General features: G+C 73.0%; 98 protein-coding genes, 2 tRNA genes, 2 pseudogenes and 1 riboswitch (1 of these 103 only partly in view). Of the genes and pseudogenes, 67 read left to right on the plus strand and 35 right to left on the minus strand.

Going from position 1 to position 114089, the window contains the following annotated elements; translation table 11 throughout:
• Positions 1–74: 74 nt before the first annotated feature.
• Positions 75–1058: a YafY family protein gene (locus AB0K17_RS13050; protein ID WP_365965588.1), complete on the minus strand. Its 984-nt coding sequence runs from the start codon at positions 1056–1058 to the stop codon at positions 75–77.
• Between the two features lie 267 nt (positions 1059–1325).
• On the opposite strand from AB0K17_RS13050, the gene AB0K17_RS13055 reads away from it, so the two are divergent.
• Positions 1326–2882 (plus strand): MFS transporter, encoded by a 1557-nt coding sequence (locus tag AB0K17_RS13055; protein ID WP_365983004.1) that lies wholly within the window; start codon positions 1326–1328, stop codon positions 2880–2882.
• Between the two features lie 250 nt (positions 2883–3132).
• On the opposite strand, the gene AB0K17_RS13060 is transcribed toward AB0K17_RS13055, so the two are convergent.
• Both AB0K17_RS13060 and AB0K17_RS13065 read right to left on the minus strand, forming a co-directional pair.
• Complete coding sequence (locus AB0K17_RS13060; protein WP_365983005.1) at positions 3133–4284, minus strand: P1 family peptidase; 1152 nt, start codon at positions 4282–4284, stop codon at positions 3133–3135.
• A gap of 33 nt (positions 4285–4317) precedes the next feature.
• A complete protein-coding gene (locus AB0K17_RS13065) occupies positions 4318–5544 on the minus strand; it encodes a low temperature requirement protein A (protein WP_365983006.1) in 1227 nt (408 codons plus the stop codon).
• A 97-nt stretch (positions 5545–5641) separates the two neighbouring features.
• On the opposite strand from AB0K17_RS13065, the gene AB0K17_RS13070 reads away from it, so the two are divergent.
• Positions 5642–5833 (plus strand): hypothetical protein, encoded by a 192-nt coding sequence (locus AB0K17_RS13070; RefSeq protein ID WP_365965583.1) that lies wholly within the window; start codon positions 5642–5644, stop codon positions 5831–5833.
• A gap of 93 nt (positions 5834–5926) precedes the next feature.
• On the opposite strand, the gene mscL is transcribed toward AB0K17_RS13070, so the two are convergent.
• The 5 genes from mscL to AB0K17_RS13095 all read right to left on the minus strand — a co-directional run bounded on the left by mscL (position 5927) and on the right by AB0K17_RS13095 (position 11371).
• Complete coding sequence (mscL, locus tag AB0K17_RS13075; RefSeq protein WP_365965582.1) at positions 5927–6415, minus strand: large conductance mechanosensitive channel protein MscL; 489 nt, start codon at positions 6413–6415, stop codon at positions 5927–5929.
• Between the two features lie 495 nt (positions 6416–6910).
• Positions 6911–7810, minus strand: coding sequence for an S-methyl-5'-thioadenosine phosphorylase (locus tag AB0K17_RS13080; RefSeq protein ID WP_365965580.1), 900 nt, complete (start codon positions 7808–7810; stop codon positions 6911–6913).
• Between the two features lie 106 nt (positions 7811–7916).
• The gene (locus AB0K17_RS13085; RefSeq protein ID WP_365983007.1) at positions 7917–8222 is read right to left on the minus strand and encodes an FmdB family zinc ribbon protein; all 306 of its coding nucleotides are present in this window, start codon (positions 8220–8222) and stop codon (positions 7917–7919) included.
• A gap of 66 nt (positions 8223–8288) precedes the next feature.
• On the minus strand, positions 8289–9575 hold the full coding sequence (locus AB0K17_RS13090) for an MFS transporter (RefSeq protein ID WP_365983008.1): 1287 nt from the start codon (positions 9573–9575) through the stop codon (positions 8289–8291).
• Positions 9576–9856: 281 nt separating this feature from the next.
• The gene (locus AB0K17_RS13095) at positions 9857–11371 is read right to left on the minus strand and encodes a potassium/proton antiporter (protein WP_365983066.1); all 1515 of its coding nucleotides are present in this window, start codon (positions 11369–11371) and stop codon (positions 9857–9859) included.
• A gap of 341 nt (positions 11372–11712) precedes the next feature.
• Here AB0K17_RS13095 and AB0K17_RS13100 point away from each other — a divergent pair, with 341 nt between their 5' ends.
• Positions 11713–14643, plus strand: coding sequence for a penicillin acylase family protein (locus tag AB0K17_RS13100; protein WP_365983009.1), 2931 nt, complete (start codon positions 11713–11715; stop codon positions 14641–14643).
• 3 nt (positions 14644–14646) lie between these two features.
• Here AB0K17_RS13100 and AB0K17_RS13105 read toward each other — a convergent pair whose 3' ends face one another.
• Positions 14647–15255, minus strand: a complete 609-nt coding sequence (locus AB0K17_RS13105) for a 5-formyltetrahydrofolate cyclo-ligase (protein ID WP_365965576.1) — start codon at positions 15253–15255, stop codon at positions 14647–14649.
• An 81-nt stretch (positions 15256–15336) separates the two neighbouring features.
• On the opposite strand from AB0K17_RS13105, the gene galU reads away from it, so the two are divergent.
• From galU to AB0K17_RS13145, 8 genes are all read left to right on the plus strand, one after another.
• The gene (galU, locus tag AB0K17_RS13110) at positions 15337–16239 is read left to right on the plus strand and encodes a UTP--glucose-1-phosphate uridylyltransferase GalU (protein WP_365965575.1); all 903 of its coding nucleotides are present in this window, start codon (positions 15337–15339) and stop codon (positions 16237–16239) included.
• A 76-nt stretch (positions 16240–16315) separates the two neighbouring features.
• Positions 16316–17584 (plus strand): gephyrin-like molybdotransferase Glp, encoded by a 1269-nt coding sequence (gene glp, locus AB0K17_RS13115; RefSeq protein WP_365983067.1) that lies wholly within the window; start codon positions 16316–16318, stop codon positions 17582–17584.
• 85 nt (positions 17585–17669) lie between these two features.
• Complete coding sequence (gene moaC, locus AB0K17_RS13120) at positions 17670–18164, plus strand: cyclic pyranopterin monophosphate synthase MoaC (RefSeq protein ID WP_365965574.1); 495 nt, start codon at positions 17670–17672, stop codon at positions 18162–18164.
• Positions 18161–18667: a MogA/MoaB family molybdenum cofactor biosynthesis protein gene (locus tag AB0K17_RS13125; protein WP_365965573.1), complete on the plus strand. Its 507-nt coding sequence runs from the start codon at positions 18161–18163 to the stop codon at positions 18665–18667. Before moaC ends, AB0K17_RS13125 begins: the two co-directional genes overlap by 4 nt.
• Positions 18664–19281 carry a GNAT family protein gene (locus tag AB0K17_RS13130; protein ID WP_344435022.1) on the plus strand — a complete coding sequence of 206 codons (618 nt, stop codon included), beginning with the start codon at positions 18664–18666 and terminating at the stop codon, positions 19279–19281. Before AB0K17_RS13125 ends, AB0K17_RS13130 begins: the two co-directional genes overlap by 4 nt.
• A 148-nt stretch (positions 19282–19429) precedes the next feature.
• Positions 19430–20470: a gephyrin-like molybdotransferase receptor GlpR gene (glpR, locus tag AB0K17_RS13135; RefSeq protein ID WP_365983010.1), complete on the plus strand. Its 1041-nt coding sequence runs from the start codon at positions 19430–19432 to the stop codon at positions 20468–20470.
• Between the two features lie 90 nt (positions 20471–20560).
• A tRNA-Ala gene (locus AB0K17_RS13140) sits at positions 20561–20634 on the plus strand.
• Between the two features lie 383 nt (positions 20635–21017).
• Entirely contained in the window at positions 21018–22550 is a 1533-nt protein-coding gene (locus AB0K17_RS13145; protein WP_365983011.1) for a hypothetical protein, read from the plus strand.
• Positions 22551–22629: 79 nt separating this feature from the next.
• On the opposite strand, the gene AB0K17_RS13150 is transcribed toward AB0K17_RS13145, so the two are convergent.
• The gene (locus AB0K17_RS13150) at positions 22630–24807 is read right to left on the minus strand and encodes an alpha-N-acetylglucosaminidase (protein ID WP_365983012.1); all 2178 of its coding nucleotides are present in this window, start codon (positions 24805–24807) and stop codon (positions 22630–22632) included.
• 219 nt (positions 24808–25026) lie between these two features.
• Here AB0K17_RS13150 and AB0K17_RS13155 point away from each other — a divergent pair, with 219 nt between their 5' ends.
• From AB0K17_RS13155 to AB0K17_RS13165, 3 genes are read left to right on the plus strand one after another with little or no spacing between them, the layout of a single operon-like run.
• Entirely contained in the window at positions 25027–25659 is a 633-nt protein-coding gene (locus AB0K17_RS13155; protein WP_365983013.1) for a hypothetical protein, read from the plus strand.
• Positions 25660–25698: 39 nt separating this feature from the next.
• A complete protein-coding gene (locus AB0K17_RS13160; RefSeq protein ID WP_365983014.1) occupies positions 25699–26931 on the plus strand; it encodes a HAMP domain-containing sensor histidine kinase in 1233 nt (410 codons plus the stop codon).
• Positions 26932–26968: 37 nt separating this feature from the next.
• Positions 26969–27475 (plus strand): DUF1269 domain-containing protein, encoded by a 507-nt coding sequence (locus AB0K17_RS13165; RefSeq protein WP_365965567.1) that lies wholly within the window; start codon positions 26969–26971, stop codon positions 27473–27475.
• Between the two features lie 157 nt (positions 27476–27632).
• Here AB0K17_RS13165 and AB0K17_RS13170 read toward each other — a convergent pair whose 3' ends face one another.
• Positions 27633–28130 carry a GNAT family N-acetyltransferase gene (locus tag AB0K17_RS13170; RefSeq protein ID WP_365983068.1) on the minus strand — a complete coding sequence of 166 codons (498 nt, stop codon included), beginning with the start codon at positions 28128–28130 and terminating at the stop codon, positions 27633–27635.
• Positions 28131–28172: 42 nt separating this feature from the next.
• On the opposite strand from AB0K17_RS13170, the gene AB0K17_RS13175 reads away from it, so the two are divergent.
• Complete coding sequence (locus AB0K17_RS13175) at positions 28173–28970, plus strand: exodeoxyribonuclease III (RefSeq protein WP_365966073.1); 798 nt, start codon at positions 28173–28175, stop codon at positions 28968–28970.
• A 250-nt stretch (positions 28971–29220) separates the two neighbouring features.
• Here the strand turns inward: AB0K17_RS13175 and AB0K17_RS13180 are convergent, their stop codons facing one another.
• Entirely contained in the window at positions 29221–29355 is a 135-nt protein-coding gene (locus AB0K17_RS13180) for a hypothetical protein (protein WP_365966072.1), read from the minus strand.
• 383 nt (positions 29356–29738) lie between these two features.
• Here AB0K17_RS13180 and AB0K17_RS13185 point away from each other — a divergent pair, with 383 nt between their 5' ends.
• From AB0K17_RS13185 to AB0K17_RS13195, 3 genes are all read left to right on the plus strand, one after another.
• On the plus strand, positions 29739–31238 hold the full coding sequence (locus tag AB0K17_RS13185; protein ID WP_365966077.1) for an NAD(P)/FAD-dependent oxidoreductase: 1500 nt from the start codon (positions 29739–29741) through the stop codon (positions 31236–31238).
• On the plus strand, positions 31235–32107 hold the full coding sequence (locus AB0K17_RS13190; protein WP_365983015.1) for an SDR family oxidoreductase: 873 nt from the start codon (positions 31235–31237) through the stop codon (positions 32105–32107). Before AB0K17_RS13185 ends, AB0K17_RS13190 begins: the two co-directional genes overlap by 4 nt.
• Before the next feature lie 78 nt (positions 32108–32185).
• A complete protein-coding gene (locus AB0K17_RS13195; protein WP_365966070.1) occupies positions 32186–32428 on the plus strand; it encodes a hypothetical protein in 243 nt (80 codons plus the stop codon).
• A gap of 72 nt (positions 32429–32500) precedes the next feature.
• On the opposite strand, the gene AB0K17_RS13200 is transcribed toward AB0K17_RS13195, so the two are convergent.
• Positions 32501–35776, minus strand: a complete 3276-nt coding sequence (locus AB0K17_RS13200; RefSeq protein WP_365983016.1) for a S41 family peptidase — start codon at positions 35774–35776, stop codon at positions 32501–32503.
• Between the two features lie 145 nt (positions 35777–35921).
• On the opposite strand from AB0K17_RS13200, the gene AB0K17_RS13205 reads away from it, so the two are divergent.
• The 4 genes and pseudogenes from AB0K17_RS13205 to AB0K17_RS13220 form a co-directional block, all read left to right on the plus strand.
• Positions 35922–36527, plus strand: a complete 606-nt coding sequence (locus tag AB0K17_RS13205; protein WP_365966068.1) for a TetR/AcrR family transcriptional regulator — start codon at positions 35922–35924, stop codon at positions 36525–36527.
• A gap of 112 nt (positions 36528–36639) precedes the next feature.
• Entirely contained in the window at positions 36640–38832 is a 2193-nt protein-coding gene (locus AB0K17_RS13210) for an MMPL family transporter (RefSeq protein ID WP_365983017.1), read from the plus strand.
• 101 nt (positions 38833–38933) lie between these two features.
• On the plus strand, positions 38934–39191 hold the full coding sequence (locus AB0K17_RS13215) for a type II toxin-antitoxin system VapB family antitoxin (RefSeq protein WP_365966066.1): 258 nt from the start codon (positions 38934–38936) through the stop codon (positions 39189–39191).
• Positions 39192–39250: 59 nt separating this feature from the next.
• Positions 39251–39355 (plus strand): annotated as a pseudogene (locus AB0K17_RS13220) (VapC toxin family PIN domain ribonuclease); the annotation flags it as partial.
• A gap of 12 nt (positions 39356–39367) precedes the next feature.
• Here the strand turns inward: AB0K17_RS13220 and AB0K17_RS13225 are convergent.
• On the minus strand, positions 39368–39757 hold the full coding sequence (locus AB0K17_RS13225; RefSeq protein ID WP_365966065.1) for a VOC family protein: 390 nt from the start codon (positions 39755–39757) through the stop codon (positions 39368–39370).
• Positions 39758–39840: 83 nt separating this feature from the next.
• Between AB0K17_RS13225 and AB0K17_RS13230 the strand changes: the two genes are divergently transcribed.
• Positions 39841–40365, plus strand: coding sequence for a DUF6879 family protein (locus AB0K17_RS13230; RefSeq protein WP_365966064.1), 525 nt, complete (start codon positions 39841–39843; stop codon positions 40363–40365).
• Here the strand turns inward: AB0K17_RS13230 and AB0K17_RS13235 are convergent.
• Positions 40350–40760: a DUF6415 family natural product biosynthesis protein gene (locus AB0K17_RS13235; protein WP_365966063.1), complete on the minus strand. Its 411-nt coding sequence runs from the start codon at positions 40758–40760 to the stop codon at positions 40350–40352. The two genes, AB0K17_RS13230 and AB0K17_RS13235, sit on opposite strands and share 16 nt — an antisense overlap.
• A gap of 90 nt (positions 40761–40850) precedes the next feature.
• Between AB0K17_RS13235 and AB0K17_RS13240 the strand changes: the two genes are divergently transcribed.
• From AB0K17_RS13240 to AB0K17_RS13270, 7 genes are all read left to right on the plus strand, one after another.
• Positions 40851–42200 (plus strand): hypothetical protein, encoded by a 1350-nt coding sequence (locus AB0K17_RS13240; RefSeq protein ID WP_365966062.1) that lies wholly within the window; start codon positions 40851–40853, stop codon positions 42198–42200.
• A 183-nt stretch (positions 42201–42383) separates the two neighbouring features.
• Positions 42384–43250, plus strand: coding sequence for a hypothetical protein (locus AB0K17_RS13245; RefSeq protein ID WP_365966061.1), 867 nt, complete (start codon positions 42384–42386; stop codon positions 43248–43250).
• 75 nt (positions 43251–43325) lie between these two features.
• On the plus strand, positions 43326–43631 hold the full coding sequence (locus AB0K17_RS13250) for a hypothetical protein (RefSeq protein ID WP_365966060.1): 306 nt from the start codon (positions 43326–43328) through the stop codon (positions 43629–43631).
• Positions 43624–43893, plus strand: coding sequence for a hypothetical protein (locus tag AB0K17_RS13255; protein ID WP_365966058.1), 270 nt, complete (start codon positions 43624–43626; stop codon positions 43891–43893). The genes AB0K17_RS13250 and AB0K17_RS13255 overlap by 8 nt, the downstream gene beginning before the upstream one ends.
• A 53-nt stretch (positions 43894–43946) precedes the next feature.
• The gene (locus AB0K17_RS13260; protein WP_365983018.1) at positions 43947–44912 is read left to right on the plus strand and encodes a DUF1648 domain-containing protein; all 966 of its coding nucleotides are present in this window, start codon (positions 43947–43949) and stop codon (positions 44910–44912) included.
• Complete coding sequence (locus AB0K17_RS13265) at positions 44913–45278, plus strand: GntR family transcriptional regulator (RefSeq protein ID WP_365983019.1); 366 nt, start codon at positions 44913–44915, stop codon at positions 45276–45278. It begins immediately after the preceding gene.
• A 32-nt stretch (positions 45279–45310) separates the two neighbouring features.
• Positions 45311–46201, plus strand: coding sequence for a YwqG family protein (locus tag AB0K17_RS13270; protein ID WP_365983020.1), 891 nt, complete (start codon positions 45311–45313; stop codon positions 46199–46201).
• A gap of 5 nt (positions 46202–46206) precedes the next feature.
• On the opposite strand, the gene AB0K17_RS13275 is transcribed toward AB0K17_RS13270, so the two are convergent.
• From AB0K17_RS13275 to AB0K17_RS13295, 5 genes are all read right to left on the minus strand, one after another.
• A complete protein-coding gene (locus AB0K17_RS13275) occupies positions 46207–46998 on the minus strand; it encodes an SDR family oxidoreductase (RefSeq protein WP_365966053.1) in 792 nt (263 codons plus the stop codon).
• A gap of 10 nt (positions 46999–47008) precedes the next feature.
• On the minus strand, positions 47009–48187 hold the full coding sequence (locus AB0K17_RS13280) for a serine hydrolase domain-containing protein (protein WP_365983021.1): 1179 nt from the start codon (positions 48185–48187) through the stop codon (positions 47009–47011).
• An 82-nt stretch (positions 48188–48269) separates the two neighbouring features.
• On the minus strand, positions 48270–49046 hold the full coding sequence (locus AB0K17_RS13285; RefSeq protein ID WP_365966051.1) for an ABC transporter ATP-binding protein: 777 nt from the start codon (positions 49044–49046) through the stop codon (positions 48270–48272).
• 147 nt (positions 49047–49193) lie between these two features.
• Positions 49194–49958 carry a cobalt ECF transporter T component CbiQ gene (gene cbiQ / locus AB0K17_RS13290; protein ID WP_365983022.1) on the minus strand — a complete coding sequence of 255 codons (765 nt, stop codon included), beginning with the start codon at positions 49956–49958 and terminating at the stop codon, positions 49194–49196.
• Between the two features lies 1 nt (position 49959).
• Positions 49960–51027, minus strand: a complete 1068-nt coding sequence (locus AB0K17_RS13295) for an energy-coupling factor ABC transporter permease (RefSeq protein ID WP_365966049.1) — start codon at positions 51025–51027, stop codon at positions 49960–49962.
• A 261-nt stretch (positions 51028–51288) separates the two neighbouring features.
• Here AB0K17_RS13295 and AB0K17_RS13300 point away from each other — a divergent pair, with 261 nt between their 5' ends.
• Positions 51289–52320 carry an HNH endonuclease family protein gene (locus tag AB0K17_RS13300; protein ID WP_365983023.1) on the plus strand — a complete coding sequence of 344 codons (1032 nt, stop codon included), beginning with the start codon at positions 51289–51291 and terminating at the stop codon, positions 52318–52320.
• A 19-nt stretch (positions 52321–52339) separates the two neighbouring features.
• On the opposite strand, the gene AB0K17_RS13305 is transcribed toward AB0K17_RS13300, so the two are convergent.
• Positions 52340–53536: a MarP family serine protease gene (locus tag AB0K17_RS13305; RefSeq protein WP_365966046.1), complete on the minus strand. Its 1197-nt coding sequence runs from the start codon at positions 53534–53536 to the stop codon at positions 52340–52342.
• Between the two features lie 461 nt (positions 53537–53997).
• On the opposite strand from AB0K17_RS13305, the gene AB0K17_RS13310 reads away from it, so the two are divergent.
• From AB0K17_RS13310 to galK, 20 genes and pseudogenes are all read left to right on the plus strand, one after another.
• Positions 53998–55149 carry a hypothetical protein gene (locus AB0K17_RS13310; RefSeq protein WP_365983024.1) on the plus strand — a complete coding sequence of 384 codons (1152 nt, stop codon included), beginning with the start codon at positions 53998–54000 and terminating at the stop codon, positions 55147–55149.
• Positions 55146–56126, plus strand: coding sequence for a DMT family transporter (locus tag AB0K17_RS13315; RefSeq protein ID WP_365983025.1), 981 nt, complete (start codon positions 55146–55148; stop codon positions 56124–56126). Before AB0K17_RS13310 ends, AB0K17_RS13315 begins: the two co-directional genes overlap by 4 nt.
• Before the next feature lie 78 nt (positions 56127–56204).
• Positions 56205–57965, plus strand: a complete 1761-nt coding sequence (locus AB0K17_RS13320; RefSeq protein ID WP_365966042.1) for a phospholipid carrier-dependent glycosyltransferase — start codon at positions 56205–56207, stop codon at positions 57963–57965.
• An 81-nt stretch (positions 57966–58046) separates the two neighbouring features.
• Positions 58047–59654, plus strand: a complete 1608-nt coding sequence (locus AB0K17_RS13325) for a penicillin-binding transpeptidase domain-containing protein (protein ID WP_365983026.1) — start codon at positions 58047–58049, stop codon at positions 59652–59654.
• Between the two features lie 119 nt (positions 59655–59773).
• A complete protein-coding gene (locus AB0K17_RS13330) occupies positions 59774–60625 on the plus strand; it encodes a DMT family transporter (protein WP_365966040.1) in 852 nt (283 codons plus the stop codon).
• Positions 60626–60700: 75 nt separating this feature from the next.
• Positions 60701–61156, plus strand: a complete 456-nt coding sequence (locus AB0K17_RS13335; RefSeq protein ID WP_365966039.1) for a DUF6299 family protein — start codon at positions 60701–60703, stop codon at positions 61154–61156.
• A gap of 51 nt (positions 61157–61207) precedes the next feature.
• A complete protein-coding gene (rsmI, locus tag AB0K17_RS13340) occupies positions 61208–62071 on the plus strand; it encodes a 16S rRNA (cytidine(1402)-2'-O)-methyltransferase (protein WP_365966038.1) in 864 nt (287 codons plus the stop codon).
• A 201-nt stretch (positions 62072–62272) separates the two neighbouring features.
• Complete coding sequence (locus AB0K17_RS13345; protein WP_365966037.1) at positions 62273–62734, plus strand: hypothetical protein; 462 nt, start codon at positions 62273–62275, stop codon at positions 62732–62734.
• Between the two features lie 42 nt (positions 62735–62776).
• Positions 62777–63697, plus strand: a complete 921-nt coding sequence (locus AB0K17_RS13350) for a TatD family hydrolase (protein ID WP_365966036.1) — start codon at positions 62777–62779, stop codon at positions 63695–63697.
• A 1395-nt stretch (positions 63698–65092) separates the two neighbouring features.
• Positions 65093–66175, plus strand: a pseudogene (locus tag AB0K17_RS13355) (ubiquitin-like domain-containing protein); the annotation flags it as partial.
• Positions 66172–67062 (plus strand): 16S rRNA (adenine(1518)-N(6)/adenine(1519)-N(6))-dimethyltransferase RsmA, encoded by an 891-nt coding sequence (gene rsmA, locus AB0K17_RS13360; RefSeq protein ID WP_365966033.1) that lies wholly within the window; start codon positions 66172–66174, stop codon positions 67060–67062. The pseudogene AB0K17_RS13355 and the gene rsmA, both read left to right, overlap by 4 nt.
• On the plus strand, positions 67059–67964 hold the full coding sequence (locus AB0K17_RS13365) for a 4-(cytidine 5'-diphospho)-2-C-methyl-D-erythritol kinase (protein WP_365983027.1): 906 nt from the start codon (positions 67059–67061) through the stop codon (positions 67962–67964). Before rsmA ends, AB0K17_RS13365 begins: the two co-directional genes overlap by 4 nt.
• A gap of 83 nt (positions 67965–68047) precedes the next feature.
• Positions 68048–69715, plus strand: coding sequence for an FG-GAP-like repeat-containing protein (locus tag AB0K17_RS13370; RefSeq protein ID WP_365983028.1), 1668 nt, complete (start codon positions 68048–68050; stop codon positions 69713–69715).
• A 100-nt stretch (positions 69716–69815) separates the two neighbouring features.
• Positions 69816–71618 (plus strand): ABC-F family ATP-binding cassette domain-containing protein, encoded by a 1803-nt coding sequence (locus AB0K17_RS13375; RefSeq protein WP_365983029.1) that lies wholly within the window; start codon positions 69816–69818, stop codon positions 71616–71618.
• A 133-nt stretch (positions 71619–71751) separates the two neighbouring features.
• Positions 71752–72174, plus strand: coding sequence for a hypothetical protein (locus tag AB0K17_RS13380; protein WP_365983030.1), 423 nt, complete (start codon positions 71752–71754; stop codon positions 72172–72174).
• 200 nt (positions 72175–72374) lie between these two features.
• Positions 72375–74252 carry a PQQ-binding-like beta-propeller repeat protein gene (locus AB0K17_RS13385; protein WP_365983031.1) on the plus strand — a complete coding sequence of 626 codons (1878 nt, stop codon included), beginning with the start codon at positions 72375–72377 and terminating at the stop codon, positions 74250–74252.
• Positions 74253–74516: 264 nt separating this feature from the next.
• Positions 74517–75218, plus strand: coding sequence for a LuxR C-terminal-related transcriptional regulator (locus AB0K17_RS13390; protein ID WP_344437690.1), 702 nt, complete (start codon positions 74517–74519; stop codon positions 75216–75218).
• Positions 75219–75456: 238 nt separating this feature from the next.
• Positions 75457–76503 carry a galactose-1-phosphate uridylyltransferase gene (galT, locus tag AB0K17_RS13395; protein ID WP_365983032.1) on the plus strand — a complete coding sequence of 349 codons (1047 nt, stop codon included), beginning with the start codon at positions 75457–75459 and terminating at the stop codon, positions 76501–76503.
• Positions 76500–77462 (plus strand): UDP-glucose 4-epimerase GalE, encoded by a 963-nt coding sequence (galE, locus tag AB0K17_RS13400; protein ID WP_365983033.1) that lies wholly within the window; start codon positions 76500–76502, stop codon positions 77460–77462. The genes galT and galE overlap by 4 nt, the downstream gene beginning before the upstream one ends.
• Positions 77459–78622: a galactokinase gene (galK, locus tag AB0K17_RS13405; RefSeq protein ID WP_365983034.1), complete on the plus strand. Its 1164-nt coding sequence runs from the start codon at positions 77459–77461 to the stop codon at positions 78620–78622. The genes galE and galK overlap by 4 nt, the downstream gene beginning before the upstream one ends.
• 4 nt (positions 78623–78626) lie before the next feature.
• Here the strand turns inward: galK and AB0K17_RS13410 are convergent, their stop codons facing one another.
• A complete protein-coding gene (locus AB0K17_RS13410) occupies positions 78627–79073 on the minus strand; it encodes a GNAT family N-acetyltransferase (protein WP_365983035.1) in 447 nt (148 codons plus the stop codon).
• Positions 79074–79313: 240 nt separating this feature from the next.
• On the opposite strand from AB0K17_RS13410, the gene AB0K17_RS13415 reads away from it, so the two are divergent.
• Positions 79314–80096, plus strand: a complete 783-nt coding sequence (locus AB0K17_RS13415; protein ID WP_365983036.1) for a response regulator transcription factor — start codon at positions 79314–79316, stop codon at positions 80094–80096.
• Here AB0K17_RS13415 and AB0K17_RS13420 read toward each other — a convergent pair.
• Positions 80055–80552, minus strand: a complete 498-nt coding sequence (locus AB0K17_RS13420; RefSeq protein ID WP_365983037.1) for a MarR family transcriptional regulator — start codon at positions 80550–80552, stop codon at positions 80055–80057. The genes AB0K17_RS13415 and AB0K17_RS13420 overlap by 42 nt on opposite strands.
• Positions 80553–80624: 72 nt before the next feature.
• On the opposite strand from AB0K17_RS13420, the gene AB0K17_RS13425 reads away from it, so the two are divergent.
• Together AB0K17_RS13425 and AB0K17_RS13430 are read left to right on the plus strand one after the other, a co-directional pair.
• The gene (locus AB0K17_RS13425; RefSeq protein WP_365983038.1) at positions 80625–81437 is read left to right on the plus strand and encodes a trans-aconitate 2-methyltransferase; all 813 of its coding nucleotides are present in this window, start codon (positions 80625–80627) and stop codon (positions 81435–81437) included.
• A gap of 123 nt (positions 81438–81560) precedes the next feature.
• A complete protein-coding gene (locus AB0K17_RS13430) occupies positions 81561–82187 on the plus strand; it encodes a Uma2 family endonuclease (protein ID WP_365983039.1) in 627 nt (208 codons plus the stop codon).
• A 21-nt stretch (positions 82188–82208) separates the two neighbouring features.
• Here the strand turns inward: AB0K17_RS13430 and AB0K17_RS13435 are convergent, their stop codons facing one another.
• Positions 82209–82904, minus strand: a complete 696-nt coding sequence (locus tag AB0K17_RS13435; RefSeq protein ID WP_365966019.1) for a TetR/AcrR family transcriptional regulator — start codon at positions 82902–82904, stop codon at positions 82209–82211.
• Positions 82901–83902 carry a fatty acid desaturase gene (locus AB0K17_RS13440; RefSeq protein WP_365966018.1) on the minus strand — a complete coding sequence of 334 codons (1002 nt, stop codon included), beginning with the start codon at positions 83900–83902 and terminating at the stop codon, positions 82901–82903. The genes AB0K17_RS13435 and AB0K17_RS13440 overlap by 4 nt, the downstream gene beginning before the upstream one ends.
• Before the next feature lie 207 nt (positions 83903–84109).
• Here AB0K17_RS13440 and ppc point away from each other — a divergent pair, with 207 nt between their 5' ends.
• Positions 84110–86857 (plus strand): phosphoenolpyruvate carboxylase, encoded by a 2748-nt coding sequence (gene ppc, locus AB0K17_RS13445; protein ID WP_365983040.1) that lies wholly within the window; start codon positions 84110–84112, stop codon positions 86855–86857.
• A 47-nt stretch (positions 86858–86904) separates the two neighbouring features.
• Here ppc and pth read toward each other — a convergent pair whose 3' ends face one another.
• The 6 genes from pth to AB0K17_RS13475 all read right to left on the minus strand — a co-directional run bounded on the left by pth (position 86905) and on the right by AB0K17_RS13475 (position 91762).
• Positions 86905–87495 (minus strand): aminoacyl-tRNA hydrolase, encoded by a 591-nt coding sequence (gene pth, locus AB0K17_RS13450; protein WP_365966076.1) that lies wholly within the window; start codon positions 87493–87495, stop codon positions 86905–86907.
• Positions 87496–87585: 90 nt separating this feature from the next.
• Positions 87586–88158 carry a 50S ribosomal protein L25/general stress protein Ctc gene (locus AB0K17_RS13455; protein ID WP_365966016.1) on the minus strand — a complete coding sequence of 191 codons (573 nt, stop codon included), beginning with the start codon at positions 88156–88158 and terminating at the stop codon, positions 87586–87588.
• 207 nt (positions 88159–88365) lie between these two features.
• Positions 88366–89343 (minus strand): ribose-phosphate diphosphokinase, encoded by a 978-nt coding sequence (locus AB0K17_RS13460; RefSeq protein ID WP_190132144.1) that lies wholly within the window; start codon positions 89341–89343, stop codon positions 88366–88368.
• Between the two features lie 73 nt (positions 89344–89416).
• Positions 89417–90871, minus strand: a complete 1455-nt coding sequence (gene glmU / locus AB0K17_RS13465) for a bifunctional UDP-N-acetylglucosamine diphosphorylase/glucosamine-1-phosphate N-acetyltransferase GlmU (protein ID WP_365966015.1) — start codon at positions 90869–90871, stop codon at positions 89417–89419.
• Positions 90872–90990: 119 nt separating this feature from the next.
• Positions 90991–91061 (minus strand) — tRNA-Gln (locus tag AB0K17_RS13470).
• An 11-nt stretch (positions 91062–91072) separates the two neighbouring features.
• Positions 91073–91762 (minus strand): hypothetical protein, encoded by a 690-nt coding sequence (locus AB0K17_RS13475; protein ID WP_365983041.1) that lies wholly within the window; start codon positions 91760–91762, stop codon positions 91073–91075.
• A 143-nt stretch (positions 91763–91905) separates the two neighbouring features.
• Here AB0K17_RS13475 and AB0K17_RS13480 point away from each other — a divergent pair, with 143 nt between their 5' ends.
• Complete coding sequence (locus AB0K17_RS13480) at positions 91906–93264, plus strand: histidine kinase (protein ID WP_365983042.1); 1359 nt, start codon at positions 91906–91908, stop codon at positions 93262–93264.
• A 184-nt stretch (positions 93265–93448) separates the two neighbouring features.
• On the opposite strand, the gene AB0K17_RS13485 is transcribed toward AB0K17_RS13480, so the two are convergent.
• Together AB0K17_RS13485 and AB0K17_RS13490 are read right to left on the minus strand one after the other, a co-directional pair.
• Positions 93449–93952 carry an SUKH-3 domain-containing protein gene (locus AB0K17_RS13485; protein WP_365966012.1) on the minus strand — a complete coding sequence of 168 codons (504 nt, stop codon included), beginning with the start codon at positions 93950–93952 and terminating at the stop codon, positions 93449–93451.
• A 10-nt stretch (positions 93953–93962) separates the two neighbouring features.
• A complete protein-coding gene (locus AB0K17_RS13490; RefSeq protein ID WP_365966011.1) occupies positions 93963–94493 on the minus strand; it encodes a YwqJ-related putative deaminase in 531 nt (176 codons plus the stop codon).
• 222 nt (positions 94494–94715) lie between these two features.
• Here AB0K17_RS13490 and AB0K17_RS13495 point away from each other — a divergent pair, with 222 nt between their 5' ends.
• From AB0K17_RS13495 to AB0K17_RS13505, 3 genes are all read left to right on the plus strand, one after another.
• Positions 94716–95693: an SMI1/KNR4 family protein gene (locus AB0K17_RS13495; RefSeq protein ID WP_365966010.1), complete on the plus strand. Its 978-nt coding sequence runs from the start codon at positions 94716–94718 to the stop codon at positions 95691–95693.
• An 8-nt stretch (positions 95694–95701) separates the two neighbouring features.
• On the plus strand, positions 95702–98938 hold the full coding sequence (locus AB0K17_RS13500; RefSeq protein ID WP_365983043.1) for an SUKH-4 family immunity protein: 3237 nt from the start codon (positions 95702–95704) through the stop codon (positions 98936–98938).
• A gap of 143 nt (positions 98939–99081) precedes the next feature.
• Positions 99082–99969 (plus strand): cellulose-binding protein, encoded by an 888-nt coding sequence (locus tag AB0K17_RS13505; RefSeq protein ID WP_365966009.1) that lies wholly within the window; start codon positions 99082–99084, stop codon positions 99967–99969.
• Positions 99970–100026: 57 nt separating this feature from the next.
• Here the strand turns inward: AB0K17_RS13505 and AB0K17_RS13510 are convergent, their stop codons facing one another.
• Entirely contained in the window at positions 100027–101805 is a 1779-nt protein-coding gene (locus AB0K17_RS13510) for a lytic murein transglycosylase (protein ID WP_365983044.1), read from the minus strand.
• A 516-nt stretch (positions 101806–102321) separates the two neighbouring features.
• On the opposite strand from AB0K17_RS13510, the gene mfd reads away from it, so the two are divergent.
• Complete coding sequence (gene mfd, locus AB0K17_RS13515; protein WP_365983045.1) at positions 102322–105858, plus strand: transcription-repair coupling factor; 3537 nt, start codon at positions 102322–102324, stop codon at positions 105856–105858.
• A gap of 43 nt (positions 105859–105901) precedes the next feature.
• Here mfd and AB0K17_RS13520 read toward each other — a convergent pair whose 3' ends face one another.
• Complete coding sequence (locus tag AB0K17_RS13520; protein ID WP_365983046.1) at positions 105902–107356, minus strand: DUF2079 domain-containing protein; 1455 nt, start codon at positions 107354–107356, stop codon at positions 105902–105904.
• 354 nt (positions 107357–107710) lie between these two features.
• On the opposite strand from AB0K17_RS13520, the gene AB0K17_RS13525 reads away from it, so the two are divergent.
• From AB0K17_RS13525 to eno, 7 genes are all read left to right on the plus strand, one after another.
• Complete coding sequence (locus AB0K17_RS13525; RefSeq protein ID WP_365966005.1) at positions 107711–108331, plus strand: SurA N-terminal domain-containing protein; 621 nt, start codon at positions 107711–107713, stop codon at positions 108329–108331.
• Positions 108332–108389: 58 nt separating this feature from the next.
• The gene (locus AB0K17_RS13530) at positions 108390–109364 is read left to right on the plus strand and encodes a nucleoside triphosphate pyrophosphohydrolase (protein WP_365966004.1); all 975 of its coding nucleotides are present in this window, start codon (positions 108390–108392) and stop codon (positions 109362–109364) included.
• Positions 109365–109430: 66 nt separating this feature from the next.
• Positions 109431–109865 carry a DUF6479 family protein gene (locus AB0K17_RS13535; RefSeq protein WP_344437741.1) on the plus strand — a complete coding sequence of 145 codons (435 nt, stop codon included), beginning with the start codon at positions 109431–109433 and terminating at the stop codon, positions 109863–109865.
• Between the two features lie 186 nt (positions 109866–110051).
• Complete coding sequence (locus AB0K17_RS13540) at positions 110052–111323, plus strand: cytochrome P450 (protein ID WP_365983047.1); 1272 nt, start codon at positions 110052–110054, stop codon at positions 111321–111323.
• Between the two features lie 190 nt (positions 111324–111513).
• Positions 111514–112506, plus strand: coding sequence for a transglycosylase family protein (locus tag AB0K17_RS13545; RefSeq protein ID WP_365966002.1), 993 nt, complete (start codon positions 111514–111516; stop codon positions 112504–112506).
• 260 nt (positions 112507–112766) lie between these two features.
• Positions 112767–112941: riboswitch (cyclic di-AMP (ydaO/yuaA leader) on the plus strand.
• Between the two features lie 4 nt (positions 112942–112945).
• The gene (locus tag AB0K17_RS13550; RefSeq protein WP_365983048.1) at positions 112946–113695 is read left to right on the plus strand and encodes a transglycosylase family protein; all 750 of its coding nucleotides are present in this window, start codon (positions 112946–112948) and stop codon (positions 113693–113695) included.
• 312 nt (positions 113696–114007) lie between these two features.
• Positions 114008–114089 carry the 5' portion of a phosphopyruvate hydratase gene (gene eno / locus AB0K17_RS13555; protein ID WP_365983049.1) on the plus strand. The gene runs 1205 nt beyond the window's last position, so the window shows 82 of its 1287 coding nt (coding positions 1–82); it begins with the start codon at positions 114008–114010; its stop codon lies beyond the right edge, outside the window.

Genomic DNA, 114089 nt, shown 5'->3' on the forward strand with positions numbered 1-114089 from the left:
CCGGTGCCTTCCCCGCTACTCCCGACGGCGGAACTTTCCACTCGAAAGGGTGAGAAAGTGCGAGAAAGAGGTATTTATCGCTTGGCTGAAAAGTGCGTCCCGTCCGCCGCACGGCCGATGCGTGCCCCCAGCGTCCGCAGGTGCTCCACCAGCACCGCAGGCTCCCGCACCGTGAACTCGCAGTCCACCAGCGCCAGCCGGAACGCCACCCATTCGATCGAGTCGGACGTCAGCACGTCGAGGCGGCAGGAGTCCTCGTCGACCGGCTCCGGCACCCCCAGCCAGCTCGGCAGCCGCGAGGCGACCAGTGCGACAGGCGCGTGGAACTCGGCCACCAGCCGGTACGTCGGCTGGAGCCGGGCCAGCGACCGCTTGAGGAACTCCGCCGCGTCCGCAGCCGGCAACTCCCGGGGCGTGAAGCGCGCCCCCGTGGCGAACGGCTCGCTGACCCGGTCCACCCGGAACGTACGCCAGTCGCCCCGGTCCACGTCGAACGCCACCAGGTACCAGCGGCGGCCCGTGCTGATCAGCCGGTGCGGCTCCACCAGACGCTTGGTCTGCGTGCCGTCCCCCTTGCGGTAGGCGAAGCGCAGCCTCTCCCGGCCGGTGGCCGCCGAGGCCATGGCCGTCAGCGTGTGCGGATCGACGGTCGCCCCGTCGCCGCGGGTCAGCGGCACCGTCGCGGCCTGCAGCGCCGAGACGCGGTGCCGCAGCCGGGACGGCAGGACCTGCTCCAGCTTCGTCAGCGCCCGTACCGACGCCTCCTCGATGCCCTCCACCGCGTGCCCCGCGCCCGCGCGCAGGCCGACCGCGATGGCGACCGCCTCCTCGTCGTCGAGCACCAGCGGCGGCAGCGCCGCGCCCGCGGCCAGCCGGTAGCCGCCGTCCGCGCCCATCGTGGCCTGGACGGGATAGCCGAGGTCGCGCAGGCGCTCGACGTCCCGCCGGATCGTGCGCGGGCTGACGCCGAGCCGCTCGGCGAGCTCGCGGCCGGGCCACTCGCGAGGGGTCTGCAGGAGCGAGAGCAGATTCAGCAGCCGTGCCGGGGTGTCCGTCATGCCCTCCAGGGTTCCAGGGAAGTAGGACACGAACTGACCTAGAGGCGGGTTAGTTTTTGGACCTCGGCCCGCCTCGGTCCACCTCGGCCCGGATGGGACCGGATGGGACTGATCCGGGCGACCCGAGGGGGTATGCACCGGATTGGCATCCGGTGTCCCGAAGAAGTACGACAATGCACGTCGAAGCATGGTGAGACGCATCGAAGACGTCGAAGCATGGTGAACCGTGTGCAAGCACCGCGAAGCACGAAGAAAGGCAGTACCTCTGTGACCACCACAGCGACCACCGACCCGCCCGCCGACGCAGCGGCCGACCGCCGCCGCTGGCTGGCGCTCGCCGTGGTGATGACCGCGTCCTTCATGGACCTGGTCGACGTCACCATCGTCAACATCGCCATGCCCAGCATCCGCAAGGACATCGGCGCCTCCTTCAGCACCCTGCAGTGGATCACCGAGGGCTACGCGCTCGCCTTCGCCGCGGGCCTGATCACCGGCGGCCGCCTCGGCGACATCTACGGGCGCCGGCGCGTCTTCCTGCTCGGCATGTCCGGCTTCACCCTCGCCTCCATGCTCTGCGGCATCGCCGGCGACCCGCAGCTGCTCGTCGCCGCCCGCGTCCTGCAGGGCGCCACGGCCGCGCTGATGGTGCCGCAGGTGCTGGCCATCGTCCACGCCACCTTCCCCGCGCACGAGCGCGGCAAGGTCTTCGGCATGTTCGGTGCGATCGTGGGCCTCGGAGCGGTCTCCGGGCCGATCCTGGGCGCACTGCTGACCCAGTGGAACCTCTTCGGCCTCGAATGGCGCCCGATCTTCCTGGTCAACCTGCCCGTGGGCATCGCCGGGCTCCTCCTGGGCCGCCGCTACATCCAGGAGTCCAGGGCCCCGCAGGCCCTCAAGCTCGACCTCGTCGGCGTCGCCCTGGCCACCTGCGGCCTGCTGATGCTGCTCTACCCGCTGACGCAGGGCCGCGAGCTGGGCTGGCCGCTGTGGGGCTTCGCGTCGATGGGCGGCAGCGTCCTGGTCTTCGCGGCCTTCGTGGCCTACGAGCGGTACAAGACCCGCAAGGACGGCTCGCCGCTGGTCGAACTGTCGCTGTTCAAGGTCAAGAGCTTCGCCGCCGGCATCGGCATCGAGGTCGCCTTCGGCATCGCCTGCGGCGTCTTCTTCCTGATCTGGACCCTCTACATGCAGATCGGCCTGGGCTGGAGCGCCCTGCGGGCCGGTCTGACCGGCATCCCCTTCTCCCTCGCGGTCTCCGCCGCGGCCGGCCTGTCGGTGCAGAAGCTGGTGCCGCGCTTCGGCCGCAAGGTCCTGCAGGCGGGCGCGCTGTCCATGGCGGCCGGCGTCCTGCTCTACATCTGGGAGTCCGGCCACTACGGCACGAAGATCGCCTCCTGGCAGATGGCGCTGCCGCTGGTCGTCATGGGCCTGGGCATGGGCCTGATCGTCGCGCCGCTGACCGAGACGGTCCTCGCCGAGGTGCCCAAGGAGCACTCCGGCTCCGCCTCCGGCCTGATCAACACCACCCAGCAGCTCGGCAACGCGGTGGGCCTGGGCCTGGTCTCGGTCGTCTTCTTCGACGCCGTGGACGAGGGCGCGGTGGCGCGGGGCCGGGCGGGCGAGGCCTTCGGCGACGCCTTCCGGCACGGCATGTGGTGGGTCGCGGGCGTGCTGGGCCTGGTCCTCGCGCTGATGTTCGCGCTGCCGCGCAGGACGGCCGCGGTACAGGGCGGCCCGGGCGGCCCGGGCTCGTCGGGGGAGGGCGCCGCCGGCGACACCGTACCGGCGCAGCAGCAGGCGAAGGAGCCCGCCTCGGTGGCCTGATCCGGCGCGTACCGGCCGGGGCCCCTCCGCTACCTGCGGAGGGGCCCCGGCCGTTGTGCATCCAGGTCCACCCGAGCGGGGACTTCTGGACCTTCCAGTGGATCGGGACGGCGATCCACTGGGGCCGGCCGTCGTCCTGATCACGCTGACCGTTCCGGTGCTGCGCCGCCGCGTGATCCGACGCGACGTGCGTCCCTTCTCAGGCGGTCTCGGGCGCTCTCGGGCGGTCTCAGGCGGTCTCGGGTGGCTCTCAGGCGGGTTCGCCGTACAGGTCGCGGTACGAAGGGAACAGGCCGCCGGCCCCGTCGACGCCCTCCGCGGCGAGCACGGCCCGGACCACGCAACGGGTCAGGACGTCCGCCCCGGCGGCCAGGATCTCGTTGACCGCGCCCGCCGCGAAGTCGGCGCTGCCCGGGAGCCCCTCCTCCTGCGGCAGCGGCCGCTCGCCCGTGGCCAGCGCGAAGACGGTGTCGCCGTCGGTCAGCAGATGCACCGGGCGCACGGCACGGGCCAGGCCGTCGTGGGCGGTGCCCGCGAGCTTCTGGGCCTGGGCGCGGGTGAGCGCGGCGTCGGTGGCGACGACCGCCAGGGTGGTGTTGAGCGGGGGACTCATCGATGCCGACCAGCGCTCGGCCGACTCCCTGCGCGCCTCCTGCAGTGCCTCCTGCGCCGCCCGGTGCCGCTCCGGCGCGGGGTACGCGGGCCGGCCGCCCTCGTACAGCCGCCCGTACAGCACCCCCGTGGCCGGGTCCACCACCGAACCCGCCGCGTTCACGGCGGCCAGGGCGGCGACCGTCACCCCGGAGGGCAGGACGACGCTGGCGGTACCGATGCCGCCCTTGATGCCCCCGGCCACCGCGCCCGCGCCGGCACCCACATTGCCCTGCGCCACCGGCGCCCCCGGCGGCGTACGGGCCGCCGCCTCGGCCGCCCGCCTGCCCAGCCGGGCGTCGGGCCGGGCCCGCCAGTCGCCCCCGCGCCCCAGGTCGAACAGGGCCGCCGCCGGCACCACCGGCACCACCTGCTGCGGCTGCGGACCCACCCGGAAGCCCCGGCCCTGCTCCTCCAGCCAGGCCACCACCCCGGAGGCGGCGTCCAACCCGAACGCACTGCCCCCGGTCAGCACGATCGCCTCGACGCGCTGCACGAGGTTCCGCGGATCCAGAGCGTCCGTCTCCCGCGTCCCCGGCCCGCCCCCGCGCACATCGACGGCGGCGATCGCGCCGCCCTCGCCGGTGAGCACCACGGTCGTCCCCGACAGCGCCCCCAGCTCCGCCAGCTCGGCATGCCCCACCCGCAGCCCGCCCACATCCGTGAGCGCATCCCGCGGCCCGGGCGTCCCCCCGGCGCCATGGCCGGCCGACCGGGTGTCAGGCGTACGAGCGTCGTCAGCAGCAGTCATGCGCCATGCCTACCACGCGGGCCTGACGGGACGTCAGTAGGCGGTGTCCACAGCGGCGTCCTGGGGCCCCTCCCCCTCCCCTCCCCCCTCCTCCCCTTCCCCCTGTCGGGCCATGAGTGTGACGCCCACCGCCACCGTTGCCGCGCCGACCAGGCCCGCGGCCAGGACCGCCCAGGTGCCGGCGAAGGTGCAGGCGAGCGTGGCGAGGGCGGAGACGGGCAGGACCAGTTGCTGGGCCGGGCCGCGCTTGTGGTGACGGGAGTGGATGAGCCAGACCGTGACCATGAACAGGGCCGCCGGCACCGTCACCGCCGCGGAGGCGGCGACGGTGGGGATGTGGGCCTTGCCCACGCTCTCCTCGACCGCCACCTCGATGCCCGCGCCGATGGCCGCGGCCGAGCAGAAGACGAGGTAGTGGCCGTACCCCCAGACGAACGCCTGACGGTTGGAGGCCAGGTGCAGATGGATCGGGACGGCGAAGTAGATCCAGAAGGCGGCGAAGATGATCAGCAGGCCACCCGCCGCGATCGGCAGGAGCTCACCGAGGGCCTCGTGCTCGTCGGCCGCCGACTGCACCGCCGTCGTGGCGGCCGCCACCGTCTCGCCCAGGACGATGATGGTGAACAGCCCGTAGCGCTCGGAGATGTGGTGCGGGTGCCAGGCCGTCGGGCGGCTGAGCTCGGCGCAGACCGGCACGGCCATCTCCAGCAGGGCCATGGCGAGGAACACCCACGGCCTCGCGGGACCCGGCAGCACGACCAGACCCAGCCAGCCCACCTGGCACAGACACACCCCGATCGCATACCGCAGGGCGGTGCGCCGCTCGGGACCCGTGGCGGCATGGGCGGCGCGCAGCCACTGGGAGACGAGGGCGAGCCGCATCACCAGGTAGCCGAACCACACCATCGTGAAGTCGCTCGCGGCGAAGGCCCGGGGGACGCCCGCCGCAAGGACGAGCACCCCGGCGATCTGCACCAGCGTCACCACGCGGTAGAGCGCGTCGTCGGTGTCGTAGGCCGAGGAGAACCACGAGAAGTTGACCCAGGCCCACCAGATCGCGAAGAAGACCATCAGGTAGCCGGGGATGCCGTGCCCCGGATGCCCCTCCGCGAGCGCGTGCACCAGCTGCCGCCCGGCCTGGGCCACCGCCACCACGAAGCACAGGTCGAAGAAGAGCTCGAGCGGGGTGGCCGTGCGGTGCTCCTCCTCGCGCCCGCGCTCGGTCATCCGGCGCAGCACGCCCGACGAGTCCTGGCTCATAGCTGCGATTGTCACCGCAGCCCGGGCCCGTCGCGCGCCGGACGGCGCAGCGGGGACGCCCGGGTCGCGGGTGGCGGCGCGCCCGTACGCTGGACGTATGAGCACTGACACCCCGAGCCCCCGGCGGGACCCCGCGGCGGCGAGCGCCGCCGCATTGATCTTCGACGATCCGCTGTCGCAGCAGTCCTCGGACGACACGGACCGCGGCTGGGGCGAGCGCCCGAAGGCCGACGAGAGCGGTGCGGACCTCGCCCGTTTCCTGGACGAGAAGCCGCCGCACCACCTCTGAGACGGCCGGGGCCGCGCCCGGGATCGCGCCCGGGCGCGATGAGGGAGTGTCCTGCGGATCGTGCAGCGCCCCGCGCCCCTGACGGGGCACGCCCTAGCGCTGTGCCGGGACGGAGTCCGAGCCGGGGCCGCGCCGCTGCTCGATCAGGGTGTCGCGGATCTGTGCCAGCAGCTCGATCTCGGTCGGCTCGGCGGGCTTGTCGGCCACCGGGGCCTTCGCGGCCTGCCGGTCCTGCCAGCGCTTCATGGGCAGCAGCATCAGGAAGTAGACCACCGCCGCGGTGATCAGGAACGTCAGCGAGGCGCTGAGCACCGAGCCCCACTGGAGGTAGACGCCCTTGGTCACCTCGCCCGCGGCGTTCCGGGCGCAGGGGCCCTTCAGGCACGAGGCGTAGTGCTCCAGGTCCTTGGTGCCGAAGGCGCCGACGACCGGGTTGATGATCCCCTTGACCACGGAGTTCACGATGTTGGTGAACGCCGCGCCGATGACGACGGCGACGGCGAGGTCCACCACGTTGCCGCGCATCAGGAATGCCTTGAAGCCGCCCAGGACTCCCGTCTTCTTCTCGCTCCCGGAGCTCACAGAACAGCCTCTCCCTGCGTACCTCTGTCATGGAATGGTCGATTCCATACGATACGAGAAAGCCGGACGGCCCCGTCCAGTCCGAGACCGTCGTCACCCGTCCGGGGAAGGTCAGCCGAGGTGCCAGTGTGTCAGCGCGGGCGAGCACAGCGTCACCACCCCTGCGGCGGCCGTCGCCGCGAGGGCGAGCACGAGGGGCCGAGCCCGCCCCCGCCGCCCGTACCGCCACCGGCCCCGGCGCCCCGCCCGCACCGGCGGGAACAGCGGCACCCGGCACCCGGGCGGCGCCCACGGCGCCGAGAGCCCCGTGGTGCCGTACGCGGGAGGAGCAAGGTGTGCGGGACGTGCGCGGGACATCGGGACCACCGCCTGTCGTGAGGAGCGCCGAGTGACACCCCTCACGATCCCGGTTTCCGTCCTGCCCCGCTGAGGCCTGTGGACTACTGGCCGGTTGTGGAAAAACTCGCCACCCGCCCTGGCCCCGCCGGGGGGGGGCTACGGCAGCTCGATCCCCAGGTCCCAGCCCTCGTGCGCCCGCGCGCACAGGCAGGCGCGGTCCTCCGTCCTCGGCAGGGCCGCCACCGCGTCGAACAGCACGTCGCGCAGCCGGTCCACGTTCTGCCCGAAGACCCGCAGCACCTCCTCGTGCGAGACGCCCTCGCCCGTCTCCGCGCCCGCATCCAGGTCGGTGACCAGCGACATCGACGTGTAGCAAAGGCCCAGCTCACGCGCCAGGACCGCCTCCGGGTGCCCGGTCATGCCCACCACCGACCAGCCCTGCGCCGCGTGCCAGCGGGACTCCGCCCGCGTCGAGAAGCGCGGGCCCTCGATGACCACCATCGTCCCGCCGTCGACCGGCTCCCAGTCGCGTCCGCGCGCCGCCTTGAGCGCCACCGCGCGGCCCGTGGGGCAGTAGGGGTCCGCGAAGGTCATGTGGACGACGTTGGGCACGTTGCCGTCCGCCAGCACCTCGCCGTCGAAGAAGGTCTGCGCGCGGCTCTTGGTGCGGTCCACCAGCTGGTCCGGCACGAGCAGCGTGCCCGGCCCGTACTCCGCCTGCAGGCCACCCACCGCACACGGGCCCATGACCTGGCGCACGCCCACCGAGCGCAGCGCCCACAGGTTGGCCCGGTAATTGATGCGATGCGGCGGAACGCTGTGCCCGCGTCCATGCCGGGGCAGGAAGGCCACCCTGCGGCCCGCCAGCTCGCCGACGAACAGCGAGTCGCTCGGTGCACCGTAGGGGGTCTGCACCGTGACCTCGGTCACGTCGTCCAGGAAGGAGTAGAACCCCGACCCCCCGATGACGCCGATCTCCGCCGTCACGGCCGGATCCGTCGCGGCGACCGCCTCTGCCGCCGCCTCCGCCGCCTGTGCTGCGCTCGTGTCGACCATACGATCACACTAACCGTCCAGCTACAGCTGGACGCGACGAAGCCCGCCGCCTCGGGCAGAGGCAGCGGGCTTCGGAGGGTGCGCCAGGGGCGACGTCAGGAGTACGTCAGGCGGCCGAGCTGCTGGAGCTCGACGAAGACGAAGAGGACGACGAAGACGAAGTCGACGAGGACGCACCCGACGTCGACGACGTCGAGGACGACGACTTCGTCGCAGGAGTGCTGCTCGACGTCGAGCCGCGACTGTCGTTGCGGTAGAAGCCGGAGCCCTTGAAGACGATGCCGACCGCGGAGAACACCTTCTTCAGGCGTCCGTTGCACTGCGGGCACTCGGTCAGGGCGTCATCCGTGAACTTCTGCACCGCCTCGAGGCCTTCGCCGCACTCGGTGCACTGGTACTGGTAAGTCGGCACTTGCTCCTCCTGGCACTCTCACTCATTGAGTGCTAACGACGCTCCATAGTGCAGTATTCCGGTCCGTCAGTCCACCGCAACGGGCTCACGGTGACCGACCCCACGCGCCGCGACCAGCGGCTCGCCCCGCGGGGTGAGTGCCTTGCGCAGCGCCAGCAGGACCACCAGGGCCACGGCCGTGCCGCCCAGCGGCACCAGGAAGCCGGTGCTCGCGTCGTGGGCGTCGATCAGGCGGCCGCCCACGGTGGCGCCGGCGGCCTGGCCGAGGCCGACCGCGCCGGTCAGCCAGGTGAAGGCCTCGGTGCGGGCGCCCGCCGGGACCAGCTGCTCGACGAGCGTGTAGCCGGTGATCAGCGAGGGAGCGATGCACAGGCCCACGACCAGGCCGAGCGCACCGAGCAGCACCATGGAGTGCGCCGCCCACAGCGGGGTGGTGGCCAGGACCAGGGCCGGGTAGGCCAGCAGCAGGCGGCGCTGCGGGGTGGCCTTCCAGGCGATCAGGCCGCAGGCGATGCCGGCGGTCATGTTGCCGGCGGCGAAGGCGCCGTACATCAGGCCGTTCAGGCCGGGCTCGCCCATGGCCTTGGTGAAGGCGGTCATGGACACCTGCATGCCGCCGAAGACGGTGCCGATGCCCAGCATGACGACCGCCAGCACCCGCACGCCGGGCACGGACAGGGCGGAGACGCGCTTCTCGCCGGCCTCGGCGGCGCCGGCCGCGGCGCGGCCGTGCTCGGGCTGCGTACGGCGCTGGGCGGCGAAGAGCAGGCCGCCGACGAGGGTCAGGGCGGCCTCGGCGATCAGGCCGGCGGCCGGGTGGACGCCGGTGCACAGGGCGGTGGCCAGGACGGGGCCGATGACGAAGGTGAACTCGTCGGTGACGGACTCGAACGCCGCCGCCGTCGCCATCAGCGGCTGACCGCTCAGCCGGGCCGCCCAGCGCGCCCGCACCATGGGGCCGATCTGCGGGGTGGACGCGCCCGCGGGTACGGCGGCGGCCAGCAGCGCCCACAGGGGCGCGTGCCCGAGGGCGAGCGCCGTGAGTACGGAGATCGCCGCCGCGTGCACGACGACGCCGGGCAGGAGCACGGCGGCCTGCCCGAAGCGGTCGGCGAGCTTGCCGCTCTGCGGGGCGAACAGGGCCATCGCCACGCCCGCCGTCGCCGAGACGGTGCCGGCCGTGCCGTAGGAGCCGGTGGTGTGGTTGACCAGCAGCAGGATGCCGATCGTCAGCATCGCGAACGGCTGCCGCGCCAGGAAGCCGGGGAGCAGGAACGACAGCGCGCCGCGCGTGCGCAGCAGACTGCCGTACCCGGGACGGGCCCCGGTGGTGTCCTCGACCGTGGTCGCCACGGTCCGCGCCTTTCCGCCGCCTGGTAGCACGCCCCGGACGGGAGGGAAACCCAACGGAGCGCGCCGAGAGCTGTCCTCTCGCGCAGGACCGTGGTAGATACCGATGTGGCCGCCTCCTGCGGCCACGGCCGCCGTGCGGTCGCGCCAGCTCTGCATCAGGCAGAGTTGGTTCGGTGTTTTCGGGAATTCACTCGCGCGACGCACCGGGGCCCCGGACGGACGTGCCGCGGTCGGGCAGGGCCGCCGAGGCGTGCCGATACGCACGCGAATAGGTGAATAGCTTACTTAACCAACTTCTTCTTTACCAGACCCCACTTTGCTCCGGCCTTTGCTGAGGGCTTCGCAGCCGCAGTGTCCGGGGCCGGGGCGGAGCCCAGCCAGCCGGCCAGCTTGCCGCCCTCGGAGACCGCGCGCAGCCGCCGCTCGGCGGCGTCGCGCACCGGGTCCGTGGCCACGACCAGCAGCTCGTCGCCGTGCCGCAGCACGGTCGTGGGGCCGGGGACGAAGCTGGAGCCGTCCCGGACGACCAGGGTGACCGCGGCGCCGGCGGGCAGCCGCAGCTCCGAGACCTCCACACCGTGCATCTTCGACCCCTCGGGCACCGCCACGGACAGCAGGTGCCCGCGCAGCCGCTCCAGCGGCGCCGACTCGATGCCCAGGTCCTGCGGCTCGCTCTCGCCGAGGTCCAGGCGGCGGGCCAGCCACGGCAGGGTCGGTCCCTGGACCAGGGTGTAGACGATCACCAGCACGAAGACGATGTTGAAGATCCGGCGGCTGTCGTCGACCTGGGCCACCATCGGGATGGTCGCCAGCACGATGGGCACCGCGCCGCGCAGGCCGGCCCACGACAGCAGGGCCTTCTCCTGCCAGGGCGTACGGAAGGGCGCCGTGCTCAGCAGGACGGACAGCGGCCGGGCCACCATGGTCAGCACCAGTCCCACGACCAGCGCGGGGACGATGTCGTCGCCGAGCTCGTGCGGGGTGACCAGCAGGCCGAGCAGGACGAACATGCCGATCTGGGCGATCCAGCCGAGCCCCTCGGCGAAGCCGCGGGTGGCCGGCCAGTGGGGCAGCTTGGCGTTGCCGAGGATCAGCGCGGCCAGGTAGACGGCGAGGAAGCCGGAGCCGTGGGCGAGCGCGCCGGCGGCGTAGGCGGTGACGGCGAGGGCCATCACGGCGATCGGGTAGAGGCCGGAGGCGGGCAGCGCCACGTGCCGCATCGTGTAGGCGCCCAGCAGGCCGATGGCGAGGCCGGCGGCGGCGCCGATGGCCAGTTCGAGGGCGATCTTGCCGAGCAGCAGGTACCAGTGCTCGACCGGGCCGGCGGCGGAGAAGGCCACCACCAGGATGACGACGGGGGCGTCGTTGAAGCCGGACTCGGCCTCCAGGACGCCGGTGAGCCGGGCCGGCAGCGGGACGTTGCGCAGGACGGAGAAGACGGCGGCGGCGTCCGTGGAGGACACGACGGCACCGATGATCAGTGACTGGCGCCAGTCGACGCCGGCGAGGTAGTGCGCGGCCGCGGCGGTCACGCCGACGCTCACCGCGACGCCCGCGGTCGACAGGACGGCGGCGGCCGGCAGGGCCGGTTTGATCTCGTGCCACTTCGTGCCGAGACCGCCCTCGGCGAGGATGACGACCAGGGCGGCGTAGCCGATGACCTGGGTGAGGCCGACGTCGTTGAAGGAGACGCCGATGCCGTCCTGCCCGATGGCGACGCCGATGCCCAGATAGATGAGCAGACTGGGGAGCCCGCTGCGCGAGGATATGCGTACCGCCGCGACCGCCACGAGCAGGACGAGCGAGCAGATCAGCAGGAGTTCGTTGAGGTGGTGGACAGTCAGGGGCCGGTCCTTTCACGAAGGGTGGGACGGATGGCTGCCACGGGACGCCGGGCGTACCGGCTTCGTCGCGTTTCGGCCGAAACGTTCCTCCAGTTCTGGAAACAGGTCATGAACACGAGGAAGTTAATTTCCTCATCTAATATTTTACGGGTTCTTGACGCCGGCTCCTCGCGTCGACGGCCGGCCGGCGGTCCGCGAGTGGTTCATGAACGGCACCGCGTCCGGGCCTCCGCCGCCCTGCGCCTATGGTTGCTTCCAGCATTCCAGGACCACCTGCCCCTCTAAGGACAGCGATGCCCGCCAACAAGAACGGCCCCGGCAAGAAGAAGAAGGGGCGACGCGCCCGCCTGCTCGTGATCACCATCGTGCTACTGCTCGTGGCGGGCGTCGCCTTCGGCGCGTACTGGAGCGTCAGCACCGTGCGGGCCTCCTTCCCGCAGACCGAAGGCACCCTGCAGCTGAAGGGTCTTTCGGGGCAGGTGAAGGTGGCCCGTGACGACCACGGCATTCCGCAGATCTACGCCGACAACGCCGACGACCTCTTCCGGGCCCAGGGCTTCGTGCACGCCCAGGACCGCTTCTGGGAGATGGACGTGCGCCGGCACCTGACGGCCGGCCGCCTCTCGGAGATGTTCGGCTCGGGCGAGGTGGAGACCGACGCCTTCCTGCGCACCATGGGCTGGCGCCGCGTGGCGCAGCAGGAGTACGACACCAAGCTCTCGCCGGCGACGAAGAAGTACCTGCAGGCGTATGCCGACGGTGTCAACGCCTATCTGAAGGACCACAAGGGCAAGTCGCTGTCCGTCGAGTACGCGGCCCTGTCCTTCCAGAACGACTACGAGCCCGAGCCCTGGACGCCGGTCGACTCCGTCGCCTGGCTCAAGGCGATGGCCTGGGACCTGCGCGGCAACATGCAGGACGAGATCGACCGCTCCCTGGCCTCCTCCCGGCTGAAGCCGGAGCAGATCGAGGACCTGTACCCGGCGTACCCGTACGACCGCAACAAGCCCATCATCGAGGGCGGCGCGGTCGAGGGCGGCAAGGCCTACGACCCCAAGGGCGGTGCCGCGGCCGGTGCCGCCGGCGCCCAGGCCGGCCAGAACACGCAGAGCGGCGCCGCCGGCGGGGCGGGCGCCACCGGCGGGCTGCGCAGCAGCCTGTCCTCCCTCTCCAGCAGCCTGGAGAAGGTCCCGGCGCTGCTGGGCCCGAGCGGCAACGGCATCGGCTCCAACTCCTGGGTGGTCTCCGGCAAGTACACGACCACCGGCAAGCCGCTGCTGGCCAACGACCCGCACCTCGCCCCGCAGATGCCCTCGCTGTGGTACCAGGTGGGCCTGCACTGCAACACCACCGGCCCGCAGTGCCCCTTCGACGTCGCCGGCTACTCCTTCTCCGGCATGCCGGGCGTGGTCATCGGCCACAACAAGGACATCGCCTGGGGCATGACCAACCTGGGTGCCGACGTCTCCGACCTGTACCTGGAGAAGGTCACCACCGACTCCTACCTCTACGACGGCAAGCAGGTGCCCTTCACCACCCGCAAGGAGACCATCAAGGTCGCGGGCGAGGACAGCCGTGAGATCACCGTCCGCGAGACCAACAACGGCCCGATCGTCTCCGACCGCAACGACGAGCTCGTCAAGGTCGGCGAGAAGGCGCCCGTGAAGGACCCGGCGCCCGACCGCGCCGAGGGCTACGCGGTGGCCCTGCGCTGGACCGCTCTGGACCCGGGCAAGACCATGGACGGCCTGTTCGCGCTGGACCAGGCGGGCGACTTCGCCGCCTTCCGCAAGGCCGCGGCCGACTTCGAGGTCCCCTCGCAGAACCTGATCTACGCCGACACCAAGGGCAACATCGGCTACCAGGCCCCCGGCCGCATCCCGGTCCGCGGCGGCGCCAAGGCCGGCGAGAGCGAGGCCCAGGCCGGCGTGAGCACCGGTACGGCCGGTACGGGCGCGGGCACCCCCGCCACCGGCCTGCCGAAGACCGACATCAACGGCGACGGCAGGATCGACGCCAAGGACAGGCCGAAGGGCGACGAGCAGGCCGCCGCCCCCGACGGCCGCCTCCCGGCCCCCGGCTGGGACCCCGCCTACCGCTGGACCGGCTGGGTGCCGCAGACGGCGCTGCCCTGGGACTACAACCCCGAGCGCGGCTACATCGTCACCGCCAACCAGGCCGTCGCCGACAAGAACTACCCGTACCTGCTCACCCAGGACTGGGGCTACGGCGCGCGCAGCCAGCGGATCAACGACCTCATCCAGTCGAAGATCAAGGACGGGGGGAAGATCTCGACCGAGGACATGCAGAAGATGCAGATGGACAACACGAGCGAGATCGCCCGTCTGCTGACGCCCTACCTGCTCAAGATCAACCTCAAGGGTGCCAACGAGCGCGAGACCAAGTACGTCCGCGAGGCGCAGAAGCTGCTGAAGGACTGGGACTACACCCAGGAGCCGGACTCCGCGGCCGCCGCCTACTTCAACGCCGTCTGGCGCAACACCCTCAAGCTGGCCTTCGGCAACAAGCTCCCCAAGGAGCTGCGCGTGAAGGACCAGTGCCTGCGGGTGCGCCCGGCCGGCGGCTCCGGCCCCCAGGAGGACCTCAGCGGCCGCACGCCGCTGGTCGTCGAGTGCGGCGAGCGCGAGCCCGACAACGCGCAGCCCGACGGCGGCGACCGCTGGTTCGAGGTCGTCCGCAAGATCCTCGACAAGCCCGACAACGACTGGTGGAAGACGCCCGGCACCCGCCTGACCCCGGGCGCGAAGAACCGCGACGAGCTGCTGGCGCAGGCCATGAAGGACGCCCGCTGGGAGCTGACCTCCAAGCTCGGCAAGGACGTCACCCAGTGGAGCTGGGGCCGCCTGCACCAGCTGAACCTGAAGAACCAGACCCTCGGCAAGGAGGGCCCCGGCATCGTCCAGTGGATGCTCAACCGCGGGCCCTGGAACCTCGGCGGCGGCGAGGCCGCCGTCAATGCGGCGGGCTGGAACGCGGCCGGCGGCTACGACGTCGTGTGGGTGCCGTCCATGCGGATGGTGGTCAACCTCGCCGACTTCGACAAGTCGCGCTGGATCAACCTCACCGGCGCCTCCGGCCACGCCTACAACACCCACTACTACGACCAGACCGACAAGTGGGCCAAGGGCGAGCTGCTGCCGTGGGCCTACAGCACGGACGCGGTCAAGAAGGCGGGCGGCCCGGTGCTGACCCTCAAGCCGTAGGCGTCAGGGCCTGCCGAAACGGCGCACCCCGCCAGGGGTGACCACCGCGTGCACGGGGTGGTCGTGCGGTTCCACCGGGACCTGCGCGACCACCTCGTCGTCGTAGAGGAGGACCACGCGCGCCGGATCGGCGCCCGCCCTCTCCAGCCGGGCCAGCACCCGGTCGTACGAGCCGCCGCCGCGCCCCAGCCGCAGGCCCCGCTCGTCGACCGCCAGGCCCGGCAGCAGCACGGCGTCGGCCTCCGTCACGGCCTCGGGTCCCAGTCGCTCGCCGTCCGGCTCCAGCAGGCCCTTGGACGCCCGCATCAGGCGGTCGGCCCCGCGGTAGGGCGCCCAGTCGAGATCGTTGTCGGGCAGCAGGACCGGCAGCAGCACCCGCGTGCCCCGCGCGCGCAGCGCGTCCAGCAGGGCACGGGTGCCCGGCTCGGTGCCCACCGAGACGTAGGCCGCCACCGTCCCGGCCCGGGCCAGCTCGGGCAGCGCGAGCGCCCGGCGCGCCAGCGCCGCCTCGCGCTCCCGGACGTCGTCGCTGGTCAACGCGGCCCTGGCCGCGAGGAGCGCACGGCGCAACCCGGCCTTGGTACCGTCGGGGAGATGTGCTGACCGGCTCATGTTTCCTGTGCACTCCTTGTAGGGGGACATACTCGGCTGAGTCACATCTTCCGCCCAATCTCAACGGATAGTGTTCGGCCCATGACTCACTCGCGCCCTCGGATCAGCAAGGCTGTCATCCCTGCCGCCGGGCTCGGTACCCGTTTCCTTCCGGCCACCAAGGCCACGCCCAAGGAAATGCTGCCGGTCGTGGACAAGCCGGCGATCCAGTACGTGGTGGAGGAGGCCGCCCTCGCCGGCCTGTCGGACGTCCTGATGATCACGGGCCGCAACAAGCGCCCGCTGGAGGACCACTTCGACCGCAACTACGAGCTCGAGGAAGCCCTGCGCCGCAAGGGCGACGAATCCCGGCTGGCGAAGGTCCAGGAGTCCAGCGACCTGGCCACCATGCACTACGTGCGCCAGGGCGACCCCCGGGGCCTGGGGCATGCGGTGCTGTGCGCCGCCCCGCACGTGGGCGACGAGCCCTTCGCCGTCCTGCTGGGCGACGACCTGATCGATGCGCGCGACCCGCTGCTGTCGCGCATGGTCGACATCCAGCGCAAGCACGGCGGCAGCGTGATCGCGCTCATGGAGGTCGACCCGGCCCAGATCGGCCTGTACGGCTGCGCGGCCGTCAAGCCCACCGACGTCGCCGACGTCGTCGAGGTCACCGGCCTGGTCGAGAAGCCCGACCCCGACGAGGCGCCGAGCAACTACGCCGTCATCGGCCGCTACGTCCTGGACCCGGCCGTCTTCGACGTCCTGCGCGAGACCCCGCCCGGCCGCGGCGGCGAGATCCAGCTCACCGACGCCCTGCAGGCCCTGGCCGCCGAGCCGGGCCTGGGCGGGCCCGTGCACGGCGTGGTCTTCACCGGCCGCCGCTACGACACCGGCGACCGCGGCGACTACCTGCGCGCCATTGTCAGACTGGCATGCGAACGTGAGGATCTGGGACCGGAGTTCCGGTCATGGCTTCGACGGTTCGTCACCGAGGAGATGTAGCGCCTTGAGCAGCAGCGCCGGCGGCACCACCACGGCCACCGACCCCGGCACGGCGGACGAGGGCCGCACGTGGTCGGTGCAGGAGCACCTGGACGACATCCTGGCGAGGATCCGCCCGCTGGAGCCGATCGAGCTGCAACTCCTCGACGCCCAGGGCTGTCTGCTCGTCGAGGACGTCACCGTCCCGGCCGCCCTGCCCCCCTTCGACAACAGTTCCATGGACGGCTACGCGGTGCGCGTCGCCGACGTGGCGGGGGCCAGCGAGGAGTTCCCGGCGGTGCTCACCGTCGTCGGCGAGGTCGCGGCGGGCAGCAGTGAGCTGCCCGCCGTGGGCCCCGGCGAGGCCGTGCGCATCATGACCGGCGCCCCGCTGCCGCCCGGCGCCGAGGCCGTCGTCCCCGTCGAATGGACCGACGGCGGCAAGGGCGGCGCGCCCGCCGACGCCATGACCGCCGGTGAACAGCAGGCGGGCGGCGAGGTCCGCGTGCACCGCCCCGCCGCCGCCCGCGCCCACGTCCGCGCCCGCGGCAGCGACGTGGCCGCCGGCGAGATCGCCCTGAGCGCCGGCACCGTCCTGGGCCCCGCCCAGATCGGCCTGCTCGCCGCCATCGGCCGCGCCACCGTGCCCGTACGGCCCCGCCCCCGCGTGGTGGTGCTCTCCACCGGCAGCGAGCTCGTGCCGCCCGGCGAGCCGCTGGCCGCCGGGCAGATCCACGACTCCAACAGCTTCATGCTCACCGCCTGCGCCCGTGACGCCGGCGCCATCGCCTACCGCGTCGGCGCCGTCGACGACGACGCCGCCTCCTTCCGCGCCACCTTGGAGGACCAGCTGGTGCGCGCCGACGCCGTCGTCACCACCGGCGGGGTCAGCGTGGGCGCCTACGACGTCGTCAAGGAGGCCCTCACGCAGCTCAGCGGCGCGGAGGGCAGCGTCGCCTTCCGCCGGCTGGCCATGCAGCCCGGCAAGCCCCAGGGCTTCGGCCGCCTCGGCCCCGAGGGCATCCCGCTCTTCGCCCTGCCGGGCAACCCCGTCAGCGCGTACGTCTCCTTCGAGCTGTTCGTCAGACCCGCCCTGCGCGCCCTGATGGGGCTCGCCCCCACCGCCGGGCGGGAGCCGGTGCGCGCCCGCCTGACCTCCCGCGTCGGATCCTCGCCCAAGGGTCGCCGCCAGTACTTGCGGGGGAGCTACGCCGACGGGAAGGTCGAGACGGTCGGCGGGTCCGGCTCGCACCTGGTCAAGGCGCTCGCCGACGCCAACGCCCTCGTCGTCGTGCCCGAGGAGACCACCTCCCTGGCCGCCGGCGCCGAGGTGGACGTGATCCTCCTGGACCGCAGCGCCTCCTGACGCCGTTCCGCCGCGACGCCGTCCCTCTGCGACCGCCCGCGGGGCGGGTACGGTGGCTGCCCACAGGCACCGGACCGGGAGAACGATGAGCAGCGGCCAGGAGCACCTCACCCATCTCGACGCCACGGGCGCGGCCCGCATGGTCGACGTGTCGGCCAAGGAGGTCACGGCCCGCACCGCCCGCGCCAGCGGGCGCGTGCTGGTCTCCCCGAAGGTGGTCGCCCTGCTGCGCGGCGAGGGCCTGCCCAAGGGCGACGCCCTCGCCACCGCCCGCATCGCCGGGATCATGGGCGCCAAGCGCACCCCCGAGCTCATCCCGCTGTGCCACCCGCTGGCCCTGTCCGGTGTGAGCGTCGACCTCGCCGTCGCCGACGACGCGGTGGAGATCAGCGCCACCGTGCGCACCACGGACCGCACCGGCGTGGAGATGGAGGCCATGACGGCCGTCTCCGTCGCCGCGCTGACCGTCGTCGACATGGTCAAGGCCGTCGACAAGGCGGCCGTCGTCACCGACATCCGCGTGGAGGAGAAGACCGGCGGCAAGTCCGGCACGTACGTGCGGGAAGGCGGCGCGCGGTGAGCCGGCGGGCCCTGGTCGTCACCGCCTCGAACCGCGCGGCCGCCGGGGTCTACCCCGACAAGGGCGGCCCGCTGCTGGTGGCCGGGCTCACGGCCCTCGGCTTCGCCGTCGACGGCCCCCGCGTCGTTGCCGACGGCGAGCCCGTGGCGGCCGCCCTGCGCGAGGGCCTCGCCGACCCCGAGCCGTACGACGTGATCGTCACCACCGGCGGCACCGGCCTCTCGCCCACCGACCGCACCCCGGAGGCCACCCGGCAGGTGCTCGACTACGAGGTCCCCGGCATCGCCGAGGCCATCCGCGCCGAGGGCCTGGCCGCGGTGCCCACCGCGGCGCTCTCCCGGGGCCTGGCCGGCGTCGCCGGCCGCACCCTGGTCGTCAACCTGCCGGGCTCCACCGGCGGCGTACGCGACGGGCTGGCCGTCCTGGGACGGCTGCTGGTGCACGCGGTCGACCAGATCCACGGCGGCGACCACCCACAGCCCCCCACGGGTGCCCCTGCATGAACGTCTGGCCGGTCGAGCTCGCGGACGGCGACGTGGCCCTCCGCCCCATAAGGCTGCGCGACCAGCGCGCGTGGCGCGAGGTGAACCGGCGCAACCGTGACTGGCTGCGCCCTTGGGAGGCGACCGTCCCCCCGCCGCCGCCCGGCGCGCCCCCCGCCCAGCGGCCCACGTACCGGCAGATGGTCCGTCACCTGCGGGCCGAGGCGCACGCCGGGCGGATGCTGCCGTTCGTGATCGAGTACCGCGGTGAGCTGGTGGGCCAGCTGACCGTCGCGGGCATCACCTGGGGCTCGATGTGCTCGGCCCACATCGGCTACTGGGTCGACGAGGCCGTCGCCGGCCGGGGCGTGATGCCCACCGCCGTCGCCCTGGTCGTCGACCACTGCTTCCGCACCGTCGGGCTGCACCGGGTCGAGGTGTGCATCCGCCCCGAGAACCTGCCCAGCCGGCGCGTGGTGGAGAAGCTCGGCTTCCGCGAGGAGGGGCTGCGCCCGCGCTACCTGCACATCGACGGGGCCTGGCGGGACCACCTCGTCTATGCGCTGACCGCGGACGAGGTGCCCGAGGGGCTGCTGGCGCGCTGGCACCGCTCGCGTACGTCCCCCCAGAAATGAATAAGCGAATAAACGTTCGAATTTCTGGTCGGAAACGAGAGTCTCGGCCTCAACAAATCACAAAAAAAGTTCGAGATATGAGCCGGTTCGTGCGACACACCGCGCCAATTGGCGGAATCCCCCGTGCGCACCCCTCTACCGTGTGAGGGTGAGCAGCAGCGGCCTGATCTACGCAGTCATCGTCGGGGCATGGGCCGCCTACTTGGTGCCGATGTGGCTCCGTAGGCAGGACGAGCTCAACGAGGCCCGTCCGACGGAACGCTTCAGCACGGCCATCCGGTTGTTGTCCGGACGGGCGGGCATGGAGCGCCGTTACGCCAAGGACCTCGAAGAGCGCGCCTCCACGGAGGCGCCGGGCCCGGTGGAGCCGGAGCCCCGGGCGAGCGAGCCGGACGCGGCGACCAAACAGGTCGACGTCCGGTCCTTCGCCGCGCCCGAACCCGCCGCCCCGGCGGCGCCCGCCCCCGCGGCGAGCGCTCCGGCGGCGAGCTCCCCGGCGCCCGCCGCGCCGCCGTCCGCGAACGCGGCCGAGCGCGCCCGCCGCTCCAAGGTCCTCGCCCGCCGCCGGCGCACCACGGTGCTGCTCTTCTTCGCCTTCACCCTCGGCGCGGTCGTCGCCGGCGTCGGCGGGCTGGCCCTGTTGTGGGTCCCGGCCGTGCCGGCCGCCCTGCTGAGCGCCTACATCTGCTACCTGCGGGTGCAGGAGCGGCGGCGGTTCGCCTTCACCATGGACCAGCGCCGCGCCGAACAGGCCGCCCAGCGGCTGAAGGAGGGCGCCCGCCGCGCGGCCGCGGAGCCCCCGGAGGCCGCGCCGGACGCGTCCACCGCCGCTGACACCGTTGTCCACCGCCCCGCGCAGGCCGCCCCGCCCTCCCGCGGCGCCGCCCACCGGGCCCTGGTCGAGCAGACCGACCACGCCGAGTGGGTCGACCAGCAGCGCGACCGCGGCACGGGCGCCGGCTGGGAGCCGGTGCCGGTGCCCCTGCCCACGTACGTCTCCGCGCCGGTCGCCCCCCGGGCGGGCGGCGGGTCCGGCGACGCCTGGAGCTCGGCGCGCTCCTCCGCCGCCGAACCGGCGGCCGAGGAGCGCCGCGCCGCCCGCTCCCGCCGCCGCCCCCGCGAGCGCGGCCGCACCCCCCTCTTCGACCAGTACGCCGACGACGACCGCCCCCGCGCCGCCAACGAGTGACCCGCACCACTGCCCCGCCGCCCCCGCCCACCAGCGGGGATCGGATTTCCTGGCAGGGCGATGGGGATGCTAGAGTTTCACTCGTTGCAAGGGCCTGTGGCGCAGTCCGGTAGCGCACCTCGTTCGCATCGAGGGGGTCAGGGGTTCAAATCCCCTCAGGTCCACAACAAAGCCGTTCCCCACCGGAAGGGGATGGCGACGAAGATCCCGTCCGATCTGATTGATCGGGCGGGATCTTTGCGTTTTCCCGCGCGGCGTGGGGAGTTGAGCCCCGAATGATTGAACGCGCGACTTATTAAACCTTGTTGCGTAAATTGTGATCCAGATCATGTTTCTCCCGGTAGAGAAACGGTTCTGCGGGCGCGGTGGCGCATGGCACGATCATCCGGATCGCTGATCGCGACGATCTCGCGCAGCACGGCGATCGCCTTTCTTCCCCTTCCCCTTGCCGTGTGATGCGGCCCGGCGGCTTCGTGCTGCCCGGGGCCGCCCCCACCTCACGCTCACGAGGACGAATTTGCGCAAGCCCATCAAGTACGCCAGATACGTGGCTGTTTTACCTGCTCTGACCGCCGTCTCCCTGTTCGCCACAGGGTGCTCGGCAGGCAGCCCGTCCGCCGCCCGCAACGCCGCTGACGCCGAGCCCGTCGCCGCCACCGCACCGCAGCTCGCGGTGGCCGCCGCACCCGCCGGGGCCGCTGCGCCCAGCGCGGTGGCCCGCCCGTCCGGCAACGCGTCCGGGGGCGACCTGCCCAAGGCCGTGAAGTCCGAGCTCAAGGTCGCCTCGTTCGACCAGCGCAGCGGACGTGCCGTGCTCTCCGGCACCGCGACGCCGACCGCCCCCAAGGGCAAGGCGGCTGACAAGCCGTCGGAGAAGCCGGCCGACAAGCCGTCGGGCAAGGCCAAGGGCATCGCGCCGCAGGCGCCGTCCGGCGCCGCCCCGACCACACCGTCGTCCGCGGAACCCTCCGCGGCGCCGAAGAACGGCGTGGCCGTCGGTGACGTCATCGCCAGCGCGCCCGCGCCCGGCGCACCCCACGGTGTGCTGGCCAAGGTCACGCAGGTGCTGGGCACCACCGACAAGGGCACCGAGGTCAACACCACCCCGGCCACCCTCGACGCCCTCCTCGGCGCCTCCGAGGCCAAGGGCGACGTGCCGGTCGACCCCTCCACCGTGAAGGTCGAGCCCCTCGTCCCGAACGTGAAGGTCTCCTGGACCAAGCCCGGCGGCGTCCACGTCGGCCCGCAGGGCGCCAAGGTGCCGCTGGGCAACCTGCGGCTGGACGTGGGTGCCTCCATACCCACGCCCAAGGGCTCGCCCGTCACGGCCGAGGCGTCGGCGTCCGGATTCGTCCAGCTGGCACCCGAGGTCGAGTTCGCGTACAGCGGCAAGGGCATCGGCTCCAGCGGCGGCCCCGGCACCGCGTCCCTGGCCCTGTCCGGCAACTGGTCCTCCCAGTGGGAGCTGCGCGGCCAGGCCGCCGCCACGACGGCGGACAAGCCGCTGCGGCTGCCGTTCGCCAAGCTGCACGCCGACCCGGTCGTCCAGGTCGGGCCCGTGCCGGTCGTCATCAACCTCGACCTCACCTGCTACCTGCAGGTCGACGCCGACGGAAAGATCGGCGTCGAGGTCAAGCAGGACATGAAGGGCGACTTCAAGGTCGGCGGCGCCTACACGTGGGGCAAGGGCTGGAGCGGCGTCAGCAAGGCCGACATGACCGCCAGCCCCGTGCGGGCCACGGCCACGGCCTCCGGCCGGGTCAAGGCCACGCTCGGCGCCGAGGCGTCCGTCGGCCTGTACGGCGTGGCCGGCGTCAGCGCCAACCTCGCGCCGTACCTGCGGGCGGAGGCCGAGGGCAGCGCCACGGCCGCCAGCGACGGCTCGGCGTCGGCCACGGGCAAGTGGGCGGCGTACGGCGGTGTCGATCTGACGGGGGCGCTGTCGGCGCACCTGAAGATCTTCGGTACGCCGGTCTTCGAGCGGAGCCTTCCCTTCGACATCCTGCACCGTGAGTGGAAGCTCGCGGGCGGGGAGGGGTCCGTCAGCCGGCCGGCCGGCGCCGCTCCGAAGAAGCGGTAACGCTTTTGCCGTTGGCAGCTTGGGCGGGGTTCGGGATTCTTTCCGGGCCCCGCCCTTGTGGTTTGCCCACAACCAGGCCTTACAGCCTCGACGCCACCGTCCTCGCCAAGGGGACGATGTCGCCTGTCGGGCGCGTGCGGGTGGTCGGGGGGTTTTGGAGCCAGCGGGATTCGAGGGTGTACCAGTCGATGGGGTTCGGGTCGCGGTCGTGCGTCAGGGACGCCGTCAGTTCGTCGAAGTACGTCTTCCAGCGCAGCCGGTACAGGCCGCCCACCAGGCCCGACCATTCGCGGTTGGCGTAGTCGTGCAGTTTGCCGCCGTCCGCCGCGGGGCGGGGACCCCAGACGGTGAGCAGGGTCAGGGCGTCCGCCTGCAGTTGGTCGCGTTCGGCGTCCGTCGTGCCCCAGGCGCGGGCGGCCGCGGTCCAACGGCCCAGCAGATGGCGTTCGTCGGTGGCGACGACGGAGTCCAGCAGGTCCATCCAGTCGATCCATTGCCGGGTCAGGGCCGTGAAGCGCTCGTGGTCGCGGTCCTCGTAGGCCGCTTTGATGCGCGGCAGCAGCAGCCGGCTGCGGTTGGCGATGCACTGGCGGGTGATGTCGACGAGGTCGGTGCGGTAGGCGGTGCTGCGGCGCAGGGCGGGGGAGACCGACAGCAGGGCCGGCAGGGCCTTGTCGAACTCGGCGGCGTCGTAGCGCAGGGCGCGCGGCGACCAGGCGGCGCCGCGGTCGGCGGCGAGGTCGGGGCGGGCGCCGAAGAGGCCGTCGGCCTGTTCGCTCCAGCTGTCGGCGCGCGAGGTGCCGTACGCGGTGCGGCGCAGGACGTCCCAGGCGCGTGCGGCACCGGCGTCGTGGGCGCCGTAGCGGGTGACGGCCCACTGGCCGAACCAGGCGTCGAGCCGCACCGGGCCGTCCGTCCAGGCGAGGTCGGAGAAGAGGGCGAGGGCGGCAGCGTCGTTGTCGGCGGCCTCGGGCATCACGGCGATGCCGCGCAGGGCGCTGCCCGGCTTGGTGCGCCAGCGGTGGTAGAGGGCGGCCCAGTCGGGGGCGTTGGCGCCCAGTGCGGTGTGGCCGCCGAAGTTCCAGATGGTGCCGAAGGCGTAGGGGGCGCCGCCCCAGTCCGCTTCCCGGTCGGTGACGTGGGGGAAGCGGTCGGAGATGCCGTCGAGGACGAGGATCCGTGTGTGGTCGACGGCGTCGACGATCTCGCGCCGGGGGTTGCGCTGCCAGCCGAGGATGGCCCAGACGGCGTCGGGGTGCGCGGTGCGCAGGGCCTTCTCCACGGCCCGGGCGGCGTCGCCGACGGGCACATCGCCGGGGGTGCCGCCCTCGTGCAGCAGGTCCATCTTGTACATGGACGTGGCCCCGTACAGCTCTTGTTGCACCCGGTAGAAGGTGCGGGCGACGGCGGCGAAGCGGGGGGTGCGCGGGTCGAGCCAGTCGGGGCGGTCGAAGCCGCCCCAGTCGCCCTGCGGGACGGTGCGCGCGCCGGGGTTGCGGCGGGCGAAGTCCGGCGGGACGGTGCCGAAGTAGCCGGGCAGCACGGGGCTCATGCCGAGCTCGCGCAGGCGCCGGACGATGCGGCGGGCGAGGGCGGTGCGGCGCTCCAGCAGACGGGTGGGGACCGGCCCGCCGAAGGCGGACATGTTCTGCATGAGCCACCAGGGCTGGTGGGCCGGCCCGGGAACCCACCGGCGGATCTCCGCGTCGCTGTAACCGTGTTCGATGAAGGTGCGGTGGTAGACGGCGTCGGCGCCTGCGTAGACGAGGACCTCGTTGAAGCCGTGCAGGGCGAGGACGTCGATCTCGCGTTCCCAGTAGTCCCAGTCGTGGTACGGGCCGGTGTAGCCGTCGTTGGTGTCGTTGAGGACGAAGCGGTGGGCGACGTTGGCCGTGCCGGTGACCGGGGTGCGGGCCGCCGGGAGGCGGGCGGGCAGCGCCGTCTGCTCGCCGCGCCAGGAGAGGTGGGCGTGCGCCACCTGCCGCAGGTAGTGGTGGAAGCCGGTGAGTTGGACGGCCGGGGTGGTGCCCTCGACGACGATGCGGCCCGCGTCGCCGGTCACCCGGAACGCGTCGTGCCCGCCCCGGCGGGCCACGGTGCGGAAGGAGACCTGGTGGTGATGGCGGGGCAGCAGGCGGGCGAGCGCGGCCGCGGCGGGCCCGGCCTGGGCCGCGCCGGCGGCCCCCGCGCCGGTCGTGCCGAGCGCGGCGGAGCCCGCGAGGGCGGCGCCGAGGAGCGTACGACGGGCGATGGGCATGGCTGACCTCCACCGTGGCGCTGCGGCGGCCGCCGGGCACGCGGCCGGCCGGCGCGGACGACCGGGCCGCGATCCTATGAGCCGGCGCGGGAATCCGGTCAAGGGCACGGGCGCCGAACCAGCCACGCCGGTTACATTTGGCACGAATGGCCCCGCGAACCGCTCTCGACCTGCTAACGCCGCCCCCGTCCCATCGGCCCCGACGGCATGAGGAACCCCGTGCGCTCACTCCTCGCGACGCCCGGCACGGTGTCCCTCCTCGCCGTGGCCCTGCTGGCCTGGCCGCTCGCCGGGTGCGCCGAACCCGGCGGCCTGCACGTCGCGGGCCCGGCCGGCACCCCGCCGGCCACGGCGGGCGCCGTCTACGTGCTGGAGGGGCCGGGGCAACCCCTGCTGCGGCGCCCGGCGTCCTTGACGGTGAGAGGCGGCCCCGGGCGCGGGGTGCGGTTGGGCGGGCTGCGCTGGCGGTCCTGGGGCGGGCCGACGGCCGAGGCGACGGGAACGGCGACGGAGGTCCTCGCGGGAACGACGCCGGGCACGGCTTCACGTACGACAGGCACGGCAGGTACGGCAGGCACGGCAGGTGTCACAGACACGGCCGGTGTCACAGGCACGACAGGGACGGGCGCGACAGGTACGACGACGGGGGCGGTCCCCGGGCGGTGGCGGGTGAAGGTGGTGCTCGCCGGCCTGGTCCAGCAGGAACGTTCCTCCTATTACGGGCGGGCCACCGTCGTCCTCCTGGACGCCGCCCCCGGACCGGGCCCCGCCAAGGCCCCCGAGGACCTGCGCGACCTGCGGCTCTTCGTCCCCGCCGAGCACCGGGAGCCGTACGGGCCGGCGCCCTGGTAACCGACCGAGTCGATCGTCAGCCGAGGAGACCACGAGCCGATGGGCCTGCGCACGAAGATCGGGGTGGCGATCACCGCCACTGCCGCACTGGTCGCCGTCCTCATCGGCCTCGTCGTCCACCACCGCACCGCGCGCACCCAGCTGGAGACCGCGCGCGAGACCATGGACCAGCGGCTGGTCGCCGCCGCCGAGGACCACGTCGCGGGCGTCGACCGCTCCCGCATGATCATCAACCCCGACCGGATGCCCGCACCGCTGCGCCGCGCCGTCGACGACGGCAAGCGCGCCACCTACCTCGACCGCTCCGGCGAGGTGCCCATGCTGTGGGCCGCCATGCGCTCCGGCGACGACGTGATCGTCCTGCGGCACTCCTACCGTAAACAGGTCCGCGACCTGCAGCAGCTCGACGAGGTGCTGTGGCTCGCCGGCGGCGCCGGCACCGCCGGGGCCTGCCTCGTCGGCATCGGCCTGGCCACCGTCGCCGGGCGCCGGCTCAACGCCTCCGCCCGTACCGCCGAGGCCATCGCCGACGGCGACCTGACCGCACGCCTCGCACCCCGCGGCGGCAAGGACGAGATCGCCCGCCTCATCCACGCCGTCAACACCATGGCCGACGCCCTCGCCGCCCGCCTGCAGGACGAGCGCGAGGTCACCGCCAACATCGCCCACGAACTGCGCACCCCCGTCGCCGGGCTGGTCGCCGCCGCCGAACTGCTGCCCGACGGCCGGCCCGCCGAGATGGTGCGCGAACGCGCCCAGCGGGTGCGCTCCCTCGTCGAGGACGTCCTGGAGGTCGCCCGCCTCGACGCCGACGCCGAACGCGCCGACACCGACGTACGCGCGCTCGGCGAGCTGACCCGGCGGGCCGTGCGGGCCGCCACCGCCGGCGACCCGGCGCACGCCGCCGGCGTCCGGGTGATCCGCGACTGCCTGGTCGAGACCGACGCCCGCCGCGTCGAACGCATACTCGCCAACCTCGTCAGCAACGCCTTCCGGCACGGTGCCGGACCGGTCGTCGCCGAGGTCGACGGTGGCCTCGTGCACGTCACCGACCAGGGCCCCGGCTTCCCCGAACCCCTCCTCGCCCACGGGCCGCAGCGCTTCCGCACCGGATCGGGAGCCGGCCTCGGCCTCGGGCTGACCATCGCCACCGGCCAGGCCAGGGTCCTCGGCGCCCGGCTGACCTTCACCAACGCGCCCGGCGGCGGCGCCCGGGCCACGCTCGACCTGACCGCCGCCGTGCACGCGACTCCGCCGGAAGACGGCGACTGACGTGCGCGGCGGGCCCGCAGGCCCAAGAGTGGAAGCCGTGAACGACAACGTCCTCTTCCTGAGCGTCCACAGCTCCGCCAAGGGCCACAAGGCCCTGGACGCCCTGCGCCGGGCCCACGCCGACGGCGACATCTCCCTGCGCGAGGGCACCGTCATCGCCCGGGACGCCGAGGGCACCCTCGACTTCCCCGACGCCGTCGACGACACCGGCACCGGGCAGGCCTTCGCCATGGGCGGCATCCTCGGCGGGCTCCTCGGCATTCTCGGCGGTCCGCTCGGCGTGATGATCGGCTTCGGTGCGGGCGGCCTGATCGGCGGCATGCACGAGGCCCGGCAGGCCACCGCCTCCAACGCCGCCCTGGAGATGCTCGCCGCCGAGGTGCCCCCCGGCAGCACGGTGCTGATGGCCGAGGTGCGCGAGGAGGACCCCGGCCCGGTCGACCGCGCCCTCGCCCCCTACGGCCAGGTACGGCGCTACCCGGCCGAACGCGTCCGGGCGGAGGTGGAGGAGGCCATCGCGGCGGGCCACGGCAAGACGGGCTGACCGCCGCAGCGCCCCGTAGGGGCGCGGGGCGGCGTCGATCCGCGGCTGCCGCCCTGCGGGGGCGACAAGCCACGATGCGCTCGCGGATTGCCCGGAGCCCGGGCTGGCGTGTCAGCTGCGGGCCGTCGCCGGCTGATCGCGCAGTTCCCCGCGCCCCTTACGGGGCGCTACGGCGGCCGAGCGGCTTGGCGAAGCAGCGGCTGGAGTCGTAGTCGCGGTACAGCCCGAACTTCGGCACGGCCGGCCGGTAGCCGCTGGAGAGGTACAGTGCGATGGCCTCGGGCTGCTGGTCGCCCGTCTCCAGCACCATCCGGACGCGCCCCGCCGCGAGCGCGTCGCCCTCCAGCGCGGCCAGGATCCGGCGCGCGAGCCCCAGCCCGCGCGCCCGGGGTATCACGTACATCCGCTTGAGCTCGGCGTCCCCGTCCGCGTACCCCTCGCCGTTGCGGTCCATCGCCCGCCATCCTCCGGTGGCCACCGGCAGGCCCTCGGGGTCGTACGCGATGAGATACAGGCCACGCGGCGGGGCGAAGTGCTCCGGGTCCAGCGGCGTGCGATCCCCCTCGCCGCCGTACCGCCGGGCGTACTCCACCTGCACTTCGTCGGCCAGCTTCACCGCGTCGGGATGGTCGTAGGCGACCGGGACGATCGTCATCTCCATTCCGGGATGGTAGGACTGCGCAGGTATGGTGCCCTGGTGCTGACCGTAACCTCCGCAAATGTCAACGGTCTGCGTGCCGCCGCGAAGAAGGGCTTCGTGGAGTGGCTGGCGCAGACCGAGGCCGACGTCGTCTGCCTCCAGGAAGTCCGTGCCGAGCCGCACCAGCTGCCCGACGAGGTCCGCGACCCCGCCGGCTGGTACGCCCACCACGCCCCGGCCGCCGCCAAGGGCCGCGCCGGCGTCTCGGTGTACTCCCGCCGCGAGCCGGACGCGGTGCGCACCGGTTTCGGCTCGGCCGAGTTCGACGGCTCCGGCCGCTATCTGGAGATCGACCTGCCCGGGGTGACGGTCGCCAGCCTCTACCTGCCCTCGGGCGAGGTCGGCACGGAGCGGCAGGACGAGAAGGAACGCTTCATGGCCGAGTTCCTGCCGTACCTGGTGGGCCTCAAGGCCCGCGCCGCCGCCGACGGCCGCGAGGTCCTGGTCTGCGGCGACTGGAACATCGCCCACACCGAGGCCGACCTCAAGAACTGGAAGGCCAACCGCAAGAGCGCCGGCTTCCTCCCCGAGGAGCGCGAGTGGCTCACCAAGGTCTTCGAGGAGTACACGGACGTCGTCCGCCGCCTGCACCCGGGCGTCGACGGCCCCTACTCCTGGTGGTCCTACCGCGGCCGCGCCTTCGACAACGACTCGGGCTGGCGCATCGACTACCACGTCGCCACGCCGGGCCTGGCGGAGCGCGCCCTGAAGGCCCACGTGGAGCGCGCGGCGACCCACGCGGAGCGCTGGAGCGATCATGCGCCGGTGACGGCGGTGTACGACCTGCGGGGTTAGCGGTACGGGGGCCGGCCCGGCCCGGTAGCGTGAGGCCGGACCTGTCGGGGCCTCATGGCGAGAGGCCCCGCCGGTCGCTCCCTGACTTGTTCTCGTGCAAGGGCCGCGGGAGAGAAGTATCTGCGCTACCGTGAAAGGGCTCCTCTCGCAGGAGCAAAAAGCCCGCCACGGGTGGCTGGTAACCATCCCGTGACGGGTGTGCGCCGAAGTGGTTGACCGTTCGGGGCCTACTGGAGATAGGCCCCGCCGGTCACACCTTTCCGGCCAGGAGCAGACCCAGCGTCAGGACGAGGACCAGCAGCTCCAAACACAGTTTCGCTGCGGCCGTCCATCGCCTCACCTTTTCCCAGTCGAACGGGGACTTCGGCCTCCCGTGTCGTGCCATGTGCTGCACCTCTCCGTGAATCGGAGGCTCGCCGGTTGCGAGGCTCCTCGAAGAGGCCTGGGGCAGCGGCGGCAACGGCCGCCGCGCCCGAGGCCCCTGGCTGGAGCCTCGGAACGCGACGAACCGACCCGTGGAGCGAGGTGCAATGGCGCATCACAGGAGACATCAACGTATCGACTGACATCCCAACCATGGGCCGTTTACAGGAGTTTGGCGGAGTGAGGGGTGTGACGGGGGAGCGCAACAGCGGCTCATGCGCCCACTACTGCCGGTAACTTCCGCGCCGCAGAGGCCTACCGCGCGGCAGGGTGCCTGGCCTACCCTCCCGACTGTGCCAGTGAACGCTGGCACCATCGAGCGTGGCTTCTCCGGGAGGCGGCGGCATGGTCGAGCACGTACGCGTGGCGGTGATCGGTTCCGGGTTCGGGGGGTTGGGCGCGGCCGTGCGGTTGCGCCGGGAGGGCGTCACGGACTTCGTCGTCCTGGAGCGCGCGGACGCCGTCGGCGGCACCTGGCGGGACAACACCTATCCCGGTTGCGCCTGCGACGTGCCCTCCCACCTGTACTCCTTCTCCTTCGCCCCCAACCCTGAATGGCCGCGCAACTTCTCCGGCCAGGAGCACATCCGGGCGTACCTGGAGCACGTCACGGACACCTACGGGCTGCGGCCGCACCTGCGCTTCGGCGCCGAGGTGCAGGAGATGGCGTGGGACGCGGACGAGCTGCGGTGGCAGATCCGCACGCCGAACGGCGAGTGGACCGCCGACCTCGTCGTCTCGGCCACCGGCGCGCTCTCCGACCCGAGGATCCCCGACATCCCCGGCCTCGACGGCTTCCCCGGCGCCGTCTTCCACTCCGCCCGCTGGGACCACGGCACCGACCTGCGCGGCAAGCGCGTGGCCGTCATCGGCACCGGCGCCTCCGCCGTGCAGATCGTGCCCGGCATCCAGCCGGAGGTGGAGCGCCTGACCCTCTTCCAGCGCACCCCCGCCTGGGTGCTGCCGCGCGCCGACCGCCGCATCAGTGCCGTCGAGCAGTGGCTGCACGGCAAGGTGCCGGCCAGCCGTCAGCTGCGGCGCGGAGTGCTGTGGGGCATGCGGGAGTTGCAGGTGGGGCTGTTCACCAAGTGGCCCGAGCGGCTCGGTCTCATGGAGCGGGTCGCGACCGCGCATCTGCGCCGGGCCGTCAAGGACCCGGCCCTGCGCGCCAAGCTCACGCCCGACTACCGCATCGGCTGCAAGCGCATCCTGCTGTCCAACGACTTCTATCCCGCCCTCACCCGCCCCAACGTGGACGTCGTCGCCTCCGGCCTCGCCGAGGTGCGCGGTACGACGCTCGTCGCGTCCGACGGCACCACCGCCGAGGCGGACGTGATCGTCTTCAGCACCGGCTTCCTGGTCACGGACATGCCCCTGGGCGACCGTGTCACCGGCGCCAACGGCACGACGCTCGCCGACCATTGGCGCAAGGAGGGCGCCATCAGTGCGCTGCGCGGCGCCAGCGCCGCCGGCTTCCCCAACTTCCTGACGATCGTCGGCCCCAACACCGGCCTCGGCAACAGCTCGATGATCCTGATGATCGAGTCCCAGCTGAACTACATGGCCGACTACCTCCACCAGCTCGACACCCTCGGCGGCCGGGCCGCGCTCGACGCCCGCCCCTCGGCCGTACGGGCCTGGAACCGCACCCTGCAGCGCCGCATGACGAGCACCGTGTGGAACACCGGCTGCAAGAGCTGGTACCTCGACGCGAACGGCCACAACGCCACGCTGTGGCCGGGCACGACGGCCGAGTTCCGCAGAGCCACCCGGCGGGTGGACCTCGCCGAGTACCAGGTGCTGCGCACGGCGCGGGTGCGCGCGACGGCGGGGGCCGGCCGATGAGCACGCGCAGGAGCCTGACCGGGCAGGTCGCCGTCGTCACCGGGGCCGCCCGCGGGGTGGGCGAGGCCCTCGCCCGTACCCTGGCCGCGCGCGGGGCGTCCGTGGCGCTCGTCGGGCTGGAGCCCGGCGAACTGCGCCGCGTCGCCGCACCGCTGGGATCCGCCGCCGCGTACTGGCACGCCGACGTCACCGACCACGAGGCGATGACGCGCGTCGCGGCCGAGGTGAAGGAGCACTTCGGCAAGGTGGACGTCGTCGTCGCCAACGCCGGTGTGGCCACCGGCGGCCCGCTCGACGACTGCGACGCGGACGCCTGGCGCCGGGTCGTGGAGGTCAACCTCATCGGCAGCGCGGTCACCGGCCGCGCCTTCCTGCCCCTGCTGGCCGCAAGCCGCGGCTACCTGCTGCAGGTCGCCTCCCTGGCCGCCCTCACCCCCGCGCCCCTGATGACCGCCTACTGCGCGTCCAAGGCCGGCGTGGAGGCGTACGCCCACAGCCTGCGCGCCGAGGTCGCCCACCGGGGCGTACGCGTCGGCGTGGCGTACCTGAGCTGGACGGACACCGACATGGTGCGCGGCGCCGACCGCTTCGAGGTGATGCGCGAGCTGCGCCGGCGGCTGCCCTGGCCGATGAACCGCACCTACCCGCTGGAGCCCGCCGTCGACCGGCTCGTCGCGGGCATCGAGCGCCGCTCGGCGCACATCTACGCCCAGGGCTGGCTGCGGACGCTGCAGCCGCTGCGCGGCGCGCTGCCGGCCGTGGTGGCCCTCGGCGGCTCACGTGAGATGCGGCGCGTCGAGGGCCGGCTGGCCGGGATGCGGCCGGGCCTGGTGGGCGCGGGCGGCGCGGCGGACACGCAGCGTAACTGATCGAAATGCGGGGTTCGTCCCGGCGTGTGAGGCTGGTCGCGGCCCGATTCCCCACACCCACCGAGGAGTGAACCCCCCATGGGCATGAAGGACGAGATGCAGAACAAGGCGCAGCAGGCGAAGCAGAAAGCGCAGCAGGCCAAGCAGCAGGCGCAGCAGAAGGGTCAGCAGACGCAGGACAAGCTGCAGCAGAAGGGCCAGCAGGGTCAGCAGCGCGGCCAGCAGCAGGGCCAGCAGCGCGGCCAGCAGGGTCAGCAGCGCGGACAGCAGGGCCAGCAGTCCCTGGACGACATCCAGGACGAGTTCGACGACCGCAGCTGACGCGGCGCGAACGTACGCGAGGGGCCCGCCCGGTTGCCGGGCGGGCCCCTCTTGTCTTGTTGCGTTGCCGTGTCAGCCGCTGCGCGGCGGCAGCTTCGGGCGGCGCAGGTCGGGCACGTCGGAGTAGTCCGGCGGGCGCGCGTGGCCGTGCCGTTCCAGCAGGTCCAGGGCCAGGCGCACGGCGTCGTCCAGCTGCTTGTGCCGGCCCTCGGCCCAGTCGAGCGGGGTGCGGTCGACCTCGATGTCCGGCTCGACGCCGTGGTTCTCCACGCCCCAGCCGTACGCGTCGAACCACGCGGCGTTCATGGGCACGGTGATGTGCGTGCCGTCGCCCAGCCGGTGCCGTCCGGTCATGCCGACGACGCCGCCCCAGGTGCGCAGGCCCACCACCGGGCCGATGCCCTGCAGCCGGAACGCGGCGGTGATCATGTCGCCGTCGGAGGAGGTCATCTCGTCCGCGATGGCCACGACGGGCCCGCGGGGGGCGTTGCTGGCGTACGAGACGGGCTCGGCGTCGCGCGTGAGGTCCCAGCCGACGATGGTGCGGGTGAGCTTCTCGACGACGAGTTCGCTGATGTTGCCGCCGGCGTTGCCGCGCACGTCGACGATGAGGGCGGGGCGGGCCATCTCCATGCGCAGGTCGCGGTTGAACTGGGCCCAGCCGGAGCCGCCCATGTCGGGGATGTGCAGGTAGCCGCACCTGCCGTCGCTCAGTTCGTGGACGACGGCGCGGCGCTTGGTGACCCAGTCCTGGTAGCGCAGGGGGCGTTCGTCGATGAGGGGGACGACGGCGACCCGGCGGGGGTGCCCGTCCTCCCCGGGCGGGCGGAAGGTGAGTTCGACCGTGGTGCCGCCGGCGGCGGCCAGCAGCGGGGAGGGGCCGGCGACCGGGTCCACGGGCCGGCCGTCGACGTGGGTGAGCGCCCAGCCCTCGCGGATGCCGGAACCGGCCAGCGGGGAGCGGGCCTTGGAGTCGGAGGACTCGCCGGGCAGGACGCGCCGCACCCGCCACGTGCCGTCCTTGTGGGGCGTGAAGTTGGTGCCCAGCAGCCCGATGGCCCGCTGGTAGTGCGGCGGCCCCTCGTTGCGGCGGGCGGGCGTGACGTACGCGTGCGAGGTGCCGAGCTCGCCGAGGACCTCGCGCAGCAGGTCGGCGAACTCGTCGGGGGAGGCGACGCGTTCGACCAGCGGGCGGTACTGCCGAAGCACCCCGTCCCAGTCGACGCCGCACATGCCCGGCTCCCAGAAGTACGCGCGCACGATGCGCCCCGCCTCGTCGTAGGACTGCCGCCACTCGGCCGCGGGGTCGGCCTCGTGCAGAATGCGGCGCATGTCGACGTAGACGGTCGAGTCGAGGTCGGCGACGTCGGTGGCCGGCACCACCCGCAGGTCGCCCTCGTCGTTGAGGACGAGCCGGGTGCCGTCGCCGCTGACCGCGTACCAGTCCAAGGAGCTGCTCAGCTCCGTGCGCTTGGCCTTGCACAGGTCGAAGTGTTCGAGGGTCGGGCGGCCGGAGGTGTCGGTGGGGTTGGCGAAGGTCTCGCCGAGCGCGCCCGAGATCGGCCAGCGCAGCCACACCAGGCCGCCGCCGGCGACCGGGTGCAGCGAGGAGTACTTGGAGGCGGCCACCGGGAACGGCGTCACGCGGCTCTCCAGCCCCTCCACCTCCACCACCAGCGCCCCCTCGTGGTCGCCGGTGTCGTCCAGGTCCAGCCCGCCGCCCGGCGGGCGGCCCTCGATGGTCAGCGCGAACGGCGAGGGCGTGGCCGACGACAGCGGGACGAGGTAGGGGCGGCAGCCCAGCGGGAAGGACAAGTCGCCGGTGTGCACGTCGTAGACCGGGTCGAAGCCGCGCCAGGAGAGGAAGGCCAGGTAGCGGCCGTCGCGGGTGAAGACCGGCTGCTCGTCCTCGAAGCGGCCGTTGGTGACGTCCACGACGTGCCCGTCGGCCAGGCGCGCGATCCTGATCTGCCGCAGGGAGCGGCCGATGCCCGGGTGCGACCAGGTCAGCCAGCCCGAGTCGGGCGCGAACGCCAGGTCGCGCACCGGGCCGTTGGCCGAGCGCACCAGCTCGCTCACCTCCCCCTCGCCCTCGGGGGAGGTGTCCACCAGCAGCAGCCGCCCGTCGTGCGCGGCCACCGCCAGGCGCTGCCCGTCGGGGGAGGAGACCATCTCGTGCACCCGGCCGAGCCGGCCGGCCGCCAGGCGCCGCGGCTCCCCCGTCCCGGCGGCCCGCGGCAGGCCGGCGATCTCGACGGCGTCCTCGCCCTCGGCGTCGGTGACGTAGGCGATGCGGCCGGTCGAGCCCAGCATCTCCGGCAGCCGCACCCTCACCCCCGGGGTGTCGGCGATCGTGCGGGCCGGGCCGTCGCGGTGGGTCAGCCAGTACAGGCTGCCGCGCACGCCCACCGCGCTGGCCCGCCCGGTGGTGTCCACCGCCAGCGCGCCCACGTGCTGGCCCGCCTGCACCTGGTACGTGCGCCGGCCGGCCCGCGAGCCGCCCGGGCGCACCTCGATGCGGCGCGCCGTGGCGTCCGGCGCGAGGTCGTCGACCAGCCACACCTCGCCCGCGCACTGGTAGACCACGCGCGTGCCGTCGGTGGCGGCGTGGCGGGCGTAGAAGTCGTCGTGGTCGGTGTGGCGGCGCAGGTCGGAGCCGTCCGGTCGGCAGGAGTAGAGGTTGCCGACGCCCTCGTGGTCGGAGAGGAACGCGATCCGGTCGCCGACGAACATCACCGAGTCCAGGTGGCCGCCGATGTCCGGCACCAGGCGGGTGCCGTGCAGCCACAGCCGTCCCGTCGCCCCGCCGCGGTAGCGCTTCCACGACGCCGGTTCGTGCGGCGGCTTGCCGGCCAGCAGCAGGGTGCGGTGCTCGCCGCCGACGTCGCCCATGGCGATGTCGGAGACCGGCCCCCACGGCAGCCGCAGCCCCGGGCTGCCGTCGGTCGGCAGCCGGTAGGCCCAGGAGAAGTACGAGAAGGGCTGGCCGTGCGAGGAGACGGCGAGGATGTCGTACCCGGCGTCGCCCCGGTCGGAGGGGGCCCAGCCGCACACCCGGGTGTCGGTGCTGCCCCAGTACGTCAGGCGGCGGGCGGCGCCCCCGTCGACGTTCACGAGGTGGATCTCCGGATCCAGGCTGCGCCAATTGGTGTACGCGATCGTCCGGCCGTCGGGGGAGAAGCGCGGGTGCCCGGCCCGGGTACGGTCCACGGTCAGCCGCCACGGCCGCGCGGCACCGGTCAGCGGGGCCAGCCAGAGGTCGTCCTCCGCCACGAAGCAGAGCAGATCGCCGTGGAGGTGCGGGAAGCGGATGTACGCGTCGCTGCTCACGGAGCTCACCCCACCCATGGTTTCGGGCCACCGGGGCCCCGGCAACTCCTGCCGTGACGCAGAACACGATCGAAACGACACCGTTTCGCTGTTCGCTGGACGTACGCTCGTACGGTACGAAACCGTTTCGTACGGACGCCCGGAGCGTTGGAGGAGGCGCGGCATGCCCACGGAACCACCCAAGCCGGCGGCACGCCGCACCCGGCTGACCCCCGAGCGCGAGGCCGAGCTCTACGAAGCCGTCCTCGACATCCTGCGCGAGGTCGGCTACGACGCCCTGACCATGGACGCCGTCGCCGCCCGCACGCACGCCAGCAAGGCCACCCTCTACCGCCAGTGGAAGGGCAAGCCCGAGCTGGTCGCCGGCGCCCTGCGGCACAACAAGCCGGTCAGCCTCGCCGACATCGACACCGGCACCGTGCGCGGCGACTTCCGCGCCATGCTGTGCGACACCGACGAGGAACGGATGGAGCGCGACGCCGCCCTCATGCGCGGGCTGCAGCGGGCCGTCCACGACAACCCCGACCTGAACCGGGCGCTGCGCGAACTGCTGGTCGAACCGGAGGTCGCCGCGCTGGACGCCATGCTGCGGCGCGCGGTCGACCGCGGCGAACTCGCCGCGGACAACCCCGCCCTCGGCTTCGTCGCCCACGCCATGCTCGGCGCCTTCATGGCCCGGCCGATGGTCGACAACCGGCCCGCGGACGCGGAGTACCTCTCCGCCTACATCGACGCCGTGATCCTCCCCGCCCTCGGCGTCCGACCGTGACCGGCTTATCCCTCACAACCGACTGACAAGGCTCCACCTGACGCACCGCTCTCGTCGGGACGGGCCCGAACCGACCCACGATCCACACGATCCGACGGGAGAACAACGCCTCGTGGCCACGTTCCTCTACAAACTCGGCCGGCTCGCCTACCGGCGCCGCTGGTACGTCGCCCTCATATGGGTGCTGCTGCTCGTTCTCGCCGGCGCCGGCGCCGCGACCGCAGGCAAGTCCAACGACAACTTCTCCATACCCGGCACCGAGGCCCAGAAGGCCTTCGACCTGCTGGAGAAGCGCTTCCCCGGCCAGAAGGCCGACGGCGCCACCGCCCGCATCGTCTTCCAGGCCCCCGAAGGCCAGAAGATCACCGAGCCGAAGAACAAGGCAGCCGTCGAAAAGGTCGTCGCCCAACTCGGCGGCCCCCAGGTCGCCTCCGTCGCCGACCCCTTCACCTCGCAGGCCGTCAGCAAGAAGGACGGCCGCACCGCCTACGCGTCCGTCACCTACAAGGTCAAGCCCAACGAACTGACCGACGCCACCCGCGACAAGCTCAAGGCCGCACCCGAGCCCGCCCGCGACGCCGGCCTGACCGTCGAAACCGGCGGCAGCGCCCTGCAGGCCATGCCCGAGACCGGCAACACCGAGATCATCGGCATCGCCGTCTCCGCCGTCGTCCTCGTCATCACCTTCGGCTCCCTCGTCGCCGCCGGCCTGCCCCTGCTCACCGCCATCATCGGCGTCGGCATCGGCGTCTCCGGCATCACCGCCATTGCCGCCGCCCTCGACCTCGGCAGCAACACCGCCACCCTCGCCACGATGATCGGCCTCGCCGTCGGCATCGACTACGCCCTCTTCATCGTCTCCCGCTACCGCGCCGAGCTCGCCGAGGGCCGCGAACGCGAGGAAGCCGCCGGACGGGCCGTCGGCACCGCCGGCTCCGCCGTCGTCTTCGCCGGCCTCACCGTCGTCATCGCCCTCGCCGGCCTCGCCGTCGTCAACATCCCCATGCTGACGAAGATGGGCCTCGCCGCGGCCGCCACCGTCGCCATTGCCGTTCTCATCGCCCTGACCCTCATCCCGGCCCTGCTCGGCTTCGCCGGCCGCCAGGTGCTCGCCCGCAAGGTCCGCAAGGGCAAGGCCGCAGCGGACGACGAGAAGCCCAACATGGGCACCCGCTGGGCCCGCCTCGTCCTGCGCCGCCCCGTCGTCGTGCTCCTCCTCGGCGTCATCGGCCTCGGTGCCGTCGCCGTCCCCGCCGCCTCCCTCGAACTCGGCCTGCCCGACGAGGGTTCCGCCGCCAAGAACACCACCCAGCGCAAGGCCTACGACCTCATCTCCGAGGGCTTCGGCCCCGGCTTCAACGGCCCGCTGATGGTCGTGGTGGACGCGGCCGGCGCCGGCGCGCCCAAGGGCGCCGCCGACGCCGTGGCCAAGACCATCCAGTCCCTGCCCGGCAAGCCGATCGTCACCCCCGCCCACTTCAACCAGGCCGGCGACACCGCGATCATCACGGTCATCCCCGCGTCCAAGCCCTCCGGCTCCGAGACCGAGGACCTCGTCCACGCCATCCGCGACAAGGGCGCGGCAGCCGCCGCCGACAAGGACGCCAAGGTCCTCGTCACCGGCAGCACCGCCGTCAACATCGACGTCTCCCAGAAGCTCAACGACGCACTGCTGCCCTACCTGGCACTCGTCGTCGGCCTCGCCTTCCTGCTCCTGATGGTCGTCTTCCGCTCGGTGCTCGTCCCGCTGAAGGCCGCCCTCGGCTTCCTCCTGTCGGTCGTCGCCGCCCTCGGCGCCGTCGTCGCCGTCTTCCAGTGGGGCTGGCTCGGCAGCGTCTTCGGCGTCGAGGAGACCGGCCCGATCATGAGCATGATGCCGATCTTCATGGTGGGCGTCGTCTTCGGCCTCGCCATGGACTACGAGGTCTTCCTGGTGACGCGGATGCGCGAGGCGTACGTCCACGGCGAACGCCCCGGCCAGGCGGTCGTCACCGGCTTCCGCCACGGCGCCCGCGTCGTCACCGCCGCGGCCGTCATCATGATCAGCGTCTTCGCGGGCTTCATCGGCTCCACCGAACCCATGATCAAGATGATCGGCTTCGGCCTCGCCATCGCCGTCTTCTTCGACGCGTTCATCGTCCGCATGGCCATCGTCCCGGCCGTCCTCGCCCTCCTGGGCAAGGCCGCCTGGTGGCTCCCGGCCTGGCTCTCCAAGCTCCTGCCCAACGTCGACGTCGAGGGCGAGGGCCTGCAGCAGCGGCTGGCCGCACCGGCGGAGAAGACCCCGGAGCCGGCAGGCGTCTGAGCCCGACCCTTGGCCGAAGGCCCGGGCCCCCGCGCGTGATGCGGGGGCCCGGGTCGCTTGCGGCGAGATATACATCTCCGAGTGTGCATCGAGGAGGCGTCATGAGCCGCACGGTCATCGATCTCGACGACGAAGCACTGGAAGCCGCTGCCAGAGAACTCGGCACCACAACGAAGCGCGACACCATCAACACGGCCTTGCGCGAAGTGACAGCCCGCTACCGCAGGCTGCGCGCCCTCGAAGAGGCCCGCGCATTGGTGGCCGACGGCGCACTGGACATGGACGTCCTCCTGGACAAGGGCAAGTACCGGCATGACGCCCCGGCGGGCGATGCGGGTGCTGCGGGAGCGGGCGGGTGAGCGTCGCCGATCACCTCATCGACGCCTCCGCACTCGCCCGCGTCCTTCTCGGCCAGAACACCGCCGAGGAGGCCGGCCTCACCCTGCTCCACTACGACCGGGACTTCGAAACCATCGCCCGGACGACAGGCCAGCCGGTACGCATGCTCGACCTCAGGCGCTAGAACGGTTGCCTGTCACCGGGCCGGTTCAATCAAATCCCAGCGGTTGCCGTACAGATCCCGGAAGACGGCAACCGTGCCGTACGCCTCGCGCCGGGGCTCCTCCTCGAAGACGACGCCGGCGGCGCGCATGCGCGCATGGTCCCGGTCGAAGTCGTCGGTGTTCAGGAACCACCCCACGCGCCCCCCGGTCTGATCCCCGACCCGCGCCTCCTCGTCGGCGTTGGCGGCTCGGGCCAGCAGGAGTCCGCCCTCCCGCGCCCCGGGCGGCGCGACGACGACCCAGCGCTTGCCGTCGGGGAGCGCGGTGTCCTCGCGCAGATCGAACCCGAGGGCGTTGACGTAGAAGGCGATGGCCTCGTCGTAGTCGCGCACGACGAGGGCGGTCAATCCGATGTGGGGCATGGGGTGATCTTGCCAAGTGCCTGCGGCGGCTGCCGGACATCGAGCATGCTGAGGCCGGTTCGGGCTGACAGGAGGCTGACTGCATGCCGGACATCGTTCCGTTCGAGCAGATTGCTCACCTCTTCCGGGACTTCCAGTACACGGCCTGGAGGCTGGAGACCCAGCGCGGCTACGCGTCCGACCGCACGGGGGACAGGTGGCAGCGCTGGCTGGCGGGGAAGCCGCTGGGCTACGAGCCCGATCACCCCTGGCATGCCAACGTCCGGCGGCAGACCCAGGACGGCAAGCGCTTCGAGCGGGTACGGATCGTCGACGTGCCGCCCACCGAGGGGCAGAGGTTCCTGCTGGCCACGGCGCCGGGCAACATCGCGGCGGGTGAGGACATCCGCTGCCTGCGCCGCCCGGACGCGCAGGTGCTCGGGCTGCCCGCATACGACTTCTGGCTCTTCGACTCCCGCCTCCTCGCCCGCTTTCACCACGCGACTGACGGCACCACCCTCGGGGTGGAACTGTCGGAGGAACCGACGGAGGTCCTCCGGGCGTGCCGGGTCCGCGACACGGCCTGGCGCCACGCCTTTCCGGCGGACGGTCTTCAAGGGCTCGTGTGAGCCCGCCCGGGCAGGACGCCGCGCAGTTCGTGGCAGGCGCGGCCCACATTCTGCATGTGCAGCACCGCCGACTTCAGGCCCGGGCCGGAGCCGGCGGCCAGTTCGTTGCGGGCCGCGTCGATGACGGAGCGGGTGCGGTGCCAGTCGGGTGTGTCAGTGGGCAGGGTGTCGGCGTGGGCACGGGCCGCCGGTAGGAGGCGGGTGAGGAAATCCCGCAGACGGGCGGTGGTCTCGGCGACCTGCTCGTAGCGGGGCAGCACTGCCGGGGACGACAGCGAGCGGTGGACCGCTTGCCGGAGGTACTGCGCCATCTCGTCGGCGATGCGGTCGGCGTCCGTTTTCGCATCTGTTTCCGGGTGCAAGGCTCGGGCCTCCTCGTCGTGATCGTCGCTCATGTCGAGGTAACCCCCGCGGCCCGCTCTCCCGGTACCGTGAGAAGACAGCGGAAACGTGAAAGCCATGAAAGTCGGCGGGAGTTGAAGCGCATGGCAGGCAGTCCGCGCACCCCGAACACCGGCCTTGCGGCCCTCCTGGACGAGGCGAAGTGGACGCGCAGCCAGTTCGCCGCGGCGGTGAACCGTACGGGCAAGGAAGCCGGACTGGCGCTGCGCTACGACCAGTCCGCCGTCTCGCACTGGCTGTCCGGCACGATGCCGCGGCCGCAGGTCAGGCCGCTGATCGTCGAGGCGCTGGCCAGGCGGCTGAAGCGACCGGTCACCCACGCCGAGGCCGGTCTCGCCGGTGGCACAGGGCCGGACGGCGCCGGGGGCATGCTCGAAGAGCTCGTCGACGTGGGCCGGGCCGACATGGACCCCTCCCGGCGGGGGGTGCTCACGGCCGGGGTGTACTCGGCGGCCTTCGCCGTTCCCCTCTTCCCTGAACTGGCCGGGCAGCCGACAGGGGACAGTGCGGCCTCCGGTACGGGACGGACCGCGCGCATCGGCGCCGGTGAGGTCGCCACAGTCCGCACCATGACCGAGAAGATCGCCGACATCCTCGACGAACTCGGCGGCGGCCACGCCCGGCCGATGGCGGCGGCCTTCCTGGTCAACACGGTCGCGCCGTACCTCAAGGCATCCGCGCCCGAACAGGTCCGCAAGGACATGCTCGCCGCGGCGTCCGACCTCGTGTACCTCACCGGGTGGATGGCGATGTACGAGCGGGAGCACGGCCTCGGGCAGCGGTACTACCTCAAGGCTCTCAAGCTCGCCGCGGTGGCGGAGGATCACATCACGTACTGCCGCACCCTGCGGGGCATGAGCCTGCAGGCGTCGAACCTCGGCTACGGCGCAAAGGCCCTGCAGCTGGCTGACGCCGCCGCCGAGGCGTCCCCGAAGGCCGGGCCTCGCCTGCAGGCGTTCCTGGCCGGGCAGCAGGCGCATGCCGCCTCCATGACCGGCGACCGGCACACGGCCTTCGCGCGCCTGCGCGAGACGGAGATCGCCTTGTCGAAAGCGGACTCCCGCCGGGAGGCCGTGGGCGGGTACGACGCCAGTGCCTACCAGTTCCACGTGGCGCACGTGCTGTACGAGTTCCGGGACCTGGAGGGTTCGATCCGTGCGATGCAGGAGTGCCTGAAGGTGCAGCCCCGCCAGGAGCGCCAGGGACGCCTGCACGCGAACGCATTGCTCGCCCAACGCCAGTTCGAGCTGGGGCACGTGGACGCGGCGTGCGCGACGTGGCACGTCTTCCTCGACGATTACGTCCAGCTCTCGACGGCCCGCGGCGACGAGCACTTCGCGACGATGCGGCGCCGGATCCAGCCGTACGCGAAGGTGCGCACGGTCCGCGAGCTCGGCGAGCGCGCCCGGGAAGTGGCCCAGGCAAAAGCGTGACAGCGAAAACCTCAACAAGCATGTGCGAGGAGTTGAGGCATTCGCTGGCGCAACGGGAAGCTTTGGGTAAAGGCGGTCAAGTGGCTTGTCTGTGCGCTAAGTTGCGCGCAAGAAACGACCCCCAGGCCGGTGGCAGCCGGCGCAGGGGGTCTACACCTGCGAGGAGATAAGGGCTCCCCGACGATGATGCGGCATGTTACCGCTCCCGAGCGTTTCTACACCCAGGTCCCGAACGAGATCCTCCGCCATCCGCGGCTGTCGGCCCAGGCCGTCCGCATCCTGACCTGGGCGCTCTCGCTGCCCGACCCCTCCGCCGTGTCGCTGTCCGAAGTCGGGCTGCGGGCCGGGATCAAGAAGACGGCGTACACGCGGGCCAAGCAGGAGTTGATCCAGGAGGGGTACGTCCACGAGTGGCCGCGGCAGGGGGCGCGGGGGCGGTGGGCCACCGAGCAGCTCGTGAGCAACGTGCCGCTCACCCCCGACGAGGCGGTCGCCGTGCGGGACGGGGAGCAGCCGCCGACGGACACCCCGCCGACCGTCGGTGAACCGGAGCGCCGGGCCGTCGGTCGCTCCCAGGAAAAGAACGGGGAGAACATCCCCCACCCTCCCCACCCGCTCGCCGAGCGCGCCGCGCACGCCCTCGCCGCCGTCTCGCACGGCGAGCGGCGGCTACGGCTGTCCGGGCGGGACGTACGGGCCCTCGTCCCGCTGGCGGCGGAGTGGTTCGCGCGCGGCGCCACGCTCGGGGACCTGCGCACCGCGCTGACCTCGGGGCTGCCCGACGTCGTGCACTCCCCGGCCGGGCTCGCCCGCAACCGGCTGGTGCGCAAGATGCCCGATCCGGCGCCCGTCCCGGAGCCCGTGCCGCAGCGCAACGACCTGCGCACCTGCCTCGGCGGCTGCGGGCGCGTCTTCCGGGCCGTCGCCGACGAGGACCGGTGCGGCGCCTGCCGGCAGGAGACGGCCGCCGCCGACGTCTCCGGCGCCGTCGAGGCCACCCGCCGCGGCATCGCCGCCGTGCGGGCGGCGTTGTGCCCCCGACCCAGCTGAGAAAGGTAACTTCCTGTGCATCTCGCCTTCCGCCCGGACTACCGTGGCGGTACCCGCACGATCCGGAGGCTTGCCATGACCGCACAGCCCATGCACGCCCACGAACCGGACGGTCCTCGGGTGCCGCGCACCATCCAGGGCATCGCCGATGCTCTCTCGCCGGAGCTGCGGATGGAGTTCTACCGGCTCGTGCTCGCCGCCGAAGCCGGTCAGGAGCTTCAGAACGTCATAGCGGCGTGGTGGGGACGGGCCATGCTCGACTCCGATCCCAGCAGGGCGCAGATCATTGCCGACGCCGAGGCCGGGACGCTTCCCACGGTGGGCATGGACGAGGTCTTCCGCCGTCGTCGTGCCGCAGGTGGGGAGATGCCGGGTGAGTGAGGGGGCCGACCTCTGGCCGGTGAGCCTTTCGCCCCTCGTGGCCGATGCACTGGCCGATCCGGCGCTCTCCGCCGAGCTGTTCTCCAAGATCTGCGCTTTGACTGTTGCCATTGCGGAGAACCCCTGGCTGGCCGGTAGCTCGGAGGCCGCGCAAGGCGGCGACTGGCGGACGGCGCTCATCCCCGACGGTCGCGGCATCGTCGAATACCTGATCAAGAAGGAGGAGCAGCAGGTCGTCCTCACCCGGATCTTTCCGTTCTGACGGGCGCCGAGCCCCCAGTTGTTCTACTACCATGCAAACAACTGGAGGTCGCCATGTCAGCTGTGCCCGTGTCCCGTACCGCTCGTCGCATCCTCGTCGCCACGCTTCCCGCCGTCGCCGGCTGTGTGGCGTTGCTGGCCTTCTATCTCGCCCTTCGCCATCAGCTGCCGGAGCGGATGGCCACGCATTTCGGGGTCGATGGGCAGGCCGATGCGTTCGATACGGCCGGGACGTTCCTCGCGGTCGGGTTCGGGGTGGTGGGCGGGCTGGGGGCCATGTTCGGGGGGCTCGTGTATGCGATGCGGGCGGTGCCCGAGCCGCAGCGGATTGTGGCCGTGCTCGGGGGGTGGGCCGCCGTGTTGGTGGGGGTGGTCGTGGTCGACGTGTTGCGGGTCAACGCCGCCGGTGGGGAGCTGCGGTTGCCCGCGTGGCACATGCTCGTGGCCCTCGGGGCCGCCATGGCGTACGCGGGGCTCGGGTGGCTGCTGGCCGGGGCGTACGAGCCGCCCGCCGCCGGGCCTTCGGCGCCCTCCGCCCGCGTGCCCCGGCTCGAACTCGCCGTCGGCGAGGTCGCGTCCTGGTCGCACGTCGCCGCCTCGCCCCTGCTGCGGGCCGTCGGGGTGGTCATGGCCGTCGCCGGGCTGGCGCTCGGGTTCGCCGCCGGCTGGGCGGGCGGGGCGTCGTTGCTGGTCGCGGGCGTGGTGACGGCGCTGTGCAGCGGGGCACGGGTGACCGTCGACCGCAACGGGCTCACCGTACGGCCCGTGGTCCTGCCCCGGCCGCGAGTACGGCTGCCGCTGGAGCGGATCACCGAGGCGTCCGCCCGGCACGTCGAACCGCTGCGTGAATTCGGCGGCTGGGGCTACCGGGTCGTGCCGGGGGCCAGTGGGGTCGTGCTGCGCGCCGGGGACGCCGTGGCCGTCCGGCTGGTGCACGGCAGCGAGTTCGTGGTGACGGTCGACGACGCCGGTACGGCGGTGGGCCTGCTCAACGCCCTGCGCGAGCGGCAGGCCGGGTAGATGCTGTTCCGGATCGACCCCGCCTCGTCCGTGCCGCTGGGCGACCAGATCGCCGGCTGTGTCCGCGCCGCCATCGCCGACGGCGCCATACGGACGGGGGAGCGACTGCCCTCGGCGCGCGAGCTCGCCCGCTCCCTCGGCGTCAACATGCACACCGTCCTGCGCGGCTACCAGCAACTGCGCGAAGAGGGCCTGCTCGAACTGCGCCGCGGCCGCGGGGCCGTCGTCACCGGCGGGGCCTCGCCACGCCGGGCCCGGCTGACCGCCCAGGCGCGGGAGTTCGTGGCGGAGGCGCGGGCGCTGGGGATGAGCGACGGCGAGGTGCTGGACCTCGTCCGCAACTCCCTCGCGGTCGGGGCCTCATAGCACTGTCAGTGGTGGCGTGCATCATCGTCGTCATGACACAGAACGCGTCCGCGACGCCGCTGCACGACTTTGCCCGCAAGCACCTCCCCGCCGAGGTCGCCGCACGGTGGACGGGTCTGCTGCGCCCCGGCGCGACCTTGGAGAAGGCGGAGGCGGGCGAGCCGGTGGCCGGGCGGCTCGGGGGGTTGCCCCTGCTGCCGGAGGGGGTGGAGTGGCCGGTGTGGGAGGGGCACGGGCCGCTGTCCTTCGTCGCCTCCGTCGACTGTTCCGCGCTGCCCGCCGGGGAACTGGACATTGCGCTGCCCGCGGACGGCACGCTGGCGTTCTTCTACTTTGACGGTCAGATCGACAGCGGCGACGCCTATGTCGACTTCGCGGACCCGGAGTGCCGACCGGGCGCCCGGGTGATCCACATCCCGGCGGGTGCCGCGGTCACCGAACGGCCGCTGCCGTTGTACGACTGCGACCACGGTGCGGACTGCGAGGACTGCGAGCAGCTGGAGGCGTACCCCGAGGTGCCCCTGACCGTCCGCGTCGAGGCCACGGCGCCGAGCATCTGGCACCCCGTCGTCCGGGAGGCGTTCGGCGACGACGACGGCCTCGAAGGGTGGCCCGAGGAGTTCACGGACGCGCTGTACGACCGCAAGCCCGGCCCCGGTCACCAGGTCGGCGGCCACGCCCACCCCGTGCAGAACCCCGTCGAGTACGAGATCGCCCACGCCGCCCTCGGCAACGACGTGCGCTGGGACGACCCCCGCGTCGCCGAGGACGCCGCGGACTGGGTGCTGCTGGCGCAGTTCGACACCGACGGCGACGCCGACATGATGTGGGGCGACTGCGGCGCCCTGTACTGGCTCATACGCCCGGCCGACCTGGCCGCGCTCCGCTTCGACCGGGTGATGTTCACCATGCAGTGCTGCTGAGAAGGTCAGGCATCCCCCCGCAGCGCCCTGCGCAGCCCGATGTTGCCGACGAGGATGCCGCCGTCCACCGGCAGTGTCACCCCGGTGATCCACGCCGCGTCGGCGGAGGCGAGGAAGGCGACGGCCGCCGCGACGTCCTCGGCCCGGCCGACGCGGCCCAGCGGGTAGTGCGCGGCCGCGCGCTCCAGGGCCGCTTCCCGGCCGTCCCAGTTGGGAGTGGCGACCGTGCCCGGGGCCACCAGGTTGACCCGTACGCCCCGCGGCGCGCACTGGCCGGCCAGCGTACGGGTCAGGCTCGCCAGGCCCGCCTTGGCGGCGCTGTAGGCATGGTTGCCGAAGTCCTGCTCGCCGTTGACTGAGCCGATGTTGACGACCGCTCCGCGGCCGCCGGCCGCGGCCAGGTGCGGCATCGCGGCGCGTACGCAGCGGAACGCGCCGGTGAGGGTGACGTCGAGGTCGCGGGACCAGGCCTCGTCGGGGTAGTCCTCGACGAGCACCGGGTCGGGGTGGCAGGACAGGGCGTTGTTGACCAGCACGTCCAGGCGGCCGTAGCGCTCCACCGCGTACGCCACGGCGGCCCGTACCGCCGCGTCGTCGCTCACGTCGCAGGCCGCGGGGGCGGCCTCGGCCCGCAGCCCGTCGGCGCGCAGGGCCGCCGCGGCCTTGGCCGCGCGCTCGCCGTCCGCGTCGGTCAGCAGGACGTCCGCGCCCTCCGCCGCCAGGCGGCGGGCGGTGGCCGCGCCGATGCCCCGGCCCGCGCCCGTGATCAGTACTGCGTACCCCTCGAACCGCTCCACGCGGCCAGGACTACCCCGCCAGGCACTTCGCAACCGCCTTCACCAGCGCCTGGGCGCGCGGGTCGGCGGTGACGTTCTTCTGCATGCCGTTGGTGACGTAGCCGAAGGCGATGCCGGACTCGGGGTCGGCGAAGCCCAGCGAGCCGCCGCGGCCGGGGTGGCCGAAGGAGCCGGGGGCCAGCAGCGGGCAGGCCGGGCCGTGGAGCATGTAGCCCAGGCCGAAGCGGGTGCCGGCGACCAGGACCCGGTCCGGGCCGGCCGACTCCTCCGTGCGGGCCACGGTCAGGGTGGCCGGGGCGAACAGGCGGCGGCCGCCGTCGACGACGCCGATGAGGGAGGCGTAGAAGCGGGCGAGCGCATCCGCGGTGGCGATGCCGTTGGAAGCGGGCAGCTCCGCGGCGCGGAAGGCCGCGTCGTTCTCGTCGGCGGCCGGCTCGATGGCACCGAAGGCGCGGCGCGTGAGGGAGGCGGGGTCGGCGTACGCGGCGGCGACCGATGCCTTGGGACGGACGCGCAGCCCGGCCGAGGCGGGCGCCGGCGGGGGTTCGACGGCCGCGAGGCGGCCGACGCGCTGCTCCTCGGAGGCGGGCAGGCCTATCCACAGGTCCAGGCCGAGGGGACCGGCGATCTCCTCGGCCACCCAGGTGCCCAGGGTGCGGCCGGTGATCCGCAGGACGAGCTCGCCGAGCAGCCAGCTGAAGGTCTGGGCGTGGTAGCCGTGGTCGGTGCCGGGCTCCCAGGCGGGGGCCTGGGCGGCGAGCGCCGCCGGGCCGCTGGTGCCGTCCAGGGCCTCGGCCGGGGTCAGCGGGGTGTCGAGGGCGGGCAGCCCGGCCCGGTGGGCGAGCAGGTGGCGCACCAGCACCCGCTCCTTGCCGGCCGCCTTGAACTGCGGCCAGTACGTGCCGACGGGGGCGTCCAGGTCGACCTGGCCGCGCTGGTGGAGCAGCAGCAGGACGGCCGCGGCCACACCCTTGGTGGCGGAGCGCACGACCTGGGCGGTGCCGCGCGTCCAGGGCCCGGAGGGGGCTTCGCCTGCGTCGCGGGCGCCGCCCCACAGGTCGGCGACCTTGCGGCCGTCCCGGTAGACGGTCACGGCCGCGCCGCGCTCACCGCGCCGCGCGAAGTTGTCCGCGAAGGCGTCCCGGACCGGCTCGAAGCCGTCCGCCACCGTGCCCTGGACGTCCACCACTGTTGCCCGCTCCCACTGTCCCGATCGCTACAAAACCATCCACCATGGTGCAACGCGGCCACGGGTGCCCCGGACCGGGGGGTCACCCCCGCACGGCCACCGAGCGGGGGTCGAAGCCGAAGGGCAGCTCCAGGCGGTGCGAGCGCATCAGGCCCTCGTCGCACAGCAGTTCCCGGGTGGGGGCGTCGGCGGCGATGACGCCGCCGCTGAGGATCACCGACCGCTCGCACAGCTCCAGGGCGTAGGGCAGGTCATGCGTGACCATCAACACAGTCACGTCCAGCGAGCGCAGGATGTCGGCCAGCTCACGCCGCGAGGCGGGGTCGAGGTTGGAGGAGGGCTCGTCCAGGACGAGGATCTCCGGCTCCATGGCCAGGACGGTCGCCACCGCCACCCGGCGCCGCTGCCCGAAGGACAGGTGGTGCGGGGGCCGGTCGGCGTGCTCGGCCATGCCGACGCGCTCCAGCGCCCTGCGTACGCAGGCCTCCAGCTCGGCGCCGCGCAGGCCGGCTGCGGCCGGGCCGAAGGCGACGTCCTCGCGGACGGTGGGCATGAACAGCTGGTCGTCGGGGTCCTGGAAGACGATGCCGACGCGCCGCCGGACCTCGGCGAGGTGCGCCTTGTCCACCGGCAGCCCGGCCACCCGCACCGAGCCCGCGCCGCCGCCGAGGATGCCGTTCAGGTGCAGGACGAGCGTGGTCTTGCCGGCGCCGTTGGGGCCGAGGAGTGCGACGCGCTCGCCGCGGCCGAGGGTGAGGTCGACGCCGAAGAGGGCCTGGTGACCGTCGGGGTAGGCGTAGGCGAGGCCGGACACCTCGAGGGAGGGCACCTCGGGGGAAGCGGCGGGGGACGCGGTCATGGCGGGGTCCATCCGGTCGGGAGACGTCCGCGGACGTCGAGGGGGCGTCGGTCGAAAGGGCGTCGGTCGAAAGGGCGTCGGTCGAAGGGCGTCGGTCGAAAGGCCGGGGGAGCGTCGGCCGGGGGAGGACGTCAGGGCGTCACGGCGTCAGGAGGACACCACTGCCGTCAGGCACACGGCCAGCGCGGCCAGCGGCAACCCGGCCGACTGCGCCCACTGCGCGCGCGAGGCAGTGACCTCGTCGATGACGGGCATCGTCCCGGTGTAGCCGCGGCTGACCATGGCCAGGTGGACGCGCTCGCCGCGCTCGTAGGAGCGGATGAACAGCGCGCCCGCCGACTTGGCCAGCACCCCCCAGTCCCGTACGCCACGGGCGGTGAAGCCGCGCGACTCGCGGGCGATGCGCATGCGGCGCATCTCGTCGGTGACGACGTCGCCGTAGCGGAGCATGAACGAGGCGATCTCCACCAGCAGCGAGGGCATCCGCAGCCGCTGCAGGCCCAGCAGCAGCGACCGCAGTTCGGTGGTGGCGGCGAGCAGGACGGAGGCGGCGACGCCCAGGGTGCCCTTGGCGAGGATGTTCCAGGCGCCCCACAGACCGTTCCGGCTGAGTGCGAGGCCGAGCACGTGCACGTGCTCGCCCTGCGCCACGAACGGCATGAGCAGCGCGAACGCCACGAACGGCACCTCGATCAGCAGCCGGCGCAGCACGAAGCCGGCCGGCACCCGTGCCGTCGCCGCCACCGCCGCGAGCAGCAGCGCGTACAGGGCGAAGGCCCACAGCGCCTCGCGCGGGGTGCACACCACGACCACGACGAAGCAGAAGGCCGCCGCGATCTTGCAGTGCGGGGGGAGCCGGTGGACGGGGGAGGAGGCGTGCCGGTAGAGCTTGTGGACGTGGCCCGCGCCCATGTCAGGACGTCCCGGTGCCGGCGGACACCGCGGCGGCGCCCTCCTCGGCGCGGCCGCGCCGGCGCCGGACGACCACGAAGACGCCGGTGCCCACGGCCAGCGTCGCGCCGACGCCGATCACACCGGCCAGACCGCCGGACAGGCGGGCGTCGCCCACGTCCTTGACCTGGTAGTCGGCGAGCGGGGAGTCCTTGGCGGCGTGCTCCTTCTCGCGGGAGTCGATGCCCTTGTCGTGGGCGACCTTCTCCAGGCCGTCGGGGCTGGTGGAGGCGTAGTAGCTGAGGAAGCCTGCGAGGACGACGGCGACGGCGAGGCCGACGGCGAGCACCCGGCGCAGGGGCGCGGGGGAGGCGGGGGCGGCGGGCGCGGCCTCGGGCACGACGGTGGTGGTGCCCTGCGCGGTGCGCAGCTGCAGCGGGCGGCGCAGGTCGCGGGCGCCGTGGACGAGGTCGGGGCGCACGGCCATGACCGCGCCGACCGTCAGCGCGGTGATGACGGCCTCGCCGATGCCGATGAGGACGTGCACGCCGACCATGGCGGTGAAGACCTTGCCGATCGCGACGTCGGTGGTGCCGCCCAGCGCGTAGACGAGGGTGAAGGCGCAGGCCGCCGCCGGGACGGAGACCAGCGCGGCGACGAAGGCGGCGGCGGTCACCGAGGAGCGGCGCCGCGGCAGCGCCTTGGCCAGCAGCCGGAAGAGCCCGTAGCCGAGGGCGGTGGTGACCACGGCCATGTCGGTGATGTTGACGCCGAGCGCGGTGAGCCCGCCGTCGGCGAACAGCACGCCTTGCATCAGCAGCACCACGGATATGCAGAGCAGGCCGGTCCAGGGGCCGACGAGTATGGCGGCCAGGGCCCCGCCCAGCAGGTGGCCGCTGGTGCCGGCGGCCACGGGGAAGTTCAGCATCTGTGCGGCGAAGACGAAGGCCGCCACCAGGCCGGCGAGCGGCGCGGTGCGCTCGTCGAGCTCCCTTCGGGCACCGCGCAGGCCGGCGGCGACGGCGGTTGCCGCCACGGCTCCGGTGGCCAGCGATACCGGGGCATCGATGAATCCGTCGGGTACGTGCATGACGGCGCTCCGTCCGTGTCGCTCGTTCGTGTCGCTCGTTCAGTCGTGAACCGCTCGATGATAGGGGCTCGCTGCAAAAAGGTCGCAAGAGCGTGCGGAACGCTTCTGCGCGCCCCTCGTCGGCCGACTGTCTTCCAGCTGTCAGGCATCCCGGCTGATCGGGTGAATTTTCATCAACTGCGGATTATGTCCCTAAATGCGGCGCACTCAGGGAGTCGGCCATGCCACTTTCGTCCCCGAGGGGACCCGAAGGGAGACGCCATGCGACGGTTCCGGGAGCTGAGGACGACCACGGTCGTGTCCGCCATATCCGCCGCCGCCCTGCTCGCGACCCTGCCGGGCGCGGCCCGCGAGGGCGCGCCGGCGGCCGGGCGGCCGCAGGGGGCGGGCGCCGCGATGGCGCACAAGGCGCCGCAGGCCCCGCAGGACTACGAGGAGACCGCCTGCGAGGGCTCGCCGCCGGAGGAGGGCGACATCTACTCGCGGCCGCCGAAGACCGGCCCGGACTCCTCGCGCCCCGGCGGCGACCGGCCGCAGACGACCCCGTCCAAGGACGCCGACCGCCCGCGGACCACCCCGCCCAAGGACCCCGACCGCCCGCGGACCACCCCGCCCAAGGACCCCGACCGCCCGCCGCAGGACCCCGACCGCCCGCCGCGCGGCTCCTCGGCGGCCGCGGGGGGCGCCGGGGTTGCCGGGGTCGCCGCCTACGAGCGTCCCCTGCCCCTGAAGTGGCCCCGGAACATGCCGGACCGCGACGAGGCCGTGCGCATGCTGGCCGAACTGGACGTCAAGCCCTTCGACAGCAAGGGCTACGACCGCAAGCACTTCGGTGCGGCCTGCTGGGTGCAGCACGGCGTGGACCGGTGCACCACCCGCCAGGTCGCCCTCAAGCTGCACTCCGACGTCCCGGCCACGCTCGACGGGCCGTGCCGGGTCGTCGCCGGGAAGTGGCACAGCGAGTACGACAACAGGACCATGGCCGACCCGGTGCACGTCGACCTGGACCACCTCGTCCCGCTGCGCAACGCCTGGGGGTCGGGCGCGCGCGACTGGACGCCGCAGAAGCGGCTGGAGTTCGCCAACGATCTGACCGCCTCCCCGGAGCTGATCGCGGTGTCCACCTGGACCAACCGCCGGAAAGGCGACAAGTCGCCCGACCAGTGGATGCCGCAGCTGCCCGAGGCCCAGTGCAAGTACGGCCAGGCGTGGGTCGCGGTGAAGGACTACTACGGGCTCAGCGTCACCGCTGCCGAGAAGGCCAGGCTGCAGGCGGTCCTCGACAAGTGCTGAGCCACGCGAGGCCGGGCGGTTACAGCGCCGCCCGGCTGCCCGTGCCGACCGGCGCCGTCGCATGCGCCGCCTGCCGGGCGGCCTGCTCGACCTGGGCGGCCGTGAGCACGTAGCCGGTCTCGGAGTCGGCCGTCGAGCGGGCGAAGACCACCCCGTACACCTTCCCCGACGGGGACAGGAGGGGACCGCCGGAGTTGCCGGGGCGGACGGTGGAGCGCACCGACAAAACGTCGCGCGTGGTGATGCCGTCCCCGTAGATGTCCTGGCCCTTGGCGCGCACCTCGTTGGCCACGACCGCGGCGCGCAGGTCCAGGCCGCCGTTCTCGGGGAAGCCGGCGACGACGGCGGCGTCGCCGCGCTTGGCGCTCTTGTCGAAGGGCAGCACCGGCGCGGTCAGGCCGGGCACGTCCAGGACGGCCACGTCGGTGTCGGGGTCGAAGTAGACGACGTTGGCCTTGTAGGCGCGGCCCACGCCGCCGACGCGCACGGTGGGCCGGCTGACGCCGGCGACCACGTGGGCGTTGGTCATCACGTGCTCCTCGGAGGAGACGAAGCCGCTGCCCTCCTGGCCGCGCCGCCCGCCGCCGACGTCCGCGACGCCCTCGATCTTGACCACGCTGGTGCGCGCGGCCCGGGTGACGGCCGGGGTGACGGAGTCGCCCGAGGGGCGGGCGACGCTGGTGGCGGGCTCGTGCTCGAAGGGGTTGAAGACCTGCGGGAAGCCGGCCCCCGACAGTGCGTCGGTCGTCCGGCTGAACCAGGTGGGCGCCTGCTCGGGCATGGCTTTTTGCACCGCGCCCAGCAGCGTGGACTCCTTGACCTCGCGGGTCAGCAGCGTGGAGTTCGCCGAGACCAGCACGCTGGCGGCCACCCAGCCCACCAGCAGCACCGCCAGCGAGGCCGCCGCCGCGCCGCCGATGCCGTCCAGGCCGCGCACCGGGGCCCAGGTCAGCCGGGAGCGCAGTCGCCAGGCGAACCGCGCGGCCAGCGCGTGGCCGACGGCCGCCGGCAGCAGCACGACCAGGACGGCGACGACGGCCGCGGTCACGGTGCCGGGCTCGAAGGGCCGCAGGGCGAACGGCAGCGCCCACACGCCGACGACCGCACCGCCGAGGAACCCGGCGAACAGCACGACGCTGGCCACCAGGCCCCGGCGGTAGCCGGAGACGGCGTAGCCGATGACGACCAGCAGCAGAAGCAGATCGATGAGGTTCAACGCGGAGCCCTTCCCTTGCACACGCGTCCCCCGGTCGCGCCCACCGGTGTGTGGACCTGTAAGAACGCCGGAACGGCCGGGGGCGGTTCCCCGGCGTGCCGCGGTTGTGGGCTCGTGTGACGTTTTGCACGTTTGGGGAGGCGTGGGACGGGGTCGGTGCGCGCCGGCCGCAGGTTCCCGGCGCGGGGGGGCCGCACACCCTTGCCGGGGTGCGGCGCGGGGGCCCGGTCGGCGATCCGGCCTGGATGCGGGCTTGCGCGACGGCCGGACAGGGCACCTGGGAAGAAACCGGAAGTATTGATTCCGAGCCCTTTATCTCCCGCCCAAACCAACAAGCGAACACCATGGCCGCCAATCGTCCCCAAGCGGGGTTTTCCCGGCAATTCCCAAGCATTGCACGGGCCTTGGGGCTGCTGCAGACTGGGCAGCGCGGAACCATGTTCAAGGATTCGGGGAGATTCATGTCGAGCAATTCGTCACCCGCGGTGTCGGTGCACAGGATAGAAACCCCCAACGGCGATGCGTGGGTGGCCTGGGACGATCAGCGGGACACCGATTACGCCTACGGCGGCAGCCGGATGGTCCCGTTCGTCACACCGGACGAGGAAGCCGTCTCCGTTCTCAGGAGATTAGCCGTCGGCGAGAGCAAACTGAAGAACACCCTCATCAACACCGCCTTCGAGGAGGGAATTCTCGACGGATTCTCCGACCGTTTTCCGCAGGGATTCCTGCAGAGTCGCGTCGGTGGCGGCCGCTGCATCATCAGGCCCCGCGACGCCGACATCGAAAACATCCTCTCCGACCCGCTCTCGCCGGAATTCCGGCGCACGATCGAGCCCATATTCGCGGGCATCGGCGCCTTCCTGAACGAGATGGACGGCAGGATCAAGCTCACCCCCGACTTCGGGCGCTTCGCCGGTCTGGCCGACCTGCTGCTGGAGCACACCCCGCACGTCCTGGGCGTCCGCCGGGAGGTGGGCGGCTGCGGAGGCAAGTCCTCCTTCTCGACAACCGGCGTGATCGCCGCCTTCGAGGAGCTCAAGCCCGGCCCCGCCGGCCCCGTCACCCTCATCGGCTCCGACGGCGCCATGGGCAGCGACTTCTTCGACTACCTCAAGCGCTCCGACCTCCCGGACGTCGCCGTCGCCGACATCGCGTACGCCGCCGGCAGCACCGTCCGCGACGGGTACCCCGTGCTCCCCTCGCGCCCGGGCACCTTCACCACCGAGTGCCTCGGCCGCGGCGGCTCGGTCGTCGCCAACACCTGGGGCAACGAACTGGAGAACGCCGACGTCGACGCCCTGCGGCCCGGCACCCTCCTGCTGCTGGCCCACAACCACTCCGTCCCCGAGGGGCAGGCCGGGCTCGACCTGATGCGCCGCGTGGCCGGGCGCGACGTGCTCGCCCTGCCGGGCCAGGTGCTGACCCTGGGCGGCGCGCTCACCTCCCGCCTGGAGTGGTTCTCCCGGCAGGCCCGGCCCGGCGAGCTGTTCGACAAGCCGCTGGCGCACGACGTGGTCCGCACGGTGATCAGGTACTGGGTCCGGCGCTGCGTCGACTCCGCCGGGGCCGACGGCACCACGCCGTACGAAGCGATGCTCTCCGCCGCGTGAGGCGCACCCGCGACGACGTGAGGTCCCCGGCCGGCCCGGTCGGTCTCGCCGACCGGCCGCCGGCCGGGGAGGCCGGCGGGCGCGGGATCACCCCCGCGCTCGCCGGCGGCATCGTGCTGGCCTCCGCCTCCGGCTACCCGGTCGGCGCACTCGGTGTGGGCGCCGCCCCGCCGTTCCTGCTCACGGCCGGCCGCATCGCGCTGGCGGCGGTGCTCATGACCTGCATCGCGGTGGCGGTGCGGGCCCGCAGGCCGCGCGGGAGGCTGCTGGTGCACACCATGGTCGTCGGCGTGCTCGGGCACTGCGTGCACTTCGCGGGCCTGTACGGCGGCCTGGCCGTGGGCGTGCCGCCCGTGGTCTCGGCGCTGGTCTTCGGCCTGCACCCGGTGCTGACCGCGGTGCTGGCCGGGCTGGTCCTGCACGAGCGCCCGCGCGCCCGGCAGCTGGCGGGGCTCGTCCTCGGCGTGCTCGCCGTGCTCCTCGCACTCGGCGGCCGCCTGCTGTCCGCCGGCGGCCTCGACGCCGGCAGCGCCCTGACCCTGGTCGGCCTGACGGGGCTGGTCTCCAGCGCGGTGTGGCAGCAGCGCTTCTGCGCCGGCGTCGACCTGCGCGCCGCCACCGCCGTCCAGCTGAGCGCCGCCGTCCCGCCGCTGCTGGTGCTGGCGGTGCTGGAGGGCGGCACGGTGCACGACTGGCGCACCGCGGGCTGGGTCGCGCTGTGGCTGGTGGTGGTCAACTCCATCGTCGGCACGCGCCTGCAGCTGGAGGCGGTCCGGCGGGCCGGGGCCGCCCGCACCAGCACGGTCTTCTGCCTGGTGCCCTCGACCGCCGCGCTGCTGTCGTGGGTCATGGGCAACGGCACGCTGAACGCCGGTGTCATCGCCGGCCTCGTCCTCGGCGCCGCCGCCTCCGTCCTGGGCCTGCGGGCCACCCCCGCCGGCCGTACGACGAGTGCGCCGGAGCGAACCGAGAGCTGACGCGCAGCCGGCGGCCGACAGGCGCCACCCGCGCGGCGGGCCCGCGACGCGCACAGGGTCGTTCCCTACGATGGCGCGGTGACCAGTGACACCGCGACGCCCGCCCCCGGAGGCCGAACGACGACGGACGAGCAGCCGCCCCCCTGGCAGCGCAGACTCCGCCGCTTCGGCTATACGGGCGGCGCGGCCGGCCCCGGCGCACGGGAGCGGCTCGTCCCGCCGTTCCCCGAGCCGGGCACCCGGCTGTGGGAGGCGGCGGGGGCCTCGCCCCTGCTCGCCCGGCGGCTCGCGGCGTCCATGGGGTGGGCCGGCCCGCTGGCCGTCGCCCTGTTCGCCGGACTGATCCGCTTCTGGAACCTCGGCAGCCCCAAAGCCGTCATATTCGACGAGACGTACTACGCCAAGGACGCCTGGGCGCTGTGGACGTACGGCTACGAGGTCGAGTGGCCCAAGGACGCCAACGACCAGATCATCGCCGGGCACAGCGCGGTCGGGGACGCCGCCTCGTACGTCGTCCACCCGCCCGTCGGCAAGTGGGTCATCGGCATCGGCGAATGGCTGTTCGGGCTCAATCCGTTCGGCTGGCGCTTCATGGTCGCCGTGCTCGGCACCCTGACCGTCCTGATGCTCTGCCGCATCGGCCGGCGGCTGCTGCGCTCGACCTTCCTCGGCTGCCTGGCCGGCCTCCTGCTCGCCGTCGACGGCCTGCACTTCGTCATGAGCCGCACCGCGCTGCTCGACTCGGTGCTGGTCTTCTTCGTGCTCGCCGCCTTCGGATGCGCCCTCGTCGACCGCGACAAGGTGCGCGCGAAACTCGCGGCCACCCTGCCCGACGACCCGGACACCCCGCCCGACCCGGTCGCCGGCGACCGCACCCGGCTGGGCCTGCGCCCCTGGCGGCTGGCCGCCGGCGTCTTCCTGGGCCTGGCCTTCGCCACCAAGTGGAACGGCGGCGTCTACCTCGCGGCGTTCGCCGTGATGATCGTCCTGTGGGACATCGCCTCCCGCCGCCTGGCCGGCGCCCGGCGCCCCTGGCTCTCCTCGCTGCTGCGCGACATGCCGTGGACGTTCCTGTCGACCGTGCCGGTCGCGATCGGCGTGTACGTGGCGTCGTGGACCGGCTGGTTCACCCACAGCGGCACCTACGACCGGACCAACGGCTGGCGCCACAGCGGCTACAACCGGCACTGGGCGGAGGTCGAGGGCGGCGCCAGCCCCGACGGCTTCCTGGCCGGCGTGCTCAACCCGCTGCGCAGCCTGTGGCATTACGAGACCCAGGTGTGGGACTTCAACACCAACCTCACCTCGCCGCACACCTACCAGTCCAACCCCTGGAGCTGGCTGGTGCAGTCCCGGCCGGTCTCGTACTTCTACGAGTCCCCCGGCGCCGGCAACGGCGGCTGCCCCATGGACTCCGCCGACAAGTGCGCCCGCGAAGTGCTGGCCCTGGGCACCCCGCTGCTGTGGTGGACGGCGTGCTTCGCCCTGCTGTACCTGCTCTACCGCTGGGCCTTCCGGCGCGACTGGCGCGCGGGCGCGGTGCTGTGCGGCGTCGCGGCCGGCTACCTGCCCTGGTTCAAGTACCAGGAGCGCACCGTCTTCGTCTTCTACGCGGTGGTCTTCGTGCCGTTCCTGTGCCTGGCGGTGGCCATGCTGATCGGGGCGATCCTCGGGCCGTCCGGGTCCTCGGAGCGGCGCCGGGTCGTGGGCGCGGTCGGTGCGGGCACGCTCGTCCTGCTCATCATCTGGAACTTCATCTACTTCTTCCCCCTGTACACCGGGCAGGCCATCCCCATGGACGCCTGGCGCAACCGCATGTGGCTGGATACGTGGATCTGACGGCTTTTCGGTCGAGGGGGTCCCGTAGAGTTCCTCCCGAGGTTTTAATCAGGTGATTAAAACCAGGAGGGGGCAAGGGACATGCGCACTGGCGCAAAGATCGCAACCGGCGTCGCCGTCACCGTCGTGGTGGGCGCCGCCGGCCTGGGGGCCTACAACCTCGTCGACGCCGTCGCCAACGGCAACACCGGCACACAAACCGACGCCGCACCCGTCAGAACCGGGCCGCCCACGGCCGACGAGACCTCGCGCACAGCCCGCGAGTTCCTCGACGCCTGGGCGGCCGGCGACACCGCGAAGGCCGCCGGCCTGACCGACAACGTCACGGCGGCCACCACCGCCCTGACCGCCTACCGCGACACCGTGCACGTCCGGAAGGCCACCTTCAAACAAGGCGCCGCCACCGGCACCAAGGTGCCCTTCACCGTCACCGCCGAGATCGTCCTCGACAAGCAGCACTCCACCTGGACGTACGACTCCTCGCTCGACGTCGTCCGCGGGGGCGGCGGACGCGGCCGGGCACTGGTCGGCTGGCAGCCCACCGTCGTCCACCCCGGCATCGACTCCGGCCACACCCTGCGCACCACCGCGACCGAGTCGCCCAAACTCGTCGCCGTCGACCGCAACGGCACCGAACTCGACCCCAAGGCCAACCCCTCGCTCGCCCCCCTCCTGACCGAACTGCGCAAGCGCTACGGCCAGAAGGCCGGCGGCGAACCCACCGTCGCCGTCCGCCTCGAAGGCGCCGAGGCCAGGACCCTCCACGTGGTCGCCGAAGGCAAACCCGGCAAGCTGCGCACCACCCTCGACGCCGGCGTCCAGCGCGCCGCCGAGGCCGCCGTCGCCCGCCACTCGGATGCCTCCGTCGTCGCCGTCAAACCCAGCACCGGCGAAATCCTCGCCGTGGCCGACGCGAAGAAAACCGAGTTCAACCCGGCCCTCTCCGGTACGACCGCGCCCGGCTCCACCATGAAGGTCATCACCGCGGCCATGCTGCTGGAAAAGGGCGTCTCCGCCCCCGGCAAGCACCTGCCGTGCCCGAAGAACGCCACCTACGGCATGACCTTCCACAACGTCGAACACAGCGAGAACCCCGACGCCACCTTCGCGCAGGACTTCGCCGCCTCCTGCAACACCGCCTTCATCTCCTTCGCCGGCAAGATCCCCGACAGCGCGCTCGCCGACGAGGCCCGCGACGTCTTCGGCATAGGCCTCGACTGGAAGACCGGCGTCAGCACCTTCGACGGCCGCGTACCGGCGGATGCCGGTGCCGGCAAGGCCGCAGCCCTCATCGGGCAGGGCCGCGTGCAGATGAACCCGCTCACCATGGCCTCCGTCGCGGCCACCGTGCGCACCGGCAGCTTCCACCAGCCGTACCTCGTCGCCCCCGACATCGACGGCCGCCAGCTCGCCCGCGCGCCGCGGTCCCTGCCGGCGGGCGTCGCACGCGACCTGCGCGCCATGATGCGGCTGACCGCCGTCTCCGGCACGGGCGCCCACGCGATGTCCGGGCTGGGCGGGGACATCGGGGCCAAGACCGGCTCGGCCGAGGTCGACAACCAGACGGCGCCCAACGGGTGGTTCACCGCCTACCGCGACGACGTCGCCGCGGCGGCGGTCGTCCCCCAGGGCGGCCACGGCGGCGACTCGGCGGGTCCGATCGTGGCAGCGGTCCTGCGCGCCGGCTGAGGCCGACGGGGGCGCCGGCCACCGGGCCGCACCGGACCGTCGAGCTCGTCCCGCCGCAGGCGCCTCGCGTGACCGGCGCGACAGCGCCGGGCCGCCAACCCGCACTAGCGTCACCGGACATGACCCCCCTCGTCGCCGTCGCCGTCCTCATCGCCGCCGTCACGCACGCCACATGGAACGCCATCGCCCACGGCATCAAGGACCAGCTGATCGCCTTCACGCTGGTCGGTGGCGGCGGTGCCGTGGCCGGGTTGCTCATGGTGCCGTTCACGGCGCAGCCGGCTGCCGCGGCCTGGCCGTACCTGGTCGCCTCGGCACTGGTGCACGTCCTCTACCAGGCCCTGCTGATGCGGTCGTTCAGCCTCGGCGACTTCGGGCAGATGTATCCGATCGCCCGCGGTACGGCGCCGCTGGCCGTCACCGTGCTGGCGGCGGTGTTCGCCGGCGAGAGCACCGGCGGCATGCAGCTGGCCGGGGTCGCCGTGGCCTCCACGGGGCTGGTGGGTCTGGCCCTGTGGGGCATCCGCGGTTCCGGGACCCGGCCGCACTGGCCGGCGATCGGGGCCGCCGTCGCGACGGGCCTGTCCATTGCCGGGTACACCGTCGTCGACGGCCTGGGCGTACGGGCCTCCGGCACCCCGCTCGGCTACATCGCCTGGCTGATGATCCTGGAGGGCCTGGCGATCCCCGCCTGGGCGGTGGCCGCCCGGCGCGGCCGGCTGGGTGCGCAGATGCGGCCCTTCCTGGCCCGCGGCCTGCTCGGCGGGCTGTTGTCCGTCTGCGCCTACGGGCTGGTGCTGTGGGCCCAGACGCGGGCCGCGCTCGCGCCCATCGCGGCGCTGCGCGAGTCCTCGATCCTGGTGGGCGCCGCGATAGGCGCGGTGGTGATGAAGGAACGTTTCGGTGCGCCGCGCATCGCCGCCGCGGGCCTGATGGTGCTCGGTATCGGCCTGATGCTGCACGCGGGCTGACGCGGGTGGCCGACACGGCGGCACGGGAGTGACATTCGGCCACTTGGCAGCCCTTTTCCGGTATTCCTGGCAGCCATGCGCAATCGCCATCGCCATCCCCACTGCATTTCCGCCGCCGTACTCCTTGCCGCGGCCGCCGCGACCGTGGCCGCCGCGCCCGCGCCGCCCGCCGTACCGGCCAACAAGCTCGTCATCAACCGCACCGGCACTCTCGCGTCCGACGGCACCGTCACCCTCACCGGCACCTACCGCTGCTCGGTGAACCACTCGGCCGGTCCCGTCTTCGTCGTCACCAACCTCACGCAGGGTGGTACGACCGTCGGCATGGGCGATGCCCCGGCCACCTGTGACGGCCGTCAGCACGCCTGGCGCAACTCCAGCCACCCCGCCCGCCCCTTCCAGCCGGGTCCGGCCCGGACGGAAGGGACGGTGATGGAGCTGCGGCGGCAGAAGAGCGGGGTCCCGGTGCCGCGGTTCCTGGTCGTCGTCCCCGACACCCCCATCACGCTCACCGCCCACCGCCGGCACTGACCGCCCGGCGGAGGCGGACCGTACGGGCCGGGCCGCGGCGTCCCTGCGAGGATGGGAGGCGTGACTGGAACTCTCGTACTCGCAGGAACCCCCATCGGCGACGTGGCCGACGCGCCCCCGCGGCTGGCCGCCGAGCTCGGCACCGCCGAGGTGATCGCCGCCGAGGACACCCGGCGGCTGCGCCGGCTGACCCAGGCGCTGGGGGTGCACACCACCGGCAAGGTGGTCTCCTACTTCGAGGGCAACGAGTCCGCCCGCACCCCCGAGCTGGTCGAGGCCCTGGTGGGCGGGGCGCGGGTGCTGCTGGTCACCGACGCCGGCATGCCGTCGGTCTCCGACCCCGGCTACCGCCTGGTGGCCGCGGCCGTCGAGCGCGGTGTGCGGGTCACGGCCGTGCCGGGCCCCTCCGCGGTGCTCACGGCGCTGGCCCTCTCCGGGCTGCCGGTGGACCGGTTCTGCTTCGAGGGCTTCCTGCCGCGCAAGGCCGGCGAGCGGCTCGGCCGGCTGCGGGAGGTGGCCGAGGAGCGGCGCACCCTGGTCTACTTCGAGGCCCCGCACCGCCTCGACGACACCCTCGCCGCGATGGCCGAGGTCTTCGGCACCGACCGGCGCGCCGCGGTGTGCCGGGAGCTGACCAAGACGTACGAGGAGGTCAAGCGCGGTCCGCTGGGCGAGCTCGCGGCCTGGGCGGCCGAGGGGGTCAAGGGCGAGATCACCATCGTGGTGGAGGGCGCCGCCGAGCGCGGCCCCGAGGAACTGGACGCCGCCGAGCTCGTCCGCCGGGTGCGGGTGCGCGAGGAGGCGGGGGAGCGCCGCAAGGAGGCGATTTCGGCCGTGGCGGCGGAAACAGGTCTACCCAAGCGCGTCGTGTTCGATGCCGTCGTGGCGGCAAAAAATGCCACTTCCAACGGTTGACAATAAGGTAAAGCGCTAACCTGAAAAGCAAAGCCCAGGCATGGTGGCCTGCGGCTTCGGACATGGAGCCGCCAAGTTTGCCCCAATTCGCGGGCCGGGCTGCTGCGCCGGCGGCGGGATGGGCGTTCCCTGGACGTGGGGACGTTCCGGTCCCCGTGAGAGCGCGTCCAGAGCTTGTCCCGACGGACAAGAGGAGCTGCCATGAGCGAGATTGCAGGAGCTTCGAGCGGTGCCCGGCCCGTGACCCGCGTCCGTACGATTCCCGAACAGAGTGCCGGCGCTTTTGAGCCGGCCCACGAGTCCTACTCGTTCGCCTGCATGCGGTGCGGGCACGCGTGGGAACAGTCGTACGAAATACGGCACCACGTCGACGCGAAGGGCGAACCGTTCGTCGTCTACTACGCCGACGGCGAGCGCGTCCCCTCGCCGCTGACCCGGCCCACGTGCCTGAACTGCGGCGCCCACGTCGTGCGCATCATGCGCTCCGGGCAGGTCTCGGTCGTCGCCGAGGCCCTGCACCTCTCCAGCCGCAACGCCGTGCCCGTCGACGAGCAGTCGCCCGCCGGCCCCATCCACGACGGCGGCGACCGGGCGGCGCGGCGCGAGCGCAGCGGGCACCACTGGCACCTCTCGGACCTGCTGCACCCGTTCCACCGCAAGTAACCGCGATGCGAGCGGCGCCGCGAGGTCCATAGAATCGCGGCCATGGCGGCAACAGCATCGAACAGCAGTCCGGCGGATGGCGGGCGGAAGAAGAACGACGAGAAGAACGTTCCCCCGCCGCTGCCGGCACCGCTGTCCGTGCCCGTCGCCGACGCGCACACCCATCTCGACATGGCCCACGACAGCGTCGAGGACGCCCTGGCCAAGGCCGCCTCCGTCGGAGTCACCACGGTCGTCCAGGTGGGCTGCGACGTCGCCGGATCCCGCTGGGCGGCCGAGACCGCCGCCGCCCACGAGGCCGTGTGGGCCGCGGTCGCCCTCCATCCCAACGAGGCGCCCCGCATCGTCCACGGCGACCCCGACGGCTGGTCCCGCCAGGGCGCCCGGCAGCCCGGCGGCGACGCCGCCCTCGAGGACGCCCTCGCCGAGATCGACCGCCTGGCCGCCCTGCCGCACGTACGCGGCGTCGGCGAGACCGGCCTCGACTTCTTCCGCACCGGGCCCGAGGGCAAGGCCGCCCAGGAACACTCCTTCCGGCGCCACATCGACATCGCCAAACGCCACGGCAAGGCCCTGGTCATCCACGACCGCGACGCCCACGACGACGTCCTGCGCGTCCTGCGGGAGGAGGGCGCGCCCGAGCGGGTGGTCTTCCACTGCTACTCCGGGGACGCCGAGATGGCGAAGATCTGCGCCGAAGCCGGCTACTACCTGTCCTTCGCCGGCAACGTCACCTTCAAGAACGCCCAGCACCTGCGCGACGCGCTCGCCGTCGCCCCCCTCGACCGCGTCCTCGTCGAGACCGACGCGCCCTTCCTGACCCCCGCCCCGTATCGCGGACGGCCCAACGCGCCCTACCTCATTCCGGTCACCTTGCGCGCGATGGCCGCGGTGCGCGGCATCGACGAGGACGCGCTGGCCACGGCGGTCGCGGCGAATACCGCACGGGCATTCGGGTACTGACACCGGAATTCGCGACACCGTGTGACGGTATGACTTTGGTCCGTGATGGCGGCTCCGCTACAGTCCGGGCCTAGCCGGACTCAGTGGAGTGTCGTGAGCCAAGCACCGGGCAGCCCCCACTACGGGGAGTACACCCCGTACGCCGAGCCGTACGAACCCTTCGGCCAGCCGCACCTGCCGCGCCAGGGCGCGGCGGACGACGCGGCCTCGACGTCGGTACTCCCCGTGACGGACGAGGCCCCGCCCCCGGGCGGCCGGGCGGCGGCCCGGCGCAGCCGTGGCCGGCGCGGACGCACGGAGCCACCCCCGACGGAGAGTGCGCCGCCCGCCCCGGGCGGCCGCGCGGCGGCCCGACGGGCGGCCGCGGGCGGCAAGGACTGGTGGAGACGCGGCGAGCCGGCAGATGGCGCGAGCAGCCCCGGCGGCCGAGCGGCCGCCCGCCGCGCGGCTGCCGCGGCCGCCGCGGGCGGCAAGGAGCGGCGCAAGCGGACGCAGACGCCCCCGGCCGACCACCGCTCCGGCGGTGAGCCGGCGAACGGCCCGGGCACCTCCGGCGAGGCACCGCCGGTGCACGGCGAGCCGGTGGCCGGCCCGGGCGGCCGCGCGGCGGCGCGGCGCCGCGGACGCGGCGGGACACCCCCGGTGGACGGTGAGCCGGTCACCGGCGCGGTCGCCTCCGGCGAGACGGCGGCCCGGACGGCGGAGCGGCGGAGCAACCCCGACGAGACGACAGCCCCGACGGGCCGCGCGGCGGCGCGGCGCGCCGCCGCGGCCGGCAGGGGGCGCCGGAAACGCCCGGCCCCCGCCACGGACGGGTACGTGCCCGACGGCGGCACCTCCGGCGGCCGCGCCGCGGCCCGCCGCCGGCGGGCCCTGGCGCCCTCGGCCGGCCACGAGGGCGCCGGCGGCCCACAGCCGGCCGACCTCCGGGGCGCCGACGACGCGGGGAGGTACCTCCCCGGCAGCCGTGCCCCGGTCGGGTATCCACCCGCCGCCGACCCGCAGGGCGGCGCCCCCGACCGGGGTCGTGCCGCAGAGGGACACCCGCCCGAGGGCGGCGATGCCCACGGCGGGCGCGCCGTGGTGTGGCCGGTGCAGGAGGCCGGGCACGCCGGCGCCCCGGCGAGCGGCGCCGCCCCCGGCGGCCGCGCCGCTGCGCGGCGGGCGCGGGCGGCAGCGGCGAGCGGCGCCGAGGGTGGTGGCGGCGAGCCGGGCGGTGCACGTGTCGCGCATGGGTATCCGCCCGCCGGTGGCCCCCTCGGCGCCGATGCCGGGGCGTATCCGCCCGGGCCGGGTGCCGCCCCCGGCGGCCGCGCCGCTGCGCGGCGGGCGCGGGCGGCAGGAGGCGCCGAGCCGGGTGGTGGGCGGCGTCGGCGGGGGGAGGGGGCCGAGGCGTTGCGGCGGTTGGTGCCGCAGGCGCTTGTCGTGGCCTTTCTGGCCGGTGGGACGTCCGCGTTCATCGCGGAGGACAAGACCGTCCAGCTCAGTGTGGACGGCAGGCCCCGCACCCTGCACACGTTCGCCGACGACGTGGCCGAGTTGCTCTCCGACGAGGGGATGGCCGTCGGGGAGCACGACATCGTGGCGCCGGGGCCGCATCACGATCTGGCGGCCGGTGATCAGGTGATCGTGCGGTACGGGCGGCCGGTGGCGCTGACGCTCGACGGTGAGCGCCGCCAGGTGTGGACGACGGCCCGTACGGTCGACGGGGCCCTGCGGCAGCTGGGCGTGCGGGCCGAGGGGGCGTATCTGTCGGCGTCCCGTTCGGCGCCCATCGGGCGCCAGGGCCTGGATCTGGATGTGCGCACGGAGCGCACGGTGACGTTCATGGCCGACGGCCGGGAGCGCACGATCCGTACGAACGCGGCGACCGTGCGCGAGGCGCTGGAGCAGGCCGGGATCGGCCTGAACGGCCAGGACACCACGTCCGTGGATCCGGAGAGCTTCCCGCGCGAGGGGCAGACGATCTCCATCATGCGGATCTCGGCCGACACCGAGACGCGTGAGGAACCCATCGACTTCCCGACCGAGCGCCGCCAGGACCCGACGTTGTACAAGGGCACGGAGGTGGTCGTGCAGCGCGGTGAGAAGGGCGTGCAGCGGGTGACGTACGCGCTGCGCACGGTCAACGGAGTGCAGCAGAAGCCGAAGAAGGTCTCCACGCAGGTGGTGAAGCAGCCGAAGACGGAGATCATCAAGGTGGGGACGAAGGCCAGGCCGACCACCGTGCAGGGCACGGACCACCTGAACTGGGGCGCGCTGGCCCAGTGCGAGGCGGGCGGGCGGCCCGACGCGGTGGACCCGTCGGGCACGTACGGCGGGCTGTACCAGTTCGACGTGCGCACCTGGCAGTCGCTGGGCGGCAGCGGGCGCCCGCAGGACGCCTCGTCGGACGAGCAGACGTTCCGGGCGAAGAAGCTGTACGTCAGCCGGGGGGCGAGCCCGTGGCCGGTGTGCGGCCGTAAACTTCACGGGTGAGCTCCAGCCCCAGCACAGACCCCTCCGGCGAGTCCGGCGCCCTGCTCGGCCCGGCCGACGTCCGCGAACTGGCCACCGCCCTCGGGGTGCGCCCCACCAAGCAGCGCGGCCAGAACTTCGTGATCGACGCCAACACCGTGCGCCGCATCGTGCGGACCGCCGAGGTGCGGCCCGACGACGTGGTCGTCGAGGTCGGCCCCGGCCTGGGGTCGCTGACGCTGGCCCTGCTGGAGGTCGCCGACCGGGTGACGGCCGTCGAGATCGACGACGTGCTGGCGGCCGCGCTGCCCGCGACGATCGGCGCCCGGCTGCCCGGGCGCGCCGACCGGTTCGCGCTGGTGCACAGCGATGCCATGCACGTGGCCGAGCTGCCCGGCCCGGCGCCGACGGCGCTGGTGGCCAACCTGCCGTACAACGTCGCCGTCCCGGTGCTGCTGCACATGCTCGACCGCTTCCCGAGCATCGAGCGCACGCTGGTGATGGTGCAGTCGGAGGTCGCCGACCGGCTCGCCGCGCGGCCGGGCAACAAGGTGTACGGCGTGCCGTCGGTGAAGGCCAACTGGTACGCGGAGGTCAAGCGTGCCGGCGCCATCGGCCGCAACGTCTTCTGGCCGGCGCCCAACGTCGACTCGGGCCTGGTCTCGCTGGTGCGCCGCAGCGCGCCGGTGGAGACGACGGCCACCAAGGAAGAGGTCTTCGCCGTGGTCGACGCCGCCTTCGCGCAGCGCCGCAAGACGCTGCGCGCGGCGCTGGCCGGCTGGGCCGGTTCGGCGGCCGCCGCCGAGGCGGCCCTGGTGGCCGCCGGGATCTCGCCGCAGGCCCGCGGGGAGTCCCTGACCGTCCACGAGTTCGCCGCGATCGCCGAACAGAAGGGCGCAGCCCAGTGACCGCATCCGTCACGGTCCGCGTACCGGCCAAGGTCAACGTCCAGCTGGCCGTGGGCCCGCTGCGGCCGGACGGCTTCCACGACCTGGCCAACGTCTTCCTGGCCGTGGGCCTGTACGACGAGGTCACCGTGCGCCCGCACGACGGGCTGAAGGTCACCTGCGAGGGGCCGGACGCCGACAAGGTGCCCCTGGACGCCACCAACCTGGCCGCCCGCGCCGCCCTCGCCCTCGCCGCCCGGCACGGGCGGGAGGCGAACGTGCACCTCCACATCGCCAAGGACATCCCCGTCGCGGGCGGCATGGCCGGTGGCAGCGCCGACGGCGCGGGCGCCCTGCTGGCCTGCGACGCCCTGTGGGGCACGGGCGCCTCCCGGGACGAACTGCTGGAGATCTGCGCCGAGCTCGGCAGCGACGTGCCCTTCAGCCTCGTCGGCGGCGCGGCCCTCGGCCGCGGCCGGGGCGAGCTGCTCACGCCGCTGGAGACCGGCGGCACCTTCCACTGGGTCTTCGCCGTCGCCGACGGCGGCCTGTCCACGCCGGCCGTGTACGCCGAGTGCGACCGCCTGCGCGCGGGGACGGCCGTCCCCGACCCGGAGCCGTCTGCGGATCTCCTGGCGGCCCTGCGCGCCGGTGACGCGCCCGCCCTCGCGGCGGTGCTGGCCAACGACCTGCAGCCGGCCGCCCTGTCCCTGCGCCCCGCGCTGGCCGGCACCCTCGCCGCGGGCAGCGGGGCCGGTGCCCTGGCCGCGCTGGTCTCCGGCTCGGGCCCCACGACCGCCTTCCTGGCGGCGGACGAGGCAACGGCCCGCAAGGTGGCCGACGCCCTGACCGCCTCGGGCACCTGCCGGGCGGTACGCACGGCCCGCGGCCCGGTGCCGGGGGCGACGGTGGTGGCGGGCTGACCCGCCCCCGTTGAAGATCACGGGTTTGGGACAATAGGGGTGTTCCGGCCGCCGCAGGGGCGGCCCCGACCGAGGCCGGGCCCATGACCTCCATACGACCCTCCGGGATACGACCCTCCCGCCGCCGTGCCGCCGCCACCCGGTGCCTCGTGCCCGCCGTGGCCACGGCGCTGGTGACGACCGGGCTGTTCGCCGGCACCTCCCTGGCCGCCGCGGCGGCCGCGCCCGCCCCCGTACCCGTTCCCGCGGCGGCGCCCGCCGCCGACTGGAGGGTGCCGCGGCTCGCGGTCATGCCGCTCGGCGACTCGATCACCCGCGGCGTGGGCAGCTCCACGGGTTCCGGCTACCGCGTCGCCCTGCGCGACCGCCTGACCGGGCACGCCGACGACCTGCGGTTCGTGGGCTCCGTACGGACCGACGGCCAGGACAACGAGGGCCACCCCGGCTGGATGATCGACGACCTGGCCGACAACATCGACCGCTGGCTCGCGGAGACCCGGCCCAATGTCGTCACGCTGAACATCGGCACCAACGACATCGACGCCGACTTCCACTCCGCGGACGCCCCCGCCCGCCTCGGTGCCCTCGTCGACCGCATCACCGCCGCGGCCCCCGGCGTCACCGTCCTGGTCTCCTCGCTCGTACCGAACAACACCAAGGACGACCCGGCGCGCAACGAGCGCGTCAAGCAGTACAACAGCACCCTGCCCGGGCTCGTCGCCGAGCGGCAGCGCAAGGGCCTGCACGTCGGGTACGTGGACATGGGCGCCGTCACCCCGGACGACATCGGCGACCGGCTCCACCCCAAGGACGCCGGCTACGCGAAGATGGCCGACGCCTTCTACGGCGGCATCGCCCGCGCCGCCGCCGACGGCTGGATCCGGCCGACCGTCGACGTCAGACCCGCCCCGCCCGCCGCCGCACCGCAGGGCGACTACAAGGTCGACATCAACGGGGACGGCAGGGCCGACTACCTCGTGGTCGACGACGACGGCTCCGTGCGCGCCTGGCGCAACGACGGCGGCGACACCGGCAAGGGCTGGGCCCCCCTCGGCCGCATCGCCACCGGCGACTACGCCTCCGGCACCAAGGTGCGCTTCGCCGACATCGACGGCGACGGCAGGGCCGACTACCTGATCCTCGACAAGGACGGCTCGGTCCGCGCCTTCCTCAACAACGCAAGCGCCGCCAAGCCCGACGACTGGAAGCGCTACGGACGCCTCGCCACGGGCATCCCCGGGGCACCCGCCGACCGGGTGCGCTTCGCCGACGTCAACGGCGACCGCAAGGCCGACTACCTCGTGGTCGACGACGACGGCTCCGTGCGCGCGTGGCTCAACAACGGCGGCGACCAGGGCAAGGGCTGGATCAGCGCCGGCCTCATCGCCACCGGCGACCACGCCTCCGGCACCAGGGTGCGCTTCGCCGACGTCGACGGCGACGGGAAGGCCGACTACCTCGTCGTGAACGACGACGGCTCCGTCCACGCCTGGATCAACACCGGCGCCGGCGTGGCCGACCGCTGGAGCGACGCCGGCCTCATCGCCACCGGCACCAAGGCGGCGCCCGGCTCGGCGGTGCGCTTCGCCGACGTCGACGGCGACGGGAAGGCCGACTACCTCGCCGTGGACGAGGACGGCTCCGTCCACGCCTGGATCAACAAGGGCGCCGGCCGCGCCGACCGCTGGAGCGACGCCGGAACGATCGCCACCGGCACCGGCAAGCGCACCGGCAGCCGCGTCCACATCTGACCCCGGCCGATAACGGCCCACGCCCCCCCCGCGGGCGCCCGTCCGGGGCGCCCGCGGGGGCGTGGGATCCTGGAGACAGTCCCAGCAAGCGAGGAGCCCCATGGCAGCCAACCTGGTCAATCTGGAAGCCGTCGACAAGGTGTACGGCACCCGTGCCCTGCTCGACGGTGTCTCCCTCGGCGTCAACGAGGGCGACCGGATCGGCGTGGTCGGCCGCAACGGCGACGGCAAGACCACGCTCATCCGCATCCTCGCCAAGCTGGAGGAGGCCGACAAGGGCCGCGTCACCCACGTCGGCCACCTGCACCTGGGCGTGCTCACCCAGCACGACTCCCTCGACCCCGCAGCAACGATCCGGCACGAGGTCGTCGGCGACATGGCCGACCACGAGTGGGCCGGCAACGCCAAGATCCGCGACGTGCTCACCGGCCTCTTCGGCGGCCTGGACCTGCCCGCCTTCCCGCAGGGCCTGGACACCGTCATCGGCCCGCTCTCCGGCGGCGAGCGCCGCCGCATCGCCCTGGCCAAGCTGCTCATCGCCGACCAGGACCTCATCGTCCTGGACGAGCCCACCAACCACCTCGACGTCGAGGGCATCTCCTGGCTCGCCGGCCACCTGCAGCAGCGCCGCTCGGCCCTGGTGTGCGTCACCCACGACCGCTGGTTCCTCGACCAGGTGTGCACCCGCATGTGGGACGTCCAGCGCGGCACCGTCCACGAGTACGAGGGCGGCTACAGCGACTACGTCTTCGCCCGCGCCGAACGCGAGCGCATCGCCGCCACCGAGGAGGCCAAGCGGCAGAACCTGATGCGCAAGGAGCTCGCCTGGCTGCGCCGCGGCGCCCCGGCCCGCACCAGCAAGCCGCGCTTCCGCATCGAGGCCGCCAACGAGCTGATCGCCGACGTGCCGCCGCCGCGCGACAGCTCCGAGCTGATGAAGTTCGCCAGCTCCCGGCTGGGCAAGACCGTCTTCGACCTGGAGAACGTCACCGTCCAGGCCGGCCCCAAGGCGCTCATCCAGCACCTGACCTGGCAGCTCGGCCCCGGCGACCGCATCGGCCTCGTCGGCGTCAACGGCGCCGGCAAGACCTCCTTCCTGCGCACCCTCGCCGAGGCCGCGCGCACGCAGGGCGAGAAGCAGCCGCCCGCCGGCAAGGTCGTCGTCGGCAAGACCGTCAAGCTCGCCTACCTCTCGCAGGAGGTCGCCGAGCTCGACCCGGCCAAGCGCGTCCTGGAGGCCGTCCAGGAAGTGCGCGACCGCGTCGACCTCGGCAAGGGACGCGAGATGACCGCTGGCCAGCTCTGCGAGAAGTTCGGCTTCTCCAAGGAGAAGCAGTGGACGCCGGTCGGCGACCTCTCCGGCGGCGAGCGTCGCCGCCTGCAGATCCTGCGCCTTCTGATGGACGAGCCCAACGTCCTCTTCCTCGACGAGCCCACCAACGACCTCGACATCGAGACCCTCACGCAGCTGGAGGACCTCCTCGACGGCTGGCCCGGCTCGATGGTTGTCATCAGCCACGACCGCTACTTCGTCGAGCGCACCACCGACCGCGTCTTCGCCCTGCTCGGCGACCGCACCCTGCGGATGCTGCCGCGCGGCCTCGACGAGTACCTGGAGCGCCGGCAGCAGGCCGCCGAGGCCGCCGCCCCGCCCGCCCCCGCCCCGGCCGCCACCAAGCCCGCCAAGCCGGCCGCGGACGCCCGCGCGGCCAAGAAGGAACTGCAGAAGATCGAGCGCCGCCTCGACCGCATCGGCGAGCAGGAGACCAAGCTCCACGAGCGCATCGCCGAACAGGCCACCGACTTCGAGGCGGTCGCCAAGCTCGACGCCGAGCTGCGCGAACTCGCCGCCGAGCGCGACGAACTCGAGATGCGCTGGCTCGACCTGGCCGACGACGCGTAGTCGGCGGGTCGCCGGAACCACCCACTTCGGGGATTGCGCCGAACATGCCAATTTCGATTGATCTTGGTAGTGTCCGGCTGACGCCTCGTCAGAAATGACGTGTGCTGCTCTCAAATTCCGAAGTGGGGTAATCATGCGCAAGTTGCGCAACAGTGCGGTTGTTGTCGGGATGGCTGCCGCCGTGCTGATGGGATTTGCCGGCTCGAGTTCCGCCGCGGGTGCCGGCGGTGCGGACGCTGCAACCTACGGTGTGGACGGCAGTGCGACGTGGACCTATGACAGCCCCACGCACCTGACCATCAGGACGATGACTGTGAGTGACACCAAGGAGGATGGCTACAACGTCTACATCCGCCTGCTCACTCGTGACCGTCATGACAACTTGACGGCCTATTCGAAGCGCTACAACAACAAGGGCGTCGGCACCCACGAGTCCTGGTGGGGCCTCCCCGCCTCGAACAACGCAGGTATTGCGTGGGCCACCATCGAGGTCTGCCGGGGAGACGGGACCTGCGCCCGGGGCCCCTGGCGTGAGAACAACTACGACGGTGACTGAGCACTCTTTCGGAGCGTTGGCGACAGGCGTGTAACGATCCTCCACCGGGCCGGTCTCAGGCTTCCTTGAGCCCAGAGATCGGCCTGTGTGCGGTCAGGGGCGAGTGGTAGAAAGAACACCCGCTCGTTGGCCGCACAATGGCGGGAATCATGCGGTGCACTCCACTGCATTGCCCGGTCCGCGCATACAGAGGAAAGCTGATGTCACAGCCGCCCCAGCCCCCCGAGCCGCCGAAGGGCCCGCCGGCCCCGCCGGGCGGAGGCTTCGGCGCGCCACACGACCCCCGTTCGGGCTTCGGCGCCCCCTCGCCCGCGAAGCCGCCGCAGGCGCCCCCCGCCCAGCCGCCGGCCGCTGCACCGCAGGTGCCGCCGGCCACGCTGGTGGTGACCCCGCAGCAGCAGCCTCCGCAGGTGCCGGCGCCCCAGGCCCCGCAGCCGCCGCAGGGCCCGCCGCCTCCGCCGCCCCCGCCCGGCGGGCGCCCCGGCGACCCCGGTTACGGCTACCCCCAGACGCCCCCGCCGCCCACCGCGCCCCCCGGCTACGGCTACCCGCTCGCGCCGCCCGCCGGCGGCTACGGCTACCCCGGCCAGCCACCGCAGCCCGGCGCGTACCCGCCCATGTCCGCCCCCTATCCGGGCGCCGCTCCCTACCCGGGCGCCCCCGCCCCCGCCGGTACGAAGAAGCGCACGGCGGTCATCGTCAGCGCCGCCGTCGCACTCCTTCTCGTCGTCGGTGGCGGCATCTGGTTCGCCACCCAGGGTGGCGGCAAGGACGACGAGGCCAAGGGCGGCGGCTCCACCAGCCAGTCCGGCAACGGCCCGCAGGGCGGCGGCAAGGCGCCGCGCGCGGTCGACGGCAAGCTGCTCTTCAGCGTCGACCCGGCGCCCGTCACCGACCTCGTCACCGTCAAGGGCATGTGGGTCACCGACAAGGTCTTCGCCAAGGCCGACGTCTACAAGGTGGTCGGCTACGGCCTCTCCGGCGGCAAGCAGTGGGAGATCCCGCTCGACGGCGAGATCTGCTGGTCGTCCCAGCAGACCACCGCCGACGGCAAGACCGCGGTGCTCACCAAGTCCAGCAAGCCGAGCGCCGACCAGAAGGTCGGCGGTCCGTGCAGCCAGGTCGTGGCTATCGACCTCAACAACGGCAAGAAGCTGTGGCAGAAGTCGCTGAAGAACGGCGACCAGGAACTGCGCTTCAACGAGGTCACCGTCGGCGGCGGCACCGTCGCCGCGGGCGGTACGAGCGGCGGCGCGGCCTGGTCGCTGGACGGCAAGGAGCTGTGGAAGCCCAAGCAGGGCGACGACTGCCGCGACGACGGCTACGGCGGCGGCAGCAAGCTCGTCGCGGTGCGCCGCTGCGGCGAGTACGGCAATCCGCAGATGCAGGTGCAGACCCTCGACCCGGGCAGTGGTGCCATCAAGTCGGTCTTCAAGATCCCCGCCGGGCTCAAGTGGGTCCATGTGGCGTCGACCGATCCCCTGGTAGTCGCCGTCGAGGCAGGGCAAGGAAGCGGTACCGCCTCCGACTTCATGGTGCTTGACGACAGTGGCAGCGAGGCGAAGCTGCGCTCGAAGATTTCGTCCGAGAGCGGTGCCTACACCCCTCGCTGCGAGCCCACCAACGTCGAGGGCTGCTTCAAGCTCGCCGTCAGCAAGGACACCCTCTACCTGCCGACCGACGACCACACCAGCGGTAACCCGCAGCAGCCGGGCCGCGTCAACGAGATCGTCGGATTCGACCTGGCCACCGGGCAGTCGCGGGGCAAGGCCGAGGGCATGCCCGGTTCCACTCTGGTCCCGCTGGGCATCGACAAGGACGGCTACCCCATCGGGTACCAGGCCCCGACCTACAAGTCGGGTGGCAAAGTGGTACGAATCGATCCGAAGTCGTTCAAGACCGATGTCCTGCTGAAGAATCCGGCCTCCTCGGCCCAGAGCGAGAGCCAGCTGACGCCCACCCTCAACCCGGCGTTGTGGAGCCAGGGCCGGCTCTACCTGGGCAGCAAGTACGCCGACAAGCCGCGTGCGGTGCAGTTCGGCAAGCAGTACGCCCTGATGATCTTCGGGGGCAGCTGATCCTGATCATTTGACGAGCGCTCCAGCCGTATCCCTGTCCACCGTGTGTGCATGCCTGAACGATCCGTTTCAGTCGGGAAGTACACGTGATGGGCAGGGATTTCGGCATTCCGGGGGACTTCTCACGGGTAAGGGGCGCGGAACGTCGAACAAGCGTGTAGCTTCCCGGGCAAGAGGGTGCCGGGGAGACATGGAGACATACAGACTTGCGTGGTCGGTACCGGGCCACCACGCACGGACAGTCGGGCGACAGGGGGGAAGCTGATGGGCGTGCGGCTCATGGTGGTCGACGACCATCGACTGCTGGCCGAGGCCCTCGCCTCGGCGCTGAAGCTGCGCGGCCACCGCGTCCTCGCGGCGGCCGCGCCCAGTGCGGGAGCGGCGGAACTGGTCATCAGCCGCGCACCCGAGGTGTGCCTGCTCGGCACCGCGTCCCCGGCCGAACCGGGCGTCTTCGACCCGGTCGTCCGCATCAAACGCGAACGCCCCCAGGTCGCCGTCGTCGTCCTCGGCCCCGTGCCCAACCCCCTCGGCATCGCGGCCGCCTTCGCCGCCGGCGCCTCCGGGTACGTCCGGCACAACGAGCGCATCGAAGGCGTCGAACGCGCCATGATGAAGGCGCGCGCCGGCGAGGCCGCCGTCGATCCGCAACTGCTGCAGGGAGCCTTCGTCGAACTGCTCAACCCGGCCGCCCAGCCGGACGACGAGGGCGCACGGCTGCTGCAGCTGCTCACGCCGCGCGAGGTGGAGGTCCTGGTCCGGGTCGCCGAGGGCGAGGACACGCGACTCATCGCGGCGGGAATGGGAATAGCGCCCAGCACGGCCCGCACGCACGTGCAGCGGGTGCTGATGAAACTCGGCGTCGGGTCGAGGCTGGAGGCGGCGGCGCTGGCCGCGCGCACGGGGCTCTTGGAACGAGCGGCGGCACGCGGTGCGGGGGCGATCCCGGCACAGCCGGGGCGCTAGAGACTGTCCGGCGGCTCGCCGTCGTAGGGCACCACGTGCCCCGTCAGGGGCGCGGGGCGCTGTCGATGTGCGGCTGCCGCCGCGTGGGCGCGATCGGCCACCGACGGCCCGCAGCCGAGGCGCTGCCCCTGGACTCCGTCCGCGGACGCGTCGTGGCTTGTCGCGCAGTTCCCCGTGCCCCTGACGGGGCGCACCCGCACAGTTTTGGGGCACCCCCCTCCCGGGGAGGGATGGTGCCGTGAAGAAGACGGCCACCCGGCTCGCGGACGGCCGCGAGCTGATCTATTACGACGCCCGCGACGACGCCGCCCGCGGCGCCGTCACCGATGTGCGCCCCCTCCCGCCGCGCCCCGCCGCCGGCGAGGTCCGCCACGATCCGCTGCTCGGCGAGGGCGTCGTCGTCGCCTCGCACCGCCAGGACCGTACGCATCTGCCGCCCCCCGAGCAGTGTCCGCTGTGTCCGTCCCGGCCGGGCCGGCCGACGGAGATTCCCGCCGCCGACTACGACGTCGTCGTCTTCGAGAATCGTTTCCCCGCCCTGTCGGGGGAGGCGGGCCGCTGCGAGGTGGTGTGTTTCACCGACGACCACGACGCCTCGTTCGCGGCTCTCACCCCGGAGCGCGCTGCACTGGTGCTCGCCGCCTGGACGGACCGGACGGCGGAGCTGTCGGAGCTGCCCGGTGTGGCGCAGGTCTTCTGTTTCGAGAACCGCGGCATCGAGATAGGCGTCACCTTGGCGCATCCGCACGGGCAGATCTACGCCTATCCGTTCGTGACGCCGCGCACCGCCCGCATGCTGGAGTGTGCCGCCGCCCACCGGGCGGGGACCGGACGGAACCTGTTCGAGGACGTCGTGGCGGAGGAGCGCGCCGACGGCCGCCGCATCGTCGCCGAGGGCGCGCACTGGACGGCCTTCGTGCCGCGGGCCGCCCGTTGGCCGTACGAGGTCCAGGTGCATCCGCGCCGCCGCGTACCGGACCTGCTCGCCCTGGACGACGCGGCCCGCGCCGAGTTCCCGGCGCTGTACCTGGACCTGCTGCGCCGCTTCGACCGGCTGTTCGGCGCGGGGGCGCCGCCCACCCCGTACGTGTGTGCGTGGCACCAGACGCCCGTGGTCCACCCCCACAGGGATGAATTCGGCCTTCACCTTCAGCTCTTCACCGTGCGCCGGGCTCCCGGCAAGCTGAAGTTTCTCGCGGGTTCGGAGTCCGCCATGAACGTCTTCGTCAACGACGTGCCGCCGGAGGCCGCGGCCGAGCGACTGCGAGAGGCGGCGGGCGCATGAGCGCGGGGACGTTCCTGGTCACCGGTGGTGCGGGCTATGTGGGCAGTGTGGTGGCGGCGCACCTGCTGCGGGCGGGACACCGGGTGACGGTCCTGGACGATTTGTCGACGGGGCACCGTGATGCCGTGCCCGAGGGCGCGGATTTCGTCCGGGGGCGTGTGCAGGACGCCGCGCGCCATGTGGACGGCTCGTACGACGCCGTGCTGCACTTCGCCGCCTGCTCGCAGGTCGGGGAGTCCGTCGCCGACCCCGAGAAGTACTGGCGCAACAACACCGGCGGCACGCTCGAACTGCTGGCGGCCATGCGGGAGGCCGGCGTACGCCGCCTCGTCTTCTCCTCCACCGCCGCCGTCTACGGCGAACCGGCCGCCGTCCCCCTCACCGAGGACGCCCCCACCGCCCCCACCAATCCCTACGGCGCGAGCAAGCTCGCCGTGGACCACATGATCGCGGGGGAGTGCGCGGCCCACGGCCTGGGCGCGGTGTCCCTGCGCTACTTCAACGTCGCCGGCGCCCACGGCCGTCACGGCGAACGGCACGCCCCCGAGACCCACCTGATCCCCCTCGTGCTGCAGGTGGCCCTGGGCGAGCGCGAGGCGATCGACGTCTACGGCGACGACTACCCGACGCCCGACGGGACGTGCGTGCGCGACTACATCCACGTCGCCGACCTCGCCGAGGCCCACCTGCTCGCGCTGGCCGCCGTGCGCCCCGGCGAGCACCTGGTGTGCAACCTCGGCAACGGCAACGGCTTCTCGGTGCGCGAGGTCGTCGAGACCGTCCGCAAGGTGACCGGGCACCCCGTGCCGGAGCGCCCGGCGCCGCGGCGGCCCGGCGACCCGGCCGTCCTCGTCGCCTCGGCGGCCCGGGCCGCCGAGGCGCTCGGCTGGCGGCCCCGGCGGCCGGAGCTGGCCGGGATCGTCGAGGACGCCTGGGAGTTCGCCCGGCGGCGCGCGTGAGCGCGGAGCGGGCCGCGCGGGCGTTCCGCGCCCGGTACGGGATGCCGTGCGCGGGGGTGTGGGCGGCGCCGGGCCGGGTCAACCTGATCGGCGAGTACACGGACGTCAACGAGGGCTTCGTCATGCCGTTCGCGCTGCCGCTGCGGACGTGGGTGGCCGCCCGGGCCCGTGCCGACGGACGGCTGCGGGTGCACTCGGCCGCGGCGGCCGGCGACGGGATCGTGGACGCGGGGGACCCGGCACCCGGCACGGTGCGCGGCTGGGCCGCCTATCCGGCGGGGGTCCTGTGGGCGCTGCGCACCGCGGGGTACCCGGTGGGCGGCGCCGACCTGCACGTGGAGAGCGAGCTGCCGGCGGGCGCGGGCCTGTCCTCGTCCGCCGCGCTGGGCGTGGCCACGGCGCTGGCGCTGGACGAGCTGTACGGGCTGGGCATCGGGCGGCCCGCGCTGGCCCTGCTGGTGCAGCGTGCCGAGAACGACTTCGCGGGGGTGCCGTGCGGGGTCATGGACCAGATGGCGGCGGCCTGCTGCGTGGCCGGGCACGTGCTGCACCTGGACACGCGGGACCTGGCGCGGCGGCAGGTGCCGTTCGATGCGGCGGGCGCCGGGCTGCGGCTGCTGGTCGTCGACACCCGGGTCGCGCACGCGGTGGGGGCGGGCGAGTACGCGCGGCGGCGCGCGGGCTGCGAGCGCGCCGCCCGGCTGCTCGGCCTGCGCGCGCTGCGCGACGTGGCGTACGGCCAACTGGACGACGCGCTCGACGCGTTGGAGGCATCGGGCGCCCCGGAGCTGTGCCCGCTCGTGCGGCACGTGGTGACCGAGAACGACCGCGTCGCGCAGGTGGCGGCACTGCTCGACGCGGGGGACGTCCGGGCGGTCGGCCCCCTGCTGACGGCCGGTCATGCCTCGCTGCGCGACGACTTCGCCGTCTCCTGCACGGAGTCCGACCTCGTGGTGGACGCGGCCGTCGCGGCCGGCGCCCTGGGGGCGCGGATGACGGGGGCCGGGTTCGGGGGCTCGGTCGTCGCCCTGGTGGAGGCGGGGGCGGTGGGGAAGGTGACGGAGGCGGTCTCCGCCGCGCTCACCGCCGCGGGCGGCCGCGCCCCCGCCGTCTTCGAGGCGGTGCCGGCGCCGGGCGCGCACCGGGCCCGGCCGCGCTGAGGCGTCAGGAGCCGAAGCGCTTGGTCAGCAGGTGGTTGGCCACGCCCGGTGGGTAGTCGTCGATCGTCGCGACCAGTTCGTAGCCGAGCCTGCGGTAGAAGTCCGGGGCCTGGAAGTCCCAGGTCTCCACCTGGCTGCCCACGGCCCCGTGCACGGTGCGGGCCTCCTCCTCCGCCCGCGCGACCAGGCGGCTGCCGAGCCCGCTGCCGCGGTGCCGGGCGTCGACCCACAGCAGTTCGAGGTGGAGCCAGTGCCACTGCAGGTGGCCTATGGCGCCACCGGCCAGTTCGCCGTCCGGGCCGGTGGCGAAGACGTGCAGCGGGACGGCCTCCCGCGCGGACGTTCCGCCCAACGCGCGGATGACGGACGAGTGTTCGGCATTGCTCGCCCGGAGACGCGCGTGCACCACATCCCGTCGTTCCGGATCGTTCACCGCCTCAATACTGAACATAAAGCTCACCATAAACAGCGGGGTCAAGCACTTTTGCCAATACGCCACCGGCACCCCGCCCCGGCCGTACGCTGAATCACAGCGCCGGTGGGGGCCGGTGCTGATCAGGGGGCGAGACAGGCAGGTACGACGCCCGGGGTGGGGTGGTTGGCGGGCACGGCGGCGGCCGTGCGCGCGCGGCGGCCCCCGCCCGGGCGCCGTACCCGCGCTGTGTTCGTCCACCAGGACATGGGGGTGGTTGTGGCACGTATTCGGGTATTGGTGGTCGACGACCACCGCATCTTCGCCGAGTCGCTCGCCGCCGCCCTCGCGGCGGAGCAGGACGTGGACGTCGCGGCCGCCGGCAGCGGGCCGGCGGCGCTGCGCGCGCTGGAGCGCGCGGCAGGTGAAGGGCGGCGTTTCGACGTGCTGCTGATCGACGCCGACCTCGGCGCGGCGGCGGGCGGGGAGGTGGCGCACGTACCGGCCCAGCCCCGGGGCCCCGGCGGGGAGGGCGCCGACAGCACGGTCGACGGGATCTCGCTGGTCGGCAGGGTGCGCACGGGCCATCCGGGAGTGCGCACGGTGGTGCTGGCCGAGCGGGACGACCCGCGCCGGGCCGCGGCCGCGCTGCAGGCGGGCGCCGGCGGCTGGGTGGCCAAGGACTGTTCGCTCTCCCGCCTGCTCGCGGTGATACGAGGGGTGCTGCGCGACGAGACGCACCTGCCGCCGGCCCTCCTGACGGGCGTGCTGCGCGAGCTGACGGCCGCGCGCAAGCACCGCACGGAGAGCGAGCGGCTGGTGGAGTCGCTCACGCCGCGCGAACGGGAGGTGCTGCGCTGCATGGTGGCGGGGCTGGGCCGCAAGGCCGTCGCCGAGCGGCTGTACCTCTCCCCGCACACGGTCCGCACCCACATGCAGAACGTGCTGGGCAAGCTGGGCGTGCACTCGACGCTGGCGGCCGTGGCGCTGGCCCGGCGGGCCGGGGTCGGCCCGGTGGACCTAACCGGGGACGTTGTCGAACGGGGCGGTCAACTGGCGTAGCAGCCCGGCCAGTTCGGTGCGCCGGGCGGGGGAGAGCTCGACGAGGATGGCCCGCTCCTGGGCGAGCAGGCCGGCCAGCGCCTGGTCGGCCCGGTCCCGCCCCTCGTCGGTGAGCCGGACGAGCACACCGCGCCGGTCGCTCGGGTCCGGCTCCCGGTGGACCAGGCCCTTCTTGGCGAGCCGGTCGATGCGGTTGGTCATGGTGCCGGAGGTGACCAGGGTCTGGGTGAGCAGCTGGCCCGGCGAGAGCTGGTACGGCGAGCCGGCGCGGCGCAGCGCGGTGAGCACGTCGAACTCCCAGGGTTCGAGCTCGTGCTCGGCGAAGGCGGCGCGCCGGGCCCGGTCGAGGTGCCGGGCGAGCCGGGAGACCCGGCTGAGCACTTCCAGTGGTTCCACGTCGAGATCGGGGCGCTCTCGACGCCACGCCGCGACCAGCCGATCGACCTCGTCCTCCATGTGATTAGTGTAGTTGGTCTGTCGACATGAAGTCTCTTGACATCAAGATAAGCAGGTGCGGATCCTGAGGGCATGCCCCCAGTAGCCACACCCTCCTGGGACCCCGGCCAGTACCTGCGCCACAGCGGCCCCCGCACCCGCCCCTTCCACGACCTGCTCGCCCGCATCCCCGACCTGCCCGGGCAGGGCCGGCGCCCCGCCCGCATCGCCGACCTCGGCTGCGGCGCCGGCAACGTCACCGCTCTGCTCACCGCACGCTGGCCCGACGCCGACGTCCTCGGCCTCGACAACTCCCCCGAGATGCTCGCCGAGGCCCGCGCGTACTGCGGCGACCGGATCACCTTCGCCCACGCCGACCTCACCACGTGGGTGCCGGACGGGCCCTACGACCTCATCGTCTCCAACGCGGCCCTGCAATGGGTGCCCGGCCACGCCCGGTCCTTCGCGACCTGGACGAAGGCCCTCACCCCCGGCGGCACGCTCGCCTTCCAGGTCCCCGGCAACGGCGACGCCCCCAGCCACGCCCTGCTGCGCGAGCTGTGCGCCTCCCCGCGCTGGCACGACCGCCTCGGCGAGGCGGGCCGGCGCCGGGTGGACGTCCTTGCGCCTCAGGAGTACCTCGACCGGCTCACCCGGCTCGGCTGCACGGTGGACGCCTGGGAGACGACGTACGTCCACGTGCTGCAGGGCGAGGACCCCGTCCTCGACTGGATCCGCGGCACGGGCCTGCGCCCGGCCCTGACGGCCCTGGCGGACGACGCGGAGGCGACGGCGGCCTTCCTCGCGGAGTACGCGGCACTGCTGCGCGAGGCGTACCCGAGGCGCCCGTACGGGACGCCGTTCCCGTTCCGACGGGTGTTCGTGGTGGCGCGCAAGCCGGACTGATCACTCATTCGAATGAAGGGACGACATTCGCATCATGAGGCCGGTGTGCGGCTCCTAGCGTCGGCGGTGTCGCTTGTGCCGCTGTGGCGCCGGCGCCCAGACTGAGGGAGGAGGTGCTCCACGATGACCGCACTCGCGCAAGAGGTGATCCCGGTGGCGGACGAAGAGCCGGTATCCGACCTGGACGAGTTCCTGTGGCAGACGTGGAAGGCCATGGTTCCGCCGGAGGGCTACCGGGCCGAGATCATCGAGGGGTCCATCGAGGTGTCACCTACTGGCCGCCGTCGTCATGCTGTCTTGATCAACCGACTTCGGCGTGAGCTCGAAGCCCATCTGGCGGACACGGCCTTCGCCGCATACCAGGACACGAACGTCGTCCACCGCCGCAGAGGGTGGATTCCCGATCTCGTGATCTCGTTGCGCGATCTGAGCGAGGAGACCTGGGACGAGGACGGCCTCGGCGTCGACGCGTCCGCGGTCGAAACGGTCGTCGAAGTCGTTTCGCCGGGTTGGCGGGACACCCAGCGCGACCGCATCCGCAAGCGTCGCGAGTACGCCCGGGCGGGCATTCCGCTGTACGTCCTCATCGACGACCACGACGACGACGGCGTGGTGGTCCTGCTCAGCGAGCCCGACGCGGACAAGGCCGCCTACGCGGGCGAGCACCGTATCCCCTACGGCACCGACGCCGTGATCCCCGTCGGCCCGGCCAAGGGCTTCGTCATCGGCGAGGCGATCACCAAGTCCTGACCGGCCGAGGGGGCCGGCCGGTCAGCTCTTGCGGTGGCCCACCAGGCGGGGCTTGGGCTCCAGGCCGTCCAGGCCGTGCCAGGCCAGGTTCACCAGGTGGGCGGCCACCTCGGCCTTCTTCGGCTTGCGCACGTCCAGCCACCACTGGCCGGTCAGGGCCACCATGCCCACCAGGGCCTGGGCGTAGAGGGGGGCGAGCTTGGCGTCGAAGCCGCGGGCCTTGAACTCCAGGCCCAGGATGTCCTCCACCTGGGTGGCGATGTCGCTGATCAGCGAGGCGAAGGTGCCCGTCGACTGGGCCACCGGCGAGTCCCGCACCAGGATGCGGAAGCCGTCCGTGTACTTCTCGATGTAATCCAAAAGGGCGAACGCCGCCTGCTCCAGGAGCTCGCGGGGGTGGCCCGCGGTCAGGGCGCCGGTGACCATGTCGAGCAGCTGGCGCATCTCGCGGTCGACCACCACCGCGTACAGCCCCTCCTTGCCGCCGAAGTGCTCGTAGACCACCGGCTTGGAGACCCCGGCCTTCGCCGCGATCTCCTCCACGGACGTGCCCTCGAACCCCCGCTCGGCGAAGAGCGCGCGACCGATGTCCAGGAGCTGCTCGCGGCGCTCCGCGCCGGTCATCCGCACCCGGCGGGGGCGCGGGCGCCGGCTCCCGGAGGGGGCGGGCAGGTCCTTGTCGCTGGTATTGCTGTCGATCGCCACGCCGTCAATCATGCCGCGTGTGCGGCACTTCCCTCCCCGCCCGTCTCCTGGGGCCGCCGCTTGGCGGCGATCCGGCCCGCGTCCGGCCAGCGCACGTCGTACGCCCAGCCCGCCTGCTCGCACCAGCGGATGAGGCGGGCGCTGGAGTCCAGCTGGCCCCGCAGCACGCCGTGCCGGGCGGAGGTGGGGTCGGCGTGGTGCAGGTTGTGCCAGGACTCGCCGCAGGACAGGACGGCCAGCCACCACACGTTGCCGGAGCGGTCGCGCGACTTGAACGGGCGCTTGCCGACCGCGTGGCAGATCGAGTTGATCGACCAGGTCACGTGGTGCAGCAGCGCCACCCGCACCAGCGAGCCCCAGAAGAAGGCCGTCACCGCGCCCTGCCAGGACCAGGTCACCAGGCCGCCCACCAGCGGCGGGATCAGCAGCGAGACCGTCGTCCACAGCACGAACTGCCGCGAGACCGCGCGGATGGCCGGGTCCTTGATCAGGTCCGGGGCGTACTTCTGCTGCGGCGTCTGCTCGGAGTCGAACATCCATCCGACATGGGCCCACCACAGGCCCTTCAGCAGGGCCGGCACGCTCTCGCCGTAGCGCCACGGCGAGTGCGGGTCGCCCTCGCCGTCGGAGAACTTGTGGTGCTTGCGGTGGTCGGCCACCCAGCGCACCAGCGGCCCCTCGACCGCCATCGAACCCATGATCGCCAACGTGATCCGCAGGGGCCGCTTGGCCTTGAACGCACCGTGTGTGAAGTAGCGGTGGTAGCCGATGGTGATGCCGTGGCAGCCGATGTAGTACATGGCCGTCATCAGGCCGAGATCCAGCCAGCTCACGCCCCAGCCCCAGGCGAGCGGGACCGCGGCGAGCAGGGCGATGAACGGAACGACGATGAACAGCAGCAGAGTGATCTGCTCGATCGACCGGCGTTGCTCCCCTCCGAGAGTGGCGGAGGGGAGGGGGGTCTCCTGGGCCTTCGGCGCATTTTCGATCACGTCGGGGCTTGCAGTCATGGGTTCCCTCATGGGGGTCGGGGCTTGGCTACGGTCTCGTGGCTACGGTTCCGTAACCTACGGCTTCGTAAGTATGGCAGGGCTCGGCCCCCGGGCAAGAGGCCGCGGCCGACCGCGCGTCGCCCGGCGACCTATGCTGGGGGCGTCGGACAGCGCGGTCCGCCACCCCTCCAGACGTGCTCGGAAACATCGCAAGGAGCCGCACCTGTGAGCAGTGCCGACAACACCAGTGCCGACAGCACCAACGCCGCCCTGCGCGCCGACATCCGCCGTCTCGGCGACCTCCTCGGCGAGACCCTGGTCCGCCAGGAGGGTGAAGAGCTCCTCGACCTCGTCGAGCGCGTGCGCGCCCTGACCCGTACGGACGGCGAAGCCGCCGCCGAACTCCTCGGCGGCACCGACCCGCAGACCGCGGCCAAGCTGGTGCGGGCCTTCTCCACCTACTTCCACCTGGCCAACGTCACCGAGCAGGTGCACCGCGGCCGCGAACTGCGCGCCCGCCGCGCCGCCGAGGGCTCGATCCTCGCCCGCACCGCCGACCAGCTCAAGGACGCCGACCCCGAACACCTGCGGCAGACCGTCGAGCACCTCGGCGTACGCCCCGTCTTCACCGCCCACCCCACCGAGGCCGCCCGGCGCAGCGTCCTGAACAAGCTCCGCCGCATCGCCGAGCTCCTCGACGACCCCACCTCCCGCACTCCCGGCGAGGGCGACCGGCGCCGCACCGACCTGCGGCTCGCCGAGAACATCGACCTGCTCTGGCAGACCGACGAGCTGCGCGTCTCCCGGCCCGAGCCCACCGACGAGGCCCGCAACGCCATCTACTACCTCGACGAGCTGCACGCCGACGCCGTCGGCGACGTCCTGGAGGACCTGCAGGCCGAGCTCGAGCGCGTCGGTCTCGACCTGCCCGCCACCACCCGCCCGCTGACCTTCGGCACCTGGATCGGCGGCGACCGCGACGGCAACCCCAACGTCACCCCCGACGTCACCTGGGACGTGCTGATACTGCAGCACGAGCACGGCATCACCGACGCCCTCGAACTCGTCGACGTGCTGCGCGGCGCCCTGTCCAACTCCATCCGCAACAGCGGCGCCACCGAGGAACTGCTCACCTCCCTCCAGCGCGACCTCGAACTGCTCCCCGAGATCAGCCCCCGCTACAAGCGGCTGAACGCCGAGGAGCCCTACCGCCTCAAGGCCACCTGCATCCGCCAGAAGCTGGTCAACACCCGCGAACGGCTCGCCAAGGGCACCCCCCACCAGGAGGGCCGCGACTACCTCGGCACCGGCGAACTCCTGGCCGACCTGCAGCTCATTCAGGACTCCCTGCGCGCCCACCGCGGCCGGCTCATCGCCGACGGGCGCCTGGAGCGGGCCCTGCGCACCCTCGCCGCCTTCGGCCTGCACCTGGCCACCATGGACGTGCGCGAACACGCCGACGCCCACCACCACGCCCTCGGCCAGCTCTTCGACCGGCTCGGCGAGGAGTCCTGGCGCTACGCCGACATGCCGCGCGACTACCGCGGCCGGCTGCTCGCCAAGGAACTGCGCTCCCGCCGCCCCCTGGCCCCCAGCCCCGCACCGCTGGACGCGGCCGGCCAGAAGACCCTCGGCGTCTTCCACACCATCGGCGAGGCCCTGCAGACCTTCGGCCCCGAGGTCGTCGAGTCGTACATCATCTCCATGTGCCAGGGCGCGGACGACGTCTTCGCCGCCGCCGTCCTCGCCCGCGAGGCCGGCCTGATCGACCTGCACGCCGGCTGGGCGAAGATCGGCATCGTGCCGCTGCTGGAGACCACGGACGAGCTGCGCGAGGCCGACCGGATCCTCGACGAGATGCTCGCCGACCCCTCCTACCGGCGCCTGGTCGCCCTGCGCGGCGACGTGCAGGAGGTCATGCTCGGCTACTCCGACTCCTCGAAGTTCGGCGGCATCACCACCTCGCAGTGGGAGATCCACCGGGCCCAGCGCCGTCTGCGCGACGTCGCCCACCGCTACGGCGTGCGGCTGCGGCTCTTCCACGGCCGCGGCGGCACCGTCGGCCGCGGCGGCGGCCCCACCCACGACGCGATCCTCGCCCAGCCGTGGGGCACCCTGGAGGGCGAGATCAAGGTGACCGAGCAGGGCGAGGTCATCTCCGACAAGTACTTGATCCCCTCCCTCGCCCGGGAGAACCTCGAACTGACCGTCGCCGCCACCCTGCAGGCCTCCGCCCTGCATACCGCCCCCCGGCAGTCCGACGAGGCGCTCGCCCGCTGGGACGCGGCCATGGACACCGTCTCCGACGCCGCCCACGGCGCCTACCGGCGCCTGGTCGAGGACCCGGACCTGCCCGCGTACTTCTTCGCCTCCACGCCGGTCGACCAGCTCGCCGAACTGCACCTGGGCTCCCGGCCCTCCCGCCGCCCCGACTCCGGCGCCGGCCTCGACGGCCTGCGCGCCATCCCGTGGGTCTTCGGCTGGACGCAGTCACGGCAGATCGTGCCCGGCTGGTTCGGCGTCGGCTCCGGCCTGCGCGCCGCCCGCGAGGCCGGCCTGGACTCCGTCCTCGCCGAGATGCACGAGCGCTGGCACTTCTTCCGCAACTTCCTCTCCAACGTCGAGATGACGCTGGCCAAGACGGACCTGCGCATCGCGCAGCACTACGTCGACACGCTGGTTCCGCAGGAACTGCGGCACGTCTTCGACGTGATCAAGGAGGAGCACGCGCTGACGGTGCAGGAAGTCCTGCGGATCACCGGCGAGGACGAGCTGCTGGCGGCCAGCCCCGTCCTGCGGCAGACGTTCCGCGTCCGCGACGCCTACCTCGACCCGATCTCGTACCTGCAGGTGACGCTGCTGCACCGGCAGCGCGAGGCGGCGGCCCGGGGCGAAGCCCCGGATTCCGTGGTCTCGCGCGCCCTGCTCCTGACCGTGAACGGCATTGCGGCGGGCCTGCGCAACACGGGCTGAGCCGGCGCACGGGGTACGGGGCCCTGCGGAGCCCCGTACCGACGGCCTCAGCCGTTGTACGTGCTCTGGGCGCGCTCGAGCCCGTCCAGTACGAGGGACTCGACCGCATCCGCCGCGCGGTCGACCTCGTAGTCGAGGTCCTTGCGCTCCGTGGAGGAGAAGTCCTTCAGGACGAAGTCGGCCACCTGCATGCGCCCCGGCGGGCGGCCGATGCCGAAGCGGACGCGGCAGTAGTCCGGGCCCAGCGACTTCGTGATCGACTTCAGGCCGTTGTGGCCGTTGTCGCCGCCGCCCACCTTCAGCCGCAGGACGCCGTAGTCGATGTCCAGCTCGTCGTGGACGACGACGATCCGCTCGACCGGCACCTTGTAGAAGTCGCGCAGGGCGGTCGTCGGGCCGCCCGACAGATTCATGAACGACATGGGCTTGGCGACCACGACCCGCTGCGACGCCGGGCCCGGCGGGCCGATCCGGCCCTCGACGACCTGGGCCCGCGCCTTGTGCGCCTTGAACCTGCCGCCCATCCGCTCCGCGAGCAGGTCGGCGACCATGAAGCCCACGTTGTGGCGGTTGCCCGCGTACTCGGCGCCCGGATTGCCCAGGCCCACGATCAGCCAGGGGCTGGAGCCGTCCGTCATCTGCATGTCTCCTTCATACGCCAACCGCCGTCCCGCTTCCTCTTCGAAAGCGGGACGGCGGTCGGATCAAAGAACTACCGGGGGCCTGGATCAGGCCTCGGCGCCCTCGGCCTCGGCCGGGGCGACGTCACCGGCGACGACGTGCAGGACGACGGTGTCGGCGTCCACGGCCAGCGCGACACCGGCCGGCAGGACGACGTCCTTGGCGAGGACGGAGGCACCGGCCTCCAGGCCCGCGACGGAGACGGTGACGGCCTCGGGGATGTGGGTGGCCTCGGCCTCGACCGGCAGGGCGGTCAGGGTGTGCTCCAGCAGGTTGCCGCCCGGGGCCAGCTCGCCCTCGGTGTGGACCGGGATCTCGACGGTGACGGTCTCGCCGCGCTTGACGACCAGGAGGTCGACGTGCTCCAGGAAGCCCTTGAGGGCGTCACGCTGGACCTGCTTGGGGATGACCAGCTCGTTGCGGCCCTCGATGTCCAGGGACAGCAGGACGTTCGGGGTCTTGAGCGCCATCATCAGGTCGTGGCCCGGCAGGGACACGTGAACCGGCTCGGCACCGTGGCCGTAGACGACGGCGGGAACCTGGTGGGCGCGGCGGATGCGGCGGGCGGAGCCCTTGCCGAACTCGGTGCGGACGGCGGCGTTGAGCTTGACCTCGGCCATGGTGCACTCCTCGTGAACAGAACGTGTGGTGGACGGGTTACCCGGCCCACGACAGGCCTGCTACGAAGAGCGCGTCGATAACGGACCGCCGCACATGAGTGCGGCCTCCCTCGCCGAGCAACTCGCAGAGTCTACCCGGCGGGGGAGGCCGCCCAGAAATCGATCAGTGCCCGATCAGCAGAAGCGATGCCCGATCAGCAGAATCGATCAGCCCAGCTCGTCGAAGAGGCTGGTCACGGAGCCGTCCTCGAACACCTCGCGCACCGCGCGGGCGATCGTCGGGGCGATCGACAGGACCGTGATCTTGTCGAGCTCCAGCTCGTTCGGCGTCGGCAGCGTGTTGGTGAAGACGAACTCGCTCACCTTGGAGTTCTTCAGACGGTCCGCGGCCGGACCGGAGAGCACGCCGTGCGTGGCCGTCACGATGACGTCCGCGGCACCGTGCGCGAAGAGCGCATCGGCGGCGGCGCAGATCGTGCCACCGGTGTCGATCATGTCGTCGACCAGGACGCACACGCGGCCCTTGACGTCACCGACGACCTCGTGGACGGTCACCTGGTTCGCGACGTCCTTGTCGCGGCGCTTGTGCACGATCGCCAGCGGCGCGCCCAGACGGTCGCACCAGCGGTCGGCGACGCGCACCCGGCCGGCGTCGGGGGAGACGACGGTCAGCTTGTCGCGGTCGACCTTGGCACCCACGTAGTCCGCCAGGATCGGCAGCGCGAACAGGTGGTCCACCGGGCCGTCGAAGAAGCCCTGGATCTGGTCGGTGTGCAGGTCGACCGTCAGGATGCGGTCGGCACCGGCCGTCTTCATCAGGTCCGCGATCAGACGGGCGGAGATGGGCTCGCGACCGCGGTGCTTCTTGTCCTGACGGGCGTAGCCGTAGAACGGCAGGATCACGGTGATGGAGCGGGCCGACGCGCGCTTGAGCGCGTCGATCATGATGAGCTGCTCCATGACCCACTTGTTGATGGGAGCCGTGTGGCTCTGCATCAGGAAGCAGTCGGCGCCGCGCGCGGACTCCTGGAAGCGGACGTAGATCTCACCGTTGGCGAAGTCGAAGGCCTTGGTCGGGACCAGGCCGACGCCCAGCTGGTGCGCGACCTCCTCGGCAAGCTCGGGGTGGGCGCGGCCGGAGAAGAGCATCAGCTTCTTCTCGCCGGTCGTCTTGATCCCGGTCACAGCACAGTCTCCTTGGATGTCGCTTTGTGTGCGCTTATCACGGTACGCCCCGCACGGCGTGCCGGTGTCACGGTCACTGCTCGCCCTCGCTGTCCAGACGAGCAGCCTCGGCGGCCTCGGCGGCCGCGCTTCCCGGGCGCTTGCGCGCCACCCAGCCCTCGATGTTGCGCTGCTGGCCACGTGCGACGGCCAGCGAACCCGGGGGCACATCCTTGGTGATGACCGAGCCGGCGGCGGTGTACGCGCCGTCCCCGATCGTGACCGGAGCCACAAACATGTTGTCCGATCCGGTGCGGCAGTGCGAGCCGATCGTGGTGTGGTGCTTGCTCACACCGTCGTAGTTCACAAAGACGCTCGCCGCGCCGATGTTCGTGTACTCGCCGATCGTCGCGTCGCCCACGTACGACAGGTGCGGCACCTTCGTGCCCTCGCCGATCGTGGCGTTCTTCATCTCGACGTAGGCGCCGGCCTTCGACTTCGCACCCAGCCTCGTGCCCGGCCGCAGGTAGGCGTACGGGCCGACGTTCGCGCCCGCGCCGATCTCGGCGGAGTCGGCCACGGTGTTGTCCACCCGCGCGCCCTCGCCCACCGTGGTGTCGCTCAGCCGCGTGTTCGGGCCCACCTCGGCGCCGGTGGCCACGTGCGTGGCGCCCAGCAGCTGGGTGCCCGGCTGCACCAGCGAGTCCGGCTCGAAGGTCACGGTGACGTCCACCCACGTGGTCGCCGGGTCCACCACCGTCACGCCGCTCATCATCGCCGCGTGCAGCAGCCGCTCGTTGAGCAGACGGCGGGCCTCGGCGAGCTGGACGCGGTTGTTGATGCCCAGGATCTCCCGGTGGTCGCCGGCCACGGCCGCACCCACCCGGTGCCCGGCCTCGCGCAGGATGCCCAGGACGTCCGTCAGGTACTCCTCGCCCTGGCTGTTGTCCGTGCGCACCTTGCCCAGGGCGTCCGCCAGCAGCTTCGCGTCGAACGCGAACACACCCGAGTTGATCTCCCGGATCGCGCGCTGCGCGTCGGAGGCGTCCTTGTGCTCCACGATCGCGGTCACGGCACCGCTGTCGTCACGGACGATACGGCCGTACCCCGTGGAGTCCGGCACCTCGGCCGTCAGCACGGTCACCGCATTGCCGTCGGCGGCATGCGTGCTCGCCAGACGCTGCAGCGTCTCGCCCGTCAGCAGCGGGGTGTCACCGCAGACCACGACCACGGTGCCGTCGAGGGCGACGCCGCCCCGCGCCAGCTCCTCCAGGCCCATGCGCACGGCGTGACCGGTGCCGTTCTGCTCGTACTGCACGGCGGTGCGCACACCGGGGTCGATCTCGGAAAGATGCGCGGAAACCTGCTCGCGGGCGTGCCCCACGATCACCACCAGGTGCTCCGGCTCCAGCTCACGGGCGGCGGCGACGACGTGCCCGACCAGGGAGCGGCCGCAGATCGCGTGCAGGACCTTGGGGGTCGCGGACTTCATGCGGGTGCCCTCACCCGCTGCGAGGACGACGACGGCTGCCGGGCGGTTGGCGCTCACGGGTGTGCCCTTCGGCTTCGAGGGGGTGGACACCCGCAGGATACCGGGGCGTAAGAGAGGTGAAACGCGCAAGGGTCCTGACCTGGGCGGTCAGGACCCTGTGAGAACCGAAGTCCGGGCTCCCGGGGAAGGAATCGAACCCTCATTCAACGGACCAAAACCGTTTGTCCTGCCTTTAGACGACCCGGGATGGTTTGCGCACTATGTCCGATTAGCTTGATCGGCGTCGCGCGCAGAAGACACTATGCCGTACCACCAGCCTTCGATGCGACGGTACAGGTCGGCACTGCTCGTGACGCGGACGGTCAGGCAGCCGTGGTAGCCGCCCCCGACGTTCTTCCTCACTGTTTTCGGGTTGTGTTTCTTCAGGGTGGTCTTGCCCAGTGCGCTCGTTTCGACCCTCGCAATGGCGGCCCAGAATGCTTCCGCGCCTTTGACGTCTGCCGACTCGTGGATCATCACGTGAAATCTCAGGCGGCTTCGCTCGATACCCAGCAGGTCGAGCCAGGAGAGGTAGAGGCGGATCATGTCCGGGTCGCTGTTGATGAAAGTCACACGCTCCTCGGGCCGGTGCGCTTTGCTCTTCGAGCCCTCCGCCCAGTACAAGCCGACTCCGACGAGGAAGAGTTCGCGGTCTGTCATGCGGCCGATCTCACTGGCCGCCCCACGCTTCGTCTCGACGCGCTTGACCTGCTGTGCGGCCCGGTGCGGCGCCCACCGGGCCTCTCGCATGGCGTGCAGCTGCTCCGGCGTCTTTCGCGGCTTCGGTAGATCCCGCACCCACAGCGACACCGAGCTCTTCGACACACCCAGCTCCGCGACGATCTCGTCGTACGTGCACCCTGCCGTCCGTAGCTCGCGGGCCCGGGCCCGCATGTCTGGTTTTGCCATGGCGGCAGCCTCGCCCCGCCCATCGGGCGGAAGGGGGCATACCGGATTGCTTCACCAGTTCGAGTGATGATCATCTGCGCGGCACGCCCGCACGTGTCGTGGACACGCGAAAACCGGTGGCACCCGCCCGTAGTCTGGGTGGTATGACCACAACGGGGGCAATAGTGGAGGAGGGCGCGCGGGGCGCGCCCTCGGGGCCTTGGTGGTGGGCGCGGCGACGGGCCATGGCGCTGGACGTGGTGCTGGCCCTGGCGTCCGCCCTGGAGTGCCTGCTGGAGGGTGTGGCCTTCGCCCACGAGCTGGGGCTGCCGGGAGTGGCCGGCGGTCTCGTCGGCGTACCGGCGGGGGCCGCGCTGGTGCTGCGGCGGCGGTGGCCCGTGGCCGTGGTGCTGGTGTCGATCGCGATCACGCCCGCCGAGATGGGCTTCCTGATCAGCGTCGTCGGCCTGTACACGCTCGCGGCCTCCGAGGTGGCGCGGCGGATCACCGTGGTGCTGGCGGCCGCGTCGTTCGCGGGCACGGTGATCGTCGCCCTCGCCCGCTTCCACCAGGACGTGGCGACCGGCACCTACCACCCCGGCCTGTGGCCGACGGTCGCCTTCTCCGTCGTCATGGCGCTCGGCGTCACCGCCCCGCCCCTGCTCCTGGGCCTGTACGTCGGCGCCCGGCGGCGCCTCGTGGAGAGCCTGCGCGAGCGCGCGGACGGCCTGGAGCGGGAGCTGTCGCTGCTGGCCGAGCGGGCCGAGGAGCGGGCCGAATGGGCCCGCAACGAGGAGCGCACCCGCATCGCCCGCGAGATGCACGACGTCGTCGCGCACCGGGTGTCGCTGATGGTGGTGCACGCCGCCGCGCTGCAGGCCGTCGCCCTGAAGGACCCCGAGAAGGCCTCGCGCAACGCGGCCCTGGTCGGCGACATGGGCCGGCAGGCGCTGACGGAGCTGCGCGAGATGCTCGGCGTGCTGCGCACGACCTCGTCCGAGGCCGCCTCGCCGGCGCCCGCGCGGGCCGCGGCCGAGCCGGAGCGGCTGGCCGCCGTGGCCGCCGTGGCCGCCGCGCGGGTGCGCGGCGCGGCCGGCGAAGCCGCCGGGGACGCGGTGGACGGCGGGCCGTCGCTGGAGGGCCTGGAGCACCTGGTCGACCAGTCCCGGGAGGCCGGCATGGTCGTCGAGCTGACGGTGCACGGCGACCAGCGTTCGTACGCCCCGCACGTCGAGCAGACGGCGTATCGCGTGGTGCAGGAGGCGCTGACCAACGTGCACAAGCACGCGCCCGGCGCGAAGGCCGTGGTGCGGCTGGCCCACCGGAGCGCCGAGGTGGCCCTGCAGGTGGAGAACGGTCCCTCCGACGGCGAGCAGCCGGGCGCCGGCCTGCCGAGCGGCGGCAACGGACTGGTGGGCATGCGGGAGCGGGTGACCGCGCTGGGGGGCGTGTTCGTCTCCGGTCCGACGGACGCGGGCGGCTTCCGGGTCTCGGCGGTCATACCGGACGCGGCCGCGGCCTAGGGCGGGTCAGGCGGATCGTCGTCAGGCGCCACCACGGCGCCCCGTAGGGGCGCGGGACCGCGTGATCAGCCGGCGACGGCCCGCCGCCGACACGCCAGCTGCGGGCGCGTCGTGGCTTGTCGCGCCCACGCGGCGGCAGCCGCACATCGACACCGCCCCGCGCCCCTTCGGGGCACAGCACGCCCTACCCCCGCGCGGCCGAGAGGCGGGAGGGGCGGGTGCCGGTGACGAGCGTGCCGATGGCGTGGTCGATGTCCGAGCCGAGGTACCAGTCGCCGGTGGCGTCCAGGCTGTAGACGCGGCCGTGTGCGTCGATCACGAGCACCGCCTGTCCGTCGAGCTCCTGCCCGAGCGGGCACACGTCCGCGCCCAGGGCCCGCCCGAGGTCGGCGACGGTACGGGCGAGGTGCAGGCCGTGCATCGGGTCGATCTCGAAGGGCGTGGGTGCGATGTGCCGCCCGGCCCCCGGCGGCACCACCCGCAGTCCCCCGAACTCCGCCCACGCCTCCACCGCCGCCGGGAAGACGGTGTGCCGGTGCCCGGCGGGGGAGACGTGGGCGCGCAGGGTGTCGGCCCAGTTCTCGGCGGCCTTGATGTCCCAGCGGCCCGGCTGCCAGCCCGCCTCGCGCAGGGCGGCGTCGACGGCGACGGGGAAGCGGGTGGCGGCGGTGCGGTCGAATGCGCGCATGGTGTGGTGGTCAGTTCCTGCCGGTGGTCGGGGCGGCGGGGTCGACGGGGCGGACGCCGAAGTGGGCCAGCAGCTCGCCGCAGGAGCGGCACGGCGGGGCGTAGGCGCCGTGGCGCGGGTCGCCGTCCTCGCGGATGTGGCGGGCCGTCAGCTTGGCCTGCTTGAGCGCGCGCCGGGCCTCGCCGTGGGTGAGCGGTTTGCGGGCGGCGCGTTTGCTGCGCCCGGCCTCGTGGGCCGTCAGATAGCGGGTCAGCAGGACGGCCTCGGGGCAGCGGCCCGTGAAGCGTTCGCGCCGTTCGCTGGTCAGAGTGTCCAGGAAGTCCTGGACGAGGGGGTGGAGTCTGGGGGGTTGGTCCGCTTTGCCCGCGGTGCAGGTGAGGGTCTCCCCCCGGACGGACAGGGCGGCGGCGACGGCGGGCAGGATGCCGTCGCGGCGGCGCAGCAGGACCGGCGGCCGGGCCGCATCCTCGGAGGAACTCCAGGTCAGCCGGGGGTCGCCGGGCGCGGAGCCGTCGGTGTGGCGTTCCTGAGTCGTGTGCATGGTGGTTCTTTCCCTCCCGTGCAATCCCCCTGTTGCGGGGATCAGCCTGCCAAATGGGATGCCGGGTGCGGAAGGCAGGTCGGTGTTGCGTGGGGCGCGTGTTCCAGATGATCACTGTGGGGCCGGAACGTACGCAGTCGCAAGCGGCTGCCGCTGTCCTCCTTGCAGCACCGCATAGGCTGTCGGACACGTAGGAGACACAGTCAGCAGGGGGCTTCCGCCATGACGACAGGCCGGCTCGGGCAACAGACCGCGCCACCGAACGCGGCCTACGCCGGACAGGTCGTGCACTTCCCCGACCCGGTCCGGCGCAGCCGCCACCCCAAGGGCGTGCACGTGGACGACGACGGCTACCCCGACTTCTCGCCGTACGCCCGCGCCGCCGCCGAGATCGCCGAACCCCCCGAGGGCTTCGGCGTCGACGAGCTGCGGCTGACCGACTACGTCTCGGCCAACGCCGCCCTGCACGCCGCCGGCCACGAACTGTGGGCCAGCCTCTCGCCCGTCGCCACCCCGCACGGCTGGACCTGGCACCACGTCCCGCGCACCCGGCGGCTCGAACTCGTCCCCGTCGAGGTCAAGGCCCTGCTGCGGCACCACGGCGGACTCGCCACTGCCGCCGTCGACCAGGACAAGCGCGGCACCCGGCCCCTGCAGGAGACCCGGCCCGTCCACTTCGCCCTGCCGCAGCGCGACCTCGCCGTGACGGAGGAACAGGTCCAGGGCGTCGAAGAAGACCTCGGCTACCGCCTGCCCGGCGCCTACCGTGCCTTCCTCAAGGCCGCCGGCGGCTGCGCCCCCGTCGGCGCCGCCCTCGACGCCGAACTCGGACTGCTCGTCGACCAGCCCTTCTTCACCGTGCGCGAAGAAGCAGCGGTCAACGACCTCGTCTACATCAACAAATGCCTGCGCGACCACTTCACCAAGGACTACCTCGGCGTCGCCTTCGTCCAAGGCGGCGTCCTCGCCGTCAAGGTCAAGGGCGAAGCCGTCGGCTCCGTGTGGTTCTGCGCCTACGACGACGCGCGCGACCGCGACGGCTGGAGCGTGGGGGAACGCGTCGAGCACCTCATGCTTCCCTGCGGCGAGGACTTCGACGACTTCCTGTCCCGGCTCGCAGGCGGCCCGCCCGAGCTGGAGACGGTGGCGAACCTGATGGTCGACGGCGGCTTCGCGTACGCCGTACCGGTGGAGGGATGAGCGGCGCAATGGTGACGTTCGCGCAGGCACAGGAGCGCGGAGAGCGCTGGGTCAACGGCGACGTGCCGGCCTATCTGCAACGCGAGGTGCGGGTCCGCGAGTTCGACCTCGGCTTCGTGGTGTGGGCCGAGGACCGCGACGACGGCCCCACCGGCGGTGGCGCCCGCCACCGCCTGGTCATCGCCCGCGACAGCGGCGAGACCACGCTGTGGCCCGGCCTGCCGGTGGGCGAGGTCATCCGCCGCTACGAGGAGGAATACGGCACGCCGGAATCCGAACCGGCCTCGGCGCCGGAGGCGCCGCCGCGCCGAGTGGACCTGGAGGCGACGTCGTTCCTGCTGAGCCCACCGCAGTGGCTGCAGGACGCGGCGGACGCGATGGGCATCCCGGACCGGCGCCCGACGCCGACGCCGACGCCGGCGCCGGGGCTGGAGAAGGCTGCGGTCCCGCCGCCGCCGGCTCCGGAGCCGGTTCCCGAGCCGGAGAAGGAGGCGACGCCTCCGGTACTTCCGCCGCCGTCGCCGGAGAAGGCCGACGCGGCGGAGACCGACAGCGGTACGGACGACGACGCGGTCGCGAAGGCGTGGGCCGGGACGGACGTGCGCGCGGACGACGACGCGGACGACGACCGCTCGGTCGGCCTGCCCGCCACGGTGCTGGCGCCGGCCCTGTCGGGCTCGGACGCCGACGACACCCCGCCGCCGGGCGTCCGCCCGGATGCGAAGACGGCGCTCATGCCGCGGGGCAGCGCACTGCCCCCGACGGCGATCGCCCCGTCCCTGGAGTCCCTCGACGCGTCCCGCACACCCGCGCCGCCACACGGCCCCGCCGGCCCCGGGCCTCAGACCACCGGTGGCCCTGGTACGCCCGGTGTCCCGGGTGCCCCCGGTGGCCTTGGTGCCTCCGGTGCCTCCGGTGCCCCTAGTGCCCCCGGTACGCCCGGTGCCTCGGGTGGGTCCGGTGTCCCCGGTTTCCCCGGTGCCCCTGGCGGCCCTGGTGCTCCCGGTGCCCCAGGTGGGTCCGGTGCTTCCGGTGCCCCGGGTGGGTCCGGTGCCGGTCAGCCGCAGGGCCCCGGTGGCCCCGCGGCGCCCGGCGCTCCGGGTGTGCCTGGCGTCCCCAGTGCCCCCGGCGGGCCCGGTGCCGGGCACCCGCAGGGCCCCGGCGTTCCGGCTGCGCCCGGCGTTCCCCCGGCTCCCGGTGCCCCGGGTACGCCGGGTGGGCTTCAGGCTCCGGGCGCCCCGGGTGGCCCCATGACCCCCGGTGCCTCAGCTGTCCCTGGCGTGCCGAGTGCCTCGGCCGGCCTTGGAGGCCCGGGTGCGCCCGGCGCCCCTGCTGCTCCGGGCTGGCCCGGTGCCGGTCAGCCGCAGGGTTCCGGCGCGCCCGCAGCGCCCGGTGCCCCGGGTGCGCCCGGCGTTCCTCCGGCTCCCGGTGCCCCGGGTACGCCGGGTGGGCCTCAGGCCGCCGGCGGCCCGGGTGCCCCCGGTGCCTCGGCTGCGCCTGGCGCTCCCGGTGCCCCGGGCGGCCAGGCTCTTGGCGCCCCGGGCGATCCGGGTGGCCCGGGTATGCCGGGTGCCGGCCAGCCTCCGGCTGGGCCGGGCGCCCCGGGTGCCTCTGTTCCGGGTGCGCCCGGCGTCCCCCCGGCTCCCGCTGCTCCGGGTACCCCCGGTGCCCCAGGTGCCCCTGGTACCCCCGGTGCTGGGCACCCGCAGGCTCCCGGAGCCCCCGGTACGCCCGGCGGGCTTCACGCTCCCGGCGTCCCGGGCGCTCCCGGCGTCCCGGGTGCCTCCGCGGCGCCGGGCGCCCCTGGTGTGCCCCAGCCGCCGCAGGCGCCTGGTGCGCCCGGGGCGGGGGCGTCGCAGGGTGCCGGTGTGCCCGGTGCCGGTCAGGCGCCGCAGGCGCCCGGCGCGGTGCATGCTGCCGCCACGATGCTGGCCAGTCCCGGTGGGCCGGGTGCGCCGCAGCCCCCGCAGGCCCCCGGTGCGCCCGGTGCGCCCGGTGGGGTGCATGCCGCCGCCACCATGCTGGCCGGCCCCGGCGGGCCCGGTGCGCCGCAGCCCCCGCGGGCCCCGGGCGCCCCCGGCGCCCCGCAGGCGCCGGTGCATGCCGCCGCCACCATGCTCGCCAGCCCCGGCGGCCCCGGCGCCCCGCAGCCGCCGCAGGCACCCGGCGGCCCCGGCGCCCCGCAGCCGCCGCAGGCACCCGGCGCTCCCGGCACCCCGCAGCCGCCGCAGGCGCCCGGCACCCCGCCGGCGCCCGGGGTGCCCACCGTCGGGCCCGGGTACATGGCCGTGTTGCGCTACCGCGCGCAGGACGGGAAGGAGCAGCAGCTCATCCGGCGCAGTGCCCCCGGCACCCCGCATCCCGAGTGGCAGATCCTGCACGAGTTGCGCGCCATGGGCGTACCCCCGCAGCAGGTGTTGGAGCTGCACACCGAGTTGGAGTCGTGTGATCTGCCCGGTGGCTACTGTGCGCGGATGATCCGCGAGACGTGGCCGCAGGTGCGGATCAGTCATACCGCTCCGTACGGGCGGGATCACGCCACCCGGCAGCAGGGTGTGCGCCACCTCGTCGCCCACCAGGGCGAACTGCATCAGGTCGCGGACGGTCCGGCGCGCCCCGCGCCGAATCCGGTGCCGTTGCCGCCTCCCGGTCAGGTGCCGGTGGCGCCCGCGGTGGGGCAGGACGTGATCGGCCGTGAGCTGGCGGAGGCGTTCGGTCCGCAGGGTGTGTTCCGTTTCGATCAGCGTGCGGTCTCGCGGCAGGGCGTGCCGGAGCTGGTGGCGCAGACGCTGGTGTGGGCGGGTCTGCCGGTGGACTTCGGGCCGTTCTTCTGGGCGCAGGCCCAGCCGGGTCGTCCGGTGCCGACGTTGGCGGAGCTGGCGGCGGAGCGCGGTGTGCGTCCGGCGCCGGACGCCGGTTCGTACCTCGTGATGGGGACGGACTTCGGCCGGCAGCTGTGCGTCCAGTACGGCACGGCCCACATCGTGGCCGTTCCCCTGGAGGCCGGTCCGGACGGCGGCCCCGTGCCACCGCAATTCGTCAACACGAGTCTGCCTCAGTTCGTACGCTCTTTGGCGCTGCTCGGGAAGATGTGGCGCTGGCGCTACGGGCTCTCGCCGGAGCAGGCCGGGCGCTGGACCGTGGACTTTCAGCAGCAGCTGGCCTCGCTGGACCCCGCGGCCCTCGCGTCGCCCGAGAACTGGTGGGCGGTGCTGCTGGAGCAGATGTGGGACGGTCTCTTCTAGCGTTCGGTGCGGTGTACGCGGATGGTGTCCCGGGCTGCGGAGTGTCGCGTCCGGGGCACTTCGCCCGTCCGGGAATGATGTACGCCGGACCGTGTCGCATACCGGATTTCCGGATATAAGGGGCTACAAGGATGAGTTCATCGGTGTCTCCTGACGGTTTCACAGTCGTGCGCGGCCGTGGATACCGGCCTGATCAGGTCGACCGTGCGCTGGCGGAGTATGCCCGTCAGCGCGACTCCGCCTGGGAGCGCGCGGCGCGGCTGACCGTCCTGGCGCGGGAGATGGAGGACGAGGTGCGGCGGCTTGCCCACGTCGTCGCCAAGCTCCCCCCGCAGACGTACGAGTCCCTGGGCCCGCGCGCCCAGGGCCTGGTCACCACGGCCGAACTGGAGGCGGCGGGCCTGCGCGAGCGGGCGGAGGTGGCGGCGGCGGAGCTGCAGGAGGCCGCCCAGTCGCATGCCCGTCAGGTGCGCGACGCCGCCCACGAGTACGCGGTGGCGGTGCGCGCCGAGGCGGAGGAGTGGGCCCGGCAGGCCCTGCTCGCGGCCGGGACGGTTGCCGAGGACATCCGTACGACGGCCCGCCAGGAGAGCACCGAGCGGCGCGAGGAGTCGCTGGCGGCGTTGAAGGAGATGCGCCAGCGCACGGCGATGATCCTGGCGGAGCAGGAGAAGGAGCACGCCGAGCGCTGGGACGCGGCGGGCCGCGAGATCGCCGAGCGCGAGGCGGCGATGGACGCGCGGGTGGCGGCTCTGGAGGAGTACGCCCGCACGGCCCTGGGCGATGCGCGCCGGCGTTACGCGGACACGGAGGAGGCCGCGCGGCACGGCCAGGAGGACGCCGAGGCGCAGGCGGCCGCGGTGATCGCCCAGGCGCGGGTGCGCGAGGAGCGTATCGCGCGCGACACCGAGCGGGTGCTGCGCGAGCACGAGGAACGGCGCGAGGAGCTCAAGTCCCACATGGCGCACGTGCGGCACAGCCTGGCGGCGCTGACGGGCAAGCCGGTCGCGGAGGACGCGGCGGCGGAGTGAGGCCGGCCGGCCCGCCCGCATCGTGCCCACGATGCGGGCGGGCCGGCCGCGCCGGGACTACTTCTTGGCCGTGGCCGACGGGCTCGGCGAGGGCGCCGGCTTCGTCGGCTCGGGGGCGGGGGCGGCGACGGTCAGCGTGAGCTTCAGGACCGCACCGTTGGTGGTGGTGAGCTCCAGCGTGTAGGTGCCGGACTGCTCGTCGGTGAACAGCTCGGGCAGGACGATCCGGCCGTTGTCGTCGGTCGTGAACGTGAGCGGCTTGCGCGCGGGCTTGCCGTTCTCGTCCTTGAAGTACGGACCGGTGGTCGCGGGCTTGCCGTCGGGGCCGAGGATGCTCGCGGTCACCTTGGCGCCGGCAACGACCTTGCCGTCGCCGCTCGCCTCGACGGTGATCCGCCCGGCGAACGACCCCTTCGGGGTGGCCTTGAGCTCGTCCTTGCCGATGCGCTGCAGTGCGGTGGCGAGGCGGGGCTTGACGGTGGCGGCGAAGTCGAACTTGCCGGCCTTGGCCCCGTCCTTGCCGTCGACCGTGGCGCGCAGGGCGAAGTCGCCGGCCACGGATCCGGCCTTGAGGTCGGGCGCGGTGGCCGTGCCGTCCTCGGCGACGGTGGCGAGGGCGAACGTGCTGTCCTTGCCGTCGACGGTGAAGCGCGCCTTGGTCTTCGGGCCGATGACCTCGAAGCGCACCTGCGTGCCCTTGGGCACGGGCCGGCCGTCGGCGGTGACGACCTTGACCTTCGCGTGATCGGCGAACGCCTCGTCGTCGACCGTGGCCGTGAGCTCGGCCGTGCCGACGTGCTCGATGGCCTTGAACTCGACCGGCTTCGACGGCGTCGGCTTGTCGCCACCACCACCCGGATTATCCGGCTTGCTCGGATTGTCCGGCTTGTTGGGAGTCGGCGGGTTCGTCGGCTTGTTCGGCTCCGACGGCTTGTTGGGCCTGCTCGGCTGCGACGGCTTGGCGGGCGTGCTCGGCGTGCTCGGGCGCACCGGGCCCGGGACCGGGGTGGTGCCGGACGGTCTGGTCGGGGTCGGGATCCACGGCGTGCTGCCGCCCGGGGTCGAGCCGCTGCCGCCGTTCTCGTACGTGTGCATCCACGCGAGGACCGCGTTCACGTACTCGCGGGAGTTGTTGTAGCTGAGGATCGCCTTGTCGAGCTGGGCCCCGTCCGAGAGGTCCTTGCCGCCCGCGCACAGGTAGCGCGCGGTGCCGGCGGCGGCGTCGAAGATGTTGTTGGGGTCGAGCTTGCCGTCGCCGTTGCCGTCGGCGCCGTAGTCCTTCCACGTGGACGGAATGAACTGGGTCGGGCCGACGGCGCGGTCGTAGACGGGGTCGCCGTCCCAGGCGCCGCCGTCGGTGTCCTTCACGAGCGCGAACTTGTCGCCCGTCAGCTGGGGGCCGCGGATCGGCTTGGTGGTGCTGCCGTCGGGCTGCAGGCCGTAGGAGGCGGCGTGCTCCGACTCCACCTTCCCGATGCCGGCGATCAGCTCCCACTTGATGTGGCAGTTCGGGTAGAGGCCCTTGGCCAGGCCCTCGGCGTTCTTGTACGCGGCCAGGGCGGTCGCGGGGATGTCGCTGCTGCCGCCGCCCGTACCGCTGCCGGGCTCGCCCGGCTTGGGCGTGGCGCCGGGGCGCGGCACGAGGTCGGGGAGGGAGAGGTTGGGGACACCGTGCGGCTGGCGCTGCGGGTTGTCGGGACCCGGGGTGGGGTCGTCGGCACCCGTCCCGTGCGGCGGGCTGGCGCCGACGGCCGCGGTGGTGAGGCTGGCGACGAGTAGGGCAGTGCACAGTCCCTGGCGGGAGACGCTCGCAGCGCGGGTACGAAGTATCTTCACGGAGACTGCTTCCTCGGGGAGACCGGCGGGCCGTGCGAGGGGGGCCGCACGACTGCCCCCCTCGGCCATAGACCCGAACACTAATTCCCTGTAGCCGCAATTGTCTTGTCCGGGGACGGGCTTCACGTACTCTTCGCCGGGCGATTCCCTCGCACGGGGTGGCGCCTGCGGCGTTGTACGTAGCGGAAGTTGGGCGTCCGTGCGTATGCGGTGCGCTGAGGGTGGCGGAGTCCGTTCACGGCGCCCCCTGGGGGCGCCCCGCAGCCCCCTGGGGGCGCCCCGCGGGGGCGCGGGGCGGTGTCGATCTGCGGCTGCCGCCGCGTGGGCGCGACACGGCACCCCGTCTGCGGGCGCGTCGTGGCTTGTCGCGCAGTTCCCCGCGCCCCTACGGGGCGCGGCTTCGGCGCCCGCGGGCCTCGCGCCGGGCGAAGTCGTACGCTGGAAGCCCCGGCCGTGCCCCGCGTGCCGGGTGCTCGCGTTGTTCAGCTTGTCCACCACCGGGACGGAAATCTCTTCATGAGCCTGCACGGTCTGCTCGACGCCGTCGTCAAGGATCCGGCGCTCGCCGAAGCGGTCGAGGCCGCGGGTGACGGCAACCGGCCGCACGTCGACCTGGTGGGGCCGCCCGCGGCCCGGCCGTTCGTGATCGCCGCGCTGGCCAGGGACGCGCAGCGGCCCGTGCTGGCGGTGACGGCGACGGGCCGGGAGGCGGAGGATCTGGCGGCGGCGCTGCGCGGGCTGCTGCCGGCCGATGCCGTCGTGGAGTACCCGGCCTGGGAGACGCTGCCGCACGAGCGGCTCTCGCCGCGGTCGGACACGGTCGGCCGGCGGCTGGCGGTGCTGCGCCGGCTGGCGCATCCGAGCAAGGACGACCCGGCGGCCGGTCCGGTCAGTGTCGTGGTGGCGCCCGTGCGCTCCGTGCTGCAGCCGCAGGTGAAGGGGCTGGGCGACCTGGAGCCGGTGAGCCTGCGCACGGGGCAGGGCGCCGATCTCGAGGAGGTCGTGGAGGCCCTCGCCGCGGCCGCCTACGCCCGCGTGGAACTGGTGGAGAAGCGCGGCGAGTTCGCCGTGCGCGGCGGCATCCTGGACGTGTTCCCGCCGACCGAGGAGCACCCGCTGCGGGTCGAGTTCTGGGGCGACGACGTCGAGGAGATCCGCTACTTCAAGGTGGCCGACCAGCGGTCGCTGGAGGTCGCCGAGCACGGCCTGTGGGCGCCGCCCTGTCGTGAGCTGCTGCTGACCGACGCCGTCCGCCGGCGGGCCGCGGCGCTCGCGGAGGAGCACCCGGAGCTGGGCGAGCTGCTGGGGAAGATCGCGGAGGGCATCGCGGTCGAGGGCATGGAGTCGCTGGCCCCGGTGCTGGTGGACGACATGGAGCTGCTGCTGGACGTGCTGCCGGCGGGTGCGATGGCCGTGGTGTGCGACCCGGAGCGGGTGCGGACGCGGGCGGCGGACCTGGTGGCGACGTCGCAGGAGTTCCTGCAGGCCTCCTGGGCGGCGTCGGCCGGTGGCGGCGAGGCGCCGATCGATGTGGACGCCGCCTCCCTGCGCGGCATCGCCGACGTCCGTGATCATGCCCGTGACCTGGACATGATGTGGTGGTCGGTGAGCCCGTTCGCGGCCGGGGAGGACGAGGAGGACGGCGACACCCTCAAGCTGGGCATGCAGGCGCCGGAGACCTACCGCGGCGACACGGCCCGGGCCCTGGCCGACACCAAGGGCTGGGTGTCCGACGGCTGGCGGACGGTGTTCCTCACCGAGGGCCACGGCCCGGCCGCCCGTACGGTCGAGGTGCTCGGCGGCGAGGGCATTCCGGCCCGCCTGGATGCGGACCTGCCGGAGCTGACGCCGTCCGTGGTGCATGTCTCCTGCGCGAGCCTGGACAGCGGTTTCGTCCACGCGGGCCTGAAGGTCGCCGTGCTGACGGAGTCCGATCTGACCGGCCAGAAGTCGGCCAGCAAGGACCTGGGCCGCATGCCGGTGCGGCGGCGCAAGAGCATCGACCCGCTGACGCTGCAGGCCGGCGACTACATCGTGCACGAGCAGCACGGTGTCGGCCGCTACCTGGAGATGGTGCAGCGCACGGTGCAGGGTGCCACCCGCGAGTACCTGCTGGTGGAGTACGCGCCGGCCAAGCGGGGCCAGCCGGGCGACCGGCTGTACATCCCCACCGACCAGCTGGAGCAGGTCACCAAGTACGTCGGCGGCGAGGCGCCCACCCTGCACCGCCTGGGCGGCGCGGACTGGACGAAGACCAAGGCGCGGGCGAAGAAGGCGGTCAAGGAGATCGCCGCCGACCTGATCAAGCTGTACTCGGCCCGCATGGCGGCCCCCGGGCACGCCTTCGCGCCGGACACCCCCTGGCAGCGGGAGCTGGAGGACGCCTTCCCGTACGCGGAGACGCCCGACCAGCTGACCACGATCGCCGAGGTCAAGGAGGACATGGAGAAGTCCGTCCCCATGGACCGCCTGGTCTGCGGCGACGTCGGCTACGGCAAGACCGAGATCGCGGTCCGTGCGGCGTTCAAGGCCGTGCAGGACGGCAAGCAGGTGGCGGTGCTGGTGCCGACCACCCTGCTCGTCCAGCAGCACTTCGGCACGTTCTCCGAGCGGTACGCGCAGTTCCCCGTCAATGTGCGGGCGCTGTCGCGCTTCCAGTCCGACACCGAGGCGAAGGCCGTCCTGGAGGGGCTGCGGGAGGGCTCCGTCGACATCGTCATCGGCACCCACCGCCTCTTCTCCTCCGAGACCAAGTTCAAGGACCTGGGCCTGGTCATCGTCGACGAGGAGCAGCGCTTCGGCGTCGAGCACAAGGAGCAGCTGAAGAAGCTGCGCGCCAACGTCGACGTGCTGACGATGTCCGCCACCCCGATCCCGCGCACGCTGGAGATGGCGGTGACCGGCATCCGCGAGATGTCGACGATCACCACGCCGCCGGAGGAGCGCCACCCGGTGCTGACCTTCGTGGGTCCCTACGACCAGAAGCAGATCGGCGCGGCCATCCGCCGCGAGCTGCTGCGCGAGGGCCAGGTCTTCTACATCCACAACCGGGTCGAGTCCATCGACCGGGCGGCTGCGCGGCTGCGCGAGATCGTGCCCGAGGCGCGCATCGCCACCGCGCACGGCCAGATGTCGGAGTCGGCGCTGGAGCAGGTCGTGGTCGACTTCTGGGAGAAGAAGTTCGACGTGCTGGTCTCGACGACGATCGTGGAGTCGGGCATCGACATCTCCAACGCCAACACCCTCATCGTCGAGCGCGGCGACAACTTCGGGTTGTCGCAGCTGCACCAGCTGCGCGGCCGGGTGGGCCGCAGCCGGGAGCGGGGCTACGCCTACTTCCTCTACCCGCCGGAGAAGCCGCTGACGGAGACCGCCCACGAGCGGCTGGCGACGATCGCCCAGCACACGGAGATGGGCGCGGGCATGTACGTGGCGATGAAGGACCTGGAGATCCGTGGCGCGGGCAACCTGCTCGGCGGCGAGCAGTCCGGCCACATCGCGGGCGTCGGCTTCGACCTGTACATCCGCATGGTCGGCGAGGCCGTGGCGGACTACCGGGCGTCGGTGGAGGGCGGCGGCGAGGAGGCGGAGGCCCCGCTGGAGGTGAAGATCGAGCTGCCGGTGGACGCGCACGTCCCGCACGACTACGCGCCGGGCGAGCGGCTGCGCCTGCAGGCGTACCGGGCGATCGCCTCGGCCAACTCCGAGGAGGACATCAAGGCCGTCCGCGAGGAGCTCACCGACCGCTACGGCAAGTTGCCCGAGCCCGTGGAGAACCTGCTGCTGGTCGCCGGCCTGCGGATGCTGGCCCGGGCCTGCGGGGTCACCGACATCACCCTGCAGGGCGCCAACGTGCGCTTCGGCCCGGTGGAGCTGCGCGAGTCGCAGGAGCTGCGCCTGAAGCGCCTGTACCCGCGCACGGTGATGAAGCCGGCCACCCAGCAGATCCTGGTGCCGCGCCCGGCGACCCGCCCGATCGGCGGCAAGCCGCTGGTCGGCCGCGAGCTGCTGGCGTGGACGGGCGAGTTCCTCACGACAATCCTGGGCAGCTGACCGCTTCGCCACGCGGCATCACGGCGCCCCGCGCCCGGAGCGGCTACGGCGCGGCGCGCCGCAGCACGACGTAGCCGCCCTCGCTGCCCACGACGACGTACCGGGCGCCCGCGTGGGTGCGGGCGGCGTCGGCCGCGGCGTCGGCGGGCGTGCGGCCGTCGCCCAGGTGCACGGCGACGTAGTCGGGCCTGATGCCGCCGGTGCCGCCGACCCAGAAGACCCGGCAGCGGCCCGCGAGCCGGCTTATCGGCACGACGTCCGCCTCGACGGTGGCGCCGTCGGGGATGCGGTCCAGCAGTCGCTCGGTGGCCCGGACCTGCGGCGGGATGCGGTAGGTGTCCGGCATGGTCAGCCCGTACAGCGGCAGGGACGCGGTCAGGGCCAGGGCCGCGGCGAGGACGGCCGCCGGCAGGTGGTGGGCGTAGGTGCGCAGCCGGCGGCGGGGGCTGGTGCGGGACGCGGCGAGCGCCTCGGTGAGGGCGATGAACACCACGGGCATCAGCACGGCGCTGTAGTGCCAGTCGGTGCCCCAGTAGTGGTCGTCGTGGGAGACGAACCGCCAGCCCAGGGTGGGCAGCGCCACGATCAGCACCGGTGAGCGCAGGGCGAGCAGGCCGGTGGTGGGCAGCAGCGTCCACAGCAGGGTGCGCACGGCGGTGTCCGCGGGGATGACCGGCGCGGGGCCGCCGTCCCCGCCGAGCTTGTTCCAGTAGTCGTACGAGCCACCGCTGTTGAAGCTCGGAATGATCAGACCGAGGGCGAGGGCGGTGGCCGCCAGGCCGAACGCCACCAGGGCCGCGCCCTGCGCCACGGCCCGGGTGCGGCCGCGGGCGCCGCGCAGCCGCAGCAGGACCAGCGCGCCGACGGCGGCGGCGGTCACCCCCAAATCCTCCTTCACCAGGACCAGGGGCGCCGCCCACAGCACGGCGGGCGTCCAGCGCCGGCGGACCACCGCCTCCAGGGAGAAGGCGAGCAGCGGCATCGCGAAGGCGATCTCGTGGAAGTCGAAGTCGACCGCCCGCTGCACGCCCCACGACAGCCCGTAGGCGACGCCGATGGCCAGCCCCCGGCCGCGGCCCAGGAGGTGCGCGGCGAGCCGGGTGACCGGCACGGCCGACAGCGCGAAGAGCGCGGCCTGCACCACCAGCAGGGTCAGGGGAGTGGGGAAGGCGCGGTAGAAGGGGGCGACCAGCGCGGTGATCGGGCTGAAGTGGTCCCCGAGGATGTTGGTGCCGGGCCCCTTCAGGTCGGCTATCGGCGCCCGCAGCTCGGCGTAGCCGCGTATCGCCTGCTCGAAGATGCCCAGGTCCCAGGACATGGTGAGCATCCGCAGGTGCCGGCTGACCGACAGCGTGGTGTAGAGGACGAACAGGACGCCGGCCAGCCAGTAGGGGTCCAGCCGGGGCGCGCCCAGCCGGGCGAAGCCCGTCCGCTGCCCCGAGGGAGCGGTCTCGGCCGACTTGCGGGCCTGTGCCGGAACGGCGGTGGCCGAGTCCATGGACGTCCTTCTCTCGGGTGCGCTTCGTGGGGCCGGCAGCCGCTGCCGCCGCAGGACCGGCCCCTTCGAAAGATATGCCGGGTCCGTCGGTCGCCCGGGCCTCCCACTCGAAGACGAGCGCGGGAGCCACCCGGTTCAGCCGGGTTTCCCCCGGTCCGTGCCCGCCTGTCGCCGCTGCCGCGTGCCCGGACGGCGTGCGAATCGTTGGCCCAATCAGTGACGCGGGCCACGTCCGGTGCCTACCATCGATCACCGCCGGGCCGACGTCGGTGACCCGAGGTGGACCAGGTGCACAGCAGCACGTCCCACCCATGCAGCACGACCCCATGCAGCACGACCCCTTCGGGAGGCTTCATGATCCGCCGCAGGACAGCGCTCGTCGTCTCCGCCGCCGGTCTCCTCGCCGTCGCGCCCCTGCTCACCGCCTGCGGCTCCACCCCGCACCCGGGGGCGGCCGCCGTGGTGGGCAAGGAGCGGATCACGGTGGCGCAGTTGCAGGGCCGGGTCGACGACGTGCGCGAGGCCCAGCGCAGTGCCCCGCAGGGCGCCCAGCTGCTGGCGGCCAGCGGGCGGCTGGGGCAGGACACGCTCGTACGGCTCATCCAATACCGGGTCATCGAGAAGGCCGGGCAGGACAGCGGCGTCGAGGTCACCCGGCGCGAGGTGCAGGAGCGCCGGGCGCAGGTCGACCGGATGCTGGGCGGGGCGCAGGCGGTCGAGGCGCGCTTCCTGGCCGCGGGCATCGCCCCCGACGGGATCGACCAGGACCTGCGGGTGGGCCTGATCCGCTCCAAGCTGGAGGACAAGCTCGGCAAGGACCGCGCCGGCGAGGTGCTCAGGAAGACCTCCGACTCCCTCGGCGTGCAGGTCAACCCCCGCTACGGCACCTGGGACGCCAAGCGCGGCACCGCCCGCCCGGCGCAGGAGCCGTGGCTGCGCCCGGCCGTGCAGGACGAGCCGGCGGACCCCGCCTGAGGGGACGGGGCACGGGCGGGGGCGAGGAACCCCCGCCCGCCCGCATAGGCTCGGTGCTGTGAACGCCTACGACTCCACCGGCCGCATCGTGCTCCTGACCACCAGCCACCGGGTCGCCCCCGGCCTGCTGTCCTGGCCGGCCTGGCAGACGCTGCGGGAGGCGGAGCGCGTGCTGTGCGCCGACGCCGCCCACCCCCAGCTGCCGTACCTGCGCGAGGCCGGCGTGGACGTCGAGCACGCCGCGCCCACCGCCCGCGAGCTGGTCGACTACTGCACCGACGGCTCGCGCACCGCCGTCGTGGTCACCTCCGCCGAGGGCGAGAGCGCCCTGACCGACGGCCTGGCCCGGCTGGCCGGCTCCGGCCGCGAGACGATGCCCGCCCTGGAACTGCTCCCCGGCTCCTACGACCTGCCCGGCGCCCGGCTGCTGGACCTGGTGCAGGTCATGGACCGCATCCGGCTCGCCTGCCCGTGGACGGGCATCCGCACCCACGAGGACCTGGCGAAGTACGGCCTGGAGGAGATGTACGAGCTCCTGGAGGCGATCGAGACCGGCGACCGCCAGGCGCTGCGCGAGGAGCTGGGCGACGTGCTGCTGCAGGTGGTCTTCCACGCCCGCATCGCCCAGGACGACCCCGACGAGCCGTTCTCCGTCGACGACGTCGCCGGCGGGATCGTCGACAAGCTCATCCACCGCCACCCGCACGTCTTCGGCGACGCCGACGCGCAGACCCCCGAGGACGTCAAGGCGCACTGGATGCGCACCAAGGCCGCCGAGAAGCGGCGCGAGTCCGTCACCGAGGGCGTGCCGCTGGGCCAGCCGGCCCTCGCCCTGGCCGCCAAGCTCGCCTCCCGCGCCCGCGCCGAGGGCCTGGAGGTGGCCCTGCCGTCCGGCGACGGCGTGGGGTACGAGCTGCTGGCGCTGGCCGTACGGGCCGAGGCGGCCGGCGTCGAGCCGGAGACCGCGCTGCGGGCCGCGGCCCGGGCGTACCGGGACGCGATCCTCGCCGCCGAGCGGGCGGCGGAGCGGTAGCGGCCTCGATCACCCGTTCGGCTCAGTGGCAGTCTTGACCGGGCGGCGGCCGGGTACCCGACCTCCATGCGCACTGAGCAGATCGATCTCGCCCTCCCGCCCTGGGTCGGCGGCGCCGCCCCCTTCCTCGTGGGGCTGTGCGTCGGCGCCCTGCTGATCCTCGCCTTCTTCTTCGGGCAGCGGTGGCGGGACCGCGAGCCCCCGCCGCCCGCCCACCCGCAGCGCCGCCAGGGTTCCTGGCAGACGCCGCAGGAGCACCAGCGCGGCCCCGAGTCGCCCGACCACGGGCCCGGCCACAACGACGACGAGGAGAACGCCCTGGGGTACGTCGTCGAGCACCGCGAGAGCGACCAGCTGCAGTCCGAGGCCGACGGTGAGCGCGTCCTGCCGCACGAGATCCACAACCCGGGCAGCCACCCGGAGGAGCTCTCCGACGAGCGCCGCAAGTGGAAGCCCGGCAGCAGCGGCTCCTTCGGCAGCGGCGGAGCGGGCAGCCACTAGCGCCCCGTAGGGGCGCGGGGAACTGCGCGATCAGCCATCGACGGCCTGCAGCCGAACGCGCACGTGCGGGCGCATGGTGGCTTGTCGCGCCCACGCGGCGGCAGCCGCAGAACGGGCACTCCCCGTGCCCCTACGGGGCACGGCCTGGGCGCCCTGCGGGGCACCGCACCCGTTAGCGTCGGGGGCGTGCACGAGAATCCCACGCCCCCTGCCCCGAAGCTCTTCACCTGGGAGTTCGCCAGCGACCCGTACCCGGCGTACGCCTGGCTGCGCGAGCACGCGCCCGTCCACAGGACGGAGCTGCCCAGCGGGGTCGAGGCATGGCTGGTCACGCGGTACGCCGACGCCCGGCAGGCGCTCGCCGACCAGCGGCTGTCGAAGAACCCCGTGCACCACTCGGAGCACGCCCACGGCAAGGGCAAGGTCGGCATCCCCGGCGAGCGCAGCGCCAACCTGATGACGCACCTGCTCAACATCGACCCGCCGGACCACACCCGGCTGCGCCGCCTGGTCTCCAAGGCGTTCACCCCGCGCCGGGTCGCGGAGTTCGCGCCCCGGGTGCAGGAGCTCACCGACCGGCTCATCGACGGCTTCTGCGAGAAGGGCGCGGCGGACCTCATTCACGAGTTCGCCTTCCCGCTGCCCATCTACGCCATCTGCGACATGCTCGGCGTCCCGCCGGAGGACCAGGACGACTTCCGCGACTGGGCCGGAATGATGATCCGGCACGGGGGCGGGCCGCGCGGCGGGGTGGCGCGCTCGGTGAAGAAGATGCGCACCTATCTCGCGGAACTGATCCACCGGAAGCGGGAGGATCTGGGCGACGACCTCATCTCGGGACTGATCAGGGCGAGCGACCACGGCGAGCACCTCACCGAGAACGAGGCCGCCGCCATGGCCTTCATTCTTCTTTTCGCCGGTTTCGAAACAACTGTGAACCTGATCGGTAACGGAACCTACGCGCTGCTGCGCCACCCCGAACAACGCGAACGCCTGCAGCGCGCCCTCGCCGAGGGGGACGCGTCGCTGCTCGCCACGGGGGTCGAGGAACTGCTGCGCTACGACGGCCCCGTAGAGCTTGCGACCTGGCGTTTCGCCACCCAGGACCTGGTCATCGGCGGGCAGCGGATCGCCGAGGGCGACCCCGTCCTGGTGGTGCTGGCGGCCGCGGACCGCGACCCCGAACGGTTCGCCGATCCCGACGTCCTGGACCTCTCCCGGCGCGACAACCAGCACTTGGGCTACGGACACGGCATCCATTACTGTCTCGGCGCACCGCTCGCCCGCCTCGAAGGGCAGACCGCGCTCGCCACCCTGCTGCGCAGACTGCCCGACCTCCGGCTCGCCGCCGAGCCGGACGACCTGCGCTGGCGCGGCGGCCTGATCATGCGCGGCCTGCGCACGCTGCCCGTGGAATTCACGGCGCGTCCGCCCGCGCAGGCGCCTGCATGCCCTTAGCGCATGACGTCCGGTCACCTCGCAGTTATCGCAGCGTGACCTCCGCTACACCGGGTTGTGACTCCGGGGGGCCGTCGCTATGTTCGACGACCATCCGAAGCCGCCTACCCGAGAGGGCCCGAACATGCGCTCAGGCACTGGTAGACATCGCCGTCCCCGTCAGGTCCCCGCCATCGTGCTCGCGGCGGGGGTGACGGGAGCCAGCGTCGCCATGCCGCTGCTGGCTGCCACCACCGCCACCGCGGCCGACGCGGGCACCTGGGACAAGGTCGCCCAGTGCGAGAGCGGGGGGATGTGGAGCGCCAACCAGGGCAACGGCTTCTTCGGCGGCCTGCAGATCACCCAGGAGTTGTGGGAGCAGCACGGCGGCATCTCGTACGCGCCCCGGCCCGACCTCGCGAGTCGTTCCGAGCAGATCGCCATCGCCGAGAGCATCCTCAAGTCGCAGGGCTCCGGCCCGTGGACGAGCTGCGGCGAGGGCGCGGGTCTGACCCGCAGCGAGCGGGCGCCCGAGGTCGACCCGGGCACCAAGGCCACCCCGCCGCCGGCCCCGGAGCGCAGCCGGACACCGGAGCACACGACCAAGCCCGCGCCGGAGCACGGCTCGCCCGCTCCGGACGCCTCGCATGCCCCCGACGCCACCCCCACGCCTTCGGCGCCGTCGGGGACGCCGTCCGCATCGCCGTCGACGTCGCCGTCCGGGTCGTCCACGCCCGCGCCCGGCCAGTCCGGTGCGCCCTCCGGTGCGACGCCGGACGCCGGTGGCACCCCGTCAGCTCCCGCGAGCGGCACGCCGGACGCCGGGCAGGGCAAGCACCGCAAGGAGCCCGGCACCGACCTCCCGTCGGCTCCGGCCGACGGCTCCGCGAGCCCGTCGGGCACGCCGGGAGCCGACGGCGCGTCCGCCGGGGACGCCGGCGCGGCGGAGGGCTCGGGGCGCCACCGCGCGACCCCGAACGGCCCGGACGACGGCGCACAGCGACCCTCGCGCGGGGGCGATTCCCGGCCGGGCATCCCGGCCGCAAACGACTACACCGTGCAGCCCGGTGACAACCTGTCAGTGATCGCCCAGGAGCACTCGGTCGCCGGCGGCTGGCAGACGCTGTATCAGAAGAACGAAAAAGTTGTCGGAACTGATCCGGACCTTATCCGTCCTGGTCAGCGCCTGGATATCCGTCAATAGCCATGCGGAAAGGGCCGAATGTCCGTTCCAGTCGAAAGTGAGACATGGGTCTCTTCGACTCGGCGGCGGAGAGCGTCCGTCCGATTTGCGTCTACCCAGGGCCACCTGCGGAAACGTCAGGTTTCCCGCGGTAACCGATGGCGGCCTTGGCTGAAAAGTGGGGTTTGAACCCGCAGGCCGCCTGTGCTTACCGTCTTCACCGCTCGCCATCGCGAGCACCACGGTCGCCACGCCGAATCCTGCCGGCGGCCGGGGGAGTCGTCGCGCAAGCGCCGTAGGCAGGAGCGGGGGAACCAAGGTAGGCGCCGGACGGACCGGCGGTCGGCAGACCGCAGGGACGGACGGCTTGGGGTGAAGCCCGGTGCTCGCACCGGGCCGGGCAGTCTCACAGCCCGAACCCGACAGCTCACCTCGTAGGCGTCGGTGAGGAAAACGACTTATGTCCAAGGGCAAGCACCGTCGTCCGTCCAAGGCCGTCCGAATCGTCACGCTCGCCGGCGTCACCGGCGCCGCGGTCGCCGCCCCACTGATGGTCGCGACCTCCGCCAACGCCGCCTCCGTCTCCACCTGGGACAAGGTCGCCCAGTGCGAGTCCAGCGGCAACTGGCACCTCAACAACGGCAACAACTACTACGGCGGCCTGCAGTTCTCGAACGACTCCTGGAAGGCCGCGGGCGGCACCAAGTACGCCCCGCGCGCCGACCTCGCCACCAAGGCCCAGCAGATCGCCACCGCCGAGCGGCTGCTGGCCATGCAGGGCCCGGGCGCCTGGGGCTGCGCGGGTGAGGGCGGTCTGCGCTCCGGCGGCGCCAAGGCCGACGTCGACCCCTCCGACGACTCCGGCTCCGCCTCCGCCAAGAAGACCCGCAAGACCACCTCCGCCGAGGGCGCCCACTCCACCAAGAACCACTCGGACCGCAGCGAGCGCCACAGCGCTCCGAAGAAGGTCACCCGGGAGTCGGACGCCGACGACGAGGCCGCGGAGGCCAAGGCGGAGGCCAAGAAGGCCGCCCCGCGCGAGGTCAAGCAGGGCACCGGCGAGTACAAGGTCAAGGAGGGCGACACCCTCGGGACCATCGCCGACGCGCAGAAGGTGCGCGGTGGCTGGGCGAAGCTCTACGACCTCAACAAGGACGTCATCGACAACGCCGACCTGATCTTCCCCGGTCAGCAGCTGCACCTGCACTGACCGGAGTCGATCGAAGCCGATCGAAGGTGCCGGGCGGCCCATGGCCGCCCGGCCGCACGACGACCGGCCGTACGACCGCCCCGCTTCGCTGCGCTTCCCCCCGAGCCGCACCGGAGCGGGGCTTCGCCGTTCGAGCCGCCGTGCCGGCCGCGCCCCGTCGACTGTCCGTTGAGCGAACATACTGGGTTTTCATCCCGTGATATCGGCATTTGTGCCAATTTTCGGCCCGTGGCCCGGTCCAGCGCGGGGAGAGCCCGCGGGGCCCGTTAGGCTCGTGGTGCAGAACTCCAGACACACACGAAGGAGACCCTCGTGCCGTCCATCGACGTCGTCGTAGCTCGCGAGATCCTCGACTCGCGAGGCAACCCCACGGTCGAGGTCGAGGTCGGCCTCG

It is taken from the genome of Streptomyces sp. NPDC049585, from assembly GCF_040675615.1.
In the GTDB taxonomy this organism is placed as follows: Bacteria; Actinomycetota; Actinomycetes; order Streptomycetales; family Streptomycetaceae; genus Streptomyces; species Streptomyces luteosporeus.

What these genes read in the sequence shown, in the direction of transcription:
- AB0K17_RS13050 (WP_365965588.1), bottom strand. Translation starts at nt 1,058, where the DNA reads ATGACGGACACCCCGGCACGGCTGCTGAATCTGCTCTCGCTCCTGCAG.
- AB0K17_RS13060 (WP_365983005.1), bottom strand. Translation starts at nt 4,284, where the DNA reads ATGACTGCTGCTGACGACGCTCGTACGCCTGACACCCGGTCGGCCGGC.
- AB0K17_RS13065 (WP_365983006.1), bottom strand. Translation starts at nt 5,544, where the DNA reads ATGAGCCAGGACTCGTCGGGCGTGCTGCGCCGGATGACCGAGCGCGGG.
- AB0K17_RS13070 (WP_365965583.1), top strand. Translation starts at nt 5,642, where the DNA reads ATGAGCACTGACACCCCGAGCCCCCGGCGGGACCCCGCGGCGGCGAGC.
- AB0K17_RS13080 (WP_365965580.1), bottom strand. Translation starts at nt 7,810, where the DNA reads ATGGTCGACACGAGCGCAGCACAGGCGGCGGAGGCGGCGGCAGAGGCG.
- AB0K17_RS13100 (WP_365983009.1), top strand. Translation starts at nt 11,713, where the DNA reads ATGCCCGCCAACAAGAACGGCCCCGGCAAGAAGAAGAAGGGGCGACGC.
- AB0K17_RS13105 (WP_365965576.1), bottom strand. Translation starts at nt 15,255, where the DNA reads ATGAGCCGGTCAGCACATCTCCCCGACGGTACCAAGGCCGGGTTGCGC.
- galU (WP_365965575.1), top strand. Translation starts at nt 15,337, where the DNA reads ATGACTCACTCGCGCCCTCGGATCAGCAAGGCTGTCATCCCTGCCGCC.
- moaC (WP_365965574.1), top strand. Translation starts at nt 17,670, where the DNA reads ATGAGCAGCGGCCAGGAGCACCTCACCCATCTCGACGCCACGGGCGCG.
- AB0K17_RS13130 (WP_344435022.1), top strand. Translation starts at nt 18,664, where the DNA reads ATGAACGTCTGGCCGGTCGAGCTCGCGGACGGCGACGTGGCCCTCCGC.
- AB0K17_RS13150 (WP_365983012.1), bottom strand. Translation starts at nt 24,807, where the DNA reads ATGCCCATCGCCCGTCGTACGCTCCTCGGCGCCGCCCTCGCGGGCTCC.
- AB0K17_RS13160 (WP_365983014.1), top strand. Translation starts at nt 25,699, where the DNA reads ATGGGCCTGCGCACGAAGATCGGGGTGGCGATCACCGCCACTGCCGCA.
- AB0K17_RS13170 (WP_365983068.1), bottom strand. Translation starts at nt 28,130, where the DNA reads ATGACGATCGTCCCGGTCGCCTACGACCATCCCGACGCGGTGAAGCTG.
- AB0K17_RS13180 (WP_365966072.1), bottom strand. Translation starts at nt 29,355, where the DNA reads ATGGCACGACACGGGAGGCCGAAGTCCCCGTTCGACTGGGAAAAGGTG.
- AB0K17_RS13185 (WP_365966077.1), top strand. Translation starts at nt 29,739, where the DNA reads ATGGTCGAGCACGTACGCGTGGCGGTGATCGGTTCCGGGTTCGGGGGG.
- AB0K17_RS13190 (WP_365983015.1), top strand. Translation starts at nt 31,235, where the DNA reads ATGAGCACGCGCAGGAGCCTGACCGGGCAGGTCGCCGTCGTCACCGGG.
- AB0K17_RS13195 (WP_365966070.1), top strand. Translation starts at nt 32,186, where the DNA reads ATGGGCATGAAGGACGAGATGCAGAACAAGGCGCAGCAGGCGAAGCAG.
- AB0K17_RS13200 (WP_365983016.1), bottom strand. Translation starts at nt 35,776, where the DNA reads ATGGGTGGGGTGAGCTCCGTGAGCAGCGACGCGTACATCCGCTTCCCG.
- AB0K17_RS13205 (WP_365966068.1), top strand. Translation starts at nt 35,922, where the DNA reads ATGCCCACGGAACCACCCAAGCCGGCGGCACGCCGCACCCGGCTGACC.
- AB0K17_RS13215 (WP_365966066.1), top strand. Translation starts at nt 38,934, where the DNA reads ATGAGCCGCACGGTCATCGATCTCGACGACGAAGCACTGGAAGCCGCT.
- AB0K17_RS13225 (WP_365966065.1), bottom strand. Translation starts at nt 39,757, where the DNA reads ATGCCCCACATCGGATTGACCGCCCTCGTCGTGCGCGACTACGACGAG.
- AB0K17_RS13230 (WP_365966064.1), top strand. Translation starts at nt 39,841, where the DNA reads ATGCCGGACATCGTTCCGTTCGAGCAGATTGCTCACCTCTTCCGGGAC.
- AB0K17_RS13235 (WP_365966063.1), bottom strand. Translation starts at nt 40,760, where the DNA reads ATGAGCGACGATCACGACGAGGAGGCCCGAGCCTTGCACCCGGAAACA.
- AB0K17_RS13240 (WP_365966062.1), top strand. Translation starts at nt 40,851, where the DNA reads ATGGCAGGCAGTCCGCGCACCCCGAACACCGGCCTTGCGGCCCTCCTG.
- AB0K17_RS13245 (WP_365966061.1), top strand. Translation starts at nt 42,384, where the DNA reads ATGATGCGGCATGTTACCGCTCCCGAGCGTTTCTACACCCAGGTCCCG.
- AB0K17_RS13250 (WP_365966060.1), top strand. Translation starts at nt 43,326, where the DNA reads ATGACCGCACAGCCCATGCACGCCCACGAACCGGACGGTCCTCGGGTG.
- AB0K17_RS13260 (WP_365983018.1), top strand. Translation starts at nt 43,947, where the DNA reads ATGTCAGCTGTGCCCGTGTCCCGTACCGCTCGTCGCATCCTCGTCGCC.
- AB0K17_RS13265 (WP_365983019.1), top strand. Translation starts at nt 44,913, where the DNA reads ATGCTGTTCCGGATCGACCCCGCCTCGTCCGTGCCGCTGGGCGACCAG.
- AB0K17_RS13270 (WP_365983020.1), top strand. Translation starts at nt 45,311, where the DNA reads ATGACACAGAACGCGTCCGCGACGCCGCTGCACGACTTTGCCCGCAAG.
- AB0K17_RS13285 (WP_365966051.1), bottom strand. Translation starts at nt 49,046, where the DNA reads ATGACCGCGTCCCCCGCCGCTTCCCCCGAGGTGCCCTCCCTCGAGGTG.
- cbiQ (WP_365983022.1), bottom strand. Translation starts at nt 49,958, where the DNA reads ATGGGCGCGGGCCACGTCCACAAGCTCTACCGGCACGCCTCCTCCCCC.
- AB0K17_RS13295 (WP_365966049.1), bottom strand. Translation starts at nt 51,027, where the DNA reads ATGCACGTACCCGACGGATTCATCGATGCCCCGGTATCGCTGGCCACC.
- AB0K17_RS13300 (WP_365983023.1), top strand. Translation starts at nt 51,289, where the DNA reads ATGCGACGGTTCCGGGAGCTGAGGACGACCACGGTCGTGTCCGCCATA.
- AB0K17_RS13310 (WP_365983024.1), top strand. Translation starts at nt 53,998, where the DNA reads ATGTCGAGCAATTCGTCACCCGCGGTGTCGGTGCACAGGATAGAAACC.
- AB0K17_RS13325 (WP_365983026.1), top strand. Translation starts at nt 58,047, where the DNA reads ATGCGCACTGGCGCAAAGATCGCAACCGGCGTCGCCGTCACCGTCGTG.
- AB0K17_RS13330 (WP_365966040.1), top strand. Translation starts at nt 59,774, where the DNA reads ATGACCCCCCTCGTCGCCGTCGCCGTCCTCATCGCCGCCGTCACGCAC.
- AB0K17_RS13335 (WP_365966039.1), top strand. Translation starts at nt 60,701, where the DNA reads ATGCGCAATCGCCATCGCCATCCCCACTGCATTTCCGCCGCCGTACTC.
- rsmI (WP_365966038.1), top strand. Translation starts at nt 61,208, where the DNA reads ATGGGAGGCGTGACTGGAACTCTCGTACTCGCAGGAACCCCCATCGGC.
- AB0K17_RS13345 (WP_365966037.1), top strand. Translation starts at nt 62,273, where the DNA reads ATGAGCGAGATTGCAGGAGCTTCGAGCGGTGCCCGGCCCGTGACCCGC.
- AB0K17_RS13350 (WP_365966036.1), top strand. Translation starts at nt 62,777, where the DNA reads ATGGCGGCAACAGCATCGAACAGCAGTCCGGCGGATGGCGGGCGGAAG.
- AB0K17_RS13370 (WP_365983028.1), top strand. Translation starts at nt 68,048, where the DNA reads ATGACCTCCATACGACCCTCCGGGATACGACCCTCCCGCCGCCGTGCC.
- AB0K17_RS13375 (WP_365983029.1), top strand. Translation starts at nt 69,816, where the DNA reads ATGGCAGCCAACCTGGTCAATCTGGAAGCCGTCGACAAGGTGTACGGC.
- AB0K17_RS13380 (WP_365983030.1), top strand. Translation starts at nt 71,752, where the DNA reads ATGCGCAAGTTGCGCAACAGTGCGGTTGTTGTCGGGATGGCTGCCGCC.
- AB0K17_RS13385 (WP_365983031.1), top strand. Translation starts at nt 72,375, where the DNA reads ATGTCACAGCCGCCCCAGCCCCCCGAGCCGCCGAAGGGCCCGCCGGCC.
- AB0K17_RS13390 (WP_344437690.1), top strand. Translation starts at nt 74,517, where the DNA reads ATGGGCGTGCGGCTCATGGTGGTCGACGACCATCGACTGCTGGCCGAG.
- galE (WP_365983033.1), top strand. Translation starts at nt 76,500, where the DNA reads ATGAGCGCGGGGACGTTCCTGGTCACCGGTGGTGCGGGCTATGTGGGC.
- AB0K17_RS13410 (WP_365983035.1), bottom strand. Translation starts at nt 79,073, where the DNA reads ATGTTCAGTATTGAGGCGGTGAACGATCCGGAACGACGGGATGTGGTG.
- AB0K17_RS13420 (WP_365983037.1), bottom strand. Translation starts at nt 80,552, where the DNA reads ATGGAGGACGAGGTCGATCGGCTGGTCGCGGCGTGGCGTCGAGAGCGC.
- AB0K17_RS13425 (WP_365983038.1), top strand. Translation starts at nt 80,625, where the DNA reads ATGCCCCCAGTAGCCACACCCTCCTGGGACCCCGGCCAGTACCTGCGC.
- AB0K17_RS13430 (WP_365983039.1), top strand. Translation starts at nt 81,561, where the DNA reads ATGACCGCACTCGCGCAAGAGGTGATCCCGGTGGCGGACGAAGAGCCG.
- AB0K17_RS13435 (WP_365966019.1), bottom strand. Translation starts at nt 82,904, where the DNA reads ATGATTGACGGCGTGGCGATCGACAGCAATACCAGCGACAAGGACCTG.
- AB0K17_RS13440 (WP_365966018.1), bottom strand. Translation starts at nt 83,902, where the DNA reads ATGACTGCAAGCCCCGACGTGATCGAAAATGCGCCGAAGGCCCAGGAG.
- pth (WP_365966076.1), bottom strand. Translation starts at nt 87,495, where the DNA reads ATGACGGACGGCTCCAGCCCCTGGCTGATCGTGGGCCTGGGCAATCCG.
- AB0K17_RS13455 (WP_365966016.1), bottom strand. Translation starts at nt 88,158, where the DNA reads ATGGCCGAGGTCAAGCTCAACGCCGCCGTCCGCACCGAGTTCGGCAAG.
- AB0K17_RS13475 (WP_365983041.1), bottom strand. Translation starts at nt 91,762, where the DNA reads ATGGCAAAACCAGACATGCGGGCCCGGGCCCGCGAGCTACGGACGGCA.
- AB0K17_RS13480 (WP_365983042.1), top strand. Translation starts at nt 91,906, where the DNA reads ATGACCACAACGGGGGCAATAGTGGAGGAGGGCGCGCGGGGCGCGCCC.
- AB0K17_RS13485 (WP_365966012.1), bottom strand. Translation starts at nt 93,952, where the DNA reads ATGCGCGCATTCGACCGCACCGCCGCCACCCGCTTCCCCGTCGCCGTC.
- AB0K17_RS13490 (WP_365966011.1), bottom strand. Translation starts at nt 94,493, where the DNA reads ATGCACACGACTCAGGAACGCCACACCGACGGCTCCGCGCCCGGCGAC.
- AB0K17_RS13495 (WP_365966010.1), top strand. Translation starts at nt 94,716, where the DNA reads ATGACGACAGGCCGGCTCGGGCAACAGACCGCGCCACCGAACGCGGCC.
- AB0K17_RS13500 (WP_365983043.1), top strand. Translation starts at nt 95,702, where the DNA reads ATGGTGACGTTCGCGCAGGCACAGGAGCGCGGAGAGCGCTGGGTCAAC.
- mfd (WP_365983045.1), top strand. Translation starts at nt 102,322, where the DNA reads ATGAGCCTGCACGGTCTGCTCGACGCCGTCGTCAAGGATCCGGCGCTC.
- AB0K17_RS13520 (WP_365983046.1), bottom strand. Translation starts at nt 107,356, where the DNA reads ATGGACTCGGCCACCGCCGTTCCGGCACAGGCCCGCAAGTCGGCCGAG.
- AB0K17_RS13525 (WP_365966005.1), top strand. Translation starts at nt 107,711, where the DNA reads ATGATCCGCCGCAGGACAGCGCTCGTCGTCTCCGCCGCCGGTCTCCTC.
- AB0K17_RS13535 (WP_344437741.1), top strand. Translation starts at nt 109,431, where the DNA reads ATGCGCACTGAGCAGATCGATCTCGCCCTCCCGCCCTGGGTCGGCGGC.
- AB0K17_RS13550 (WP_365983048.1), top strand. Translation starts at nt 112,946, where the DNA reads ATGTCCAAGGGCAAGCACCGTCGTCCGTCCAAGGCCGTCCGAATCGTC.